Source organism: Flavobacterium sp. RHBU_3 (assembly GCF_046613565.1).
Classification (GTDB): Bacteria; Bacteroidota; Bacteroidia; order Flavobacteriales; family Flavobacteriaceae; genus Flavobacterium.
This window is the reverse complement of record NZ_JBKJHC010000007.1, coordinates 57,672-173,014: the sequence shown is the minus strand read 5'-3', so window position 1 is coordinate 173,014 and position 115,343 is coordinate 57,672. Positions and strand designations below refer to the sequence as shown.

The window sequence follows — 115,343 nt, the reverse complement described above, 5'->3', positions numbered from 1 at the left end:
ATTAATAACATGGTGCAGAAATGCTATGGAAAACTTTGATTTTGAACCAAGAGACCTTATAGTATCCCTTTATGGAGGAGCTGAATCAACAGCACCACTTATGGTTTGGAATGTAGTAGGTGCTTACCCGGTAAAATGGGATGTTTCAGAATTTAATGCTGAAGAAAACAAGCTTGCTATAGAAACCGTAGAACTTAAATACAGATATTTTACAATACCTTCTACAAGTCTGTTAAGCTTGTAATTTGAACCAACAGAGCTAAACACATGAAGTGCGTTTAGCTAAACCAAAATATTTAGCTAAAATCTTTTTAAAAAAGACCTACAGTATAGTTGTATACACTACGCTGCAGAGGCTCTTTGTGTGTTTAGTTTTTAATAAAAAATTGGTAAGTGTCTGTTTGTTAGTGATTAATATGAAATAACGAATTAATAATAAATGAAATGCCAATAGAAATAAAGGAGCTACATATAAAAATAAATGTAGACGAAAAAGCTTCGGCTACTGCAACTGATCCTTCAATAAATCATAGGCAGATTATGCAGGCAATAAGTAATAGTATAGACCAGGCAGTAAATATAGAAAACCGTAAAAAAGAAAGATAATGGTAGGACCGCTCAAAAAACTAAAGATATCAACTTATAAGGATAATACATACAAGGCTACCAGTCTAATTAGTGAGACCGCTTTTGAAGTGTTTATTAATCCTACAAGTTATTCTATGACTTATAAGACAAAGTTTAGCGAAATGCAGGCAAATGGGACACCTAATGTCAGTGCAGGGTTTGTGGCATCTCCTCCCACAGATTTACAATTAGAATTTCTTTTTGATGGCACTGGTGTAACTCAGGAAAATTCCGGTAATAAGCTAGTGAATTCTATCGCCGAAAAACTTAGCAATAAAAAAGCATTTGCAATAAAAAAGGTGGAAACTCAAATATCAGACTTCTATAAAGCGACAGGTAAAATGGATGGTAAAATTCATAAACCTTATGAAGTAGTAATTACTTGGGGTACGCTTGAGTTTAAAGGTACATTATCTGAATTTACATTAGATTATAAGCTCTTTGATAATGAAGGAAATCCTTTGAGAGCTATTGGTAAAGCAAAATTTACCGAGTCGCTTAGTGAAGAGCTTATGAATAAAACGGTTAAAAAGGAATCCCCGGATCTTACTCATAAACGTATTGTAAAAGCAAGTGATACACTTCCAATGATGTGCCAGAATATTTATGGTGACCCTAAATATTATTTGGAAGTAGCCAAAGTAAACGGACTTGTAAACTTCAGGCAATTAACCCCGGGGCAGGAAATATATTTCCCGCCTGTAGCAAAAACATCATGATATGAACAACAGCGGTTACATAAAGACAGCAAAACCAACCGACCTGGTAACTTTTAAAATTATGTCTGGCGGTACTGAATTGCCGGGTAAATATGGTGTTAAAAGCATTGTTGTAGAAAAAGAGGTAAACAGGATTCCGTATGCCCGAATTATACTATTAGATGGTAGCGTTTCTGAGCAGACCTTTAAGTTGAGTAATGAGACATTACTTACTCCAGGCAGTGAAATTGAAATTACTGCAGGATACCATTCTGAAGAGGAAACCATTTTTAAAGGTGTTGTTGTAAAACACAACTTAAAAGTTAAAAATGGAAATTCGTTCCTAATTGTAGAGTGTAAGGACAAAGCAGTTAAGATGACCCTTGGTAGGAAGAGTAAGTACTTCTACGATAGTAAAGACAGTGATATTATAGAAGAGCTGATAAGTAATGGTGGAGTTACTGCTGATGTGGAAGCTACCGCAAACACTCATAAAGAACTGGTTCAGTACCGGGTATCTGATTGGGATTTTATGGTTGCAAGAGCACAGGTAAACGGCAAGCTTTGCTTTATAGATGACGGTACAATAAAAGTTTCAAAACCAGTGCTTAGTGGTAAAACTCTAGAAACGGTAGCATATGGTTCTTCAGTTCACGAGTTTGAAGGTGAAATTGATGCCCGAGACCAGTTTAATAAAATTACCTCAGCTACCTGGAGCTACACTGACCAGGAACTTGTGGAAACTGAAGCTCAGGATCCTGCACTTACTTTAAATGGAAATCTTTCAGTAAGTAACCTGGCAGGAGTCTTTAGTGTTGAGGATTTACAGCTAAGACACGGTGGTAACCTTACACAGGAAGAGCTACAGGACTGGAGTAATGCCAAAGCAACCTTCCAGCAACTTTCTAAAACACGTGGTAGGGTAAAATTTCAGGGAATCCCCTCAGTAAAGCCTGGAATATTACTGGAATTGCAAGGTATGGGCGATCGCTACAATGGTAATATATATGTTACGGGTGTACGTCATGAAATTGTGGGAGGGAACTGGCTTGTAGATGCACAGTTTGGGCTATCGCCAACATGGTTTTCTGAAACGTATGACATAAGCGAAATGCCTGGCTCAGGGATTATACCTTCTATAAGCGGACTACACATAGGTGTGGTGTCTCAATTAGAGTCAGACCCAGACGGAGAAGACAGGATATTGGTTCAGATACCTATTATCAATAACGAAGACCAAGGGATTTGGGCTCGTGTAGCAACGCTTGATGCAGGGGAGAACCGTGGTTCTTTTTTCAGGCCTGAAATTGCCGATGAAGTAATAATAGGCTTTATAAACGATGACCCTAATGATGCCGTGGTTTTAGGAATGCTTAACAGTAGTGCCAAGCCCGCCCCAATAGTTGCTACTGATGACAATCATGAAAAAGGATTTGTTACCCGCAGCAATATGAAAATGATCTTTAACGACGATAAAATTTCTTATTCGCTTGAAACACCGGTAGGTAAAAAAGTAACACTTGATGAAAATGCCGATATAATTAAGATTGAAGATGAACACTCTAATGTACTTACACTAAACGGAGATGGTATTACAATAGAGAGTGCAGGCGATATAAAAATTAAAGCCTCGGGTGATGTAAATCTTGAAGGAGCAAATGTAAACCTTAAAGCCAGTGCACAGTTTAAGGCTGAGGGCAGTTCGGGGCTTGAGGTATCTTCAGGAGCAGTTACTGTTGTTAAAGGCTCTCAAGTTAAAATCAATTAAAAGATAATTTCCATCACCACGCACATCTACAGGAAGATACCGATGAAGAGGAGGTGAAGTATTATTCTTTGAAAATAATAAACGAAAATGAAACCAGCAGCAAGAATTACAGATATGCACACGTGCCCAATGGTTACAGGCACTGTACCACATGTAGGTGGGCCTATACTTCCGGCAGGAGAGCCTACAGTACTTATAGGGGGTATGCCCGCCGCAAGGGTGGGAGACATGGCAATATGTACCGGCCCGCCAGATAGTATTGCAGCAGGGTCTTCAACCGTACTTATCGGGGGAAAGCCTGCGGCAAGGTTAGGCGATACTACTACACACGGAGGTGTTATATCTGCAGGCGAAGCCACAGTTTTAATAGGTGGTTAATGCTGTGTCAATATACATCCGGGAAATTCTTACTACCTGTTAAATAGCATATTTACAAATGATTGCAGAGGAGGCGGAATATTACTGGTACAAATTATTATAATAAAATAATACAAACAACAGCATGAAAATAGATACAGATTTTTTAGGAATAGGCTGGAGTTTTCCGCCTGAGTTTAATAAAACAGACGGAACACTAATGATGACATCAGACGAGGAGGACATTAACAATAGCCTTATCATTTTGTTGTCTACCCGCCCGGGAGAGCGTGTTATGTTTCCTGATTATGGGTGTGACCTGCAGGAAATGCTCTTTAATCCATTAGACCTGACATTGATTACCCGTATGAAAGGAGTAATAGAGCGTGCCATATTATATCATGAACCAAGGATAATCCTTTTGGGTATTGATATAGATACTAAGGATGAACTTGAAGGACAGGTATTGATTCAGGTGAATTATGAAATAAGAAATACCAATACAAGAAGCAATATTGTTTTTCCTTTCTATAAAGGAGAGGCAACCGAAATTTAATTAAAACAGATAAAGGCTGTAACCTATTTATTATCAACCAAAATAATCATATCAGGGGTATTGCATCTTATTATAGAAAATTAAATAAAGACAAATGAAAAAAACAGATACGTTTTCGCATTATCGTGATGGAAAATCGCAAATGCAACGCTTTTTAACAGAGCTAAATCCTGGCAGTCTTGAATTGCATGATTTTGATTTGTTCGACTGGCTACTGTTTGCAAACAATTTTGCTAAACATGTAAATTATTTTGATAAAAATGATGCTACAACACCAAACGGAAGCTGGGAAGGCTTTTTCTTAGGTGATGATGATTATTCTATCCCGAGAAGGGAGAGTGTTGAATATAAATCTCTTAAAAAGCAGGTTACAGACTTGGTTAACCAATATGAGGAGGATGGTAGCCTTACCCCGCACCTTACTTTATTTATTTGCTTCATAAAACTATTAGATTTTTCAAAGAAAGAGTTTAATAATCTTACAAAGAGGCATTTAGATTTTTATTATAATGAAATACTACAGATTGAAAAACAAGAAGCCACTCCTGATAAGGCATATGTAATTTTTGAACTGGCTAAAAAAGCTGTTCAGGAAAAAATACCTGAAGGCACATTACTGAACGCACAAAAAGATATAAACGGTAAACAACTTATTTTTAAAACCAATAAAGAACTTATTGCAAGCCAGGCCAAAGTAGCAGAACTTAAAACTCTGTTAAATGACGCTGAGAATAAGGAATTGAAAATGGCAAGGGTAGCTAATACTTTAGATGGTATAAGTGAAAAGCTTCCGGATGCAGGTAATTACTGGTGGCCATTTGGCTACAATTCTGATGAAACAGATAACTCAGATTTTAAGGAACTTGAAAATGCAAAACTGGGCTTTTCTATTGCTTCATCACTATTTAATTTAAAGGAAGGAGAACGTACTGTAACAGTAACAATAAGCTTTAAGGAGAATAGTTCTACTAAGCTTGAAAAATTTTCAACTACAGATATTCAAAACAATATAAAACTATTGTGCAGTGGTGAAAAAGAGTGGCTATCAGGAGCAGCCATAAAATGTACTGAAAACAGTAGTTCAAAACTTCAGTTAACTTTTACACTGTTAAAAGATTTTCCGGCAATTGCTAATTATAATAAAGCGGTACTTGCTGAAAGTTTTAATACTGATTTACCAGTAGTGCGATTTATTATTGATGGAGTAAAATACTATGATGTTTATACAGCCCTGTCTGAAAAAGAAATAAAAAACGTAGATATTAATATAGATGTAAAGGGTGTTAAATCAGTTTCTATAGAAAATGATAATGGAGCATTAAACGCTGAAAAAGCATATTATCCGTTTACAGCACAGCCGATTACCGGGTCTAATTTTTTTATGAAATATCCGGAAATGTTTGCCAAAAAATGGGATAGTGCTTCTTTTACTATTAACTGGAAGAATACACCACAATCTATTACTGATTTATACAAAGCCTATATATTATCACCTAACCAGGATATAACAAAATCAGACTTTGATAAAGCGCCAAATACATCAGTAGTAACAGATGACACCTATTTTAAAGCAAATGCAGCACTTTTTGAGAAAAAGGAGTGGTCTCTTAAATCTACAGGGATACAACTTTTCCAAAAAAATGGTAATAGTTATCAAACCACTTTTACAGTAAATAATACCAGCCATAGTGCTAATACTTCTGAAGCCATAAGGTTAACACTACAACAGTCGGCATTACAGGATGTTTATCCAAAATTGTATACGCTGGCAATTACAAGTACAAAAGATACTGTCCTAATTCCTAATGAGCCATATATTCCTGTGGCGGAAGACATTGAATTAAACTATTCAGCATCAGGAAGCGTGTATACTATAATGAGTTCGGCCGGTAAAGGAAAATCGGTAAAGAACGAAGGTGTTCAGTTGTTTCATGAAGATGCATTCGGGCAGTATGAAAAAGAGGTTGCAACAAAAAGTGTTGTGCCGGTACACACTGAGGGAGGTGAACTGTATGTAGGTATAGAGGCTGCTAATGAAAACGAAACAGTTTCACTGCTTATTCAGGTTTTAGAAGGTAGTGAAAACCCATTAGCCGAAACTTTTGAAGATAATGAAAATATTGAATGGTCTATTTTGTCTAATGATTCATGGATAGATCTTTCAGATTATATAATAACAAATGAGACTAAGAGATTCCTGGAGTCTGGTATACTGAAATTTAAAGTCCCTAATAATATTGGGACAAATAATACAAGCCTTACCACCGGCCTAATATGGTTAAGAGCTGTAACTAAAAGAAGTTATGATGCTGTATGTAAAATGCAGGGTGTTTATACTCAGGCTGTGCTATCAACATTTCAGGACAATGATAATGACTTATCTCATCTTGACACCGGGTTAGAGGCAGGTACAATATCTAAACTAATAACCAGAGTACCTCAGGTAAAATCTGTAACACAGCCTTATAACTCCTTTGACGGAAAATACAAGGAAAGCGATACAGCATTTTACAGACGTGTAAGCGAAAGGCTTAGGCATAAAAACCGGGCCATAACATTATGGGATTATGAGCAGCTGATTTTACAGCAATTTCCTGATGTGTTTATGGCTAAATGTCTTAACCACACATCTGAAAATTCATATTTGGCGCCAGGTTATATAACTCTGGTTGTTGTACCTAATATAAAAAACAAGAACGCATTTGATATATATCAGCCAAGGGTAAGCAGAGCTACCCTTAATAAAATTCAGGATTATGTAAACGGACTAAACTCAATGCATGTTACGGCACAGGTTATTAATCCGGATTATAAAGAAGCCAGGATAAATATAAAGGCAAAATTCTTTGATGAATATGATGATGCATTCTACAGTAAACAACTGGATGAAGATATAAAAAAATATATCTCTCCTTGGGCTTTTGGCGATTTTGAAGCTGTTTCGTTTAACTCTAAACTTAATGTTAACCAGCTTACTAACTATTTAGAGCAACTGTATTATGTGGATTATATAGATGAGCTGAAAGTATATGTAAATAATGTTTTACAGAAACAATACTTAATTGAAGCCGAACCAAAATCCATATTAGTATCGGCGAAACAACATGTTGTAAAAATTGCTGAACAAGTATGTATATAAACAAAACAGATAAAAACTCATAAGGTATGTCAGAAAATAATCATGTTAGTATATCTAAAAAAGTAGAAACTGAAGACCAGTCGGATTTTCAGTTCTTGCGAAAAACAGGTATTGAATACATAGAAACGCTTGGAGGGAAGCTATGGACAGATTTTAACTCTCATGATCCAGGAATCACTACGCTCGAAATTTTAAGTTATGCCATTACAGACCTCGGTATGAGGATGAATCTTAATATTGAAGATATTTTGTATTCAGAAAATAATGGTATTGATAAGCAGTTCTTTAAAGCCGAGGAGATTTTGCCTTCAAGGCCGTTAAATGAACTTGATTACAGAAAACTGTTTATGGATATCAACCTGAAGTCGGGTACAGCTAGGGCTGTAAAAAATTGTTGGCTGGTTCCGCGTGTTGAAGCTATGTATGCTGATTGCAAAACAGGTAAGTTAGGATTAACTAAAGACGAGCTGGGAGTAGATAATCCAAAGAGCTTTAATATTAAAGGGCTTTATGATTTGTATGTAGAATATGGAGAGGGTTTTGAAAGCGATGCAGAAGCAGATGATTGCGACAAATCTAATACCCGAATAAAAATATTAGAAGCTTATAATGCAAATAGAAGCCTTTGTGAGGATTTAGTTGAGATAAAAACAATTGAAACACAGGAAATAGCTGTTTGCGCCAGAATTGAGGTTGTGAATAAGGCCGATGAAGAACTGGTACATGCTAAAGTTCTAACAAGCATTAACAATTATCTGTCTCCTGAGGTACACTTTTATTCACTTAAACAAATGGTGGATAAAGGGTATACAATGGATCAGATTTTTGATGGCCCACTATTGAATAATGGCTTTATTGATACAGAAGAACTTAAAAATAGCCAACTTAGGAAAGAAGTACGCCTTTCGGATATTATTAGTGAAATAATGAAGATAGACGGCGTTAAGGAAATCAAGGAAATTTCTATTGCCGGATGTAATGGCTCACTAAAACCCTCTGATGAATGGCTTCTTTGTATAGACAGTGGCAAAAAACCGGTATTATGTGAGTTGAGCTCATTTAGTTATACTAAAGGAAGCCTTCCTTTAAATATTAATAGCAAAAAGGTAAATGAATACCTGCAAACAATTGAAAGAGAAAAAGAGGTTTTACGAGAAGATGCAACATTAAATAAAGTACCGGATTTGCCAGAAGGAACGTCTTATGATTTGGCTAATTACGCTACAATTTTAAATGAATTTCCTGATGTATACGGGGTGGGCGTTTCTGGTATTATAGGAAATCCTGATGTTACTAGGCAGGCACTTGCTAAGCAGCTACAGGGATACTTGCTGTTTTTTGATAAAGTATTAGCCAGCTATTTTAAACATCTCGAAAAAGTTAAAGATATACTTAGTGTAAATAGTGATATTAAGAGAACCTATTTTACACAAGCTCTTAAAAACATCAGGGATTTTGATACACTGGTTAAAGATTATGTAACTGATGATGATGATAAGCTAACAGACTCTTTGTATGAAGAGTTAGACAATAGTGTGGAGCGAAGAAATCAAGTACTGGATCACCTCATTTCGCGATTTGCAGAAGTGTTTAGCGACTATACGTTCTTAATGAAATCACTTTATGGTGTTGCAGCCGACGAAATTGTGCTAAAAAATAAAGAAATGTTTTTGCAGCAGTATAAAACACTAAGTGAAGACAGGGGGCTGGGATATAATTATTCTCTAACATCTGAATCATCACAGTGGAATACAGATAACATTTCGGGAGCACAAAAAAGGATAGCAAGGCTTTTGGGAATTAAGAATTATAAGCAAAGAAATATTTCAAATTCGCCGGTACTAATTATAAAAAGCACCAATACTAATGGTGATGATGTTTATAAGTGGAAAGTAAAAGATGCTAATGGCAATGTTGTTTTATGTTCTGTAAATGAGTATCAGCTTGAATATTCTGCTACCAGAGCTTTGAATGAAGCAATATACCAAACGATACAGATAGATCAGGAAGATTTGGAGAACAGTCTGGAAAATGATTTTGATGGAGGTGAGGTGATAGGAAACATAAGGATACACAAATCTGCAAACGGCAATTTTTATTTGGAAATCCTGGATGATTCTGAACCGCAAAATATCATTGCTACCCATAAGCTTACTAATCCTTATACAACTCAGGAAACACTGAAGAAGGGTATCCTTGATCTTGTAGAGTACCTTAAGTATGATTTTACAGAAGAGGGAATTTTCCTGGTAGAGCATTTAATGTTAAAGCCTTCCGCTAAAGATTATAATCTCGTAGACGGAATAGGTTGTATGGCGCTTGAGGATACTTTCATTGTTATGTTTGACGATGAAGAGGATACAGAGGATGGAGACTCAGGATCGAATTTAATGGATAGTTGTGAAGAAGATTGTGAGACTGATATTTTTGACCCTTACTCTTATCGTGTTAGTGTAGTACTACCCGGGTATACTTACCGCTTCTCAGACCCGGATTTCAGGCGTTATGCAGAAACTGTTATAAGGCAAGAACTTCCTGCCCATGTTTTAGCAAAAATTTGCTGGGTAGGCGACAGGCAAGGCGAGATAGCAACCGCGCAAAGTGACCTGTCTAATTTTGAAAAAACCTTTGAGAAATTCCTTTTAGATAAATCAAGGAGTGCTGTAAATAGTTTATCTAATAGTACCAAAGAACTAATACTGGCATTAAATGACTTAAACAACATTTACAGGCCGGGAAGACTCTTAGACTGTGCTGTGGAAGATGAAGGCAATAACTTGGACGGAATTATTATACTAGGACAATCAAACTTATAAATAAAGAACAATGAATACTAAATTAGATAATTTAACAACCCAGTACAGGAAATTTAACGCCGGGCAGGCGTTAACCGAAGGGCAATTAAACGAATTTATTGACTATTTTGAAGACCAGGACCGTTTATCAAGAACGAGGCTTGGCGGTGTAGGAATTATTTGTGGTTTTAAATCTGCAATTGTTTCGAATGCTTCAGGGGGTTCAAGAGGAGCCATTAATATTTCGCAAGGGGCGGGCGTTACTACAGATGGAGATCTTGTAACATTGCGTAAAAATGAATTAGATGGTGTTTCTATAGATTTACAATCTAAAGACTATACCTATTACAGGAATTATACAGATAAATATAAATATCCGTATTTTACTAACGGCAGTACTAAAATAACTTTATTAGAGCTGTTTACTGACGAAGAATATTCGGCTTTAGTTAATGCAGGAGAAGATGAAACAGAATTTAGTGCAGTAAATACTATTCAAAATTTAGAACAAAAAATACTTCTCCTTTTCCTTGAGACGTATTCTAATGATGAAACTCCATGTGAAAGTGCAGACTGTGACAATAATGGTGCTGAGCAGGTTTCTGAACTCAGGGTACTCTTAGCAGACAGCGTAGAAGTAGATGGGGTAATAGTTAATAGAACAGATAAAAACATTGATAGTATTTATAAACTTCATAATAGCTATGAAGAGCTGTATGACAGTTTAAATGCCCTTGAGGTAAAAAGGGTAATACTTGATACAGAAGTTGTAGATAATGATGACTTAAGGATTAAATTTAAAACTGCTATTGAGTCTCCTTCCCTTATTACGAGCTTAAAAGATGGATTTACAAATATAGCCAATGCCTTTGGTATTGATTTAGACTTTTCAGGGGCTGCATTTACAGATATACTTACAGATTCGCTAAATGTAGCAAACTCAGATATTCATTATCAATATAGATATGATCTTCTTAAAGACCTTGTAGATACTTATAATGAAATCAGGGGGCTAATACTGCATCTTAAAAGTGTATGCTGCCCGGATATTAACTCATTTCCTAAGCACCTTATGCTGGGGCCTGTAGGTGCCTCACTAAGCCTGGGAGAAAGAACTGATTACAGGCATGATTTTTATAGTTCGCCTATAAATACCGATGCTGATGAAAATAAAGAGAGGCTTGTTTTGCTGGCAAATCGTTTTGTGCAGAAAATCAATGAATTCAGGACGTTTACAGGACCAATAAAGATTACGCCTTCAAACCAGGATGTAGCACTTGGAGAAAAAGCAGTTCCGTTTTACTACAATGTAACTACTGACCTGCTTAAAAAATGGAATTTTGACAGGACACAGACCGGTAAGGAAACCTATAACCTAAGTTATCATACGGGTAACCTTTCTTCAGCGGCGTTTGTGCAAACCCCATTATGGTATAATATAGACAACCATGACTTTTTTAGGATTGAAGGACATTTAGGTATTCCTTATAAAATTGCCCTGAAAAATATTAACAACCTTAAATCTACCTATGGGCTGGCTTTTGATGTTGTGGCGCTGGTTTTAAAAAAAGGTACAACTACCTCAACTACAGTAACAACGGCATCAACCTTGTCTATTAACGACCTAAGGGTAAAACTAAGTAATATTTCGCGTGATGTAGTTAGCCAGACAACAGATACACAAAATACACTGACCAGCATTTCAGATCTTGATGAACAATTAAAACTGCTGAATGATGTTGATTTCACAACATCAACGCTGGGAGTTTCACTTGTAAAGCAAAGGGCTAAGGAAAAGGATGTGGTATCTGAACTTTTAAGCGACTTTTTAGGGCGGAATTCAGGACTGGAACACGTTTCCGGTGTACCAAAAGGAGGTACTTTTTACCTGATATATGAATCTGAAACCAGTAATAAAGTTATTGCAGACTTTGCTACACCATACTTGTGCTGTACTAAAAAAGATCCTGTATTCCTGGTACTGCCTGCTACAGCATTGTGTGAAAATGATGAGAAAATACCGGTTACTATTCTTCCGCTTGATGGCGAAATCAGGGTATTTGACGGCAATACGGAGCTAACACCTATTACTAAGGTAGGCGGACAAAACTACTTCGATCCTTCACTGGTAGGTGCTGCACATCAGGAAAAAGCCCTTACGTTTACTGTAAACGATGATCCGGTAGATACTACTATTAAAGTACATGCACAGCCTAAGGGTATAACCTTTACTATAGATAGCATAGCTTACAGTACTGATACTGATGATCCTGATGCTACTGTTACTTTCAAGGTTACTGTACCTTCAGGCCTGGGTACACTAGAATATTCATGGAATTATGGAGACGGTACACCTGTAACAACGCCAGCTTCATTATCTGCCGGTGATACATCGATGACGCACAAATATAACCTTGTTGCCAGTCAGGAAGATACTTATAACCCTACGCTTACCGTTACGAATGTTGATACCGGCTGTAGCAATGTATTTACAGCAGAGCCTATAAAACTAATAGGACAGGCTACAGTAGCGTGTTTAAATAACATGAGGATTGTTATACAGTACAAGCAGGGTGTAAGCCCGAGCCACGGCTGTAATCAAGCTAACTTTAACCTGAAAGGTAATGGTATAATATTGACTAATGCTAGGGCAAATCCTAAAGGTGTAGTGGGTAATATTCATTTGAGTAATACCGGTGGTGATAATGATGCGTATAATTATCCTGATGGTGAAACAAATACTGCAAACCGATACAATGAGATTATTATATCTGAAAGCGAAGCAGAAAGTATTGCAGCAGAATCTACAGACGGATTTATATCATTCTCGTTAGAATGTGCATTAACAACAACCGGTTGCCATACCGGTGTGGCATGGACCCAGATATTCCTTGCTGATGCTACAACTCCAATGTATGATGGTTATCCTACAAACAATTTCTTGAAGATAAACCCATGTACCGGAGAAGTAAAACCATAACGGTATAGTAAGGAATATTCCTTAACAATTCTTAATGGAATAGCTGCTGTAAGTCCTTGGGCACTTACTACCCAAGGATTTACATGCCAGCTGAATAAATCATTAAAAAATGAATTACAATGAGTGAATTAAGTAGTTATAAATTAGAATACATATCAACTGAATATCGGAAATTTAGTAAAGGCCAATTAGTCGATGATGATCAGTTTAATGAGTTTCTCGATTTTTTTGAAGATCAGGATCGCTTATCAAGGGTTATGCTACAGGGAGTGGGTGTGGTATGTGGTTTTAAGCCTACACTTGGCTATGCCAATGATAAAATTAAAAGTATATTTCTCTCTCAGGGAATTGCCATTACAACCGATGGGGATTTACTTACTTTAAATACAAAGAGCAGGTCCAGAAAACTAAACGTTGACCCGGATGCAAGTGAGTTAAAAACCATTGATTTTAGCGGTAAGCTTTACACACACTGGAAAGCGTATGATAATTATAAAGTAATGTACCCGCCATTTTATAATGCTTCGGTTAGCTCTACGGATCAGATTGAGCTATGGGAACTGTCAGACAGGCTAAGTGTAAAAGATGGTTTTCAGCCCCTGACAGCTTTTGATAATCTTGAAGACATGTGTCTGTTGCTTTACCTTGAAGATTATGAGAAAGAAGTAAAACCGTGTAAGGGTGTAGATTGCGACAATCATGGAATACAGCAGGTAAGGAATCTTAAAGTGTTACTTACCACAGTTGCCGGTATAGAAAAAATATTAGAAGCAGATACGGTTTCTCCGCATCCAGTACTTCTTAATTTACTGGGAGAAGAAAAAATTAAAAGGGTTGTATTAACTAAAACCCAAAATACTGCAGAGAGCATAAGGGCGGCATATAGTAGTGCCATAAGCCAAAGCAACTATGCTGCAATAATAGAAAGTGTAAACAGTATTTGTACAATGATGGGTAAAACTATTATTGACGAGACTGCATTTGTAAATTCTATTAATAGTCTTATCACCCAGCCTGTTAAGATTCAGTATGCTTATGAGGCTGTTAAAGATTTGATTGATACATATGCAGAAATTGTAGCACAGCTGTCTAAGTCTTTTATGAAATCTTTTCCAGATGTATATGCTTTTCCTAAACATATAATGTTAGGAGGATTAACATCAGATGATCGATTTGATAATAAGAAGCACCAGTTTTATAGTTCGCCTGCATTAGATAATGAAAAAACGGAGTATAGCAGGCTGCTTTTGCTAATAGAACGTTTCAGGCAGCAGGTACAGGCATATAAAGGGCCGATTACTTTAAGTAATGGAGCCGTAAAGATAACACCATCGCAGCTTATAAGCCCTTTAGGGGAAAAAGCCATTCCGTTTTATTATACCGAAACGAATGATCTTCTTGCAGCATGGGATTATGATAAAACCCGTAACAGGGCATCGGGTACTAATTTAAGGTTTAGTACAACATTACTGGCTACAAAAGGTGATAGGGAAACACCTACATCATACAACAAACCATTTTATCGTATAGAAGGCCACCAGGGAAGTGATTACGATGAGATAGTTACTAACCTGAGGCAGATTAAGGAAGACAATCAGCTTGGTTTTGATATTATGGCGGTTTCATTGACTCAGTTATTAGATAACAAAGATGTTTCTAAAGCTTCTTTCTCTGATTATATAGAGAAACACCCCGGTATAGAACACCTTGGCGGGGTAAAGCGCGGCGGTACTTTTGTTGTTGTTTATGAGTCGGAAGCAAGTAAGGCCGTAATAGCAGATTTTTCATTGCCATATGTTTGTTGTACACCTAAATCAGATGTTGCACTGAGCCTTCCAATGAGTACCCTATGTAATAATGCAGCCCCGGTAATATTTAAAATTACTCCTGCAAACGGTGTTGTAAAGGGGTATGTAAGAAATGAAACTACAGGAGCAATTATCAATACCTCAAGCACGTTAGGCGTACAGAAAGTAAATGGACAGTATATGTTTAATCCTGGGCTTGTTGAAGATGAGTTCCTGAATAAAGAAATTGAATTTACCGTAAACGCAAAACAAACAGATTGTACTGTTGAGGTACTGCCTGCTCCAGAAGTAACTATAGTAGCCAGTATAGAACGAGATCCTGAAGCAGGTTCATCAATAACTACTGTAAGTTTCGCCATTACAGGTGAGAATATGGCTAATTATGATTATAAATGGGACTTTTTAGGTAATGGGCTATATGTATCTGTTAAACCGGATAAAACCGGTATAGTGAGGAATAATTACGTTAAAGTAGATTTCACTAAAGAGGTACGTGTATTGGTTTCGGGTAACGGATGCTCTGAGATTGTATTACCTAAGAATTGGCATTCATTAAAAAATGATATAGTTAGGTAATAGAACGTGTTTATAAGTATTTAACGCTGCTTATGGCCTAATTAGCCTTAAGGATAAAGGCACTTTATTGAAGCAGATAAGAACCGGTTAATCCAATAGAAAGGTGGTTGATAAGAACATAAAACGAAGGGCCGACCGGCCCGACGTTTATGTTTGGTTCTTTATAAGTTTTTTGATAATCAGTTGTTTTATCTTCTTTGGTTTTTGCGCTTAATGCTTATGATGTTAAACAGTTTTACAACGTCATCAAGTTGTATCTCAAAATCTGGATAATAGTCATTTAAACAGTGCAGTGTTATTATATTATTTTCCAAATCGTGATTAGTAATACGCTTAACCATAATACCCTTTTCCTTATGAACAATTACAAAATCCCACTTATTATACTGTAGTTTGTTTACCCATAAATCCGGCTTTATGTTTCGGCACAGCAAAATGTCGCCCACGAGGTAGCTATCGGAAGATCCATCATCCATTTTGTCATCTTTTACTTCAAAGCACATGTATTCATCCTGGTGTTCTATGTCATCTGCATATGGAATAGTGGGCAGGCTTTGTATGTATTTCCTGTTAGCATAACCTTTAATATATCCGGCTTGCGCATACTGATTTACAAGATGCACGTTCATAACCGGCGATGTAATAGACATAGTTTGTGGGCTAATTTCATTAGTGAGTTTCTGTTTTTTTGAGAGCAGATTTCTCATAAAAAAAGCCGTGGTTTCCGGTATTTTTCGTTCACCTTTTTCCCAGTACTGAATGGCTCTTGTGCCGACTCCTATAGACTTTGACAGTTCGGATTGTTTCATTTTTAGACTTTTCCGGATTGATTTAAACTCCAGGTGATTCATAATGATTGTTGGTTTATTAATAAATTAATTAAAAGTGCAAATTTTGCGCATTTTTGTTTTGGATAAACGAACAAAAGGCACATATTTGTTAGTGTTGGAATCAGGACAAACACAAATATACAAAATATAGACAACTTTTAAAATGTCTATTTTCTACAGATATATTGCTTGTATTTGTGGAGGAAGGATACTGTTTGAGATTTCCATAAATAATAACCAAAAAAATATAAACGAACAAAGAGCGTTTTTTTTGGTAAAGAAATGCCTTTTAAGCCAACCATCTTATAAAAGCATTGCGACTTAATAAATCAATATTTAACAACCAAATTTTTTAAACGAACCAATGAAAAGAAGTAAAGAATTAATTGAAAAAAGAAGAGAGTTTGTGTCTAATTATGTGATACACAATCAAAGTAAGCAAATGAAAGTAATTGTAAGTGAATTAACAGAGATGTTGTTTTTGTCTGAGCGTACAATTTACAATATTCTTACTGATGATAGGGATATCTATTAATGTTACAACCTCGAAATAAGTTTTCTGTAATTCTAAAAAAAAACGATTGGATTTGCCTGGGAGCAATTCCTTAATCAGAATCAAATTTTATTAATGAAACTAACGGTTTAAAGGAATGACATATGCTTATATGAAATTCTTAGAAGGTGTATTTCTTAAAAACCATTGATATGTGTTATTAACCTAAAATTCAATTTGCAAGAATACTATATTAAGTAAGCTAATGAAGAATTTTAGGACTAAAAATACATGTTGTGAAAAGAAAAGCTTGCAATTACAAATATGCTTTTGCTACAGCCTTATGGGTAATTAGATTCTGTTTTCAGAAACCAATTACTGTACAAGGCTTAGCTTAAGTAATTTATTTACTACAAATAACTTTATTGAAAATTACCATGGGGAAAAAAAATAAAACATCAAAGAAAAAAAAGGGACAGTTTAAAGAGCCTGAGAGGGATATTGCTGATCTTATAGATGATTTGGCTTATTTGAATGAAAGTCAAAACATTAGGAAAAGCAAAAGCTTCTTAGATAGTATTTATAGGCTAAATGATTAAGAATGAATTTAGAAAATTTTAAGGTTTTATTAATCGGTACTGCAGTAGCATTTTCAGGAGGGTTGTTAAGGGTGCTAATTTCAATTCAAAACAAAGAAAAAAAGCAGCCTTGGGAGCATTTAGTGACATTATTGATTGTGATAATAGTAGGTTTTACTATGAGCTATGCTATGCATAAAGCTAATGTAAATGATAAGTGGTATTCTACCGGGGTACTTTTTGTTTTAGGTTATGGTTATGATAAGTTTTTAAAAATGGTAAGCACTAATCTTCCTAACTGGATTGATAAAGCTGTGCAGGCTTATATAGAAAAAACATACGGAGTAAATTCCTATAAAGACCGTTTTAAAAAAGATGTTGAAAACAAAGATGAAGAAGTTTAAAATAACATTATGGATATGAAAACAATAAGTCATGATTTTCCTGATAACCAGTATTATAAGGAAGTAACTTCTAAAAAGGGGGTAGTACTACACCATACTGTGTCTGGTGATTCGGTTTCCAATGATATTGAATGGTGGAAATCTAGCCCTGAACGTGTGGCTACTCCTATTATTATAGCAAGGGATGGTGGAATACATCAGCTGTATTCATCCCAATATTGGGCGCATCATTTAGGCATTACGCAAAATCATTTTCGCCAGTTTGGTCTTCCGGCTATAAATACCAAGTTAAACAAAGAGTTTATAGGGGTTGAGCTTGATAGTTGGGGTGCACTTACCAGTAAAAATTCAAAATATTACTCATTTTCAGGTCAGGAGGTTAAGCAAAATGATGTGGTGTATTATGAAAAAGGGTTTAGAGGATATAAATACTTTGAGAAATATACAGAAGCCCAACTAACGTCATTAAAAGAGCTACTTATATATTGGGGCGACAGATATAGTATTCCTCTTGATTTTAAAGGAGACTCTATGTTCGAATTTAACAAACGGGCTCTAAGTGGTGAAAAGGGAATATGGGCACATGTCTCTTTCCGACCGGATAAGTCTGACGTACACCCTCAGCCAGAGCTAATAGAAATGTTGAAAACCTTAAAGTAATTATTTTTATTGAAAATGAAGGATAAAGCGCTGTTTTATATTGTGGTTATGATGTTTATCGTAGTAACCTTGGGGGCACGAATGTATTTTTTAGGAAGGGAAATAGATGACTTAAAGGAAAAACAATATGAAGACCTTAACCATCTAAAAACGAAAAACCTAAATAAAATAGATAGTATAGAGGTTTTGAAAACGAAGAAGGAAACCCTGATTGAAAAAAAGCAAAAAAAGCTTTATGATGATATTGCTAAAGCAAAACGTAATGATGAGCATTATGAACAGATTAAAAAAGATATTGGTAATACTGATGATGCTGACAGCCTGGCACGCAAGCTCACAGAACGGTATTAAAAAAGATAGTGTGGTAATATCTAAAGAAATTGCCAAGAAAGTGTTAATAGACCTAGCTGATTATGATAGGCTTAGGGAAAATAAGGTAGAGGAGAACCTTGATAGATGTGTAGAGATACAAAAGCAGAAGGATACGCTAATTATTTATATGTCAAGGCAGAGTGAGCTTTATGAAGAAACGTTATCTATTACTGAAAAGCAAATTAAAGTACGGGAGCAACAGCTTGTTGCCTCCCGTAAAAGAAACTGTTTACTATACGGTGGTGCTGGCTTTGTTGTGGGTATTGTGTTGGGGCTATTATTGGCACAATAATTATTCGGTTTTATAAAGACAACTGCAACTACAGAACAAGCATAATCCAATATTTTTATTTTAGATTTTAATATTTGAATTTTGTAATTGTAAAATGAATCTGACGAAATCGATGCATAGATATTCCTAAGTTAGTTTGTTATTTTTTTTATTTAAAATAACGATTTTGAATGTTTTTTAATGAATATTTCAATTGCTGTTGTCTTTAAGATTATTCTTTTTCGATAAGCTTATTTGTTTGAATTTTATAATTATTTAAATATATCATGTAAGATTAATTACAAATGAGATAGATAGTAAACAATAAAATCAGTCATAAATTTTTAATCGCTGAACGAATATTTTTAATCATTAATTACCAGGAAACTATTTAAAAACATAAAATGGAAGATATAACGACCAGAAGTGAACTTAAGACATATTTTGAAACCGGAGACCGGCCTACACAGAGCCAGTTTTCCGAACTCATAGACGCCTATGTTCATTTAAATGAATTTAATTTCGGGCTTTCGGTTCAACCTACTAGTGAAACGTATCGCGACTATTATGACTTTTATATTGCAAATGAAATTGAAAGTTCATCTGCAGGACATAGAATTATCAAATCTTTACAATCGGATAATCCCCAGGAAATAGACAATTATTTTCATGTTTTAGGCAGAGAGGTATTTTATAAAAAGCTGTACGTAAAGCTAATTGGCGGAATAGATATTGAGGAACACAAGCCAAAAATTATTATAAAGCGTTATAAACAGCGCAAAAGATATAAGAGTGGATATATAAGGAAATCAGGCTTCTATCAGGAAAAACCTAAAGATGCAACAGGCTGGAACAGAAAATCAGAGTATGTTGTTACTAACAAAGAAATGGTACTTGATATAGAACCTATCCATTACTTTAAGCCTAATAGTAAGATTTATAAGAAGTTTTCTCCATCAGGAAGCCTTAACAGGCCGGGGTCTTTTAAGTACTCTATACATAGTAAGCCTTTTTTGCCTCTAAAATTAGAAGTGGAGATACTGATTAATGGAATTGCATACAGATCTCAACCTGTTGATTTAAAAATTATTTTGGGATCTGCAGGAGAAACCGATGCAATAAATTATCTGGTATATTAAATAATATATAAAAACCCTGTTCGGGTGGAAGAGCCCTCTTGAGATTTGGCCATTCTATGCCAGGTGAAACCTAACTGTTAGTGCAGCAGGCCGATTCTGGTATATTTTGGGCTGATCCTTTAAGAGTCATTCTGTAGGCTGCATTGCAGTCCTGTGTGATATTCTTCTTACGCGGTTTGTCCTCCGGCAGGGTTAATTTTTAGGAACAATGGGTTTTCGGCCTATTTAAAATCCATGAATATTTTCATATTTAATATGGTAGCAAAACTTTTTTTAAAGTATTGCTTAATAATCAGCTTTTATATAAAATTTAAAAATCCAAATTATGATAAATAGTATAAGTACAATACTTGGCTGGTTTAAGGCCGGGAAAAAGCCTACCGAACAACAATATGCCGACAGCTGGCAATCATTTTGGCATAAAGAGGAAATTATTCCTCAATCAACAATAGAAAATTTAGAACAGGATTTTAGCTTAAAAACCTCAAACCAGGATTTTTTAGCACACCTTTCAGACCCTCAAGCCCATATTGATTTGTTCAAGTCGATGCAGGAAGAGTCATATAAAATAATTGACGCTCAGGTTTCGGGTGGGGTATATACTGTTACTGCCGATGATTTTGGTAAAACCCTTCGCTATAATGGTACTGGTGAAATTACTATAGTACTAAGTACTGTTGTACCCTCTGTTGTAGGAAACCAGTTTAAAATATATCAGGCGTGTACAGGAAAAATAACATTTTCGGTAAACGGATATTTGCTACGCTACGGAAATGATGTAGTGCCAAAGCTTTATGGTACATATAGTACCGCAGTTATAGAAGTTACCGATGTTTCACCTGCCACGGTTTACATGTACGGTAAATTAGAATTAGCATAATTATTTATGAATCCTTAATACAATTAAAATGGATGATATAGAAAATATTTCGCAGGAGGAATTCAATTATCTCCTGGAAAATCCGGGAGAGCTTAAAATATTTATGAATAGCCCGGTTAATGCACAGATGCTTACAAATGAACAATTAGAGCAGGCATTAAATATTATACAGGGACTACAGTGATTAATAAATTTCCCCACTATTAAAGCTAAAATATATGCAAATTGAACTTCAGGGTACAAGGAAAAAGAAAGCTACAACATGGAATGGTAGCTGGAGCAACGGTTTACCTACGCCATATAGCGATGTGGTACTTGCATCAGCATACAATACAAGTGTAAATGGCAGCTTCAGTTGTTATAACCTTAACATTAATGCCAATCTTACTATAGCGGCCGATACCCAAATAAAAGTACTTGGTCCATTAGTAGTTCAGGGGGCTTCAGCGGTTTTTAATGTAGATAATAGAGGGCAATTTATACTTTTAAATACAGATGTAGACACCTCAACCGTAAAATTAACTGCAAATTTTAGCCCCCAAAGCCTGGTGCAGCGATTAGATTATTGGTTTTTATGTTCACCCTTGTCAGGTATCCCTATTAAAAGTATCTCTCCGCTAACGTCTACATACCCTATGCGCTTTTATGAATATGGTTATGGAGTATCAAGCAACGGCGAAATTTTAGATGGGTATTATATAATATTAGATCCTACTGTAAGTACCGCAGCGGCTAAGGGGTATATTATTAGGTCTCCTAATAATTTTTCCAGTACTCCCGGCTATTGGAACATTACAGTAAATAACCTTACAGCCGGAAGCCTGAATAAAGGAGTAATTTTTCATACTCCAAGTTTTCTTACCAATAGTGGCTTAGGAGGAGGAGGGTATTATATAGTTGGAAACCCATATTTAGCTAATATAGATTTAAGGAAATTTCTGGAATATAATAGCGATAAGATATATGATACTATATGGATATGGTATAAAACAAACAATCCTGATACGGAATCGTATGCACAACTTAACAGCAGGGATTCGCGTTCCACTGTGTTTTCTACTTCAATACGCCCCTTTCAGGCTTTTATTGTACAATATAAAAATCCTGGAGATACAGACAGCACACTTGTGTTTACCCCGGACATGCAGATAATAGGAAAAAACTTTGAGCATAATTATTTCAACCTGGATTACAAGCAAAACTCTGTAAATATCCCTGTAGGGTGTTGTACTTATAATGCTGACACTTTTGAACAGAAATTCACTGATGTAGACTCAGTATCGTTGTTTTCTTTTATAAAAGAAGGAGTTAATAAAGTGCTTTACCGTGATGTTCCTCCTTATGAAGGGCAGATAATTGATTTATATTATAAAGCTATAGCTACCGAAAATTATATCATTAGCCTTAAAGGGTATGATGGTAGTTTCAATAATTTTAAAATCCTTTTACTGGACACAGAACTAAATACAGTTACAGACCTCAAGGCTGGCGCATATACATTTGCCGGGACCTTAGGGCAGAGCTCTTCTACTCGCTTTAAAATCAAGATTACAAGCCTGTAAGATGCACTTTTAATCATTATTATATTCTTTTACCAATACCCCATAAATACAGCTAATAGTTTTAGTTGATGGGCAGGCTATGGCCATTATCAATGGTACTTAACATAAATTTTAAAAATATATAAATAAATGGCAATAATAAATATTAATACCATACTTGGATGGTTTAAAGCTGGGAAAAAACCCACTGAGCAACAATTTACTGATACATGGAACTCATTTTGGCATAAGGAAGAAGTAATTCCGCAGGCAACCATAGAAGACCTGGAATCTGATTTGGGCCAAAAGGCCACACAGGAAGATCTTGAAGCGCATATAAATGACCCTAATGCACATGGGGGGACTGCTACATTACAGCAGGTGTTAGATGCTGGCAGTACGGCTGTAACATCTACCACATTTAACCTACAAGGAATAAAAGAAGAAGTTTTTAAAGATATTTCTGAGTTTAATGGAGTTGAATTTATATGGGATGCAAGTACATTTCATTCTGATTTTAGTAGCTGTAATAGCATAATCTTAGACCCTAATGAGGTTTTATCGGATTTTTCATCTGATGATTCTTATGTAATGGGGTATGTAACAGTTGATGGTCAGCAATCAGGACATTATTTTAATAACAGTGGATATTACAACGATGTTTTAGTCTGGTTAATGTATTGTGACAACGGTCCCATAGATTCAGAACCTTCAGCGGTTAGTATTGGATTTACATTAAAGGATAATCCTGACATTAATTTTGATACAGATGAATTTACAATTAAATCTACATCAACTTCAGATTCAAACTTAGCCCACAGTGAATTTAAAGTTACCCCAAGCCAATTGACATTTGGTACTTACAAAGCTTCAGGAGGAGGTGGCTTATATGTAGACGAAAATTTTAGCTGGGGAGGTTCTGGTAATGTAAGTTTGGGATGTAGTGGAACTATATCTATGAGTCCATCAGGTGGTAGTTTTTCCCTTGGAAATAACCAGGGGGTTATACAGGCAGGTTCAGGTGGTACAATAAGTTTTGACGCTTCAAATGGTGTATCAATATCCGGTAATTTAGGTGGTATTGCTTTAAATGGCAATTCTAAAGGAGTTTCAATAAACGGCCAGGGAGGCTCCGTTAAAATAGAAACGGGTGCCGGTAATACAGGTGCAATATATGCAGCGGACTATTCTGATGGTTTTATAGACAGGAGTTTAGTAGATAAGGCTTATGTAGACTCAACACTAATTAACGCAGGAGGAACCGGTCTTGAAAAAATTACCGAAAACAATAATACAGGCTGGAGGCTTAAGGGAGTTGACCAAAATAATTATGGACCAATTGGTCATAGTGCTGTAGACCTATCAATTTCAGAGTCAGAGAGTGATAATAAGGGTGCAATAGGTGCTTTTTCTTTCGCATCAGGATCAGATAATGAGGCTGCTGGAGATTTTTCTTTCGCAACTGGCCGCGAGAATAAAGCAAACGGAGATTTTTCTTTTGCTGCAGGTAATGGTAATACAGCAGGTGGAGATTATTCATTTATAGCAGGAGGGCAGAGTAATACAGCTTCCGGTGCCTTTTCTTTCGCTTCAGGATCAGGTAATACAGCTGCTGGAACCTTTTCTTCGGCAACAGGTAGTGGTAATACAATCTCTACATCAGGTTATTTTTCTTTGGTAACAGGGAGGGATAATAAAATAGATTCAGCATTTTCATTTGCTGCAGGTAGTGGAAATACTATAAGCCAAAGTGCTTATATGTCAATGGTTAGTGGACAGGGTAATGTTGTTGATGGATATCAAAGTTTTGCAATAGGTTACGGGAATAAATTGGATTGTGGAAATTCAATTGTTTTTGGAGAGAATAATACAAATACGGTTAGTGCATATAGTTCTATAGTCGGGGGTAGTAATTCATCTTCAACGAGTACTTATTCAATTACAGTAGGTTCTGGCTTAAAAAATAATGGATATTGTTCAGCTTTATTTGGTTCAGGCAATACCACTAATAATTCTGATGAATTTGTTGCCGGAAATGGAAATACAGCTAATGGTTATGCTACCCTAACCACGGGATACGGAAACACAACAAATGGAGACTTTTCTTTTGCACAAGGCTATTCTTTAACAGCCAATACATTTGCTGAAACCGTCTTGGGGTCATTTGCTAAGACATTAACTGGAAATGGAGGTTCTGCAAGTCCCAGTGATCCCGCATTCAGGGTAGGTGTTGGTACAAGTGATACCGACAGGAAAGATGCGATTGTTGTATATAAAAGTGGCCTTATTACTGCTCCCGAGAGTACATTGCAAAGCATTATGAGTAGTGATAAAAAAACACTTATCACTAAAGAATATATAGATAATGCCATATCATCGTCAGGTAGTATTGCAACATTAGGTACGGTTTTAAAAACAGATTCTAATGCCACCGGTATAAGTACTGATATCGTAATGCAGACATCAGCTCAGGTAAAAATTGATTCTGGTACGTCTCTTACAGTTGGTACATCAAATGCCTCAGGCAACCTATATATTACAAGCGCGGTATCAAGATTACAGTCTAATGCGGGTTATGTAGAGTTGGCATCATCTGCTAATGTTAATATAGTTTCAAATACTAATTTAATAAATGTAACAGGTAATACTTACCCTACAACAACTTCAGCTTACGATTTTGGTAGCTCATCACTATTATGGAAAAACATTTGGGCTACTACGGGTAACTTTAGTGCTATTAATATTACAACAGCCCCCACAGCTAACACTACCGGAACCATATGGCTTACAAGGAACACTTCTACAGGTGCTATAGAGTCTACACTTCCTGGGTATGCTTTAGCTACAGGCTTGACAACCGCAGCTAATTCATCTGTACCGTCGGCAACCAGTAATATTGTTGTAAACCTTAGCCGTATTTATGGTAACCTACTTACTTTAAGGGCCTATGCGGCCAAAACTGCCGCTTACACCATACTATCAACTGATGATACTATAGATTTTACAGGCGCTACAACTGCTACAGCAACACTGCTTACTGCTGTAGGTTATACAGGAAAGCGTTTTACAATAAAAAACAGTGGTACAGGTGTTATAACATTAGCTACCACATCATCACAAACTATAGATGGTGCTACAACATTTACGCTACCTAACCAGTATAGTAGTATTACGGTACAGTCTGATGGTGCTAACTGGAAGATAATGTCGGTTTATGGGCTGCAAGGCGAAGGTACATTGTCTAAGAGTGCGGCTTATACCATAACGGCAGCCGATTACCGTTATGGCCAGGTTACTGTTTTTGCAGATGCTTCTTCAGCGGCATTTACTATAACTCTTGAAGCCTCTGCTTCTATGGTGGGCAAAACAGTTAATGTTATTAAAACAGATTCATCGGCTAACCAGGTTACAATTAAAGGTAACGGCACAACCAATATAAATGCTGCCAATACTCAGGTGCTCTCTTCACAATATCAGGCGGTAAAAGTTAAGTCTAACAGTACCCAATATTATTTAATATAATAAATAGAGAGCGGGCAGCGGGGATAATGTATGGGGTTAACAGATTATTTGTTAACCCCGGCATATCCTGTAAATGGATTTAAAAATAATAATATAATTCAACTAAATACTTTAAAAGATTATGGCAATAAATATTAATACGATAATAGACTGGTTTCAATCAGGTGAAAAACCTACAGAACAACAATTTGCTGATAGCTGGATGTCTTTTTGGCATAAAGATGATGTTATTCCACAGTCGTCAATAGAAGGCCTGGAAACAGCGCTTGATGAAAAAGCAGCTCTTGAAGAGTTTGAAACACACCTAATTGATGAAAATGCCCATGCAAGCCAGTTTACCCAAAAGGCTGACAAAGCCGAAACGTTTAAAGACATTACTACTTTAGTTGTTGCCGGAGTGTATACAGTAACTGCCGATGATCTTTTTAAAACATTGGTATATACCGGTAGCAATAATGTAACGGTATTATTGTCTTCTACAGTTGCAGCGGCAGCCGGTTCTAAGATAACACTTACACAACAAGGCACCGGGCGCATCACCTTTGCAGTTGACGGTTATACACTGAATTATTCAGCCGATGAATCGCCAACGCTTTACGGTGCTTTTTCATTTGCAGAGGCTGTTATTACCGATGCGACAAACCTACAAGTAAGCCTTTACGGTAAACTGTTACCAACCTACGCATAATGAAAAGCAGATTTTTTAAATCGTTTACCGCTGATAAGTTAACCGTTTGGGATGGATCCTGGAGCAATGGTGCCCCTAACGCCCGTGTAAACGTGCAGTTAAAGGTAGCCTATGATACTTCTCTTTATGGTAGCTTTAATTGCCGTAATCTGGATATAAGGGCTAACCTTACCATTACGGCGGGTAAGCGTGTTGTGGTTCATGGTACATCGGTATTACAGTTAAGTACTGCCACGTTCACAATAGACAATGGCGAATTTGCGCTTTTGCAAAAAAGCGTAGATGTTAGCCAGGTAAAAGTAACGGTTAAAAAAAGCATACCTGGTATACAGCGGCTTGATTATTGGATTATTGGCTCGCCAATTTCGGGAAAAACTGTTAACCAAATTTCGCCTACAACTGTAACTGGTCGTTTTTATGACTATGCATATTATACCCCAAGCGATTCAACAGGTTTATTTTTCCCAGTTGCCGAAACAACCGCATTATTATTGACAGCTAAAGGTTATTATGTTCGTGTACCAAATACTATAAGCCCTGATAACAATACTACATATATAAGTCCTGCTATGACTAACGCCGCTTATACAGCTGGCCAGGTAGCCACATGGAATATTACAATGCAGAATGTAACCGGTGGCGGAACACTAAACAGTGGTGTTATCGTTCATACTCCGGTAACACAGTATAGCGGTACTGTTATAGGCAAATTCTATATGATTTCTAATCCATATACTGCCACAATCAGTTTGAGGCGTTTTTTTCAGGTGAATAAACATATTATGCCATATGGTCTTGCTTTTAATAGAACTAATGGCAGTAATGGAGACACTTATGCAATTTGTAATCAGCTTGAAAATACGCACTATGGTTATCCCGGTGCTGAATTACCCCCGTTTTTCGGGATGTTTGTAATTCTTAAAGATGCTACAGCGCCTGATAATAAGATAATTTTTACGCCAGACATGATGCTACCGGCAACTAATTACAACCATACATGGATAAGGCTAAAGTACAAACAGGATACGGTTAACAGGCCGCTCAGCACTATTATATATAACGCAGATACATTTCCGCAGTTTGCGGATTTTGATTATATAATTGACGGAGCCATGCGCTTTATTACAAGTGCAGGTGTTTACACTTCCTTAATGAAAACAAGGGGCGTTGTAAGCGCTTACTATCCGCTTCGCGTAAAAACATTTAGTACAGGGCAGTATACCATAAGCCTCGAAAGTTTTGGGGGTGATTTTGCTAATTACGATATAACAATTAGGGATAACGAGTTAAACATCACCACAGACCTTAAAGTTTCGGCATACACATTTACCGGAGCCGTTGGCCTGGTTACCGACACGCGATTTCAACTAAAAATAACAAACTAAAACAGATTTAAAATGGAGGAAATAGAAGGGCTAAACGAAGCCGAATTTCGGGTATTGCTTGACAACGTGGAAGCATTACGCATATTTATGGAAAACGAAAATAACAGGGCGTTACTAACGCCGGAACAGCTGGCAACGGCATTGGCTGCAATAGGGGAATAAAAAATACTGGACTTTAAGAAGGAGTTTTTACTCGCTACAACATAGAGTGATAAAGATGCTTCAGTTGAATGAATATGAAAAACATTTATGTATTGTGCTAACAGTTTTTGTCAGTTTTGGCAATCCCGTGAGTAAATTCAACAGTAATAATACTAATAAGTAAAACTTTAATAAAATATTATGGCAATAAGTATAAATACGATAATTGGTTGGTTTAAAACTGGAAAAAAGCCTACAGAAAAACAGTATGCTGATAGTTGGAAATCCTTTTGGCATAAGGATGATATTTTTCCGAAATCGGCAATAGAAGGCCTGGAAACAGCGCTTGATGAAAAAGCAGTACTTGAAGAATTTGAAGCACACCTAATTGATGAAAATGCCCATGCGAACCAATTTGTCAAAAAGGCCGATAAAACCGAAACATTTAAGGATATTACTGCCTTAGTTGTTGCCGGAGTGTATACAGTAACAGCCGATGATATGTTTAAAACATTGCTATATACCGGTTATGATAATATAACGGTATTATTTTCCTCTTCAGTTGCAGCAGCAGCCGGTTCTAAGGTAATCCTTACGCAGCAGGGCATCGGTAGCGTAACCTTGGAAGTAAGTGGTTATACGCTACACTATTCCGCTGATGAGTCGCCTACACTGTATGGTCCTTTTTCGTTTGCAGAGGCTGTTATTACCGATGCGACAAACTTACAGGTGAGCCTTTGTGGAAAACTACTACCTACATACGCATAATAATGAGAAGTAGAACATTTAAATCATTTACCCCGGACAAATTAACCGTTTGGGATGGAGCCTGGAGCAATGGTGTTCCTAATGCTCGAGTAAACGTGCAGTTAAAGGCAGCCTATGATACTTCTCTTTATGGTAGCTTTAATTGTCGTAATCTGGATATAAGGGCTAACCTTATTATTACAGCAGATAAGCGGGTTGTGGTCCATGGTACATCGGTATTGCAGTTAAGTACGGCCACGTTTACAATAGACAATGGTGAATTTGCGCTTTTGCGAAAAAGCGTAGATGTTAGCCAGGTAAAAGTAACTGTTAAAAAAAGTTTACCCGGTGTACAGCGGCTTGATTACTGGGATATTGGATCACCGATTTCGGGAAAAACTGTAAACCAAATTTCACCTACAACGGCAACCGGCCGTTTTTATGAATATGGATATAACACCGCTAATACAAATGGTGCATTATTCCCGGTTCCCGAAACAACAGCATCATTATTAGCTGGTAAAGGCTATATGGTTCGTGTTCCAAATACTATAAGCCCCGATTACAACACTACATATATAAGCCCTGCTATGACTAACGCCGCTTTTAATGCCGGACAGTTAGCCACCTGGAATGTTGTAATACAGAATGTAACCGGCGGAGGAACACTTAACAGTGGTGTTATTGTTCATACTCCGGTAACACAGTATAGCGGTACTGTTATAGGCAAATACTATCTTATTTCTAATCCATATACAGCCTCAATCAGCTTAAGTCGTTTTTATCAAGTCAATAAACATCTTACACCATACGGCAGTATTTGGAATAGAACTAATGGTAGCAATGGAGATGCATACGCGGGTTTTAATCAGCTTGAAAATACGCACTATGGGTATCCGGCTGGTGTATTGCCGCCGTTTCTTGGACTAGTTATAATTTTTAAGGATGCTACAGCCCCCGATAATAAGGTAATTTTTACCCCCGACATGATGTTACGGGCGACTAATTATAATCATACATGGATAAGACTCAAGTATAAACAAGCGTCAATAAACAGGCCATTAAGTACTGCGGTGTATAATGCAGATAATTTTCCGCAGGCGGTTAAGTATGATAATATCAGCAGTACTACCAGCGGTGCCGGAGCTTTAAATTTTGTTGACCCTACAGGAGGCTACAATCTTTTAAAAAAAACGTTAGGTATAACTAACGGAACAATTATAAGTCTGCTGGTAAAAACATTTAGTGTAGAGGACTATACAATTAGCCTTGAGAGTTTTGGGGGGGATTTCGCTAATTATGACGTAATGCTTTATGATTCTGATACCGGTATTACCACTAATCTTAAAACAGCAGCATACACATTTACAGGAGCCGTTGGCCTGGTAACCGACACGCGATTTCAACTAAAAATAACAAACTAAAACAGATTTAAAATGGAGGAAATAGAAGGGCTAAACGAAGCCGAATTTCAAACGCTCATGAATGATTTAGCCGCATTAGCCGCATTTATGGAAAGTGAAAACAACAGAGCTTTACTAACGCCGGAACAACTGGCTGAAGTATTGGCTGCATTAGGGGAATAAAAATCTTCCGGGTTTATGGATCAGTTTTTTACTCGCTACAAACCGTAGGAGTAAAGAAACTACCCTTTTGGGTGAATATGTAAATAGTAATATATGGGGCTAATGAACGATTTCTTTAGCCTCAACATATTCTGTAGAATGAATTCTAAAACATTCCTATTTAATCAAAATCTTTAAAGAAATATTATGGCAATAAACATCAATACCATACTCGATTGGTTTAAATCAGGTAAAAAGCCCACCGAACAACAGTTTGCTGACAGCTGGAAATCTTTTTGGCATAAAGATGATAGTATTCCGCAGACAGCAATAGAAAACCTGGAAACAACGCTTGATGAAAAAGCAACACATGACGAGCTTGAAGCACATATAAATGACCTTGTACCCTATACCGGAGCAACAGGTCCGGTTGATTTAGGTACTGCAAACAGGATGGGTGCGGGTTATGTAGGAGGAGGTTACGGAGATGGTACAAATGTACCTGCACGCCTTGCTACAAGAAATCCTACTATACCTGTAACAGGTACTACCAGTACTGTTTTCGGGGTATACAATTCTACAGGAGCCAGATCACTTCATGTATATGCAGATGAAACAGATAAACATCATGTTAATAATAGGGGAGGAGACAATTCTTCAGTTACTAATTCCGCTTTTGGTGTGGGTTCGTTGTCAAATTATACGGTAGGATCCATAGTTAATACAGCTATAGGATATTATTCCTTAGGTTATCTTGCGGGAGGCGCAAGTTCCAGAAATACTTCTATTGGAAGCTATGCAGGAACAAAATTAACCTCAGGTAACTTTAATACCTTAGTAGGAGCCCATGTAGCATATAATGCAACAGTAACCGAACAGTCTTTTGATAGAAATACTTTAATAGGCCAGGCAGCAGGTGATTTATTAACAACGGGAAGAAAAAATACTTTTATTGGCAGGTCTGCTGGTAGTGGAGTAACTACAGGTATTTCAAATGTGATAGTAACCCATGGCTGGGGAAATGAGGAGGTACCATATAATCTGGGGCTTTCAACAGGCAGCTATAATACGCTTATAGGTTATGCAAAAGATTTATCGCCTGCCGACAGTAATTGGATTGTCCTGGCAGATGGGCAGGGTAATAGGGCATTTGAAAAAAATGGGAGTACCGGTGTGGTAAATATTACAGGTACATCTATTACGTTTAACGGCTCTCTTATAAGAAGTGCCGGTGGACTTTTACATTTGGGCCAGTATACCACTGCTACTGCACCTGCATATACAAAAGGAGCAGCTTATTTTGACACTACATTAAATAAATTACGCATAGGCGGGGCTTCGGCCTGGGAAACAGTAACATCATCTTAAAAAATAAAACATGGCATTAGAAGAACAGATAAGACCTTATGAAGTATTAATAAGGTTTGACGTAAATGGGGCTATATCAGGTACCCACATAGGACTTTTACAGACTATTACTAAGGACGGAGTGATAATTAACAGCTCCCAACAAAATGTTTCATCATTTGAAGATGCGGCATCGTTAGGCTTTGATATTGAAGCTACAAAACAGTATATAGATACAGTAATGTATGAACAGTTACAACAAACGTTACAGCTTGTTAATGACCTTACCGTACAGAATGCGGCATTAACAGAACAGTTAGAAAACAGTAAAACAGTTTAATAATGCAAAAAGTAGTAGTTTCTAAACAATTCGGGATAAAATGGCGCGATGTAGCTAAAGGTGTCTTTTTATCTGTAATAGTGCCTGTACTGGTAGCTGCACAGGGTATGCTTGAAAATCAGGATGCTGATTTTAACTGGAGTTTCCTGGCCAAAGTAGCCGTAGGTGCTTTTATAGGTTATATGTTGAAAAACTTTTTTGATAAGCCCAAGGTTATTATAACTGCTAAATCTAACCATGAAGCAGAAATGCTAAGAGATAACTTGTAGTAATTAAAACATAAAAACTAATCAATAAAACAAACATTTGAAATGAAAAATACAGAAATAGATTTCCGGGAAAAATTTGACTACCTGATGGCAAACCCGGCAGAAATGAGGTTGTTTTTGCTTAACCCGGAAAACTCGGATTTAATTACAGACGAACAATTTTCGCAGGCTGTAGATATGCTTAGAGTATTATAAATTCCGGGAAATATTATAATGAAATAAACTCTTGTAAAAGATTGGAATTTTAATAGCGGTCAGCCAATGTTACCTCATGCCATTAGGGAGTTTTATTAAAACCATTAAAAAGGGATTTATACTTTTTTAATTGATTTTATGAGAAAGCCTACAGAATAATTAAAAATTAATATACTAACCATTTACCGGCCTTGCGGTTTATTTAAAACTGTTGAACTGATGATGTATTATAAATTTTACTTTGTAGTACTGATCTTAGTACAGACAGGCAGCTTTTAAAGAGAGAAACCTTATCTTTTAGAATAACATTTTTCTACTCAGTACAGAAATTTAATCTACAAAGATGTAGGATTTTCCGGAGAGAAAAAATCTGGTTACTGCCCTAAGCTATAGCTTTGAGATTTTCCATTTGTGCGCAGCCTTTTGGCTAAGACTTTCCTTTAACAGCGGATAAGCAAAATACTTTTTTCCTTAACCTGATTTATAGAGAAATGCATTGAAGAAATACTGTTCCATATAGATTTCTATTGATGGATAAGTATTGATTTTTTAATTAAACAATCCTAAAAGGCTTAAAAGTTATATCGGGTGTAGTAAGTACAATTATCCTTTGAATAATAAAACAATGAATTATGGCAAATCAAGCAATACCTGTATCAGTTAAAGAGGGTAATACACAGCAAATATTGCATAGAAAGAAACAAAAATCTGATACACTAAAACGAATAAATCATAACCAGAACAAAGATTTTGGTGCTGATACTATTTCTACTATGCAAAAGCCTTTATATGATGCAAGGACTGAGCTAATGCGTGCGCAATTTATTGACAGCTTACAGAATACCGGCGATATTAACCATCCGGATACGCAACAAAAAGAAATGGATTATAAAAAGTCTTTAAATATTAATGATTTAAGGGCTTATAACGATAAAAATTTAGCAGTCCAAGATTCAGGAGCTGCTACTGAGCAACTACATACAGCGGTAACTGTTAATGATGGAAATATACTTTTAAATAAATCATTACAACCTGACGGCGAAGGGCAAAAAACTAAAGAAGCCTTAAACACCGAAGTTTCCGCCCAAACAGATAAAACTGCTGCAAAAGAGGTAGCTAAGCCAGTATCGGATGAAAAAGAAAATCAGCAGATTACCAAAGCTAAAGAAACGGAAACATTGCAGGAACCGGTAGCCCAAGATGAGAAAAAGACTTCTGATAAACAGGTTGTTGAATCAAATAAAAAAAGTGATGTTAATATCGTAGACGGGAAAAATGCAAATACTGAAACAAAACAGCAGGATACTAAAAATGCCGCACCTCAGGAGGAATTAAAAGGTGAAAAGAAGAATATTAATGAAGGGGATGAAAAAGAAGTAAAAATCGTTGTTCCTGAAAAAATAAACCCGGTGGTTACCCCGAGATTAGATAAAGCGTTTGACAGCGAACAGCGTGAAATAGAGCCGGATGAGATTGCAATGACTAATATTGTTGGGCTGGTTACCGTTGCACAGGAATTTAGGGATCAGGGCGTTGCAGCAAAAGAGCAGGCCGAAACCCATAAAGCTGTAGCAAGCACTATTAAGGGCAAAATTAAAGAAGTTGAGAAAAAAATCCATACTTCAGATGCTGATTTGCAAAAATCAGATAAAGATATATTCTTGAAAGAGAGCTATATTAACTACTTAGATACCGGACTTTTAACGTCGATAAAAAGGCAACAGACAGTAGAACAAAAAGTAGGCTTTTACCAACAGGAATATAATAAAAATAAAGCGAAGGCAAACGACCTGAATACTGAAGCTTCCAAACTCCTTGGTGGTTCACAAAAATACCAGGATCCACGTGAAAAGGATACCGGGGTACTGGCTAATAAACTGGGTCAGCTAAAGTCAAATGCTGCTACTATAGGAGAAGCAGTGTCTTTTGCCGGAAAAACTACCCTAAAATTAACTGAGGAGGCAAAGCAGGCTAAAGCGAAAAACGAGAAAATAAAGGAAGACAGCATTGAGTCTAAAAATATGCTGCAAAAATCAAAGACAAAATTAAGTGCAGATAAACAAAAGAATATAAAAGCGAAAGCAGAACTGGCAACACTTAATCCTAAGCTGAAGCAAGCTGAAACGGATGGTAAGAGGCTTACTGCCGAAGCAAATGCATTACTGCTTGATTCGTATATTATAGAAAGTGATGTTACTAAAGCTCAAAACGCCTATTATGCTGATATGGCTAAGGTAGAAGGAGTAAACAGCCTTAAGAAAAAAGAAGTAGAAAAAACTAAACAGGAACCTGTAGAATTAACCGAAGAAGAAAACCTGCTTGTTGCTTTTGTACAGTTAAAAACAGAGGAAGAGCAAACAGCCTACCTACGAACAATAGATGAAGGAAAGCTGGAGCGTATGAAGGCCAGGTATGACGAAATAGTTAACGGCCAGGATGCTGCTGAGGCTGATACTGAAGCTTTAATAGAACAAAATGCTGAGGCCAAAAGGAATATTCAAATTATAGGCTTTAATGAAAAACGCCAATTTTCGCTTCAAAAGCCGTTAAACCTGGCTACAAAAAATTTAGGCAGGATTACCGGAATAAAAAGAATTTGGATGGCGGTTTCAATGGCATTCTCGGGCATATGGGACTCTGTTACATCAATATCATGGGCAGATGTAGGTAAACTCCTTGTAGATATGGTTAATCCTGCGGCATGGTACAAGAACATAAAAGAATCTATAATAGGTATATATGCAGAGAATTATAAGGATTGGGATACCTTTATGGGAAATCCGATAGGAAATGCAGCCGGGATTGCCAATAAATTATTAACTATAGCCGGGGTAATTACCGGTATATTGGGACTATTAACAATAGCTACTACCGTAGGGGCATTTTTTACCGGTGGTGTTTTGGCCACTTTTGCCGCCTGGCTGGGCAGTGCTACTGTAACCATGGGAACAATAACATTTTGGTTAGGTGCGGTTGCGCTTGGACTAAATAGGCTTAATGCAATAAAAAACATTTATGAAATCCATACTGCCAAAACTGCCGAAGTTTTATTTAAAAATTCGGGCGAGCTTAAGGGGGATATTGTTAATTACGGCATGGCGGCATTGGCAGTGATAGGTGGTAAAGCTTCGGTAAAGGGAGGCGGTTCCATTAAAAACATGGCCAAAAACTACCCTAAAACCTTTGGCAAGCGTGCATTTGTATCTCTTAAAAACAGTATTACGGCAAGTATTGTTTCTATACCCAGGAGGGTAGCATCGGTTTTTAAAAAGAGCACATGGGTAAAAGCATACCAAAATTTCAGGAATGCCTATAACAATGTAAAATCATGGGTTAAAGACCGCCTGCCTGAAAAGCAACAACAACCTACCCGAAAACCGCTTTCGCAACATGGCCCTTATGAAGAACATTTACGCCCGGACAGGATGCCTGAGCAGTCTTTTATGCCTGAAAATATGGATGTTGATTTTCGACTTGAACAATTAAGAGATGCAGGGTTGAAAATTGTAAAGAGTGAAAATACAATTTCGTTTTTTAGCAAAAGTAATGTTCTTGTTGCAGAGATTGAAGACGGTGTTTTACGATTTAAGTATTCTGGTTTTGGAGGAGATATTGTTATGAATCCGGAGAGGACTACTACTGTACTGGGCAAATTTGCAGAAATAGAAGATGATGCATTATCTAATGGTACCCGAAAATTTTTGGGTTCTAAAAAACCTTATGTAGAAGGCTTGCCGGATGGATCTTTTTCTAGGGGAGATGGCGTATTAGTTGGAAAAGGCGGAATGAGCTTTCTCGATATAGCTGAAGACGAATATATGGCAATTAGAAATAAGCATATACAAAAATATCTCGATGAAGGTAAAACTGCAACAGAAGCACTTGATGCAGGAAGGATATCTGGAAATAATGAGTTTTGGGAGAAGTATAATTACCCATTCTTGGAGGACGCATTTAAGAGAGGAGACGATATTCGCCTGGTTTCTGACCCTATAGAATTTAGAACTAGCTCATATAAGAGAGAATTAGAGGCCATTGAAGGTGAAAATGGACTTGCCAAAAAATATGGTTATATTTACAATGAAAAAACAAAAACATATATTAAAAATGGACTATAAATTAGAATTTCAAGAACAACTTTCTAGATTAGAGAACTCTTTTACTTCATTTTTTAGGGAACATGATTTTAAATTTAAATCATCAAAAGTTCCTATAATTATATACGAGAATAGCTATTCAGAATTAATATTTGATTACGATAATTATGGATTAAGATTCGGTGATTTAGTTCTGTCATCAATTGTATATAAAAATAAATCTAACGGTGCGGTTTATACAATTGAAACAATGCTGAAAAAGCTATGTAATCTAAAATTTATTGAATTATTTGAGCATTATTTTTCAACAAAGGGATTTACTTTTTATGATTCTCACAGGGAAATTATTCATACTTATTTAAATAAATATATAAGCGATGCTGATTTTTCTTGGGCTGAAAATATTAATGCTGATTATATTAATCCAACATAAAAACGTACAAGTTTTTTTGTTGTTTAATAATTTAAAATCATGGTTTAAAGAGTGCCTGCCGGAAAATCAATAATTATGTACATAAGATTAGAAAATAATATGACAAAAAAGTATTTCAGGGAAATTGTAAACGTTGCTTTAATTCAAGCTGAAAAAGAATACAATTCTGTCCTGGGCAATGCTTTAAGCCAATCTTTTTACAACCAATTAAAGGATATAAAAAAGACAGTAATTGAAGAGAACATTGCCTATACACAAAATAAAGCATATGAAAGGTATCCTATGAGTATTATGGCTAAGAGGAATTTTGAGGATGATCCAAGAGATTATTTAAACCAATTAAGTGATATTGTATGGGGCATTTCCCTTTATCCTGCTATGCCAGAAGAATAAAGGACAATCTTTAAATAATAGGGTGAGAAATAATTACTGAATTATTGTCCGTTAAAACCATAAAAAAAACCTCACAGATTTTAATTTGTGAGGTTTTTTTATGCATTGTGTTTTCGTTAAGTATCATTTTTAAGCTTAGGTTTTCCTGATGGGTAATTGGGTTTGTATTGTTTATTTTTAGTGTTTGATTATTAGTTAAATAAGGCTTCTTCTACCTACTGCAACTACAGGAAACAGCTGCCCGAAAATTCGGGTATTTAGGAAAAAACCATGAATTTTGGATTTCAGAAATAACTAAGAAAAGAGCTAAAAAAAGTATGAAGACTGAAGAAATTAAGCAGTTGTTTGGATATTTAGAGGAAGTGATAAAATGGCGGACTGAGAATCCTGCGGAAGATTTTGATACGTATTCTCCCGAATACGTTACAATTGGTTCCGATTCTCAAATTACCGATTTTATTGTAAAAAATGACCTTACACGACAGGAAATCATCATTCTTTTAATGGCATTTACACCACGGTTAGATCCTACATTGTTAAGGAATATTTATTTAAAAACTTCTAACAATGATTTATTTGATTTATGTGCTACAAGTGACAGTGGCAGGTTTTTTCTGCCTTCGGTTGAAGTGTTACAATATATTTTAGGAGGAAGTGGTATAGCAGAAAGATTAGCAATACTAAACTACTTTGATGAGGATAATATATTAATTAAAGAAAACATTATTGCGGTTTCATCATTTGATGAGGGTTCAGTAAATACTAAGGTAATCGCCACAGAAGAGGCCTTAAATATTTTGCTTTTAGAGAAAGATATACTGCCAAAAATGAGCGCTGATTTCCCGGCAGAACAAATAATGACTTCAAGGTCATGGGATGATCTTATATTACCCAAAGGTATCCTTAGTGAAATTCAGGATATACAGGCATGGTGCACCAGTAGTGAAATACTGATGAAAGAATGGAAAATGGAAGCAAAGCTGAAACCAGGGTTCAGGGTACTGTTTTATGGTGATCCGGGAACAGGAAAAACCCTTGCTGCAAGCCTTTTGGCCAAATACATAGACCGTCCTGTTTTTAGGATTGACCTTTCTATGTTGGTTTCTAAGTATATAGGTGAAACTGAAAAACAGCTGGCAAAACTGTTTGACAGGGCCGAAAATAAAAACTGGATTTTGTTTTTTGATGAGGCAGATTCCATTTTTGGTAAGCGTACAAATGTTCGCGATGCACACGATAAATACGCTAACCAGGAAGTATCTTATTTGTTACAGCGTATAGAATCCTTTTCGGGACTTATAATACTGGCATCTAACTACAAAAACAATATGGACAAAGCCTTTATGAGGCGTTTTCAAAATTGTATAAGGTTTAGTAATCCTAAGTATGAAGAGCGTTTGCGTATTTGGCAACAAAACCTGCCGATACAGCTAAACATGGAAAATATAGATATAAAACTTATTGCAAATAGCTACGAGCTTACCGGGGCTAACATTATGAATGTTATACAGGACATTTGCTTAAAAACTATAGCATCGGGCCAACCGGATAACATAGTAAGCATGGACATGTTACTGGATAGTATTAAAAAGGAATATGCAAAAGAAGACAGAATATTCGCATAAACCAATTCAAAGCACTTACTTCTCCTTTTCCCCCTAAAAAACAGCATTGCCTGAGTTTTTTCGAATTTTTTTTTCGGCAATACCGTGTTATATAGAGCGCAGCTAATTAGTTGCGCTTTGTATGGCACAAATTATAGTGTTATTAAATCCATAAAAAAATACAACAGTAAGCTAATGAATGCAGAGGTAGAAAATAAACCAAAAAAAGCAGTGCAAAAAAGGCGGCAGGACATGGCTGCACCTTACGCACTGCATGAAGCCGAAAGTAGCGTTGCTTTAAAGCAGGCACCGGCCCTACAAAAAAATGAACTTTCGGGTGAAGCTATTACAGCGGTACCCGAAAATACAACTATTCCGGCTGTACATGGTTCCGGGAGTGTTTATGCTGCCGGTTCGGAGCTAAAGCATAAGGAACTTCAGGAAAGCCTGGATAAAACCGGCGATCTAAGCCATCCGGAAACCCAGAAGAAAGAGCAGGATTATAAAAGCTCACTTAGCATCCCTGAACTAAGGGAATACAACGACATTAAATCGGGGGCAGTTGCAGGTACAGCACAGTCGGCAGCAGGTGGTGTAGAGCAATCATCAACCGATGCCGTAGGAGCAACAAATACCGATGCAGCACTAAAAGATGTTGCAAAACCGGATACGGAAACCGGTAGTGCTGAGGTACCTGCCGGCGAAGCGGCAAATGGTGCCAATGTAGATGCCCCCGGTAAGGACGGGCTTAGGTATCTTGATGCTTCTGAAACTGAGGGCGAGCTTAAAAATAAACTACAAGAAACCACTGTACTTGCTAATAGTAACAGCAAAACCAAATCGGCAGAAGAAAAGATAAATGAAAGTGTAAAAGCCCAGAATACACCGGTTTCTGAGGCGCAGTCTGATTCTAATTCAGGGCAGGTGAGGCAGCTTGCCAAGAAGAATTTTCCGCAAAAAAATAAACAGGTCGCGGCTAAGGTACTGGATAATGCCATAAAGAATGCAGCACCAAAAACATTGAAGGATATAGATGAGTTTAAGGAATCTAAAAAAGGCGACCTTTTGTCTAAATCTATAATGAACCAGGTAAGCGCAGATGTAAATAGCGTAAAATCAGGTTTCGGATCCATAAACACAAAACCTGCACCGGCACCGGCAGCCAAAGGGGCAGCACTACCGGGTGCTGAGGCCGCAAAACCTGTAAAAGCACTTAACCTTTCTAAGGGTATTTTGCCTACAGTAAAAAGCGAGGCTATAGATAACAAAAAGTATGTAGACGAGAGCGAACAGTTGCTGGAAAAACAGGGTATTACCAAAGAGCAGCTTAATATGGTGGATTCGGGTGACCTTGCCCAGGCAAAAATTGCAAGGGAAAGCCTTCATGCCGATGCTGCATCTGAAACAAATGAAGTGAAAGAGGTAGCCTCAAAAGAAAATAAAAAGCTATCTACAGAGCTTAATACCGCCGAAACAAAGTCGCGTACGGAAATGCAAAATGAGCGCAGCCAGCAGCTTAAACAAACCGGGGCTAAGCAGGTGAAAGCAAAAAGCGACCTGGAGAAAAAACGCGATGAGGTGGCCAAAAATATTAATGATAAATATACCACCTGTCAGCAAAGCATTACTAATAAGCTGAATAACCTTGAGAAAAAATCACTAAGCGATTTTGATAAGGGACAAAAACTGGCTACACAAGAGTTTGAAGAACGTGTAGAACGCGATAAAGAAGCCTTTAAGAGCAAGAGGTATACTTTCAGCTTAAAAGGAGCTTATTACTGGAGTAGAGACCTGTTTAAAGGTATAGACAACCTGCCTGAAATCAAGAAAATATTTGATGAGGCACGTAAGAGCTATGTAAACAAGATAGATGCGCTTATAGATACTATAACTAAGCGCAATAATGAAGTTATTGCCGAGTGTAAAAACCAGCTGGAAAACACCCGTAAGGAAATAGATAATTATGTAAAAACACTGGCTCCTTCGTTAAAAGACATTGGCAAAAAAGCACAGGCAGACGTAAACCAGAAACTACAGCAGCTTGACAAGGAAATAAACAGCCGTAAGGAAAAACTGCAAAAACAGCTTGTAGAGAAACGCAAGGCTGCCATGAAGGCCATAGACGATAAGATAGCCAAAATGAAGGCTAAAATGAAAGGCCTTATAAGTGTAATGGGCAAGCTGATAGCCGATGCTGCCAAGAAATTCTTTAAGTGGGCGCTGGAGCTTGTGGGTATGGATGCCGAATCGTTCTTTAAAATGTTAGAGCGTGCGGGGCAGGCCATTAAGGCTATTTTTGACGACCCGGGCAAGTTCTTTACAAACCTTGTGGCGGCGGTTAAAGGCAGTATTAACGATTTTACGGCCAACTTTAAAAAGTACCTTACCGAAGCATTGTTTGACTGGCTGATGGGTGCCGTGGGGGCCGTAGTTACCCTGCCTGAAAAGTGGGACCTTAAAGGTATACTCTCTGTAGTGCTGCAGCTTGCAGGCATCAGTTGGGCATTTATCCGCAAAAAACTGGTAGACAATTTTGGCGAGGAAAAAGTAGCCTTTGCCGAACAAAGGGTACAGGAAGTTAAGGAAATAGTAACGCGTTTTATGAACGATGGTATAATGGGCGTATGGGAATGGATTAAAGAACAGGCCGATATGATTAAAACCACCGTTATAGAAGGCATAAAAGACTGGTTGCTAACCAAGCTTGTAGTAGGCTTTGCCGAGTGGATTGTAAGCCTGCTAATACCGGGTGGCGGTGTTATTAAGCTGATACAGGGTATTTATAAACTGGTAATGTGGTTTGTAGACAACATAAGCCGTATTATGCGCTGGGTAAATGCCATTATGGGTTCTATAGGTAATATAGCACTGAGCGATATACCTGCCGCCATAGGCTTTATTGTAGAGGCCATGAAAACCATGATACCTGTAATACTTGATTTCTTTGCCAAGCTGCTTAACATAAATGGTATTATAGATGCCGTACAGGGCGTTATAGACAGGATTATGGATCCTATACATAAGGCTATTAACAAGGCCGTAGAATGGATTAGTAACCTGATAAAGAAACTGGTTAAGAAGTTTAAAGGTGGCGGTGCTGCTGCCGGAGAAGAACAGCCGCAGGAAGCACAAAACCACGAACACCTTGATGATGCCGAAGTAGGCAAAACGGTACGCTTTAGTGCCGATGGTGAAAACCACAGGCTGTGGATAGATACCGCCGGAAGCGGCGTAGAAGTTATGGTGGCAAGTACACCAATGACGGTAAAAGAAAGGCTTGCCAAATGGCGTGGTAAACTGGATGAGGTGCCTGAAGACACACGTGCACATGCCAAAACCTTGCTTAATACTGCCGACACAGAATACCATGACCTGTTAGGCGAAGCCAGGATTTCTGACCATGACATTAAAAAAGCAAAAGAGGCTGATGTTACTGAACAGGAAATTAAAGAAGCAGAAAAGCAGGACAATATTGTAGAAAAGAAAGCCAGCCAGATAAGTTCAACACTGAAAGAATTATTTGATATATTTGGGCAGGAGGACGAAGGAAGCCTTCCTGATTCTATCATAAAGCATATACAAACAAGTTTAGGCGGAGGTGTTATGGGGAAATCTATGGTTGCGTCACCACTTACTCGCAATGGAATTGAAGGTTCTGAACCTAAACAAATGAATAAAGTATATGAAAATCTATTTTATAGAAAAGAGGGTAAAAGGAGTTACTATGTGCGTGGGCACCTTCTTAACGAAAACCTTCATGGTGAAGGTATTCTTGCTAATCTGACGCCATTATCGCAGACAGGTAATAAAAACCACCTGCGTGCAGCTGAAGAACCGATAAAAATTGCAGTTCTTGGGGGAGCTATTGTAGATTACATTATGATAGTAGAATATGGTCGTTCAGTTCCTGATGTAAGTGATGAACAATTAGATGCTGCAGGTTTTGAAAGCAATGAAGATAAGGTTAAGGTTCGTAAAATACGTGAGGCAGAACAATTTGTACCACAAGGTATATCATTAAAATCGAATTATCTTAAAAAAGAAGGAGACAGATATGTAAAGGATAAGGTATTATTGAATAAAAACTCAATTATAAATCCGGTAGATTTAGACCTTAAAAATTATAAAATTGATAGTGATCGAAAAGTACATGTAAGTATTAAATTCGATACACCAGCAGAAATAGCTGATAATTCAAGTTTAACTCCTTATCAGGCTAATATTATGCACCAAGCTGCAAATTTAGTTGGTAATTTGACAGAATTTAAACAGATAATACCTAAATTGTCAATCGTTTCAACTGACTTAATCACAATAGCAATTCTTACAGAAAAAATTAAGAATAAGGATTTAGGTGGTAAACTGCGAATAAAGAAAGTTTACGATTAACTAATTAATAATAATGATGCAACATCGATTTAATACATATTTAGAGTATTATATTATTCAACCAAAAAAAGATGGAAAAGTAGCACAAAGTGATTCTAAAGTTCCAGCAACCTTAAAGATTGATTTACCTAAACTTACACGTCTTAATGAAGTGCATAAGGGTATCGAGGACTTTTATAGAAATGAAGCTGACGGCTACAAATTTGAATGGTGGGTTGATAAAGAAAACGGTATTGGGGGTAAATTAGAATTCGCATCAACTAAAGATTTGTTTTCTGATGCTGGGCTATATGATGAGGGAGATGATGAAGATCTTCAGTATTTTCATCCATTAGACTATCCAACTCCTGAGACTTATGTTGGTTTTGTAATAAGACCAGATTCTATTTACAAATCGGTATATTATATGAGTATTAGTGACTATGAATTATATAATTTAGACTTAGACTTTAATGGTTATACTCAAATGGCATTAGAAGCTAGGGTATTTAATCATTGGCAGAAGGTTTTATTGTATTATATGGGAAATAGTGAAACAGGTTCATCTGAAACCGAAACTTTTAAAACTGAAATGCCTAAAATATTCCCTGACTGGACTTGGGAAAACTTTATAGCCAAATTTGAAAGTTTGAGGCTTTCTAACAATACTTAATACTATAAATTTTTTCTGATAATCTATAAAAAACGAAGCCCTTTAAAGGCTTCGTTTTTTTATGGTCTAAACCCACCTGTAGATTTTGAAAATGTTTTAATAAACAATGGACAGGCAGCTTAAACAGTTTTTTAAAAAAGGACATTAAAAATCCTCCAGTAAACTATTGCAATTCCACACTACGGTAAAGGCTTTTTTAATGGCTAAGAACAACAGGTCTGTTAACAGTCAATTGATTTTTCACTCGGACAGAGGAGTACAATATGCATGTAGTGAGTTCAGGTCGGAACTAGAAAAATTACCCATTACACAAAGCATGAGTCGAAAAGGAAATTGTTGGGATAATGCCGTGGCTGAGAGCTTCTTCAAGACCATGAAAACAGAAATGGTGTATCACAAGGTATTCAAAACCAAAAAATGTGCTGAATTAGCTGTTTTTGAGTACATAGAAATTTGGTATAACAGAAAAAGACGTCACTCAACACTTGGTTTTTTGACTCCTGTAGAGTTTGAAAATATTTCAATAAACAACAAAAAAGCAGCCTAAACAGTTTTTAAAAAAGGACATTAAAAATCCTCTAGTAAACTATTGCAATTCCATGGCGCAACTGTTCTATATTTTGATGGATGAAAGTATCCTGTTTTTCGATTCGAATGATGAACGGGCAAACCGTAGTAAAATGCAGGAATTTATAAAAACCCATTTCACATTTAGTGGTGATGCCGGGCTTCAAACGCCAATACTGGAAATAAGCAAACAATTTTCCGAGGCAAAAGGCTATACCTATCGTGATCGCCAATTGCTGTTTTTAGACAAATTGCTTGAGGTGTTGCAACAAAGGCGTGAGCGCATCGCCAGCCGCTAATCGATTAAGGTTTAGAAATTGTTTATGATTTAAAAAAATATGCCATGAAAGAGACGAATGAAAGACGATTTGGCTATGTTGCTGCTATAAAGAAACTACTTGAACCACTGTACGCCAAACTGGATACTATCGATTTAAAAATCAAGGGGCAACAAGGTAAAGCGCAAAAGAAGTTTTACCGCAACGAAGACCTGAAAAAGATCTTTGGTTTATCGAATAACACCATAATTAAATACCGCCAAACCGGAATCCTGCCTTTTACTAAACTTGGGGATATATACCTCTACGATGCTGGAAAAATAGACGAGATACTAAAAAGCAACCAGCCTTAAACAATCAGTTTTTGGATTCTCTTATCTATAAGTTCCATCGACTCTTTTGTAACACCGGCATCTTTAGCGAATGTTTTCCATTGCGATACTGCATCAGCCACCTGCTCCAGTATTGATGTCCCGTTTTTCATACGGAATTCAGAAGCTAATTCCATAAGGTGTTTTCTCTTAGGATTCGCACTTTCGCCCGCGATAGTGGTACTATGCATACCGTGTGATGAATTCGAATAGGTAAGGTCATAGGCCGGTGCCAATTGCCAGTCACCCTTGGCATCCATCAGGTACGATATGTTTTTACTGTGATCATCCCGGTTATGCGTAAATACGTTGAACGCGGCGATGCGTAGTATTTTTTCGTGGCCTGCCACGTCTTGTTCCAGACGGAAGGTAGCGTCCATCAAGTTACCGTAATCCATGCTACTGTATCGGAAATTATCATTTAGCATACCGGCAGCCGAATGCAGGTGTAAACGCCCTTTATCCGTGCGGTCAAAACGTTTTGTACCAAAAAATACATTGCCCGATGCCGAGGTAAACAATTGGCAGCTCGCCATAGAAATACCCGCGGCGACCGCCATTTTATGGTAGGCATACTCTATCTGCGCAATATCCTGCCGGTCGTTTGATGAAGGGAATTTAATAAGCCAGTGCTCGTATGATTCCGGTAAGGTATCAACCCCATGGATTAGATGCCCGGTTCTTGGATTAAATCCAACAAGTATCTTAGGGCGGGCACCACCTGATGATCCTCCCATTTCATACAGCTCGTCTATAATGGAGGAGCTGGCACCTTCCAGTACGGTATTCATTTCTTTAGAAATGGTATCTAATTCCACCTGTAATATTTCCTGGGCTGAACTCTCGATTTGAGGCCGGTAGGTTAATGCTCCCATGCCTTTTAAGCCCACATAGGCCAGACGTTGCAATGGGCTAACATCCTGCAATAGGATACCCTTTGCTGTTAACGTCCTGTCCAACAACAAACGTCCCCACCCATCAGGCAGGGAGTCGTGAAACGTACCGAATAGCCCCTCAAACGGTTGGGCTGGGGCTGTATATATATTCTCCGCTAACGGCAGGTGAAACGGTGATATTTCTATACGGGACTTTATAAAATCACTATAGTACTTAAAGAAAATACCTTTTCCTTCCTGAATTAGTTCACCGACCGGAAGTTCTTCATTTCCAAAATTTATGGAAACAATAATCTTTTGAATTGGTTCCATGCTTATCGTGTTTTGTCACTAAATAATTTTTCCACTTTTTCAAGGTCGACATCAATCTGAAACACCGGAGTAAAATCCTCAAGGCGGTCAAAAAAATATGCTAGTTTTAAAAGGGATTCCAGCGAAATCTGTCCGGAAGTTTCAAAGCGTTTTAAACTACCAAAAGACACGCCCGAACGTTTGGATAATTCGAGTTGTGAAATGCCATTTTTTTTACGTAATTGTTGTGTCTTCACAGCGAGTTCATTCATCACTGTGGAAGGAGTTTTAGTAACGCTATACTTTGACATAAGTAGATGATATATTATACAAATATAAATAAAATCTACCATTATAGATAATATATTGTCCAAAAATAAATACTTAGTAATATAATAGTTCATATCGCATCAATGATTGAATGGAGAAATATAAAAAGCAGGCGGAACAAAGTCGCACCTGCTTTTTAAACTCAACTTGAAGCTTAGGCAAAACGTTTTTTCAACTTTTCCATATCTTCCTTTACATTCACATCCAAAACTTTTGCATAATGCTGTGTTTGCTTGATGTTGGTATGTCCCATCATCGCAGACAGGTTTTCAATCCGTACACCGTTAGCCAGGGCAACAGTAGTGGCAAAAGTATGCCGGGCAACATACCATGTCAGGTGTTTATTGATACCGCAGATGTCGGCAATCTCCTTGAGGTAAGCGTTCATCTTTTGATTTGAAAGCTTAGGTATGAGCCCATCCTGTTGCTCTTCGTATTTTTTAATAATCTTCAGGGTAGGCGGAAGTACCGGCACATTGGTTTTAATAGCTGTTTTAGCCCTTTTGGTAAGAACCCACAGATCACCATTTCCGTCCTGAAATAAGTTCTCTCGCGTGAGATTACAGGCATCTACGGGAGCATAGCCGGTGTAGCAACTGAAGAGAAATATGTCACGTACTTTTTTGCAGACGTTCGTTGAATATGATTTTTTCCTCGATTGCTGTAAGTTCAGCCTGGGTTAGGAAAACGGCATCAGTAACCTTCAATTTACCATCATATACCATAAACGGGTTTTTATCCAGTAGTCCCATTTTCATACAATAATAGCAGGCTGTTTTATATACTCTGATGTATTTGACAACCGAATTGTTTTTTATGCCGACCTTACCATTGAAGCTACTTTCGTATTTCAGGAATTCTTCAAGATGGTATACAAAGCTGCTGTCAATGGCTGTAGCTTCAATATCGTCCAGATTGTATTGCTTTTTCATGAAGTTAGCCAATAAGTCTTTTGCTCGGTTGTATTTCTGAAAAGAGCCGGGGGCACGTTCGCCGGTTTCCACCTTACGTTTAAAGAAGTCGGTGTGTTTGCCCATTACTTCGAGTATGGTAATGGACTTAGGTTTTTCATTGACTTTTGTTTTACCCTTGATTTCATCGCGCAAAAACTCAAGGGAAATATCAGCATCAATTTTTGACAGCTCATAGAATTTCTTTTCAAGGTTTAGCTGAAAGACTTCAAGGGCTTCCTTAATGACCTTTTCCTTGTCCATCTTAAGGACATTCCTGAGATTGTTGGTAAATAGCCAACGCTTTTTACTAATTGACTTACCAGTGGCCATGGTAATGCATTTGTCTCTTAGAGAAATTCGTGCAAAAATGGGCGCTAAGCCATCTTTGTCGATTTTCTGTGACTTGATGTAGAAGATTACTTTTAACATAATTTCCGGTTTTTAAATTAATTTTAAATTGACTTAAAAACTTTGCAAGTTGCCAGTGTTTACAGGGAATTCCCGAGGAAACCTTTCATTTTAGTGTACCTAATTCGCCCAAAAAAGTGAAAATTTTCATAGGTACACTAATAGGGTAACTAACTTATGAAATGATATGTGTGTTTTGACACCCGATTCTGGAGTTGTAAATGTCTTGGGCGGAATGGCAATTCACACATAAATGCGCGAAACCAAACCGGGTACAGAAACCTGAAATCTACTAAACATCCAGTAAATACTGGTGTTTCAAAGGATGTATCATCAAAAAGGCAGTCAGATTCCAATAAGGCACAAAACAAAAAAACCTTCAAATACTGATGTATTCAAAGGTTTTTAATTCTTAGAAGTTCTCTTTCAAACTCCAGGTGGCGGAGAAAGAGGGATTCGAACCCCCGGACCTGTTACAGTCAACGGTTTTCAAGACCGCCGCATTCGACCACTCTGCCATTTCTCCAGTAAGACGTGCAATTCATTACCTGAATGCGGGTGCAAATATATAAAGTTTTTTGTTTAGTGCAAGAGGTAAGTGGATAAAAATGTATATAATTTACGTTTACTTATTTGTTTCTTATCGTATGTGCTTTACTTCTATGATGTTAACGGGTTGAGGCTCTGTTTCGCTAAGCCCTTCGCCGTCTACCTGTACCACATTTTGAGAAAAAATATGCAGTTGTTTTTCGTTTTGCCATAGTTCTTCATCATAATTGGGTTCCCATTGTCCTACGCTTTGTTCAGTAAGGGCTCTTGTTTCCCATTCTTCTGTATCAATTGCTGTATTAGCCAGCATAACTCTTCCGCCATCGGCGCTGTTACGGTACAGTAAGTATATATTTTTACCATTTACAAATATTTTGGGGCGTGATAGCGGTATGCTCTTGGTGCCACCACCACCCAAATGGAAGGCAGAAGTATTAAAGGTACTTTCCTTTAGCTTCCAGTTGCCATTTTCCAGATATACAACTTTGTATTGTGGTACACCGTTGGTTTCCCAATAGGTAGCAATGTAAGGATTACCATTTTTATCGGTTACCATAGAGGTCTGGTTAATCAGGCTGCTGTTTTGTGGTATTTTCCAGGCTACTTCTGCTGTTGCGGCTGTAATGGGTAAGGCGTATTTTTCGTTGTTTGATTTTGTCCAGGTAATTCCGCCGTCTTCAGACTTGGCAAAACAAATATCATGATTGGTGGAAACATCCCAGCTTTCACGCCATACCCAAGACAGGTATAGGCTACCGTTATTACCTACAGTCATTTGCCAGTAGGCACTGCGTTGTTCTTCACCGTTTAGCAGGTTATTTTGCAGTTGTTTCCATGTTTTTTGTTTGCTATCATAGGTGTTAATTACCATATTGCCTCTGCCTGATTTTCCTGAACGATAGCAAAACAGCAGGTTGCCGTTTGGCAGGTTATGAAATTCAGGATAAGTTACACGTTCTTCCTGTTCACCGGTCATAGAGAGCTCCTGCGTAAGTTCCAGCCCAAAGGGAGTGGTGCTTTTAGCATAACGCAGTTTTGTATCATGATGGTCCCAGCTGATGTGAAGGTAGCCGTCATTATCAATAATAATACTTATACTGTTATGGGCGTCTTTCACATTACCCGAATATTGTGTAGTGTTAGTTTCCCAAGGGCCTGAAGGGAGTTTGCGTCGGGCTATTACTACTTTGCCATCGTTGTTATAGTACGCGGTAAATTGGTAGTTTTTACTTGATGTAATTGCTTTATTGCGGAATATAACGGTGTTTACAGAGTTGTTACTCCAGGCAGTGCCAATAGAGGATTGGGTTATTTTTAATATGCTGCAACTACTTAGGCAAATTGATAATACTATTAGAAGGAATAAATGTTTTAAATGGAATTGTAAGGTCATTATCTTATTTTGGATAGGGAATTTTTCAAAAATAAACCCCGAAATCAAAAGATTAAGGGGTTTTCGGGATACTTTTATCCGGGTTGTAAGTTATTATGAGTTTTATAAGGAGTTACGTTCTATATATTTAAACACATTTTTTACATGCTCTTTTTTGTTTTTCAATATCATATACGCAGCCGACTCACCCATGGCCACAAAGTCGGTCGTGATTACCGTTATGCCTAAGAGTTCTTTAAGCGGCGTTTCATTGTATGAAATTATACCTATGTCGTGCCCCAATTGCAGGTTGTTTTTGCGCACCTGGCGCATTAGGTTTACAAGATCTCTTTCCTGAATGGTTATATATACGTCATGGCCTTCAAATTCCATGTCATCATAAATTTCATCGAGGATTTCAAAGTCAAGGTCAAATTCTGCACAAAATTTCTGGAAACCATGAACAATACGGCGAGGGTAGGGGTTTACAGCCTTATTTGGGTAAACCAGAATTACTTTTTCGTATTTACGTATTTTTTCATGCGCCTCTTTAAGAGCATTGTAAATATCGTTTTTAAAATCCTGGTATATGGTGCCATATTCGCCTTTAATCATGGGCTTGGTATTGTCCATCATTATAAGCTTATCCTTAGGTATTTGTTCCAATATTTTAATTACACGGTCAGTATAGCTTACATGGTTAGAGTTTTCATCCCTGAAATGAGACATCACCACATAATAATCATAAGCCCCTATACTGCGTTCCAGTGCATTTATAAAAAGTGTTTCGTCGCAGTGGTACAAGTACATATCTACGTGTCCGTATGGGCTTATTGCATTTACAAATGAATCGTAAATAAGCATTTTGTAAGTACTGGCTTTGTTAACGAGGAAACAGATATTCAGTTTGTCTGTTTTGTCTACGCGGGTTATGTAGTAGCCTTTTCCCTTTACCGAAACTATGGTTTTACGGTCGCGTAGTATCTTGTATGCTTTTTCTACCGTATCTCGAGATAGGTAGCACATTTCACTCAGTTCGTTTATAGAAGGTATCTTTTCTCCAACCTTAATATTGCCTTTTGCAATGTCTCCTAAAATAGAATCAACAATCTGTTTGTACTTAGGTATACGTGAGCTTTCATTAATATTTAATTCAAACGTTTGCGTCATGGCTCAAAAAATTTTGTTAAAACGTAAATGTATTAAAATTATCGGTAAATCCCCTTTAAATTCAGGCTTTTTTTAGCAGGACACTACAGGATATTAAGCTAATTATTAACCTTTATTTTTGACATTAATACGTAAATTATAAAAACGTAAAAACTTGCTAAAACGTTTTCATAATTTAACCCCATAATTATAAGCCGAATGGAAAAAATGCCTTATTTTGGCGGTGCTATAATCAATAATCAGTTCATGAAATATAAAAATGCATACAAAACAGCATCGTTTATGATGTTGTTTACATTTCTTTCGGGTACACAGCTTTTCGCCCAAAAAAGCCTAACTGTAACTGTAAATAACAAGCTTAATTTTGATAGAACAGAAGTAGTAGGGGTTTCTAAGAAAAGCCTTGCTGCATTCTTAAAGACCAATAAGGAAGAAAGTATTGGAGTAAAAAACAAAGCCACCGGAAAATACGAAACCCTGCAATGGATAGACAACGATGGCGACGGGGTAAGAGACGAGCTGCTTTTTGTGGCTGATGTGAAAGCTAAAAGTAAGGCTGAATACCTGCTTGAGGATGCTAAAGGGAATGTAGTGCCTGCTACTAATGTGGTAGCATACTCACGTTTTGTGCCCGAACGTACCGACGATTATACGTGGGAAAACGATAAGGTAGCTTTTCGTACCTATGGGCCCGATGCCCAGCAGCGTACCGAACAAAAACGTGAAAACGGAACACTAAGCAGCGGTATCGATTTGTGGCTAAAGCGTACCCCGGAATCGGTTATAAACAAGTGGTATAAAGGGTATCAAACCGACCCGATGTTTTACCATAAAGATCGTGGCGAAGGGTACGATCCTTATCACGTAGGTGCCAGTCGCGGTACAGGTGGTACAGGTGTTTGGGAAAAAGACAGCCTGTTGGTATCTAAAAACTTTGTAAGCTATAAAACCATTGCTGCGGGTCCGCTCCGCACGGTGTTTGAACTTACGTATGCGCCATATAGCGATTATGAGGTAAAAGAGGTAAAACGCATTTCACTGGATTTGGGCAGTAACTTCTCTAAATTTGAAGTTAGCTATACCGCTAAAAAGCCGTTGCCTAACTACGCTACAGGTATTACCTTACACAACAATGAAGGCCAGGCCGAGGTTTTTGCTGATAAAGGTATTTTCGTTCACAATGAAAAAATGGATGGTACTTATATAGGAGAGGGTATTGTAATGGCGCCATCTATTGTACAAAAAGCTTTTGTAAACAAGAGTAAAACCAAAGACCAGAGTAACCTTATAATACTTACAAACCCAGCCGGAAAAGTTACCTACTATGCCGGTTTTGCTTGGGAAAAAGCAGGGCAGGCTACTAACAATACCGAATGGAATGCACTGCTTAACAAACAGGCACAGGTATTAGCCAGTCCGCTGACGGTTACCGTAAAATAAGAAACATTAAAACGATTTAAAACAAACAATTATACTAAAAATGACAAAGTCTGAATTCAGGTACGCACACCACCCCGAAGATGTAAAATACTATACTACCGAAGAGCTAAGGGAGCATTTCCTTATCCCTACAGTGTTTGAGGAAGATACCATAAGCCTGGTGTACACCATGTACGACCGTTATATTGTGGGTGGTGCTATGCCGGTTAGTAAGCCCTTGGTGCTGGAAACCATTGACGAGCTTAAAGCAGAGTATTTCCTGGAACGCCGCGAACTGGGTATTGTAAACGTAGGTGGAAAAGGTAAAGTAACTGTAGACGGTACAGTTTACGAACTGGATAAGAAAGAAGCCCTTTATGTGGGCAAAGGAAATAAGGAAGTAATTTTTGAGGCGGTAGATGGCGAACAGCCTTATTTTTACATCAATTCGGCGCCGGCGCACCATGCGTACCCTACTAAAAAGGTAGGTAAGGAAGATGCCGAAGTGATAGAGCTTGGCGACCAAAAGACGGCCAACCGCCGTACCCTTAACAAGTTGATTGTGAACAGTATTGTGCCTACCTGCCAGCTGCAAATGGGACTTACCGAGCTGCACGAAGGTAATGTGTGGAACACTATGCCGTCGCACACGCATACCCGCAGGATGGAGGCGTATTTTTATTTTGACCTTGCCAAAGGCCAAACGGTGAGTCACTTTATGGGCCAACCCGATGAAACCCGCCACATTTTTATGCAGGGGCACCAGGCAGTAATAAGCCCGGAATGGAGCATACACTCAGGTTGTGGTACCAGCAATTACTCATTTATATGGGGTATGGCAGGAGAGAACCTTGATTACGGCGATATGGACGCGGTACCTACAGATGAGCTAAAATAGCCTATATAATTTACCAAACTTGTATTCATGAAATCTACCTTCAGGCTATATAGCTTCATCTTTGCGTGCCTTACATTCTTATTGGCACAGTCATTCGCTTACGCCGGTAATTATGTAAAAAGCCCGCATAAAGTATTCCTTTTTGCTTACGCTACCGAAAAGAATGACGGGCATAATGGCCTGCATTTTGCATGGAGCCAGGATAAGGTAAATTGGCATGCCATAGGGCCTGAACACAGCTTTTTAAAATGTGATTACGGTACCTGGGGCGGCGAAAAACGCATGCTTACACCTACGGTTATTCTGGGTGCCGATGGCCTATACCATTGTCTGTGGAGTGTAAACGAGGAAGATAACATTCTTGCGCATGCGGCCAGTAAAGACCTGGTACACTGGAAGCGCCAAACATATATTCCTGTAATGCCAAATGGTGGCCGGGTTTATAATCCTGAAGTAAAACTTGTTAACGGAGAATATATTGTAACTTGGTTTAACGGTGATAAGTTATATACGAGCAAAACTACCGATTTTAAGAAGTTCAGTGCAGCCCAAACAGGCAATAACCCTAAGAGTGATGCTGTACAGCAATTCCGCATAAACGGAAACATGGAACAGGGTACCGTTTGGGAAGCCGAATGGGAACTTGTAGACGGCCTGATAAGGGCTATGGAAGTAGCCAAATACAGGAAAGCCAATAACAGTGCCACGGCAAAATCAGACAGTGCGCTGTTTGTGGGCTTAAAGCCTGTGGTAGCTGAGATAAAAATAAATACGGCCAACAAAAAGAAGATAAGCAACCTGCTTACGGGTGTGTTCTTTGAAGATATTAACTATGCCGCCGATGGTGGCCTGTATGCCGAACTGGTACAGAACCGCGGTTTTGAATACACAACGGCCGACAAGCGCGGCAAAGACAAAAACTGGAACGAACGCACTGCATGGAGCGGCGATTTCAGGATAGACAGCCTAAAGGGAATCCATGCCAATAATCCGCATTTTGCGGTAATTAATAACGGTAGCATTACCAATTCAGGTTTTGACGGTATTCCCGTTAAGGCCAATGAAAAATACAATTTCAGCATTTTTGCCAAAGGTGCCAAATGTTCCGTTAAGCTTATTGATGCTTCGGGTGCTGTATTGGCACAGGCTGATATTAAGCCCGGCACTTCTTGGAAAAAATACACAGCGGTGCTGAAGCCTGTTAAAACAGTAGCCGATGCCCGCCTGGAAATTACTACACAAGGCGAAACGGCTGTAGATATGGTATCGCTTTTCCCCGAAAAAACATTCAAAAACCGTAAGAACGGCCTGCGTGCCGACCTTGCACAAACTGTGGCAGATATACATCCTAAGTTTGTACGCTTTCCGGGTGGGTGCGTGGCGCACGGTAACGGCCTTGACAACATTTACCGCTGGAAAAACACCGTTGGCCCACTTGAAGCCCGTAAGCCGATGCGCAACATCTGGAACTACCACCAGAGCATGGGGCTTGGCTATTTTGAATACTTCCAATTTTGTGAAGACATAGGCGCCCAACCAGTTCCGGTACTTGCTGCCGGTGTACCGTGTCAAAACTCGTCGGTAGGCGGGGCGGGGCAGCAGTTTGGCATACCTATCGAACACATGGATGAATACGTTCAGGATGTGCTGGATCTTATAGAATACGCAAACGGCAGTGCCAACACACCCTGGGGTAAAGTCCGCGCGGAAGCAGGCCACCCTAAGCCGTTTAACCTGAAGTATATTGGCATTGGCAATGAAGACCTTATAACCGATGTTTTTGAGGAACGCTATACCATGATTGTAAATGCTGTACGTAAAAAATACCCCGATGTTACCATAATAGGTACCGTAGGGCCTTTCTTTGAAGGTGCTGATTATGACGAAGGCTGGGCCATAGCCGATAAGCTGCAACTGCCTATGGTAGACGAGCATTACTATGAGTCGCCGGGCTGGTTCATCAACAACCAGTCGTTTTACGATGCGTATGACAGGTCGAAATCTAAAGTGTACCTTGGTGAATATGCCTCATGGGGCAATTCGCTTTACAACGCCCTTGCTGAAGCACTGTACCTTACAGCCATAGAACGCAACGGCGATGTGGTAAGTATGGCAAGCTATGCACCCATGCTGGCACGTGAAGGCCACACCCAGTGGAACCCCGACCTGATTTACTTTAACGGTACCGAAGTGAAGCCTACTGTTAACTACTTCGTGCAGAAATTATACGGAGAAAACCCGGGTGACAGTTACGTGAACAGTACTGCAATTATCCGTGAAACCAATACCGAAGCGGTAAAACGCATAGGGGTTTCAACTACAGTTGATGCTGCCACAGGCGATGTAATTATTAAGCTGGTAAACCTGCTGCCTGTTGCCGTTAAGCCTGCAATCAGTACTGAAGGCATTACTGCTACAGGCACTGCGACCTACACAGTACTTACTGAAAAGCCAGAAAGCAAATCGGGTAAGCCGGTAACCACGCAGCTTGCCGTACAGGATGCCTTTAAAAAGGAACTTCCGCCGTATTCGTTTACTGTAATCCGCCTAAAAACAAAGTAAGATGAAAAAGCTCACAACGGTGCTTGCACTATACATTGCCACGTTTTTTGCCAATGCACAGCAGGCACCCGAAGCTGTACCCGATAAGGACCTTAACGCTTACCTGTTTGTGTATTTTGCAGGCAAGGATGCAGGCAATGCCAATCACGAGGCGGTGCGCTACGCCATCAGCCCCGATGGTTACCATTACTATGCGCTTAACAGCAACCTGCCTGTGTTGGATAGTAAGGTTATAAGCACTACAGGTGGTGTACGCGACCCGCATATCCTTCGTGGTAAGGACGGAAAGACGTTCTATATGGCGTGTACCGATATGGTGGCTGCCAAAGGTTGGGACAGTAACCGTGCCATGGTATTGCTTAAAAGCACTGACCTTATCAACTGGACGAGTACTGTTATCAATATCCAGACTACCTATCCGGGTAATGCCGATCTTAAACGTGTTTGGGCTCCGCAAACGATATATGATGAAAAGGCAGGCAAGTACATGGTGTACTTCAGTATGAAGCACGGCGACGGCCCCGATACCATTTATTATGCCTATGCCAACAAAGATTTTACTGCGCTGGAAGCTGCACCAAAACCGTTGTTCATCCCGAAGAACGGCAAGGCCTGTATAGACGGTGATATTATAGAGAAAGACGGTGTGTTCAATCTTTTCTACAAAACGGAGACAGAAACTCCCGGTATTAAGGTGGCCACCACTACCGATTTAACATCGGGACACTGGAAGGAATTCCCTGAATACCTGCAGCAAACCAAAGACGCTGTAGAGGGTGCTGGGGTATTCAAACTAAACCACAGCGATGAATACATACTGATGTACGATGTGTACAAAAGCGGTAAGTACCAGTTTACCAAGAGTACCTGCCTGCAACATTTTACTGCGATAGACAACGAGGTAACCATGGATTTCCATCCACGTCACGGCACTATACTGCCCATAACCCGCAGCGAACTGAAAGGGCTTATTGCCAAATGGGGCAAGCCTGCTGCCTATCCGCAGATAAATAACAATCCGGTGCTGGAGGGCTTTTATGCCGACCCTGAAATACTGTACAGTAACAAAACAGGTAAATACTATATCTATCCTACAAGCGACGGTTTTGATAACTGGGGCGGGTATTATTTCAAAACCTTTTCGTCGGACAATCTTAAGGACTGGAAAGATGAAGGCGTAATCCTCGACCTGAAAAAAGACGTGAGTTGGGCGAAAGCCAATGCCTGGGCACCCTGCATTGTTGAGAAAAAGATAAAAGGCAAGTACAAATATTTTTACTATTTTACAGGTGCCAAGAAGATAGGTGTGGCGGTATCAGATAATCCTACGGGGCCGTTCTTAGACAGCGGTAAGGCGTTAATCGACTTTAAACCTGAAGGCATTACCCGAGGGCAGGAGATAGATCCCGATGTGTTTACCGATCCTAAAAGCGGCAAAACGTACCTGTACTGGGGCAACAGCTATATGGCTGTAGCCGAACTGAACGACGATATGGTTTCGATAAAGAAAGAAACCCTGAAAACGCTGAATATTGACAAGACCTTCCGAGAGGGGACGTATGTAATTTACCGCAAGGGTACCTATTACTTTATGTGGAGCGAAGACGATACCCGCAGCCCGAATTACAAGGTGCGCTACGGTACGGCAAAATCGCCTACAGGGCCTATAACCATAGCCGAAAACAACATTGTTATACAAGCCGATAAGGAGCAGGGCATTTACGGTACCGGCCACCATTCGGTAGTACAGGTGCCGGGCAAGGACGAATGGTATATTGTTTACCACCGTTTCCCGTACCCTAACGGTCAGGACATGGGGCCCTCGGCAGGGTACCACCGCGAGGTATGCATTGACAAACTTGAATTTGACAAAAACGGGAACATCCTACAGGTAAAACCTACGCTACAGGGAGTTTCGTTAGAAAAGAAATAAGCCGTTTGCTACTGCATCGGCTAAAAAAAATAAACACACAATTATGGGATTATTTAGTTTACAAGGAAAAAGGGCAGTAATAACCGGCGGCACGCACGGGCTGGGCATGGCTATGGCCGAAGGGCTTGCCGTTGCAGGTGCTGAGCTTATCATAACCGGTACTACGCCGTCTAAATTAGAAGAAGCATTACAATACTATAAAGGCAAAGGTTACACGGCATCAGGCTATTTGTTCGATGTTACTGATGAGGCCGCTGCCATAGAAAACATAGCAAAAATAGAGGCTGGTGGCCCTATAGATATTCTGGTGAACAATGCAGGCATTATAAAGCGTGTACTGGCAGTAGACATGCCCGTGGAAGATTTTCGCAGGGTAATAGATGTTGACCTCGTGGGCGCATTCATCATGAGCAGGGAGGTAGCCAAATACATGATAGGCCGCCGTTGTGGAAAGATCATCAACATCTGTTCTATGATGAGCGAGCTTGGCCGTACTAATGTAACTGCCTATGCTGCTGCAAAAGGAGGGCTTAAAATGCTGACCAAGAACCTTGCTACCGAATGGGCACCGTACAATATACAGGTAAATGGTATTGGCCCGGGTTATTTTGCGACAAGCCAAACAGCCCCGATACGTGTAGACGGTAACCCGTTTAACGAGTTTATCATCAGCCGTACTCCGGCAGGCCGATGGGGCGACCCTGAAGACCTGGCAGGTACAGCAGTGTTCCTTTCTTCTAAGGCGAGCGACTTTGTAAACGGGCAAATCATTTATGTAGACGGTGGTATACTGGCCACCATTGGCAAACCATCTAACGAATAATCATGGCTACACCTTTTATAACCGATACTTTTTTACTGCAAAATAAATTTGCAGAGGAACTGTACTTCAATTATGCTGAAAAACAGCCTATAATAGACTACCACAACCATTTGCCCCCGGCTGAAATTGCTACAAACAAAGCGTTTGATACCATTACGCAGCTTTGGATAGGCGGCGACCATTATAAGTGGCGTGCCATGCGTACCTGGGGCATTGACGAAAAATACATTACAGGTACTGCTCCTGACGATGAAAAATTCGCAGCATGGGCAAAGACATTGCCGCATACACTGCGCAATCCGTTATTCCACTGGACGCAGCTGGAACTGAAGCGTTACTTTGGTATAGATGCATATCTTAACGAGAGCAATGCCAAAGAAATGTACACAGCCATAAACGAAAAGCTGAAACTGCCTGAATACACCACTCAGGGCCTGCTTACGCAAATGAATGTGGAAATGCTGTGTACTACTGAAGACCCTATCGATACGCTGGAGCATCACCAGGTGTTGGCTAACGGCACTTTTAAAACAAAAGTAAGCACGGCATTCCGTCCTGATAAGGCGGTTTTGATTGAAAATGAGAACTATAATGATTATCTTGGGCAACTTGAAAAGGCTGCCGGGATAACCATCAACACCTATAACGATCTTAAAGATGCGCTACTGAAACGCCTGGAGTTTTTCCATGAAAACGGCTGCCGCATCAGCGACCTTGGTTTTAACCAGCTGCCTTTTGAATCGTTTACCGATGCAGAAGTCAGCGTCATCTTCGAAAAGAGGCGTTCGGGTAACGGCCTTACGGTTTTGGAAGCCGATAAGTTTAAAACGGCACTGCTGCTGTTCCTTTGCGAAGAGTATGCAAACAGGGGGTGGGTACAGCAGTTCCACCTTGGTGCACTGCGAAACAATAACGCCCGTATGCACAGGCTTTTGGGCGCCGATACAGGTTGGGACAGTATAGGCGATTACGCTCAGGCTACCACGCTTAGCAATTTCCTGAATGCGCTGGATGGTAAGGATAAGCTTGCCAAGACCATATTGTACAACCTTAACCCGGCAGACAACGAACTGTTTGCCACCATGTGCGGTAACTTTAACGACGGTTCGGCACGCGGCAAGGTGCAGTACGGTTCGGGCTGGTGGTTCCTTGACCAGAAAGACGGTATTATAAAGCAACTGAATGCCCTGAGTAACATGGGGCTGCTAAGCGCTTTTGTAGGCATGCTTACCGATTCACGCAGCTTCCTGTCGTTCCCGAGGCACGAGTATTTCCGCAGGGTATTGTGCAATCTTTTGGGACAGGAAATGGAAAGCGGCGAGCTTCCGCAGGATACCGCCTGGGTGGGCAGCATGGTATCGGACATCTGCTACCGCAATGCAAAACAGTATTTTGAATTTTAATCCGCCAAAAAATATATAAATGGGTAAGGTAGTAACCTTTGGCGAAGTGATAATGAGGCTTTCGCCGCCGGGATTCAATAAAATGAAGCAGAGCAATTCTCTTGATTTTTTCTTCGGAGGGACTGAAATGAACGTGGGTGCTTCACTGGCGCAGTTTGGCCTTACGGTACAGCACGTAAGCAACGTAAGCGATGATTTTGTAGGTACTGCCGCAATAGGCTGCATGCAGGGTTATGGCATAGACACGGCGCACATTACTAAAGTAAAGCATCCGCTGGGGCTGTATTTTATGGAAGTTGGCTCAGGGCTTCGCGCCAGCCAGATAACCTATAACAGGCTGCACGGGGCTTTTGCCAACATACAGCCGGAACAGGTAGACTGGGAGAAAGTATTGGACGGTTGTACACTACTGCACTGGACAGGCATTTCACCGGCGATTAGTGAAGGCGCTTACCAAACCCTTAAAGAAGGCCTGACCCTTGCCAAACAAAAAGGCATTACCATTACCGCTGACCCTGCCTACCGCAGTAACCTGTGGCAGTATGGCCGCAACGGTTTTGAGGTATTGCGTGAGTTGGTAGGGCTTAGTACTGTATTTATAGGCGGTGTAAATGAAGTGAATGAAATATTGGGTACTGATTTCAGCAGGGATGAGGCAGGCTTTATTGCTTCGGCACAAAAGCTGATGGAAACCCTGCCCGGTATTACTACAGTGTACGACAAGATACGTACGGGACTGAGCGCCACGCACCAGAAGATATATGCACAGGCCTGGGATGGTACCACTTTTTACACCACACCGGAAATAGAAATATCCGACGTGGTAGACCGTATAGGTACCGGCGATGCGTATGCGGCTGGACTTATTTACGGGATTGAAACCGCTATGGGCATGGAGGAAACCCTGGCGTTTGCCAATGCGGCCTGTGCGGTAAAGCATACCATAGTAGGCGATGTAAACCTGGCTTCGGTAGCTGAGATAAGCGAAGTGGCAGGTGGCAATACAAGCGGCAGGCTGAAACGATAGCCTGCTTTTTTAAATCAAAATTTTCAAACGATATAGTCAATAACAACACACAATGAGCGATAAGGATACCATTATACAAGCCATAAAACAACAGGGATTACTGCCCCTTTATTTTCATGCAGATGAAGCCGTGAGCGTAGCCATACTCCGTGCACTGTACCGTGCAGGCATCAGGGCGGTGGAATATACCAACAGGGGAGCAGCGGCTTTTGCCAACTTTACTGCCTTGGCAAAGCTTCGCGATGCTGAGATGCCGGGCTTTTACCTGGGCATTGGCACACTGAAAACAGCCGATGAAGCACAAAACTACAGGCATGCCGGTGCCGATTTTTTAATCAGCCCGGGGTTTGTGCCTGAAATAGCCCATTACGCGGTAGAAAACGGCCTGCTTTACGCACCGGGTTGTATGACACCTACCGAAATCATCGCTGCCGAAACGGCCGGGGTTACATTTATAAAATTGTTTCCGGGCAATGCACTTGGGCCTGATTTTATGCGCAGTATAGCGGCTGTGTTTCCTAACCTTAGCTTTATGCCTACCGGTGGCGTAGAACCTACCGTGGAGAGCATTAAATCCTGGTTTGATGCCGGGGTTTGTGCCGTAGGCATGGGCAGTAACCTGGTAAGTAAGGCGCTTGTAGAAAGCCGTGATTACGCTGCTATAGAAAACAATACTGCAACTGTATTGCAAATGGTACAATCCATTAAAGGATAATCCTTTGCACAAACCATAAAACAAATAAACATGAGTACAAATACCCTGCAATCTATAGGCCGCTACCGCTGGACCATCTGTTCCCTGCTGTTTGTGGCCACTACTATAAACTACCTGGACAGGCAGGTACTTAGCCTGCTTGCACCCGACCTTTCAGATAAATTTGGCTGGAGCGAGTCTGATTATGCCGATATTACGGCGGTATTCCAGTTTATCTATGCGCTTTCCATGCTGTTTGCCGGCAGGTTTATAGACAAGCTGGGTACCAAGTGGGGCTATGCCATTGCTATTGTAGTGTGGAGCCTTGGTGCTATTCTGCATGCCCAATCGGTTCCGGTAGGAGAGGCGTTAAGCCCGTTATTGCAAGGTATAGGTATTGTTGCGGCGCCGTCAATCATTGGGTTTATGGTAAGCCGTGCAGTGCTGGGCTTTGGTGAGGCTGGTAACTTCCCCGCGGCTATTAAGGCCACCGCCGAATACTTCCCGAAAAAAGAAAGAGCCCTTGCCACAGGTATTTTCAACTCAGGTGCTAACATTGGTGCTATACTGGCACCAATCAGTGTACCCATTATCGCTGAGGTGTGGGGCTGGGAATGGGCTTTCAAAATAGTAGGTATTGCCGGGTTTATCTGGCTGATATTTTGGTTCCTGTTCTATGAAAAGCCCGAGAAACAAAAAAGGCTTTCGGCATCAGAATACGAATATATCAATAGTGATGTCGAAGATAAACCATTAGAATCAATTGAACCAAAACACGAGGCTGCTGAAGCTAAAGTAGCATGGTCAAGGCTTTTTGGTTACCGTCAAACCTGGGCGTTTTTCTTAGGGAAATTCCTTACAGATGGTGTTTGGTGGTTTTTCCTGTTCTGGTTGCCAAAATACCTTGCTGCACAATACAATATGGAATCTAAAGACATGCAGTTACCCCTGGCGGTGCTGTATACCATGACCATGTTTGGTAGTATAGGCGGCGGCTGGTTCCCTAAATATTTTATAAAGAAGGGTTACAGCGCGTATGACGGGCGTATGCGAGCCATGCTTATTATAGCGCTTTTTCCGCTTATAGTATTGCTTGCACAGCCTTTAGGTGGTTCCAGCTATTGGATGCCGGTATTGCTTATAGGCATTGGCGCCAGTGCACACCAGGCGTGGAGCGCTAATATCTTTACCACGGTGAGCGACATGTTTCCTAAAAAGGCAGTGGGCAGCGTAGTAGGTATTGGCGGTATGGCTGGTGGTATAGGCGGTGTTATCGTTACCAAAGTGGGCGGCGCACTGTTTGACCACTACAAAGCATTAGGCCATATAGAAACCGGTTACACCATAATGTTCTCGTTTTGTGCCGTGGCCTATATTGTGGCATGGTTTGTAATGAAAACACTGGTACCTAAATACAAGCCTATTACCGACCTGTAGTATAAAATTAAAGATATTTATCAGTTACATCGTTTGAGGTTTTGTATAAAGCCAATATATTTACGGCTCAGTCAAAATCATTTTACTATGTACAAGCACAACATTGTTGTAAAGCCACTCTTATGCCTTTTGGTGTGCCTTTCCGGGTATTATTCTTTTGCCCAAAAAAAGGACAGCCCCGAACAGGTACGCAAAATCATTGATAAGGTAAACACTTACTGGCAATCTCATAACCCACCGCAAAACCGTGCGTTTTGGGATAACGCCGCATACCATACCGGTAACATGGAAGCCTATATGCTTACGGGTAACGAAAAGTATCGTGCCTATTCTGAAGCATGGGCAGAGCATAACCAATGGATGGGAGCCAAAGGTACCAACAAGGCCGAATGGAAATCTACCTATGGCGAAACAGACGATTATGTGCTGTTTGGCGATTACCAGATATGTTTCCAGGTGTATGCAGATTTGTACAACCTGCTGCCCGAACCCCGTAAAATAGCCCGTGCCAAAGAAGTTATGGAGTATGAGATGTCTACCCCACGAAATGATTACTGGTGGTGGAGTGACGGCCTGTACATGGTGATGCCGGTAATGACCAAAATGTACAAGATTACCAACAACAGGCAGTACCTGGACAAACTATACGAATACTTGTCGTATGCCGACGGGATTATGTTTGATAAAGATGAAAACCTGTACTATCGCGATGCCAAGTACGTGTACCCGCAACATAAAAGTGTTAACGGTAAAAAGGACTTTTGGGCGCGGGGAGACGGTTGGGTACTGGCCGGTTTGGCAAAGGTTATAAAAGACCTTCCTGCCGATTATAAGCACCGCAGTTTCTTTGTGCAGAAATTCCAAAATATGGCGAAAGCCGTGGCAGCCATACAACAACCCGAAGGCTACTGGACCCGTAGTATGATGGATGCACAGCATGCCCCCGGGCCTGAAACCAGCGGTACCGCTTTTTTCACCTATGCCATGCTTTGGGGGGTAAACAATAATTATTTAGACAAAACGGCTTTTATGCCGGTAATCAATAAAGCGTGGAGCTACCTTAAAACTACTGCCCTGCAAAAAGACGGCCGCATAGGTTATGTACAGCCCATAGGTGAGAAGGCCATACCCGGTCAGGTGGTGGATGCAAATTCTACGGCCAACTTCGGTGTGGGTGCATTCCTTTTAGCGAGTTGTGAGTACGTTCGTTTCCTGGAAGCGGAAAATGAAGCCGGCAAGGACAGGGCATATTGGAGTGAACTTGCGTATAAGATTGCAGAGCCGGTGCTGCGCAATATGGCCGAGGGTAAATTACAGCAAAATATGCTGGTAGAAGTAAGCCCGGCCTGGGATGGACGCGATAAAAAAGTAACCTATATGGAAGCTTTCGGCAGGCTGATGGCGGGGATTTCGCCTTGGCTGGCCTTGCCCGATGATGCTACTAATGAAGGTAAAAAGCGAAAGCAGCTACGTGAGTGGGCCTTGGAAAGCTATACTAATGCTGTGGATCCTAATAGCCCTGACTACCTGCTATGGCACGGGCATGGGCAGGCACTGGTAGATGCTGCCTATATTGCCGAAAGCTTTTTACGTGCGTATGATGCTCTTTGGGCACCACTGGATGCTGAAACTAAAAAACGCTATATAGAAGAGTTTACCCAGCTGCGCCGCATAGACCCGCCGTATACTAACTGGGTGCTGTTCTCATCTACGGTAGAAGCGTTCCTTGCTAAAGCGGGTGCGCCGTATGACGAGTACCGTATCAATTCGGCGATACGCAAGGTAGAGGAGTGGTATGTGGGTGATGGCTGGTATGCCGACGGACCTTCGTTTTCGTTTGATTATTACAGCAGCTATGTGTTTCACCCGATGTACCTGGAAACCTGCCAGGGGATGAAGGATGTGCATGCCAATACCCGTATTGACTATGAAAAATACTATGACCGCGAACTGAAGCGCGCGCAAAAATACGCACTTGTATTGGAGCGTTTAATTTCGCCTGAAGGTACATTCCCGGTATTTGGGCGCTCTATACCGTACCGTATGGCTACCATGCAGCCCCTTGCGCTTATGGCGCAATACCAGCGACTTCCGGAGGGTGTAACCAATGGTCAGGTTCGTGCGGCGCTTACCGCCGTAATGAAAAGGATGTTTGACCAGCAAAATAATTTTAATGCTAAGGGCTATTTGACTATAGGCTTTGCAGGTAATCAGCCTAATGTGTCTGACTGGTATACAAACAACGGCAGCCTGTATATGACCTCATTGGCCTTTATGCCACTTGGCCTGCCTGCTACCCACCCGTTCTGGACAGATGCCCCACAGGACTGGACAAGCAGGAAAGCTTGGAGTGGTAAGCCGTTCCCGAAAGACCATCACTGGGATGATGACATAAAAACAAGAGACAAATTTTAATCCTTGATAAAGCATTAGTGAATTGTTTTAAAGTTCGCGGCCCGTTATTGAAATCAATAACGGGCCACTTTTTATTGCCTGGGGGCAGGTTCTATTTAGTTTCTGTAAACTGTAACAGGTTTTCGTGAATGTGCTTGTTTTCTCTTACTTTAACAGCACTTACATTTTTAAGTGATACTTGTTGTACGGGCAGTTCTTTTTCGCCCAGTATGCGCGATATAAACTTTACATCGGTAGCCTTTACATTGGTAAGATGAATATCGGAAATAGGGGTGAGCCTTCGCTCGTACATCGGTACCAGGTTTTTCCATTGGTATATAACATCGGTTTCTATACCCAGTATGCCCTGGTCTATCTTGCCTGATTCTACATTTTGCATGTAAATGTTTTTCATGTAACCGCCCCTGCGTTCGTTGGTCTTCAGGAACAGGAGGTGATTAAGCTTGGCGCCGTCGACTACTTTACAATTATCAATAAACACATTCTCTACACCACCACTCATTTCACTGCCTATGGCTACCAGCTGGTGCCCGTTCTTTACGAGGCAGTTGCGAATTACGATATTCCTGGCAGGTGTGTTTAGCCTCCATGCATCCTGGTCGCGCCCTGATTTTATGGCTATTGCATCGTCACCCTGATCAAAAATGCAGTCTTCTATAAGTACGTTTTGGCTCATTTCGGGGTCTACACCATCGTTGTTGTGTCCGTGGGCATAGACATTCACCTTGCGTATCACCACATCATTGCACAGATAAGGGTGTATTACCCAAAACGGACTGTCTTTAATGGAAATGCCTTCAAGTAACACATTTTTACAACGATTAAACTGTATAAACTGCGGCCTAAGGTTTGCCGAATCATTCACCATTTGACGTTGTTCTACCGGAACGTTTTTGGCGCATTGGTTGTACAGCAGTTTCAGGCTGTTCATGTGGCCTGAGGGTCTTGCAAACCATTTTTCCCAGGTTTGCATACCGGCTTTCAGGGTACCTTTTCCGGTAATGGCTACGTTTGTACAATTGTGCGCGTAGATAAGGGGCGAGTAGTTATAACATTCCATACCCTCCCAGGTTGTATGCACGGCCGGGAGATAATCTTGTGGGTCTGACGAAAACAGCAGTACGGCACCTTCCTGCAAATGCAGGTTTACATTGCTTTTAAAGTGGATGCTGCCGGTAATCCATTCGCCGGGTGGTATTATTACAGTACCACCATCTTGTTTGGAGGCTTTGTCTATTGCTTTTGCTATGGCAGTGGTATTCTTTTTCTTGTCACCCTTTACTGCGCCGAAATCGGTTATACTGAACTTAGAGCACTTACTGAAATCTGCGACCTGTATGGCAGGCATTTCGAAAGGAGCAGCCACTTTTATTGTATTTATAACGGGTACTTTTTGACTGTAGCAGGATACTAAGGAAAAGCTTGCCAACAGTATTAGTAATTTTTTCATGGTTGATATTGTTTTAATCGGATTGGTATAAAAGCACTACACAGGCTTATGCCTGTGTAGTGAAAGTGAATAAACAAACCCAAATTTATTAACTAAGTAACCTGATTTTTTTATGAGTATTAGTAACCAGGGTTTTGCATAGCCTGCTTTTCTTCGGCTGTAAGCGGCCTTCCACCTGTAAAGTTAAGGTCAAGGAAGGTTTGTGGTATTGGCCTCAGGTTATGCTTATCCTGAATGTTTGGTGCAGCTGTAGGATTGTATGCCTGTGCACGTGCTACCAAAGTTTTGGTGCGTGAAAGGTCAGTCCAACGGTGCATTTCGCCACATAGTTCCCTTGTGCGCTCATTAAGGATAAGGCACAGCATACGGCCATATTCTCCGGTTACGCCAAGGGTATTTATAATATCCTGGTCTTCCTGTGGCAGGTTACCAAGGTCTGAAATCGTTAAGCTGGTAGCATCGGTAGTTACAGCTATGTGTGTAGATTCATAGTATGAGTTTTTGGTCATGTACGAATTGATGTCAGGGTTTTGTCCTGAAGTTGAAACTACATAAGCAGCGCCACCGTCTTTATAAGCAGCACGGTCTTCGCCTGATTTAAATGCTGCCCTGGCGCGTACAGTATTAATATAGTTAAGTGCTGTAGCATAAGAACCGCCACCACCTATTGAAGCCAGCCTGGCTTCGGCTTCGGCTGCCATAAGGTAAGTATCAGCAGAACGTGCAAGTATGGCATCACGGAAACCTTTTGTATCGTTTACACCCACCCTGGAAGCGTCGAAAAATTTTGACAGAGAAGGGAAACGAGGCTCTGTAAGCATCGATTCGTTGTTTGTGTTGTGCACTACGTATACACTCGGTATTGTTTTGCTTGTTGATGAATTTACGTCTACAATAAGGTTGTTGTATTTTCTTTGTGCGTAAGTGGCATCACCTTTAGGATTATTAATATACATAAGGCCAAGGTCTCCGTTAGCATAATAACCGCCCGAGGCATTGTTCAGCCTATGCTTGGTACGGAAACTCTTCCAGAAACGTGAATCGTTTATGCCGTCAAATACTTCATAGGTAAAATATGTAGGCGCAAGGCGAGAGAAAGGACGCATACCGGTAAGGTCGCGCTTCATCATCGGAAGGTCATCATACTTAGAAGTGTAGTACAGGTGGGTACAGTTTCCTGATGTCATTGTAATATCATCTGTAAACTGTGCCGAAAGAATAATTTCAGGTAGTGATTCGCTGGCACCATCAGCTGCAGCAAAAGTCCATAAATCGCCATAGTTAGTTGCAAGCGGGTGGTTAGCTATAACTTCGTCACACAGAGCTTTACATTGTGTAAGGTCGGCCTGCTTGGTAGTACCGTTCCAAGAGTCGTTTATTTCACTGGCGCGGTACAGGTATGCTTTGGCAAGGTAATGTTTTGCAGCATCTTTTGTAACTTTTGCCGGATAGCCCGATGCAGGCAGTAGTGTAATTGCCTGGTTTAAATCTGCTATAACTTGCTCGTATACTTCGGCTGCAGTAGCACGTGTAAACTCGTTTTCCGGTGTAGAAGACGCTGTTATTTTTAGCGGTACGCCGCCATACTGGGTTACAAGGCGCAGGTATACAAAAGCACGGAAGAAGTACCCTTCGCCCATAGCTGTTTCTTTTACAGCCGGGTTTGTTGAGGTAATGTCTGTAGCGCTTTTTATCAGCAGGTTAGTCATACCTATGGTTGTATATGCCCAGTCCCACTGACGTTCGGCGCCAATGGTATTTGAGTTGATTAAAGGTATAATTGACTGAAAGCTTCCATTGTATTTGTTCCATGTACCGTTACTGTCATCGCCACCTATGGCAAATTCATCCGTACCATAATTTGTGGTGGTATATTGCAGCTCATCAGAGAATGGCAATGCCAGTGTACGCTGGTACATACCGTTTGCCAATGCTATAACACCAGCTTCAGTTTTATAATAGTCATTGTTTCTTGAAGTTGTAAGTTCTTCATCAAGAAAATCCTGATGGCATGATTGCAGGCTTCCCATAGCAATCATAAAGGCAAGGACGTTTATACTTATCAGTTTTCTATTAACAAATTTCATAATTCAATTTTTTTGGGTTTATAGGTCGAAGTTTATACCTGTTACAAAGCCTCTGTTAAAGTAGCGAGCCCTAACATCTAGGTCTACCCAGTCTACTTTAGAGTAGATAGTACCCGGGTTTAAAGCCTGCATATAAATTCTCAGTCCACTGATTTTTAATTTATCAGTAATTTTTTTAGGGAAAGTATATCCTAATGATATGTTCCTGATTTTTATGAACGAACCGTCTTTATAACCCAATGACTGGTAGTAAGGGTCGGCAGTACCGGCAGTATATTCCGGACGTTGCCATTCAGAGTTTTGGTTTGTCTCTGTGTAATAGTTTATTTGCCTTTGGTTAAAGCGTCCGCCTTGGTGCTCGCCGCCTGTATCATACAGGTAATCAAGTCTTCCGTATAGGAATATGCTAAAATCAAAGTTACCATATTTTATGTTATTTGTAAGACCTACAACATATTTTGGTAATGTACTGCCTATAACCGTACGGTCGTTGTTAGCATCAATTTTATTATCACCGTTTAAGTCTTTTGGCCTTGTTTGTCCGGCTTCAAATGAATTCCCGTTTGCATTAAACAGTGCCATTTCTTCTGCATCTTCAGGTTTCCATATACCGTCTGATTTATAACCGTAGATAACACCCAGTTGTTCTCCTACAAACCAGTTGTTTACCAGGTCTTCCTGTACACCGTTTTGAAGCTGTGTGATTTCGTTAGTCTGAATTGATCCGTTAAAAGTACTGGTCCACTGGAATTTTCCGGTGTCTACGTTAACTGTGTTAAGTGTAAGATCTATCCCCGAACTTTTTGTAGCACCTACGTTTGCCCATGTATTGTTATAACCACTTACTGTATTTAGTTGTTGTAGTAGTAACAGGTCATTTGTTTTAGACTTGTAGAAATCGATTGCACCGCTTACCCTTGTTTTAAAGAATGAAAAGTCGATACCCAGGTTGTAAGATGTGGTACGTTCCCATGAAAGATCCTGGTTAGCCAGTGTTAATGACGGAAGGTTACCCGATACTAATGTACTTCCCTGAGGGTAAATTATTGAGCTCAAAGCACCTTTTGTAGCATAAGGGTCTATTGCAGAGTTACCCACAACACCTACACCCAGCCTTAAGCCCAGGTTGTTTATCCATTGGGTGTTTGAAAGGAAACTTTCTTTGCTTAGTGTCCAGCTGGCAGCAGCACTTGGGAAAAATGCCCATTTGTTGCCTTCGGCAAGCTGTGATGCACCATCATAACGACCCGAAGCAGTAAAGTTATACTTATCGTCATAGGTATAGTTTACACGTCCCATGTACGAAAGTAACTGCCTTTCGGTAAGTGCAGATCCATAGCCTGCAAGGGTAACGTTTGCCGATGTAAGAGCATTCCATAATTGGTCTGAGTAAGGAATATTGTTAGCCGACATTGTATTTGATTCAAACCTGTATTTGGTTTCACTCATTAGTCCTGTAAGGTCTAGGTTGTGTTTACCAAACTGCCTGTTGTAAAGTAGCAGGTGATCTAACGTATAAGACATGGTTTGATCTTTGTAAAGCGATGCATAGCTGTTACCGCTTCGGATAACTGAAAGACCATCAAGATATAGACCATTACGGTTAAACGACATGTCCGGACCGAAGTTTACCCTGTATTTAAGACCTTTAAGAGCATCGGTAAAGCCACCAAAATCTATCTGAGAGAAGAAGCTAGAGAAGATACGTGTGTTAACGCGCTCGTCGTTAGAGTATTTTCTTTCGTCTATTACAGTCCTTACCGCATCATCTCCACCAGGAAACTGAATCCTGTTACCATCGTCATCGTATGGTACGGCGTAAGCATAAATTGCTTTTGCAGCATCATATAGGTTGTCTGAGTTTACAAGGCCACTGCGTCCTGAAAGCGACTGTCCGTATTGTTGTACAGCATAGCTTGCATTCATGGTAGCACCAAGCTCAAACCACTCTGTAGGTTTTATATCTACGCTTACTTTACCGGTATAGCGTGAGTATGCCTGACCTACAACAGTACCTTTGTTGTCAAGGTAACCAAATGATCCAAAAGATTTAATTTTATCTGAACCACCACTAACGTTTAATGAGTACTGGTTAGTAATACCGGTTTGTGTTACATAGTCTGTCCAGTCACGCGATGTTACTTTAGAACCATCCCATGTACCGCCTTCCCAGCCTTTTTCTATGTTAGCCCATGCATACGGATCCTGAGAGGCAAAGAAAATAGCCTGGTCGTTTTCTATTGTAGGCATATCACCACGTGGGAAAACGTTTGGATCCTGATAGTATTTAGCCCAACGTCTGAAAGTAATATAGTCAGATGCATTCATGTTTGGGGCAAGGTCTACCAGCTTTTCTATTGTAGAAGAGTAGTTAAGGCTGATGCTAAACCTGCCTGACTTTCCTTGTTTTGTAGTAACGATTACAACACCGTTTGCTCCCCTTGAACCGTAGATGGCTGTTGCAGAAGCATCTTTAAGAATGTCTATTGACTCTATGTCAAGAGGGTTAATGTTTTCTATACCACCCGAGATAAGTGGAATACCGTCTACAACATACAGCGGACTGTTGCTGGCACTAAGTGAGCGTACGCCACGTATGTTAACACTACCCAATGTACCCGGACGCTGGCTCGATGTAATGTCTACACCCGCAGCTTTGCCCTGCATGGCTTCAAGAGCATTGTTTACCGGCCTTGATTTAAGGTCTTTTGAGTTTAAACTTACAATGGAACCGGTTACGTCTGATTTTTTCTTTTGTCCGTAACCTATTACTACCACTTCTTCCAGTTCCTCGGTGGCAGAGCTAAGAGTTATTGAATAATTTGCTTGGTCTGTAACGGTAATTTCTTTTGTTTCCATTCCCACAAAAGATATTACCAGTACTTCGCCTTTTGTGGCTTCAATGCTGAATTTACCGTCAAGGTCGGTTTGTGTACTCCTGGTGGTTCCTTTAACCACAATATTAGCACCCGGTACAGTACCGTTGCTGTCCTGTACTGTTCCTTCAATGACTTTTCCCTGTGCAAACATCATTGCAGGCATCATTGCAAAAAGTACTACCAGGAATCTTAATAAAAAAGTTTGGTAAGTTTTTTTCATAAGTTAATAATTTTTTACAGCTTTATTTTCAAATTTCACAGTAAAATTAGTCTTTGCTTAAGGCTGGTTATCCTGTACTATCCTGCCATCCTAAAAAAATTACAACGTTTTAGTTAGTTTGTAAATATTAAATCATCCTGAGAATCCAGTAAATACTAAGGTTTTTTAATATAACGTTTTCGTTAACGTATCTTTAACAAATGAGGCAATTTTTTTTAACCGGATGGAAGAGAACTCCATTTACGGAGATTTTTTGCTTGTTTTTTAGTTTCCTGAAAGTATTCATACAAGAGAGTACAGGATACCACTTACAAGGCAAAATTTTAAATTTGGTTAAAATTTTATACTATAATTTTCTTTCGTTTAAAAAATGAAACGAATTTTATAGATTATTTCATTTTGAAGCAATAACCATTCTTCATTATCAATTATGAAAAAGTACTTTATATTGTTGTTTTTGCTGCTTACTACAGTTGCTTTACAGGCACAAAACTACCCTTATCAAACCGATGTACTTTGGGTAACAACCCCTTCAAAAAAAGACTGGATATATAAAGTAAAAGAAGAAGCCAAAATAACCATTCAGTTATACCGCTATGGAATGCCCTATGATGCAGAGGTGAAATACAGTATAGGACCTGAGCTGTTACCTGCAGTAAAGGAAGGCAAGTTAAAATTAAAAGACGGTAAAGCAGAATTATCATTGGGTACAATGAATGCACCCGGCTTTACCGATTGCAGGCTTACTGCTGAAATAGGCGGGCAAACCTACACCCACCATATTAAAGTAGGCTTTGACCCTGAGAAGATACAGCCCTATACTAAATATCCTTCTGACTTTAATGAATTTTGGAAACAAGCCAAAGCAGAAGCCGCTTTGTGCCCTATGAATGTAGAGAAAAGCTTTGTACCCGAATATTCTAATGATAAGGTGAACTGCTATCTGGTAAAAATACAGGCTTACAAAGAGGGGCTAAATATATACGGCTATCTAACCATGCCTAAGAAAGAAGGAAAGTACCCGGTAGTATTTACCCCTCCCGGAGCAGGCATCCACCCTGTAGACCCTGCAAAAGGATTATTTTATGCCGAAGAAGGCATGATACGCCTTGAAACGGAAATTCATGGTATACGCCCCGATCTTGACGCTAAAACCTACAAAGAAATAGCCAATTCATTTAGTAGTCCTGAAAATGGGTACTTGGTAAACGGTATTGATGACCGCGACCGCTATTATATGAAAAAAGTGTACCTGTCTTGTGTACGGGCCATTGACTATCTTATTTCTTTACCCGAATGGGATGGTAAAAACATAATAGCCCAGGGAGGTAGCCAGGGCGGAGCACTTGCACTGGTAACAGCCGGGCTGGATTCCAGGGTTACAGTGTGCGCTTCAAGTTACCCGGCACTTAGCGATATGGTGGGATATCTGCACGGCCGTGCAGGCGGTTACCCCCACATGTTCAATAAAGTTACAGGATTGGACAAGCCCGAAATAATAAAAACACTGGAATACTACGATGTGGTGAACTTTGCCAAAAATATAAAAGTCCCTACGTTTATGACTTTTGGGTTTAACGATGATGTTTGCCCACCTACTACAACGTATGCTGCATATAACTCTCTTACTTGTAAAAGGGAATTACTTGTAACCCCTATTAACGAGCATTGGTCGTCTGATACTACCAAGAGAGCTGTACTGGCCTGGATAAAAACACAACTAAAATAAACGGATAATGAAATTTTCTTTTTTTAAAGTATTATTGTTGCTGGCGTTTACGGCATCTTATGCGCAGGATAAATTTCCGGACGGGTCGCCCATACCCGAATGGTTCCGCAAAACAGATGCCGTAAACATCAGTACACTTGGCAAACAATATAAAATAACCGACTACGGTGTTGCTGCCGACAGTACCATTGTACAGACTGAAAAAATACAGGCGGTTATCGACAAGGCTGCGGAGCAGGGCGGAGGTTTGGTGGTTATCCCCGCAGGAACTTATGTAACGGGTTCTGTATTCTTTAAGCAGGGTACACACCTTTACCTGGAAAAGGGTGCGGTGCTAAAGGGAAGCGACGACATCAGCGATTTCCCGGTGATCGAAACCCGTATAGAGGGCGAAACCTGTAAATATTTCCCCGCACTTGTAAATGCTGATGGGGTAGATGGTTTTACCGTTTCTGGTGAAGGTACCATAAACGGCAACGGCCTGCGTTACTGGAAAGCCTTCTGGCTGCGCCGCAACTGGAACCCTAAGTGTACAAATAAAGACGAAATGCGTCCGCGCCTTATTTATATCTCAAACAGTAAAAATGTACAGGTATCAGGTTTACACCTGAAAGATTCGCCCTTCTGGACGACGCATTTCTATAAGTGCGAAAATGTGAAGCTGCTCAACCTGCGTATTACATCGCCTAAAGCCCCGGTAAAAGCCCCGAGTACCGATGCGGTGGACATAGATGTGTGTACCAATTTCCTGATAAAGAACTGCTACATGTCAGTCAACGATGATGCCGTGGCGCTTAAAGGCGGTAAAGGCCCGTACTCTGATAAAGATGCAAACAACGGCGAAAACCGCAACATACTTATAGAGGATAACGAATACGGTTTCTGCCACAGTGCACTTACCTGCGGCAGCGAATCCATACACAACTATAATATACTGTTCAGGCGTTGCAAGCTGCACCAGGCAGAGAAAACACTGCACCTGAAAATGCGCCCCGATACCCCGCAGCTGTACGAGTACATCACCGTACAGGATATTACCGGCGATGCAGGCAGCCTTATCAGCGTGAAGCCCTGGACACAGTTCTTTGACCTGAAGGGACGTACGGAACCGCTGATGTCGTACTGCCAGAATGTTACGATGAAAAACATAAAGCTGGACTGCCCGGTAGGCTTTGATATTGCCGAATCGGATAAGTACCAGCTGAAAGACTTTACGTTTGAAAACATTGTTATTAATTCCGCGAAAGGGCAACTGGATAAAGCACAAAGTATTAAAAACGTGAAGATAAAAAAAGTAGATATTACCTATAAAAAACTTGAAGAAGGTACAAAACGTGGTTATGATAAATAAGATTACACGGGCGCTTTACATCAGCTTGCTGGCCATATCCCTGCCGTGCGTGGCACAAAAGGCAAAGATAGACCGCCACGCACTGGTAGAACGCAACAGCCCACACATACAACAGTTTGACAAACATTCATCATTAACAGTAGGTAATGGTAACTTTGCTTATACCGTAGATGCCACGGGGCTGCAAACCTTCCCCGAATTGTATGCCGAGGGTGTACCACTGGGCACGCAGTCGCAATGGGGCTGGCACAGTTACCCCAATACTGAAAACTATAAGCCCGAAGAAGCGCTTAAAAATTATAACTTCCGCGGTTGGGAAGAACCGTATTCCGTGCAGTTTAAAGAACCCGGACGCCAGCAGGATGCATCCAATTATTTGCGTGCCAATGCCCACCGCCTGCACCTGGGGTATATTGGTCTTGAGTTGACCAAGCCCGACGGGCAGCATCATATCGCAGTTGAAGATATTAAAAACATTCATCAGGTACAGGATTTATGGAATGGGGTTATTGAGAGTAATTATACAGTAGACGGTATCCCAGTTTCGGTTAAAACGGCCGCGCACCAGGATAAGGATCAAATAGGTTTTACAATCAAGTCAGCTTTAATCGGCAAAAAACAACTGAAGATTAATTTCCGTTTTCCATATCCCACAGGCAAGCATACCGATGACGCTACCGAGTGGGGAACACCAAACAAGCACCAAACGTTATTGGTTGCCCAGGATAAAAATTCATTTGTACTGAAACGCACGCTTGATGCCACTGTTTATTATGTTACGGTTCGTTATGAAGGCAAAGCAAAACTTGATACACGAGAAGCGCATTTTTTTACACTGACACCACAGAGCGAAGATTTTTCCTTTACCTGCGAATTTACAGAAAAGGCTCCGGCTACAGTCAAAAATTCGGCTAAGGAAACCTTTAAGCAATCAGCTGCTTATTGGAACAATTTCTGGGAAAAAGGCGCTGCGGTAGATTTCTCTAAAGCTACCGACCCAAGGGCGAAAGAACTGGAACGCCGCGTGGTGCTCTCGCAATACCTTATGGCAGTACAATGCGCGGGAAAATATCCACCGCAGGAAACCGGTTTAACGTACAATAGTTGGTTCGGCAAGTTCCACCTGGAAATGCACTGGTGGCATGCTGCCCATTTTGCCCTGTGGAATCGCCCCGAATTGCTGGAACGCAGTATGGACTGGTACACACAGGCAGCCCCTATAGCCAGGAGCATTGCCAAAAGGCAGGGGTTTAAAGGGCTCCGCTGGATGAAAATGACCGACCCCACTGCCGAAGAAGCACCATCGGGGGTAGGGTCGTTCCTTATTTGGCAGCAGCCACACTATATTTATATGGTAGAACTCATTTACCGCGATAAGCCTACTAAGGAAGTGCTGCAAAAATACAACGCACTGGTCCAGGAAACTGCTGAGTTCATGGCGTCGTTTGCCACCTACGATAAGGAGAAAGACCGTTATGTACTAAAGGGCATTATCGCGGCGCAGGAAACCCTTCGCGCAAGTGAAACCGTAAACCCTCCGTTTGAGCTTTCGTACTGGCATTATGCGCTTAACGTAGCCCAGCAATGGCGCGAGCGTATGGGCCAAAAACGCAACCCTGAGTGGGATGTTATCATCAGCAAGCTTTCTTCGCTTAAGGAAAAAGACGGGCTGTACCTGGCATCTGAGGATGCACTGAATACGTATACCGATATCCGTTTCACATCAGACCACCCAGCCGTGCTTGGTGCTGTGGGCATACTGCCGCAAAACCGCCTACTGAAGCCGGAAACCATGAAAAAGACACTTGGCTGGATTTGGGATAACTGGAACTGGGATGAAACCTGGGGCTGGGATTTCCCTATGGTGGCTATGGATGCCGCCCGCCTGGGACAGCCCGATAAGGCTGTGGGAGCACTTTTAATGGATAAACGTACCAATACCTATCTGCCTAACGGACATAACTACCAAGACGAACGCCTGCGTGTATACCTGCCGGGCAACGGCGGGCTGCTTACTGCAATTTCCATGATGTGCGCCGGTTGGGACGGAAACACGGCAAACAATCCCGGTTTCCCGAAAGACGGTACCTGGGAGGTGCAGTGGGAAGGGCTAAAACCGATGCCGTAATTATCAAATCAAAACCTTATGAAAAGATATTTTTTATTGTTGCTGGCCGTATTTATATCCGTCCCCGTGTCGGCTCAAAAGACAGCCATAAAATTTGCCGATTCAGAGATGAAACGCTTCCCGCAGGCATGGCAGCTGGATCACGGCAGCCGCCTGTATTTTGGATATTCGCAGGGATTGGGGTGCCTTGCCATGTTAAAAGTCTGGAAACAAACCGGCGACCGTAAGTATTTTGATTATGTGCAAAAATGGACGGACAGCATTATTAACGATAAAGGCGAAATCCACCTGTATGAGGTGGAAACATATAATATAGATTACGTAAATTCGGGCAAGGTACTGTTTGATGTCTATAAACAAACTAAAAATGAAAAGTACAAGCTGGCTATGGACCGGCTGGTAAAACAGCTTAAAAACCAGCCCCGTACCCATGAGGGCGTGTTTTGGCACAAGCTCATTTACCAGCACCAGATATGGCTGGACGGGCTGTATATGGGGTCGCCTTTCCTTGCGCAGTATGCCGCTGAGTTCAACAAACCCGAGTTTTTCGATGATGTTATCAACCAGTTTTTGGTGTGTGCCAAACATACGTATGATGCCAAAACGGGCTTGTATTACCATGCCTGGGATGAGAGCAAAACCCAGAAATGGGCCAATCCCGAAACAGGGCAATCACCTAACTTTTGGGGGCGCAGCATCGGCTGGTGGTACATGGCGCTGGTAGATACGCTGGATTATATTCCGCAAAACCACCCCAAAAGGCAGGAACTTATACAACTGGTACAGCAACTTGCAGAAGTATTGCCGCGCTATCAGGACAAAACCGGCCTTTGGTACCAGGTGGTGGATAAAGGCACGCAGCCGGCCAACTACCTTGAGGCTTCGGTGTCGTCTATGTGTATGTACGGTTACGCTAAGGCGGTCAACAAAGGCTACATTGATGCCAAATACAAAAAAGTAGCCGAGAAAGCCTACGACGGCCTGATGAAAAACCTGATTGTAAAGAATGCCGATGGTACGCTGACCCTTACCAAATGCTGCGCTGTGGCGGGGCTTGGCGGTACCCCGTACAGGGACGGCAGTTTTGAATATTATGTAAACGAACGCATACGCGATAACGATGCCAAGGCTACAGGCCCCTTTATTATGGGCTGCCTGGAGCTTGGAAAATAAAACCACATTATGAAAAAAACTTTTTTACTGCTGTTGTTATGCACAGTGTTTTTAGCGGCGGCACAAAACCAATGTGATTACCTGTATAAAAACCTGCCGTTCAGCATGCCGGTGGTAACCCCGCCAACGTTCCCGGACAGGGAAGTTTCCATAAAGGATTTTGGTGGCGTAGGCGACGGCATTACACTGAATACACAGGCATTTGCCAAAGCTATTGACGGGCTTTCGGCTAAGGGAGGCGGCAAACTTATAGTACCTCCGGGGGTATGGTTTACCGGGCCTATAGTTTTAAAAAGCAATATCAACCTGCATTTACTGGCTGGGGCGGTAATCCTTTTTTCTCCCGATAAAAATCTGTATCCTATTGTTGAAACCTCGTTTGAAGGGCTGGATTCGCGCCGATGCCAGTCGCCTATATGGGCTAAGGGGCAAACCAACATTGCTATAACAGGCAACGGTGCTATAGATGGTAACGGCCAATACTGGCGTGCGTTGAAAAAGGATAAGGTTTCGGAGCGTTTCTGGAAAGAAGCTACTTCCAAAGGTGGTGTATTTAAACGCGCGGATTACTGGATGCCATCGGCGCAGTTTAAACGCGGTGATTCTATTAGCGATATGAATATACCCCGAAACCTGAAAACAGATGCCGAGTGGGCTGCCATACGTGATTTCCTGCGCCCGGTTATGGTAAGCTTGCAAAGCTGCAAGAATGTACTGCTGCAAGGCGTTATCTTCCAGAATTCACCGGCATGGAACCTGCACCCGCTGATGTGCGAGAATATTATCATAGAAGGTGTTAAGGCTCGCAACCCACCGTATGCACAAAACGGTGATGCATTGGATTTAGAATCCTGCAAGAATGCCCTGATTATCAATAGCACTTTTGATGCCGGCGATGACGGTATTTGTATAAAATCAGGTAAGGATGAGGACGGGCGCAGGCGTAATTTTGCGTGCGAAAATGTAATTGTAGACAACTGTACCGTATTTAAAGGCCACGGCGGTTTTGTGGTAGGCAGCGAAATGAGTGGCGGAGTAAAAAATATTTCTGTAACTAACTGCCAGTTCCTCGGGACCGATGTAGGCCTGCGTTTTAAGAGCAAGCGCGGCAGGGGAGGTGTGGTAGAAAACATCTATGTATCGAACATCAGTATGTTTGATATAGTTACCGAACCGCTATTATTCGACCTGTATTATGGTGGTAAATCGGCGGTGGAGACTTTAGAGGATGGTGAGAAGGCATCCAAAACTGAAGTAATGCCTGCCGTAGATGAAACCACGCCGATATTCAGGAACATCTACATTAAAAATGTAGTATGCAGCCAGGCAGGGAGGGCGATGTTCTTTAACGGCCTGCCCGAAATGCCTATCGATAATATAAACGTTCAGGATATTATTATTACAGCCAAAAAAGGCGCAGAGTTAGTAGAATCTGAAAATATTAACCTAAAAAACATCAAGATTATGGTAGCGCAAGGGCCTGCGCTGAAGCTTAAAAATGTAAAGAATGTTCAGGTTGAAGGTTTTGAAACCGATACTGCCACCGCTACGGCTTTTGAAGTAGAAGGCAGCAGGTCGGCGAATATTACTATAAAATCACCTTTGGGCAAAGATAAGCTGAAAACGGCAAAAGACGTGAAAAAGTCGGTTGTAAAGCTATCGGTAAAGTAAGCGTATGAGGGCTTTATTCACCATACTCATTATAGTATGTACCCATTTTACCTATGGGCAATCACCTGCCAAATCCCTTACGGAATATAACGTAAGGGATTTTGGCGCTAAAGGTGATGGCAAAACACTGGATACCGATGCCATAAACAAGGCGATTACTTCTGCTGCCGATGCTGGTGGTGGTACGGTGGTGCTCCCGGCGGGGAATTACCTGAGCTTTTCCATTCGCCTTAAGAGCAATATTACCCTGCATCTTGCAGCCGGGGCAACGCTCATTGCCGCCAATATGGACGAGCATCCCGGAAAGTATGATGACCCTGAACCAAACGTTTGGGGCGATTCTTTAAAGTACCAGGACTTTGGCCACAGCCATTTTCACAACAGCCTCATTTGGGGCGAAAACCTTGAGAATATTGCCATTACGGGTTTCGGGCGTATCTATGGCAAAGGGCTGCAAAAGTGGGGCAATGCCAAACCGGGTTTGGGCAACAAATCTATTGCCTTAAAAAAATGCCGAAACGTAACCCTGCGTGATTTCAGTGTACTGCATGGAGGGCATTTTGCCATATTGGCTACAGGCGTGGACAACCTTACCATAAACAACCTGATGATAGACACCAACCGCGATGCCATAGACATCGACTGTTGCCGTAATGTACGGGTGTCTGATTGCGCGCTGAACTCACCTAACGATGATGCACTGGTGCTTAAGGCTTCGTATGCTTTGGGTTGCGCCGCACCAACCGAGAATGTGACCATAACTAATTGCCAGGTGTATGGTTTTGATGAGGGTACTTTTCTGGACGGTACATTCCAACAGACACAAAAGGCCGCACCCGATAAGGGCGTGGTAACCGGAAGGATAAAGTTGGGAACGGAAAGTAACGGCGATTTCAGGAACATAACAATAAGTAATTGTGTTTTTAAGCATTGCCGAGGGTTGGCATTGGAAACAGTAGACGGGTCGGTGCTGGAAAACATTACGGTATCTAACGTGGTGATGGAAGACGTACTGAATGCTCCGTTCTTCCTGAGGCTGGGCAGCCGTATGCGTGGTCCTGCCGATGCCAAAATAGGCAGCTTAAAGCGTGTGCTCATAGACAGTGTGGTGGTTACCGCCAATAATCCGCAATACGGTTCTATGCTCATGGGCATACCGGGGCATGATGTGGAGGATGTTGTTTTTTCCAATATTTACATTAAGGTAAAAGGTGGCGGTACCAAAGAGCAGGCTAAAACTGTGGTTCCGGAAAAGGAAAACTCATATCCTGATCCGCAGGAGTTTGGGCAGATACCTGCTTATGGGTTTTACATTCGGCATGCAAAGAACGTCAGGATGCATAATATTACGCTGGAATTTGACGAAGCCGACTACCGCCCGGCGTTTATCTTGGAGGATGTAAAAGGTGTAGAACTCATTGATATTAAGGCGGAAACCCTTCCGGGTGTACCAGTCTTTGAGCTGAAAAATGTAACTAATTTTACCATCCACAGAATAAATAAACTGAAGGATAAGGATATTAAAGCGATAAAAAGCTTAAAATTGTAAGTGTAAATTACACACAAACGCTATAACCAAAATGAAGAAAATTTTTAGTTTTTTATTTGTGGCAGGCTTTATATTGAATGCCGTTGCCCAAAAAAAGCCGGTGTACTTCCCCGAAAGCGACCTTACCATTACGGGGGCGTATTATTACCCTGAGCATTGGGATGAAGTGCAATGGGAGCGTGATTTCAAGAAAATGAGTGAAATGGGCTTTGAGTTTACCCACTTTGCAGAGTTTGCATGGGCACAGCTGGAACCCGAGGAAGGTAAATACGATTTTGCGTGGCTGGACAGGGCAGTGGCTTTGGCAGCCAAATACAAGCTTAAGGTAATTATGTGTACCTCTACTGCTACGCCGCCGGTATGGCTTACGCGCAAGCACCCGGACATATTGAAGATGCGCGAAGACGGTACTCTTATGGATCATGGGTCGCGTCAGCATGCGTCTTTTTCGAGTGAAATTTATCGTACCTATTCAATGAAGATGATTGCCGAACTGGCTAGGCATTACGGTAAGGACGACCGTATTATAGGGTGGCAGCTGGATAACGAACCGGCAAGCAATGTAGACTATGGCAAGGATGCCGAAAAACGTTTCCGTGCCTGGCTGAAAAACAAATACAAGAATATCGATGCCCTTAACAAATCGTGGGGTACTAATTTTTGGAGTAATACCTATACTGATTTCGAACAGATAAATATACCGCAGCACAGCCAGTGGGGGATGAACCTTTACCAAAGATTGGATCACAGCCGTTTTTGTGACGAAGAAACCGCTAATTTCTTGGATCTTTCGGCTAAGGAAATCCGTAAGTATTCTACCCCTAAGCAGTGGATTACCTCAAACTACATCCCGAATTATGAATCGCGCTATATTGGCAATAGTAAGCAGCTCGATTTTGTAACCTATACCCGTTATATGGTATATGGCGAACATAATGGAACAGGGCCAAAAGGCTACCGCGTAGGCGAGTATTCGCGTATTGCCATGGCTAATGATTATTTCAGGCCGCTTTCGCCAAATTACGGCGTTATGGAATTGCAGCCCGGTCAGGTAAACTGGGGCAGTATCAACTCACAACCCATACCGGGAGCCGTACGCCTGTGGCTATGGCATGTATTTGCCGGGGGCAGTAAGCTTACCTGTACGTATCGTTTCCGTGCACCTATTTACGGTTATGAGCAGTATCATGCAGGTATTATAGGTACCGACGGCGTAACCCCAACACGTGGCGGGCTTGAATTTGAACAATATATAAAAGACATTAAGCTGCTGCGTAAAAATAAAAGCAAAGCCCCGCTTCCTGTAGATTACCTGAAGCGTAAAACGGCAATCCTCTACGACCCGGATAATACTATAGCAATTAACCAAAACAAGCAAACGGTAGTTTGGGATACCGAAGCCCACGTGCTTAAGTATTACAAAGCGCTTAAAGGTATGGGGGCACCGGTGGATTTTATTCGTGATTCTACTGATTTTGCCCAATATCCGGTAATTGTATTGCCTGCTTACCAGCAGATGAGCCGCAAGCTTATTGCCAAGCTTACCGATTATGTAAGCAAGGGCGGAAATCTGGTGCTTTCTACCCGCACCGGTCACCAGGATGAGCAGGGGCACCTTTGGGAAGCAAAGCATGCTGAACCGATATGGCCGCTTATTGGTGCTGAAATAGAATTTTATGACCTGTTGAAGCCTCATGCATCGGATAATGTGGAAATGGGTACTAACAGTTATGCATGGACAAGCTGGGGCGATGTGCTGAAACCGACTGGTAATACACAAACCTGGGCAACCTATGCCGGTGATTTTTATGCGGGTAAAGCAGCGGTAACCTTCCGTAAGGCAGGTAAGGGCTCGGTAACCTACGTGGGGCCTGACAGTAATACCGGCGAACTTGAGCAGGCTGTAATGCAAAAACTGTACGGTCAGCTGAACATTCCGGTAGAGCACTACCCTCCAGGTGTGATTGTAGAGTACCGCGACGGTTTTGGTATTGCACTAAACTATGCGGATAAACCTTATGAAATGAAACTGCCAAGAGGCACTGAAATCCTGATAGGAAAAACTACCCTTAACACAGCCGATGTTTTGGTTTGGAAACTGAAATAACAGCTATAAAGTAAGCAATGAAATTTATTCGTTCAACGTAGTTAGTCAGCTCCTTAAAAAGAGGACTATTGATACAATTTGAATAAAAAATGGAACGTTTTGGTATGGTTGCTTAGGCATTAAAAGCCATAATTTTGAGAATGCTATAGTGATTGTTCTTACAATTATTATAGCATTTTCTGTTTTTAGTTTAAACAGTAATTATTCTGAATGTAACATGTAAACCAAATGAAAACACCGATTAAAATTTTTGCTTTATACGCTTTGCTATTGCTCAGTGCTAAAACATCATATGCCAATACTGCCAGCCTGAATTCTTTGCATACTAAGGATAAAGAGCAGGACCAGCAACCTTTGCAATGGAAAGCCCAATGGATAACTATAGGCTATGCCGAAGATACTATAGCTAAACCTGCACAGTATTTCCAAAAGAACTTTTCATGTGCTAAAAAGGTTAAGAGCGCTATAATCCATATCACCGCCCATGGGCTTTATGAAGCTTCTATAGGCGATAAGCGTGTGGGCAATGCTTATCTTACGCCGGGGTGGACGGATTACAACAAGCGCCTGGAGTACCAAACGTATGATGTAACCAATATGCTAAAAAAAGGGGATAATTCTCTCACGGTTTCGGTAGGTAACGGGTGGTATCGAGGTGTCTTTGGATTTGAGATGCATGACTTTTACGGAAAGGAACTTGCACTCCTTGCCCAGCTTGAAATAACGTATACCGATGGTAAAAAGGAAATCATCGGAACAGATGCATCATGGAAATGCGGTACGGGCCCTGTAGGAGCTAACAGCATTAACCACGGTGAAATTGTAGACGGTAATAAAAGCATTGTATGCGATAAACCCGTTACTATAGCAAACACAGGCTACGATAAGCTGGTTGCCGATACCAGTGTACACGTTACTAAACACGAAACCTTTAAACCTATTAAGGTTATTACAACCCCAAAAGGTGAAATGGTGCTTGATTTCGGACAAAACCTAGTGGGGTGGGTTGTAGTAAATGCCGGCGGTAGAAAAAGCGATACCATTAATTTATTACACGCCGAAGTACTGGATAAGGCCGGCAACTTTTATATGGATAATATGAGGACGGCCAAAGTAAAGGCTACCTATATTTTAACGGGTAAAAAACAGTTGTATGAACCGCACTTTACCTATTTCGGGTTCCGTTATGTAAAGGTAACAGGTGTACATGGGACTATTAATCCTGACGATTTTACTGCCGTTGCGCTCTATGCCGATATGAAACCAACGGGTACTTTTGAATGCAGCAACCCCATGCTGAATAAGTTGCAGCAAAACATTGTGTGGGGGCAGCGAGGTAACTTCCTTTGTATTCCTACTGACTGCCCGCAGCGCGACGAACGCCTGGGCTGGACAGGCGATGCGCAGGTGTTTAGCCGTACCGCCGCATTTAACTATGATGTAAACCAATACCTTTCGCACTGGCTGGCAGACCTTGCCCTGGACCAGCAGCCGAATGGTTCGCTACCGCACGTTATCCCAGATGTGTTAAATGGAGCAGGTGGTTCAGCAGGTTGGGCTGATTCTTCTACCATCATTCCATGGACGCTTTATGAGGTGTATGGTAATAAACAAATTTTGGAAACCCAGTATCCATCGATGAAAGCCTGGGTAGAGTTTATGCGAAAAGGAAGTAATAATAACCTGTGGAATACTTCATGGCATTTTGGCGACTGGCTAAGCTACCGCGACCCACATGACGACGGTACCGATGCCATTACAAACAAGCAGGAAATTGCACAGTGTTTTTATGCCCACAGTACACAGCTGCTTATTAACGCCGCAACGGTGCTTAATAAAAAGGATGATATAGCTTTCTACACTTCACTTTTAGAGAAAATCAAGGAAGCGTACAGGCATGAGTACATCACCGGAAGCGGCCGCCTGCTTAGCGATACTCAAACGGCTTATGTACTGGCATTGCAGTTTGATATGCTGCCCGAAGCCAACCGTGCAGCAGCTGCAAAATACCTTGCCGATAACATCCATAACTATAAAGACCACCTTACCACCGGATTTTTAGGTACGCCATATTTGTGCCATGTATTGTCACGTTTTGGGTATACCGATTTGGCCTATACATTATTGTTGCAGGATACGTTTCCAAGCTGGTTGTATCCTGTAAAAATGGGTGCGACGACCATATGGGAACGCTGGGATGGGATTAAGACAGACGGCTCTTTCCAGACTACGTATATGAACAGTTTTAACCACTATGCCTATGGAGCTATTGGCGACTGGATGTACCAAAACATTGCAGGTATTCAGTTGGGTTCGCCGGGTTATAAAAATATTGTAATTAAGCCAGTACCGGGCGGCGGGCTTACCTGGTGTAAAGCAAGCTACGATTGCCCTAATGGCAAAATAGCCGTGGACTGGAAACTTAATGCCGGTAAGCTGATGCTTAATGTTACCATACCGAAAGGCAGTACGGCTACAGTAATTTTACCTGATGGAAAAACGAAACAGGTAAATTCAGGTACACATCATTTCGAAGGTTAATTTAAGAAAGGCTTATACACAAAAAGCGATTGGAATTTTCCAATCGCTTTTTGTGTATGTGCTAACCTCTATTTTACAGGGAATACGTAAAACTTACGTTCGGGTTTAAAATCAATCATCCACTGGTCGGCCACAATGTGGTTATCCAGTGCAGTTATGGTAAGGATGTGTTTCCCTTTGGTAAGCTTGTGTTTCGTTTCGCGTACAGCCTGCCCGCGCAGTACATTATTTTTCCACACCTCACTACGGAAAGGTTCCTTAAACGAACATACCTGAGGTTCTTCGTTATCTATTTTTACGCTAAAGCGTATGTCCCCCTTATCGTTCGGTTGTGTAGGGATAACGGCAGTACGCAATACGGCATCGCCATCAACCGTGCTGTCAAACTCAAACGTAAGTGAACCACCCTTCGGTATGGAAACCGCATTCATACTGTGTCCCAAAGATTGTATTACCTGCACATTCCCGGTACTTTTGCTGTAGTCTTTGGCATTTTTTGCAATAATACCATCGGTAGCAAGTGGGGCAGGCGCCATTTTGGTAACAGGTTTTGTATTGGCGGTCGCGGTTTCCGGCAACGGAAGTTTTGGCTCGGCAAAAACATGTAAATCCCTTGGGTTGTAACTCATGGAGTGTTTCCATTTCCCGCCCGATAGTGTGTTGTTATAATAATTGGTAAGCTGTACAATTTCGTTGTATGCATTACGGCTGCTGATACAGGCGTTTATAAGGCTTGTGTTTTTAGCCCATTCACTTTCATGGATTGTAGCCGCAATGGTATTGGCACGTTGCGCTTCCAGCCACTTAGCCGCCATAGCAGATGCGCAGTATACCGGGTATTTCACCGTAATGAAAAACGCATCCTTACGCGTAGGGTCTATATCTTTTTCGGCTTCAGTAACCAGCTTTTTTATGTTTTCATAATCGGCAAGGTATCGGTCCAGCTCCCCTCCAAATTCTGTAATACTGAATTCTGAGTTTATAACAGGGGTCCAGCCTTTAGGATATTTTTGCTTGTCTTCCTCCACGCGGCTCCAGCCCATAAACTCAGGTCGGCGTATACCACACAGGCGGTAAAATTCCTGCATGGCCGGTACCAGCTTTTGGGTTGCTTTCTCGCCAAATTCGCGCTTAAGCCAGTTTTCCCTGTGCTTATTGATAGTAGACGGCGTAAACGATTTAAAATCCCATGCCAAATCCAGGAAAAATTCCAGGTCGTAAGCGGCAGGCTTCAGGTCGTGTACGTTTACAATCCACAAACGGCGTGCGTTGTGGTTGTAGGCTTCGCTCATTTCGTTGTAAATAAGTCCCGGCTGTGTGGTGGTTAGCCAAAGGTAATCGTGCGGGCGGCCCCAGTAGCTCAGGTGGTAGTACACCCCGGCGCCACCGCTGCGTTTTTGCTGTTGGCTGTCGCTAAGGCGGGTCATATAACCGTAGTTATCGTCGCACCAGGTAAGGGTAATATCATCGGGTACGTTCAGGCCGTTTTCATAAATAGCAAGTACTTCCTTATACGGCACAAACTGCTGCGGGATTTTTGTAACGTCCTTATTAATGTATTTGGTAAGAAGTTCACGCTGCTCGTAAATCACCTTTTGCAGTGCGGCGGTTTTTTCCTGTAGGGTATGTACGCCTTCCATTTCGCCGTCGTGCACGCCACGCATGCCTATGGTGTAATAGTTTTCCAGCCCCTGCACTTCCTTAAGGCGCTCAGACCAGTAATTAATCACGGCATCGTGGTTGTCTATAAAGTTGAAATGCCCGCGTACATGTTCATCCCATTCGCCTACGTTGTTGCGCATCAGGGGTTCGCAGTGTGACGTACCTATCACTATACCGCATTCGTTGGCAGCTTCCTTGGCACCCGGGGCAAAATAAAACGGCACGGTAGCCCCGTGCATACCCGGCCATATAGCATTGGCGCGCAGCCTCATCAGCAGCTTAAAGACCTCCTTATAGGTTTTACCCGAAATAAGGCCGTCTTTGCCCTGTGGGTCAAAATGCTTCCAGCTCCAGGGTTGCAGCGACCAGTCTTCGTCGTTAATAAAAATACCACGATAGGCCACAGACGGGTACTGGAAACTCCTATAATCAGCGGCAATGGTAAGCTGCGTTTTTTTGGCGGGATACGCATCAGCCCACCACACCCACGGCGATACACCGGCCAGGCGCGAAAGTTCCAGTATACCGTAAGCAGTGCCGCGGGCATCGCTGCCCACAACCAGTATCTGGTTCTTTACCACTTTTATAAAGAATGCATCGACCCTGGTGGTAAGGCTGTCTGTGGGTACGCCAAGCGAGCGCAGCCCGGCTGCATTTTTTGCATCCAGCAACATTATACGGATGGTAGCCGACTTTTCAGGAGCGTGTTGTGGCAGTATGTCCGTAACAAGCTTCAGGTCATCGGTAAACATCCCGATAGCGGTTTTTACTACCGCCGGTGTGGGCTGCTGTAATGAATAGGTAACCGGCTTTTTTCCGTTAAACCATACCAGCGGGGCGTCTTTAGCCCAAGATGCGGTAACGGTGAATAAGCCGATAAGCAGTAAACAAAATGTTTTTTTAATACACATAAATACTTTGGTTTTAATCAAATAAAATTTAGAATTATATCAAAGCAGCTTTCGGGGTGTGTATCTAATGAGCAATGTTACAGTTTTTTTGTTAGTTGGGTAACCTGCCCTTACCTGCTTAGGGTAAAAGAATAAGAAGTAAGTACTCACTACTGTGTATGAAAATATTGTAAATTTTAAAATGTAAAGTGTTTGATTTACATAATTTTATGTGTTTATGGTGTGTTTTACAGGACAGTTCATGACAGTAGTTTAGCGCAAACGTTTTAGATTAGCAGGATATTATAAATTTTATCTGATGTGTAAAATCTTTTGCCTTATAGTTGTCGGTATAGTAAGTATGCAGGTATTTTCCCAGTCGAAACAACTGCAATACCTTTCAGGAACCGATAACGAGCATACCGTAGCATGGGACTTTTGGGTAACCGGAGGCCGAAATTCGGGCAAATGGGGCAAGATACAAGTGCCGGGGCATTGGGAACAGCAGGGGTTTGGTGCTTACAACTACGGACGCGACTATGTAACCTACGGCAAAAACTTTCGCTTTAATGATGAAAAGGGAATTTACAGGCATAGTTTTACCGTACCCGATAGCTGGAAAGGACAGCAGGTAAACATTGTTTTTGAAGGCTCTATGACCGATACCGAAGTAAAGGTAAACGGACAAGTTGCCGGGGCAGTGCACCAGGGATCGTTCTACCGCTTTAAATATAACATTACCGATAAAATCAAATTTGGCAAGGAAAACAAGCTCGAAATAACAGTATCTAAAATGTCGGCCGATGCTTCGGTAAACAATGCTGAAAGGCTTGCGGATTATTGGATTTTCGGAGGGATTTTCCGTCCCGTGTACCTTGAAGCCGTTCCGCAATCACATATAGAATGGACGGCCATTGACGCCAAAGCCGACGGCGCTTTTACAGCAAACATTCACCTTGAAGGCGTGCAACAGGCTGCTGAAGTTTTGGTTGAAGTAAAAGGTAAAGACAATAAGGTAGTTGGCTCGGGTACTGTAGCCGTAACAACAGGTGATACCCTGAAGCAGGTAAAGTTGGCCGTGAAAAACCCGCTGCAATGGACTGCTGAAACACCCAACCTTTATACGGCATATTTTACGCTGAAGCAGGGTGGAAAGACGGTGTATACTACCAATGATAAATTTGGCTTCCGTACTATTGAAGTCCGCCAGGGTGACGGTATTTATGTAAACGGTGTTAAAATAAAAATGAAAGGGGTAAACCGCCATGTATGGTGGCCGGAAACAGGGCGTACCATCAACGCGAAAATAGACCTTTCCGACGTGCAGATTATCAAAGGCATGAACATGAATGCCGTACGTTGCTCACATTACCCACCCGATAAGGCGTTCCTGCAATACTGTGATTCATTAGGATTATATGTTATAGATGAGCTTGCAGGCTGGCAAAAAGCCTACAGCACCCACGCCGGTATACCGTTGGTAAAAGAAATGGTAATACGCGATGCCAATCACCCGTCTATCATATTCTGGAGCAATGGTAACGAGGGCGGGCATAACTTTGACCTTGATGATGATTACGGCAAATACGACCTTTCGGCGCGCCCTGTAATCCATGCCCACCACAAGCCGGGCAATGATTTTGGCGGCATCGACTGTAACCACTACGAAAACTACTACAGCAGCAAACAGATCATTGAAGATAAAAACATTTACATGCCTACTGAGTTCCTGCATGCGCAGGACGATGGTGGCGGTGCGGCTTCACTGGCTGATTTCTGGGAACTGCACTGGAATACCAAGCACGGTGCAGGCGGTTTCATCTGGGCATTGCTGGATGAAGGCATTGTCCGTACCGACCGCGACAACCGTATTGATACCAACGGCATCAACGCTCCCGACGGGCTGCTTGGCCCGCACCGCGAAAAGGAGGGAAGTTACAACGCTATTAAAGAGATATACTGCCCGGTGAAGATTACCATGACGGGTATAGATGATAAGTTTAACGGTACCATACCGGTAGAAAACCGTTACCACTATACCAACCTTAACCAGTGTACCTTCCAGTGGGAACTGGTGAATTTTGAAAGCCCGAAGAGCAGTGTGTACGGCTATACTACTTCGCAAAAAGGCAGCGTAAAAGCGCCAAACGTAAAGCCGGTACAAAAAGGCGAAATAAAACTGGCATTGCCAAAAGACTGGAAAGGCTATGATGCGCTATTGCTTCGTGCTACAGACCCGCAGGGTAACGAACTGTACACATGGACCTGGAAAATAAAGAAGAACAAAGATATTGTTGAAACCCTTATAAAATCGCCTGAAAAGCAATCGGAAGTTACGGCTAAAGATACCGATGCCGGGATAGAGCTTTCGGTGAACGATATGGTGGTAACCATCGGTAAAAAGGACGGCCTGCTTACGGCTGTGGTACCTGAAAAGGGTAAAAAGATGTCGTTTGCCAATGGCCCTGTACTGGTTTCGGGTACTGCTACGCTGCAAAACATCAGGTCGTATAAAGACGGTACTGCACAGGTGGTTGAGGCTACCTATACCGGTGATATGAAAAAAGTTACCTGGAAATTGAATCCTAACGGCTGGCTGGAACTTTCGTATGAATACACTGCCGAGGGGGAATTCTTTTATTCAGGTGTGAGCTTTAACTACCCTGAAAACTATGTGTTCGCAGCCAAATGGCTGGGCAAAGGCCCGTACCGTGTTTGGAAAAACCGCATACAGGGTACTACGCACAACGTTTGGGAAAACCTGATTAACGATGCCGAAACCGGACACTCTTGGGGTTACCCGGAATTTAAAGGCTACTATGCCGATGTTACCTGGCTGCAAATGGATACCGCCGAAGGTAAGTTTATAGTAGGCACAGAGCAGGACAACCTGTTTGTGCGCCTGTTTGATTTTTATGGGCTTACCGGCCCGGTACCGTCACCGGAGTTGCCTAAGGGTGATATTTCGTTCCTTGAAGCCATACCTCCTATAGGCAGTAAGCTGGCATTCAACATTAACAATAAAACGGATCAACTGGGGCCGTTAGGCGAACTTAATAAACTTACCGGTACAAAAAAACGTACCCTTTATTTCTACTTCGGTACACCGGAACCTGATAATAAAGAGAAGCAGTTCGTAATGCCATCCGAAAACATACTCACAGATTAACCTCATTAAACAATAGCTATAACCACAAAGAATATGAAAGCAAGATACATTTTACCACTTGTATGCGCCGTGAGTTTTCCGGTGGCAGCGCAGCAGTATGTAAACGGTAAGGGCAGCGATGCCACATCGCCACTGCACCTGCAAAAGCCCGACTATACCATGCCCTATGATGTGCCTAAACAGGAGGATGTAAAGGCATTACTCGACCGCGTGTTTGCATACCTTGATGAGGCTACGCCTGCCATGATGCTGGATAAAAAGACGGGTGCCGAGTATACCAATACCAAATCGATAGACAACAACGTAACGCTTAAGATGGGGGATTACCGCCTTAACAGCTACGAATGGGGCGTTACATACGGAGCCATGCTTCGTGTGGCCGATGTAACGGGCGATAAGCGTTATTCGGAATACGTTCGTAAGCGTTTTAATTTTATAGCTGCCTGGATGCCTGCTATACAGAAAGCAGTTGAAAGTGGTAAATTATCTCAGAGAGATGCACCGTTTGGAGCGTTCTTAAAACCGCATGCATTAGACGATTGCGGCGCTATTTGTGCTGCCATGATAAAAGGCATCAGGTCTAAAAATGTGAACGGCGATTTAAAACCAATGCTGGATATTTTTGCGGATTTTATCAGTAATAAGGAGCACCGCCTTTCAGACGGTACACTGGCAAGGCTACGCCCCCTTAAAAACAGCTTGTGGCTGGATGATATGTATATGGGTATACCTGCATTGGCACAACTAAGCCTGTACACTGGTGAAAAGAAATATATGGATGATGCCGTAAAACAGTTTAAACAGTTTGTGCCACGTATGTTTAATACCGAAAAAGGTATTTATATGCACGGCTGGATTGAAGGCATGGAGCCGCACCCGCAATTCCATTGGGGCAGGGCAAACGGTTGGGCTTTACTAACCGCTACTGAGTTACTTGACATACTGCCTGAAAATCACCCTGACCGTGCCTATGTATTGGCACAGTACCGCGCCCATGTTAAAGGACTTGCGGCTTACCAGTCGGCTACAGGGTTTTGGCATCAATTACTGGACAGAAACGATTCTTACCTGGAAACTTCGGCTACAGCCATATATACCTACTGTATAGCAAGAGGGGTTAACAACGGTTGGCTTAACGCTGAAGCCTATGCGCCAATGGCTGTATTGGGCTGGAATGCTGTTTCCACCAAGATAAATGATAAAGGTGAAGTAGAAGGTACCTGTGTGGGTACGGGTATGGGCTTTGACCCTGCGTTTTACTACTTCCGTCCGGTAAACAATAAGGCGGCTCATGGCTATGGGCCGGTAATTATGGCTGGTGCAGAGATTATTCAATTGGTAAAAACCAGCGGAATGAAAATTAACGACAGCGCCATACATTATTACCAGAAGTAATTTTTTAAAAGCCATCAAGATGCCAAAGATATTTTATCCCATAATAGTATTCTTTCTGTCGCTTTTATGCTTTGCGCAGCAAAACTCGTTCAAGTTTGATTTTGGAAAGGGTAAGGCTGAAAAAGGATTTATAAAAGTAACACCTGAAACCAAATACAATGTAAAAACAGGTTACGGCTTCGACTTTGACTCTGAAGTGCAGGCGGAAACCCGTGGCGGCAAGGGGGTAAAAAAAGATTTTATTACCGGTACAAAGCCGTTTTACTTTTCGGTAAAGCTGCCGGAAGGGAACTATGATGTAAAGTTGGTTCTTGGGGACGTAAAAGGTACTTCGGCTACAACAGTCCGTGCCGAATGCCGTAGGCTGATGCTGGAAAATATAAAGACAAAACAGGGAGAAACCACTGAGCAAACCTTTACTGTACACGTGCGCGACAGCCTTATTCGTGATGAGAAGGGTAACATCATAGATAAGCTTAAGCTTAAAAAACGAGAAGGTAACCACCTGCACTGGGATAACGTGCTTACACTGGAGTTTACCGACTCTATACCTAAAGTATGTGCTGTAGAGATAACTCCAAACAAAACCGCAGCTACCATATTTCTTGCAGGCGACTCTACAGTTACAGACCAGCCCGGGCATCCGTATGCCTCATGGGGGCAAATGTTCCCGGTGTTCCTTGTGCCGTCAACCATAGCGGTTGCAAACTATGCCGAAAGTGGCGAGACCATGCTGGCTTTTGAACGCGAAAACCGTCTTAAGAAAATATGGAGCATGGCCAAGCCCGGCGATTACCTGTTTATAGAGTTTACCCATAACGACCAGAAACCGGGAGGCAACCACCTGGAGCCGTTTACTACTTTTAAGGATAAACTGAAGGAATGGATAGCCGAGGCGAGGAAAAGGAAGCTGACCCCAGTGTTAGTCACTTCCACAAACCGCAGGAATTTTGATGCAGAAGGCCACATTGTAAATACGCTTCTGGAATATCCTGAAGCCATGAGACAGAATGCCAAAGAGGAAAACGTGGCGCTGATAGACCTTACTGCTATGAGTAAAACATTCTACGAAGCTTTGGGTGAGCAGGAATCGATGAAAGCGCTGGTACATTATCCTGCTAATACTTTTCCGAACCAGGAAAAGGAATTACAGGACAATACCCACTTCAGCCCGTATGGTGCTTATGAGCTTGCCGAATGCGTGGTAAGCAGCATCAGTAGCCTGGGTTTGCCTTTGGCAAAATACATTCGCAAAGATGTGAAGAAGTTTGACCCTGCTAAACCGCTGGCGCCAGTACAGTTTTACTGGCCTGCAAGCAGTTTTACCAATACCCGCAAGCCCGACGGGAACTAAAATTTAAAGAATGAAAATATACAAAATACTACCTGTACTGTTTAGCTTTAGCCTGCCGCTTGTATGTGTGGCACAGCAGCAATGGCCTGAAGTTACCCAAACCGCCAAACCGTGGACGCGCTGGTGGTGGATGGGCAGTGCGGTAGATAAAGCAGGTGTAGATAAGCAACTAAGCCAACTGGGAGGTGCAGGTTTTGGTGGCGTGCAGGTGGTGCCTATCTATGGTGCAAAAGGATACGAGGATAAGTACATAAGCTATCTTACACCTGACTGGATGGGGATGCTGGACTATACCGTAAGCGATGCCGCTAAATACGGCATGGGTGTGGATATTTCAGTGGGTACAGGCTGGCCGATAGGTGGTCCGCAGGTTACAGCGGAAGATGCCGCGAGTAAAATGGTGGTTCAGGAGTATACCCTAAAAGCAGGTGAACCATTTAAAGATAAGATTGCTATAACCGATGAAAAACAGAAGGGTGTACCCGGTGTTGCTCTTAGTGCTGTAGTGGCGTATAATGATAAAGGAAAAGCTGAAATAATAATCGATAAAGTACTGGCTGACGGTACGCTGAAGTGGAACCCAAAAGCAGGAGTTTACCAGATATATGCATTGTTTACAGCAAAAACCGGACAGAAAGTAAAGCGTGCTGCACTTGGCGGTGAGGGCTTTACCTTAGACCATTTTTCTGATGTGGCGTTGGGCAATTATTTTAAGAAGTTTGATACGGCTTTTGGTGGTACCAGCCACGGGGTGCGTTCGTTTTTTAACGACAGCTACGAGGTATACGGTGCCAACTGGACAGCGGATTTCTTTACAGAATTTGAAAAAAGACAGGGGTATGACCTGAGGCCTTATATAAAATACCTTGTTGAAAAGGCCGACGACGATGTTACCACACGTGTAAAAGCTGATTACAGGGAAACCATGAGTGCTTTGATGCTGGAGAATTTTACTCAGAAATTCACAGCTTGGGCTAATGGTAAAAAAGCAATGAATACCAACCAGGCACACGGTTCGCCGGCAAACCTGCTCGACCTGTATGCCGCCGTAGACATCCCCGAAAGTGAAACCTTTGGAAGTACACCGTTTAATATACCAGGATTGCGCGGCGCCGGTGCCGAAGCACAGGAAGTAGGACCTGACCCGAGCATTCTGAAATTCTCATCGTCAGCAGCGAACGTTATGGGTAAAAAGCTTACGTCAAACGAAACGTTTACCTGGCTTACCGAGCATTTTAAAACCTCATGGAGCCAGTGTAAACCCGAAGTGGAGCAGGTATTTTTGAGCGGTATTAACCATGTGTTTTACCACGGCACACCGTATTCGCCTGCCGATGCCCCGTTCCCGGGGTGGCTGTTTTATGCTTCGGTAAACTTTACTCCGCAAAACAGCATGTATCCTCACCTGAACGGATTGAATGAATACATAGCCCGCTGCCAGGCCATACTGCAAAGTGGGCAACCGGATAACGATGTGCTGGCCTACTGGCCTGTGTATGATAGCTGGATGAGCGCTAAGGGTCTGGATATGCCGTTTGGCATCCATCAGATAGACAACTGGCTGTGCCCAACGGTTTTTTACCAAAATGTTTCGGCATTGCAGGGCATGGGATATGCGCTGGATTATGCTTCAGACAAGATGTTGGCTGATGCCAAAGTGGTTAATGGGCAAATTAAAGTTAACGATAACGGCGCGGCTTATAAAGTTCTTGTAATTTCTAAAAGCAATTATATGCCGGTAAGCACGCTTGAAAATATCATCAGGCTGGCTAAAAACGGCGGAGTTATAGTATTGCAGGGATTCCCGGATGATGTGCCGGGGCTGGATAACCTTGAAACAAATCGTAAAAAACTGAAAGACCTGATTGCTTCCATCGCTTTGGTACAAAAGGCAAACGGTATTAGCGCGGCGGCTCTTGGTAAAGGTAAAATCATTGTAAGTAATGATACTGCAAAAGGATTGGCTTATGCTAATGTAGAAAGGGAAGCACTTGTAGATACCGGACTGAAATACATCAGGCGCAAAACAGAAGATGCAACGTACTACTACATTGTAAACCATCAGGATGTAGAGGTTGACCGTTTTATCAACTTTAATACCATTGCTACTAATGCTGTGCTAATGGATCCGCAAACCGGGGCTATCGGTACTGCAGATTTCAGTAAGCAGACAAACAGCACAGGAGTAAGACTTCAATTAGTGCCTGGTGAGGCTATGTTTGTAAAGCTGTCTAATAATACGCCTTCAGGCAAGGACAATTGGCATTATATAAATTCAGTTGAGAAACCTGTTACCATAAATAGCAAGTGGAAGCTTCATTTTGTAAGCGGAGGCCCTGAAATCCCTGCCGACAGGGAACTTGCTGCACCACAGCTTTGGACGGATTTTACTGACGATGTTGCTACACAAAACTTTTCGGGTACTGCTGTGTATAGTACCACTTTTAAACTGAAAAAGAAAAAAGGAGATGACTATATACTTACGATAGACACATTAGACGAAAGTGCACGGGTAATAATAAACGGGCATGATGCCGGTATTATATGGTGTGTGCCTTTTCAGCTAAATATAGGCAAGTACCTGAAAAAAGGCGAGAACACCATACAGATAGAGGTGTGTAACCTTATGGCAAACCGCATCCGCTACATGGATAAAAATAAGATGGAGTGGCGCAAGTACCACGAAATAAACTTTGTAAACATTAAGTATAAAGACTTCGACGCTTCAAACTGGGAGGTACAGCCTTCGGGTATAAGCGGCGTGAATATACTGCCTGTGGATTATAAATAGGGATTTTGGTTAGAGCTAACTGTGATTGTTTCTGAATCGTGTTTTTAATACATTTTTTCCGGAACATAGTTGCAAGTAATCAGGTAAGTACCGGTTACGTTGTATCTTTAAGCAAAATTTTAATAAAATGAGAAATAAACAAAAAAGTATGATAAACCCTAAACTGATTATAGCCACTGCGGCATCATTACTGGCAGCCTGTGTTACACAACAGGCGGGTACTACCGCACCAAAGAAAAAAGTGGTACTGGACTATTATTACAATAACGAATGGAAGAAGGATAAAACTACCGGTGTAGATACCCGCTGGCACTATACCTGGGAAGATACCTCTTTTGGTGGCTATTCGGCACTTGGGGAGATTTTTAAGAGGGAAGGCGCTGAAATCAGTTCGCTGGAAACTATGCCTACTGATGCTACCCTTAAAAATGCATCGATTTATATTATTGTAGACCCTGATACCGAAAAGGAAACCGCTACCCCGAATTATATGGATGAGGAAGCTGCAAAGACCATAGCCAAATGGGTGAAAAATGGCGGTGTACTGGTGTTACTCGCAAACGATACAGGAAATTGTGATTTGCAACACCTAAACATCCTTTCAGATAAGTTTGGTGTTCATTTTAATGAAGACAGTCATAACAGGGTTAAGAACGATATGTTTGAGCAAGGTGCTGTAATGACTCCAAATGGGCACGAGATATTCGGTTCGGCAAAAAAACTGTATGTAAAAGAATATAGTTCGCTAAATGTTGCTACCCCCGCCAGGACGGTGCTTAAAAGTGGCGAGAACAATCTTATGGCTGTAGCCAAATACGGCAAGGGGACAGTGTTTGCACTGGGCGACCCATGGATTTATAATGAGTATGTAGGCGGCAAGAAAATGCCTGCTGATTTTGTGAACTACCAGGCTGCTGAAGACCTAGCAAAATGGCTTTTGCACCAAACGAAATAATCAATGCAGTTATCAAAGGAAAATTTAAAGCATATTGAATCGAAACCGGGCCTTCAAATCCCCGACGAAAAATTATTTAACCTGCCCGAAAAAGTACTACAGTTTGGTACCGGAGTATTGCTGCGCGGCCTGCCTGATTATTTTATAGATAAAGCCAACAGGCAGGGTGTATTTAACGGTCGTGTGGTTATCGTAAAATCTACAGGTGGTACGGGTGAGAAGTTTGCAAGGCAAAACGGTTTGTATACTGTTTGTGTACGTGGCCTTGCTAACGGTATAGAGGTAAAAGAGGATATAATTAATGCTTCGGTGAGTAGAGTGCTGGCTGCAAAAACTGCCTGGGCTGAAATACTGGAATGCGCCCATAATCCTGAAATGACCATTGTGTTGTCTAATACTACTGAAGTTGGTATTCAGTATGTGGAGGAAAATGTGTTTAGTGGTGTACCGGAATCGTTCCCGGGAAAGCTACTGGCGTTTTTGTATGAGCGTTATAAAGCATTTAACGGCGATACCACAAAAGGTATGGTGATAGTACCTACCGAATTGATTACCGACAACGGTGATACTTTAAAAAGAATAATGCTGCAACTGGCAGCATATAATAACCTTGAGGTAGATTTTATTACCTGGCTTACAGAGTGCAATACTTTTTGTAATTCACTGGTAGACCGCATAGTGCCGGGCAAGCCATCAGGAGCTGATATGGAAGCGCTGGAGGCGGCTTTGGGGTATACCGATGCACATCTTACCATGAGCGAGCCTTTTTGCCTTTGGGCAATTCAGGGGGATGATAAGGTAAAAGAAGTACTATCATTCCACAAGGCAGACGATGCTGTAAAGATAGCGCCGGATATTACTTTGTTTAAAGAGTTGAAACTACGCATCCTTAACGGTACACATACCTTTAACTGTGGCCTGGCTTACCTGTGTGGTTTTGAACTGACCCGTGAGGCTGTGGGCGATGCTTACTATAGCGTGTTCAGCAAAAAACTGATGCAGCAGATAAGTAATGCCATTCCGTATGATATAGATGAAGATGTAAAAGCGGCCTTTGCAAAAGACACATTTGAGCGTTTTTGTAATCCGTTCATCAATCATCAATGGCAAAGCATTACCGCGCAGTATACCTCTAAAATGAGGATGAGAAATATGCCGTTGCTGCAGCAGCATTACAAGGTATATAACAATGTGCCACAATATATGGCTGTGGGTTTTGCAGGGTATCTGCTCTACATGAAATCTACTAAAAGTGGAGACGGATTCTACGGTTCCCGAAATGGAGCATTATACGAGATAAATGATGATGCGGCGGCGTATTTTTATGATTTATGGGCTAATAACGATGCAGATGCAGTAGTGGATGCTGTTTTGTCTAACGAGGTACTTTGGGAAACCAGCCTTGCCGCACTGCCGGGCTTTGCTGAGGCTGTAAAGGTGTATATGAAAAGTATTAGTGAAAAAGGGGCTTTACAAACCGTAGCCTCATTATTACAATAACATACAACCGGATTTTGTCCGGAATAGGCTATAACTATAAACAAAAACCATCAGGACAAATGAAGAAAATGTTATATAAACTGCACCGCTGTTTTGGTAAGGCAGTAGTGTTTGCAGCGCTTTTGAGCTGCGGCAGTACACTTCATGCACAACAACAAATGGAATACCTGAAAAGGGGAGTGGTAGCTACCACTGCCGAAAAGGGTATACTGGTAAGCTGGCGTTTACTGGGCACAGAAGACAAGAATACAGCATTTAACCTGTATAGAGTTACTAACGGCAAAGAGGTAAAACTTAACAGTAACCCCCTTACCAAAGGTACCAACTTTTTAGATACAAAAGCTGATAAAACCAAAGACAACACCTATGTGGTAAAAGTAGTTTCCGGCAAAAAAGAATTGGCTGGCGAGAATTTTACCATAAAGGCAAATCAGCCGGCTTATATATCTATTGCCCTGAAAACACCGGAAGGTTATGCCCCAAATGATGCTTCGGTTGCAGACCTTGATGGTGATGGTGAGTACGAGATTGTTCTGCATCAGGTAGGTAAATCACACGATAACAGCCACGATGGCCCTACAGATCCACCGATTTTTCAGGCGTATGAAATGGATGGGACACTATTGTGGACCATTAACTTAGGTATTAACATCCGCGAAGGCGCACACTATACGCAGTTTATGGTATACGACCTTGACGGTGATGGCAAAGCAGAAGTGGCTATGAAAACCGCAGACGGCTCTACCGATGGCAAGGGCAAGGTAATAGGAGACGCCTCTAAAGACTGGCGGAACGAAACCGGTCATATACTTTTAGGACCTGAATATCTTACAGTTTTTGACGGGCAAACCGGTGCCGAAATAATTACGACTAAATTTATTGTACCACGTCATCCTGATACTGAAAACCCTACTAAGGAGCAACTGAAAGAAGTTTGGGGAGACGGCAATGGTAACCGCAGCGACCGCTATCTTGCAGCTGTGGCCTATCTTGATGGTAAAACACCAAGTTTGGTTATGTGCCGGGGTTATTATACCCGTACGGCAATTGCAGCCTGGGATTTTAAAAATAAAAAATTACAACTACGCTGGCTATTTGATTCGGATGCTGCACCTGAAACAAAACAATTTGGCGGTCAGGGTAACCATAACTTATCCATCACAGATTTAGATAACGACGGTAAAGACGAAATTGTTTACGGTGCCATGACGGTTGACGATAACGGCAAAGTACTGAACAGTACCGGTTACGGTCACGGTGACGCACTACACGTAGGCGACCTTGACCCAACACATCCGGGTGTGGAAATTTTTGACATACAAGAACGTTTTGACGATGCTGGTATGCACTTTAGGGACGGTGCCACAGGCGAAGTACTTTGGAAAAAACCGTCGCTTTCTAAAGCTGATAAAGGACAGGGGCCGGGGCGTGGTCTTGCACTGAACATAGACCCGCGTTATCCGGGTTCAGAATGCTGGGCTACCAGTGCAGGTATGAGCGGTATGTTTGACAGTAAAGGTATCAGGATTTCGGAGAAAGCACCCTCTTGTAATTTTGGGATTTACTGGGATGGTGACCTGCTGAGCGAACTACTGAATGGTACTGTTATAGATAAATGGGATTATAAAACTGAAAGCACCAATGTACTGCTTGATGCCAAAAACTTCGGTTGCGCATCTAACAACGGTACCAAGATGAACCCGGTGTTGTCGGCTGACCTGTTTGGCGACTGGCGCGAGGAAGTAATCTATAGAACGGAAGATAATAAGGAACTGAGGATATTCAGCACCAATATACCTACGGAGCACAGGCTGTATACCCTAATGCACAACCCACAATACAGGCTAAGCATTGCCTGGCAAAATGTGGCTTATAACCAGCCACCCCACGCCAGCTATTATATGGATGAAAAAATGCCGGAGCCTCCAAAACCGAACATCATAGTAAAACAGCCGGTATCGGCCAATACAAAATAAGCATGAAACAAAGAGGATTAATAATTGCTTTGATAATAATTTGCGGCTTATTAGGCTTGTCTTTTGCCTCGATAAAAGAAAGGCCAACGCTTTACATCATTGGCGATTCTACAGTGAAGAATGGTACCGGTCAGGGAGCAGACTTGCTTTGGGGCTGGGGCAGTTTTATGGGCGACCATTTCGATACCACAAAAATTTCCATACAAAACCGCGCCATTGGCGGCCGTAGCAGTCGCACATTCCTTACTGAAGGGCGTTGGGACAAGATACTTTCCACGCTTAAAAAAGGCGACTACGTAATCATGCAGTTTGGCCATAACGACGGTGGCCCGTTAAACGATACCCTGCGTGCCCGTGGTACCATACCCGGCACAGGCAATGACAGTACGCAGATACACAACCTTATCCGTAAGGTAGATGAAACCGTGCACAGCTATGGCTGGTACATGCGTAAATATGTTAATGAGGCTAAAGCTAAAGGTGCGGTGGCCATAATTTGCTCACCGGTACCAAGGGGAGATTTTGACGAAAATGGCAAAATGAAAAAAGACAAGTACGCTGCCTGGGGCAAGGAAGTTGCTACACAAACCGGTGCGTATTTCATTCCGTTAAATGATTTGGTAATCGCCGATTACGAAAAGAAAGGCCCGGCTGCGGTTAAGGAGTATTTCCCTAAAGACCATACGCATACCAACAAAGAAGGTGCACAGGTAAATGCACAGCTTGTAGTAAACGGCTTGAAAGAGCTGAAGGGATGCCGTTTAAAAGACTTTCTTAAAAAGAAATAGTTATTACAATATTTATACTATAACACACTTGCTATTATATTTTTAATAATATGAAACGAATACTTTCAGGCAGCATATTAGGGCTTACACTGGTACTTACAGGCTGTGGAACACAAAAAAACACTACGGCATCTGTAGAGAAAATCCCATCGAAAGCTTCTGTAACAGAGGTTATGGAAAGGGCAAACAGCTACTTTATGAAAAAATGGCCCGATCCGGGAGCACCTACTTTTGGTGGGGGCAAAGAGCGTTCGAGCAACCTTTGGACACGTGGTGTGTACTACGAGGGGCTTATGGCACTGTATTCGGTAGACCCGAAAAAAGAATACTACGACTATGCCTTACAATGGGGCGAACGCCACAAATGGGGATTGCGCGGCGGCGTGGAAACCAGGCATGCCGATAACCACTGTGCCGGGCAGACTTATATTGACCTGTATGAGTTGGATGGGAAAAAACACCCGGAGTGGGTAAAGGACATTAAGGAATCGATAGACCTTATGATGGCTACCGACAAAATAGACGACTGGAACTGGATTGATGCCCTGCAAATGGCCATGCCCGTGTATGCTAAGTTGGGCAAGCTTTATAACGACCCAAGGTACTATGAGCGCAACTACCAGATGTATGCCTATACCAAAAATAAACATGGTGTAAACGGACTGTATAATCCAGAAGATAAGCTGTGGTGGAGGGATAAGGATTTTGTGCCGCCGTATAAGGAACCTAACGGGCAGGACTGTTACTGGAGCCGTGGCGATGGTTGGGTAGTGGCTGCACTGGCACGTACGCTGGAAATAACTCCGAAAACCGACCCTCACTATGCCGAATACCTTCAGGATTTTAAAGACCTGCTTTCGGCATTGCCACCTATACAAAGGGAAGACGGCCTGTGGAACGTAAGCCTGCACGACCCTACTAACTTTGGAGGTAAGGAAATGACAGGCAGTGCACTGTTTGTATACGGTATGGCATATGGTATAAACAACGGTATTATAGACCGCAAAACCTACCTGCCGGTACTGCTTAAGGCATGGAATGCCATAGTAACAGACTGTGTACAGCCTAATGGTTTCCTGGGCTGGGTACAGGGTACCGGCAAAGAGCCGAAAGACGGCCAGCCATTATCAGTTACTAAAGAGCCGGATTTTGAAGATTACGGATTAGGTTGTTTATTGCTTGCAGGTAGCGAAGTTTATAAACTTAAATAAACATGTTTAATGCATTATAAAGCGGTTAAAATTTTATATGATAAAATTTTAACCGCTTTTTTTTATTGTTTTCTTACAAATACATGACACCACATGACACAGGTTTGCTAACTTACACTTACTTTCGAAAACCATATAGTTAAGAAAAACAAACAACAAGTTATGAGTGTCCTGTTAGGCGTTTTATTCCATTTTATCGGAGGTTTTGCATCCGGTAGTTTTTACATACCGTTTAAAAAAGTTAAAGGCTGGTCATGGGAAACCTACTGGCTTGTGGGGGGCATATTTTCGTGGCTTATAGTACCACCGCTGGCCGCCTGGCTTACCATCCCTGATTTTTGGAATATCATAGCCCATGCCGATGGCTCTGTAATAGCGCTTGCGTTTTTATTTGGCGTGCTATGGGGCATAGGCGGGTTTACGTACGGGCTAGGTGTACGCTATCTTGGCGTGGCACTGGGCAGCAGTGTTATACTCGGGCTTTGCATGGTGTTCGGTTCACTGCTTCCTTCTGTTTATTATGAGCTGTATCCCGAAACTGGTAAAGACAGCATCGGTGTTATAGCAGGTTCGTCCTGGGGACAAATGGTGTTACTTGGTCTGTTTATCTGCGTGCTGGGTATTGTTATCTGTGGCAAGGCCGGTACCATGAAAGAGAAACAACTGTCTACTGAGGGTACTGATCCGCACGGTATGGAGGTAAAAACAGAATACAAATTTGGCTTAGGGTTGTTGGTTTCTATAATCTCAGGTATACTGAGTGCGTGTTTTAACTTTGGCCTTGAAGCCGGAAAACCAATGGCGGATGTGGCAAACGAACTTTGGAAAGCCGCTAACCCGGAGCAGGGAGAGTTCCTTTTCCAGAATAACGTAACGTATATAGTTGTTCTTTGGGGAGGTTTACTCAGCAACCTTATAGGCTGCCTGTTCCTTGCTATAAAAAATAAATCACTAAGCGATTACCGCAAACCTAATGTGCCCATCCTTGCCAATATCATTTTTTGTGCCTTGGCGGGTACAACGTGGTTCTTACAATTCTTCTTCTATGGTATGGGCGAAAGCCGTATGGGTAACGGGCCCAGCTCATGGATACTGCACATGGCCTTCATTATACTGATTGCTAATATGTGGGGCATTATCCTAAAAGAGTGGAAAGGTGTGAGCAAAAAAACGGTAACTACCATCGCATTGGGTATCCTCGCTATACTACTATCCGTTATGGTAGTAGGCTATGGTAATTCACTAAAGTAGAAAATATAACAGTCAGGTAAGATTTATGGTCTATTTTTAGAGCTTTAAACTATAACCATGATGATCACAAAAAAATGCGGTGTGCTGTTATTGTCGCTTTTTGGCATAACTGCTAACGCCCAACAGGACTTAAAATTACAATATGCCCAACCCGCCGAATATTGGACAGAAGCGTTGCCTGTAGGCAATGGCAGGCTTGGAGCTATGGTTTTTGGTAAAACCGATGAAGAGCTCATACAGCTGAATGAGGCTACGCTGTGGAGCGGAGGGCCGGTGGGTAAAAATATTAACCCCACTGCTTTTGAAAGCCTTCAGCCAATACGCACTGCCCTTATGGCGGGTGATTATGCAAAAGCATACCAGCTTACCAAAAATATGCAGGGCAGTTATTCTGAAAGTTACCTGCCGCTTGGCGACCTTTTGCTGAAACAGGATTTTGGAAATGCTGCCCCGGCTTCGTACCACAGGGAACTTAACCTTGCCGACGGTGTTTCTACCACTACATTTACCATTAACGGGGTGGGGTATAAGCGCGAAATATTTGCGTCGGCACCGGGCGAATGTATCTTTATAAGGCTTACTGCAAGCCAAGCTAAGAAATTATCGTTTTCAGTTGCAGCTAAAAGTCAACTGAATAACCATGTTGCCGTGACTAACGGTTCACTATCGCTAACAGGCAAGGCACCTTCGCACGTAACGCCAAGTTATATATCTTATGATGCCGAACCGGTGGTGTATAAAGATGATTCGGGTTGCAAGGGGATGCGTTTTGAGTTAATTGTAAAACCCATTGTAAAAGACGGTACGGTTAGCGCAGATAGCAACAACCTTGTTATAAAAGACGCCACGGAAGTACTACTCCTTGTTTCGGCAGCTACAAGCTTCAACGGTTATGATAAATGCCCTGACAGCGACGGTAAGGACGAGCATAAGCTAGTGCTGGATCATCTTGAAAAAGCATTAGGCAAAACATATGATATTCTGTTGGCTGAACACCGTGCCGATTTCGGGAAGTTTTTTAACAGGGTATCCCTGGTATTAAATAATGGGGAACAGGATAAATCAAATCTTACTACAGACAAGCGCCTTGAAGCGTATTCGGCAGGGGAGAAGGACTCGGGTTTAGAGTCGCTGTTCTTTCAGTACGGCAGGTACCTGCTGATTTCTTCATCACGTACTAAAGATGCCCCGGCAAACCTTCAGGGCATTTGGAACCACCATTTGCGTGCGCCTTGGAGCAGTAATTATACCACAAATATTAACGTGCAGATGAATTACTGGCCGGTAGAAGCAGCCAACCTTTCGGAATTATTTTCCCCGCTAAATGACCTGATACACAACCTGTCGGTTACCGGTAAAGAGACAGCCAAAAGCTATTACCATGCCAATGGCTGGATAACACACCATAATTCAGATATATGGGCTATGAGTAACCCTGTGGGCGATTTTGGCAAAGGCGACCCTATGTGGGCCAACTGGTGGATGGGCGCCAACTGGCTGAGCAGGCACTTGTGGGAACACTACCAGTATACAGGCAATAAGGAATATTTGGCTGAGGTGTACCCGATACTAAAAGGTGCCGCAGAGTTTTCTTTGGATTGGCTCCAAAAAGATAAAGACGGTTACTTGGTTACCATGCCTTCTACTTCGCCCGAAAATGAATACTACTATGACGGCAAAAAGAAAGGTGTTATTACCGTAGCCAGCACCATGGATATGGGCATTATAAAAGACTTGTTCTCTAACACTATAGCGGCTTCAAAAGTACTGGGTACTGATAAAGAGTTTCGCAAAACGCTTGAAGATGCCTATAAGAAAATGTATCCTTTCCACATTGGTAGTAAAGGCCAGCTACAGGAATGGTACAAGGATTTTGAAGATGTAGACCCGCACCACAGGCATACATCGCACCTGTATGCGCTGCACCCGGCAAACATCATTACGCCGTTAAACACGCCTGATTTGGCCAATGCCGCCAAAAAGACGCTGGAGCTTCGCGGTGATGACGGTACAGGCTGGAGCCTTGCATGGAAGGTAAACATGTGGGCACGCCTGCTGGACGGCAACCATGCGTATAAAATATTCCGCAACCAGCTCAGACTGACGAAGGAAGGTGGTTCAGGCTACAAAGGCGGCGGTTCGTACCCTAACCTGTTTGATGCCCACCCGCCGTTCCAGATAGACGGAAACTTTGCCGGTACCGCCGGGATTATAGAAATGCTGATGCAAAGCCAGAATAACGAAATTCACCTGCTGCCGGCCTTACCGGACAACTGGAAAGACGGCGAAATAAAAGGCATAGTGGCACGAGGTAATTTTACACTTGATATTGCCTGGAAAGAAGGTAAGCTGTCTGCGGCAACAGTGGTAGCCAACAATGACGGTATATGTACGCTGAGAGCTAACGAACCTTTTAAGGTGGAAGGTGTAAAGGCCAAGGCTAAAAAAACGGCTATAGGCTACACCATAAGTTTTGAAACTAAAAAGGGCAGTACCTATAAAGTACTTGCATTATAAAATAACAAACAGCCGGTTGTTATTGCCGGACTTTTAACTTTAAAAACTTTCAACTTTAGACTAAAATATGAAACGATTAGCAGTTAAAATGCAACTTCACAAAGGCTACGAAGCCGAATATAAAAAACGTCACGACGAAATTTGGCCCGAGCTATCGGCTTTACTTAAGGAAACGGGTGTAAGCGATTATTATATTTTCCTGGATGAAACCACCAATAGTCTTTTTGGCACGTTGCTGATAAGTGATGAAGCAAAGTTTACAGACCTTCCGTCGCATCCGGTAATGCAGAAATGGTGGGCGTACATGAAAGATATTATGGAAAGCAATGCAGATAATTCGCCGGTAAGCACCCCGCTTAAAGAGGTGTTTTACTTGCCGTAAGGTTTTTGTTTCCAAAAGCATGTGCCAGGAATAACAAACGTTAAGATAATTACAATTTTTTTTGCAATTGACAGCATGGTACAGGATACTGTCCTAATCCGATTAAGGTATTTTTGACCCACACTTAATAGTATTCATCTAAATTAAAGTGACAAAAAATGGTAAAAAATTTTCAATATGTAAATTACTTATGGGATGAGGCTAAGGCAGCTGAACTGGGCAATGACCAGGTAGCTTTGTTCCTGTACCGCTCTAACATACTGGGCGCTGACTTAAGAATAACAAATTATGGAGGAGGTAACACTTCCTGCAAAACAATAGAAAAAGACCCGCTAACCAATGAAGAAGTTGAGGTAATGTGGGTAAAAGGTTCGGGTGGCGATATAGGCACCCTTACACGTAGCGGTATAGCCGGGTTATATACCGGTCGCCTGCACGACCTTAAAAATGTTTACGGCGGCCTCGCCGACGAAGACCGTATGGTAGGCCTTTTTAACCACTGCCTTTTTGACCTGGACAGTAAAGCGCCGTCTATAGATACGCCGCTGCATGGTCTGCTTCCGTTTAAGCACATAGACCACCTGCACCCCGATGCACTTATTGCCGTTGCTGCCGCACAGGACAGCGAGAAGGTAACCAAGGAAATATGGGGCGATACCATGGGCTGGGTGCCTTGGCAGCGTCCGGGCTTCGACCTTGGGCTTCAACTTGAAAAATGCCTTGCCGAAAATCCGGGTATACGCGGTATTGTACTGGGTAGCCATGGGTTATTCACATGGGGAGATACCTCTTACGAGTGCTACATCAACAGCCTTGAGGTGATAGAAACCGCTTCGGAATATATTGCCAAAAAAATAAAAGAAAAAGGCAGCGTATTTGGCGGTGCCAAAATACAGGGTCTTGAAAAAGAAGCCCGACTTGAAAAAGCTGCTACCATAATGCCGTTGCTTCGTGGCCTTGCCTCTAGCGAAAACCGCATGATAGGCCATTTTGACGACAGCGATGCCGTAATGCAGTTCATAAACAGTAATGACTTGGAGCGCCTTGCTCCGCTGGGTACCAGCTGCCCTGACCACTTTTTGCGTACTAAGATACAGCCGCTTGTTTTAGATCTTTCTACCGAGGAAGACCTTAACGATACCGCTGCTGTACTTGAAAAACTGAAACCGGCTTTTGCGCAATACAGGGAAGAGTACAAGCAGTACTACGAAACCTGCAAGCACGCGAACAGCCCGGCTATGCGCGACCCGAATCCTGTGATTATTATTTATCCGGGTGTGGGTATGTTCAGCTTTGCTAAAGACAAGCAAACTACCCGTGTAGCGAGTGAGTTCTACATCAACGCGATCAACGTAATGCGTGGCGCTGAGGCCATAACAGCATATACTTCGCTGCCAAGGCAGGAAGCATTTGACATAGAATACTGGCTGCTTGAGGAAGCCAAGCTGCAGCGTATGCCTGCCGAAAAACCGCTTAGCCGTAAGGTAGCAATTGTTACCGGTGCCGGTGGAGGTATTGGTAAAGCCATAGCTGATAAGCTGGTTGCCGAAGGCGCTGTTGTTGTACTGACCGACCTGAGCAAGGATGCGCTTGATGCAGCCCTTAAAACATACAAAAAAGACCAGGCCGAAGCCGTGGTATGCGATGTTACCAACAGCGATGCTATAGCCGAAGCGTATAAAAAAGCCTGTCTTGCCTTTGGTGGGGTAGATATTATTGTACACTCAGCGGGACTTGCTATTTCCAAGTCGCTTGAAGATACTACGCTTAAAGACTGGGATCTACTGCAAAATGTGCTTGTAAAAGGACAGTTTATGATGGCACAACAAGGTGTAGCCATTATGCGTAAGCAGGGGCTTGGTGGTGATATTGTGAATATAGCCAGTAAAAATGGCCTTGTTGCCGGTCCAAACAACGTAGGTTACGGTACGGCAAAAGCAGCGCAACAGCATATGACACGCCTGCTTGCCGCTGAGCTTGCCGGTGATAAAATACGTGTTAATACCGTAAACCCTGACGGTGTTATTGTAGGCAGCAAAATATGGGAAGGCGAGTGGGCCGAGGGTCGTGCTAAAGCTTACGGTATCAGCGTAGAGGATTTACCGAAGCATTATGCCAGCCGTAACCTGCTGAACGAAATTATACTTCCGGATGATATTGCAAACGGCGTATTTGCCTGTGTGGCAATACTGGACAAGAGCACCGGAAACACTATTAATGTAGATGGTGGTATGGCCAATGCCTTTGTACGCTAATAATTAATTATAGTAGCCACTAATTATACAATAGAAGAATGAATTTCGATTAATTCGTGTAATTAGTGGCTTAGCTTATAACCAAACCTCAAACAAAATGAAGATTACCTCACAGCATATTGCTGATTTAAATAAAATACAGGATACTACCTATAAGGCAGAATTGAACCTGCTGGAGAGCAAACTTAGCAAGCGTGGTATCAGCCTTGAAAACGTTATCAATAAGGTAGCAGATTTCCAAGTGGCCATACCCAGTTGGGCGCTGGGTGCAGGCGGTACTCGTTTCGGGCGTTTCTCTTACGGTGGCGAGCCCGCTACCTTAGAGCAAAAGCTTGACGACATTGGGCTTATTCATGCGCTGACCAAATCAGCAGGGGCGGTGTCGCTACACATTCCGTGGGATATCCCTCAGGATTATAAGGCTATTAAAGAGTTGGCACAAAGCCACGATATTATATTTGATGCTGTAAACTCTAACACCTTCCAGGACCAGGCAGGCGCTAAGCACAGCTACAAGCACGGCTCACTGAGCAGCACTATTGAGGCTTCGCGTGCGTATGCAGTGGAGCACAACCTAGAGGTGATAAAAATAGGGGAGCAGCTTGGTTCTAAAAGTCTTACCGTATGGTTAGCAGACGGTAGCAGTTTCCCGGGGCAGCGCAATTTCCAGGCGGTATTACAGCAAACCGAAAACAGCCTGAAACAGATATACGCCGGTATGCCGGATGACTGGAAACTGTTTATTGAATACAAACCGTATGAGCCGAACTTTTATAGTACTGTAATACAGGATTGGGGTACATCGTTTATGCTGGCCAATGCCTGTGGTGACCGCGCCTACACGCTTGTAGACCTGGGACACCACCTGCCAAACAGCAACATAGAGCAGATTGTAGCTACGTTGATGTACAAAGGCAAGTTGGGCGGTTTCCACTTTAACGACAGCAAGTATGGCGATGACGACCTTACTGTGGGTTCTATAAAACCGTATGCATTGTTCCTGATATTCAATGAACTGGTGTACGGTATGGAAAACAACCCGCAAAACCCTTACCCGGCCTGGATGATTGATGCCAGCCATAACGTAAAAGACCCGCTTGAAGACCTTATACAATCGCTTGAAGCCATACGCATAGCTTATGCACAAGCACTACTTGTAGACCAGGCTGCGCTAAAAGCTGCACAGTTTGATAACGATGTGGTGCTGGCACAGGAACTGCTTCAGGATGCATACCGTACCGATGTAAGGGCAATACTTAAGGCAGCCCGTGTACAAAGCGGTGCCGTAGCCGACCCGATTGCTGCATACAGGTCACTTGCCGTGCGTAACGGCCTTATTAATGAGAGGGGTACCGGCAGCAAGGCAACCGGTTTATAATCTTTAAAAGGGAAAGGAATGATAAAAGTAAATGCTGTTTTTGACATTGGGAAAACCAACAAGAAATTCTTCCTTTTTGATGAAAACTATAAAGAGGTTTTTAGGGAATATACCCGCCTGGACGAAACTACGGACGAAGACGGTTATCCTACTGAAGACCTGGGCCTGCTGCGCAAATGGATAGAGGACACCTTTGATGCCGCGCTTAAAAACACGGAGTTCCATATACAAACACTTAACTTTTCGTCGTACGGGGCCAGTTTTGTGCACCTTGATTACAAAGGGCAGCCATTAACCCCGTTGTATAACTATACCAAGGATTTTGACCCAGAAGTGGCTGCGGAGTTTTACGCCAAATACGGCGGTGAAATGAAAATAGCCCGCGATACGGCCTCGCCGCAGTCGGGTTTCCTGAACTCGGGGATGCAGTTGTATTGGCTTAAAGCCAGAAAACCTGAGGTATTTGGAAAAATAAAATACAGCCTGCACCTGCCGCAGTACCTGTCGTACCTGTTTACGGGTATACCGGTAAGCGAATACACCAGTATAGGGTGCCATACAAACCTGTGGGATTATGATAAGGACGATTACCATGAATGGGTGCATGACGAAGATATTGATAAAATACTGCCACCTATAGTACCTACATCGGCCAGTATCAACACTACTTACAAAGACCATAAACTGAAAATAGGTGTGGGTATACATGACAGTTCTTCGGCGTTATTGCCGTATATCCTTAGCAAGAAAAAGCCATTTCTGTTGCTGTCTACCGGTACCTGGAGCATCGCCCTAAATCCTTACAGTACAGAGAGCCTTACCGAAAAGGATATTGAAGACAACTGCCTGAACTACCTGCGTATCGACGGCAAACGTGTAAAGGCGTCGCGCTTTTTTATGGGCAATGAATACCGCCTTCAGGTAGAAAACCTTTGCGACCATTATGGTAAGGAGTACGGTTATCATCATAACATATTGTTTGATGCCGATATTTACCTGAAGCTGATAGAAAAGCCGGCGGTGTATTTTGAGTTTGGAGGTACATCATTGCAAAAGCAGGAGGGGCAAACGGACCTCTCGGCCTTTGCGACCTTTGAGGAAGCCTACCACCAGCTGATGATAGAGCTTATGGCACAACAAATCAGTACGATAACCAATGCCATAGGCGACAGCGATATAAAAACCATTTACATAGACGGTGGTTTTACCGATAACGATGTGTTTATGAAGCTGATGTCGCACCACTTCAGCAGTTTTAAGGTGCTGTCTACACAGTCGCCTTTAGGCTCTGCGCTGGGTGCTGCTATGGTTATTTCTGACAAGAAAGTAACAAACAAGTTCCTGAAAGAGAACTATGCCATGAAAAAGCTGGTACCTCTTTTTTTTGATGTTTAATTGTGGTCAAAGAGCATAGATAATGCAGTTACAATACAATCATAATTTTCCTTCGGTTGAGGATTTGATTAAAGAAGCAAAGCGGAAAATACCCCGCTTTGCTTTTGAATATCTTGATGGCGGGTGTAACGAGGACGTAAACCTTGTAAAGAACACCGCCGAAATTCGTGAGGTAGAACTTAAGCCGTACTACCTGAGCAAACACATAAAATCGGAACAAAAAACCGAATTGTTCGGGCATACCTATGATGCACCGTTTGGTATATCTCCCGTAGGCCTACAGGGCCTTATGTGGCCCAATGCCCCGGAAATCCTTGCCAAGGCGGCTTACGAGCACAACATACCGTTTATACTGAGTACCGTTACTACAGCCAGCATAGAACGCATAGCTGAAATTACCCACGGCCAGGCATGGTACCAGTTGTACCACCCGGCTGAGGCAGCGGTGCGTAACGATATTATTAAAAGGGCTGAAGCTGCTGAATATCCTGTATTGGTTGTGCTTTGTGATGTACCTACGTTTGGGGTACGCCCAAGAGACATTCGTAATGGTCTTGCCATGCCACCAAGGATGACGCTAAAAAACATACTGCAAATACTGGGCAGGCCGGAATGGGCCATGAAAACTCTGATTCACGGGCAGCCAAGCTTTAAAACCCTGGAACCATACATGGAAAAGGGTATGAACATGAAGCAACTGGGTCAGTTTATGAACCGCACCTTTAGCGGCAGGGTAAACGAAGAACGCATAGCACCCATCCGTGATATGTGGAACGGCAAGCTGGTGCTGAAAGGAGTAGCCAGTGAGGAAGATACTGAGACGGCTATTAAACTGGGTTTTGATGGAGTAATAGTGTCAAATCACGGCGGCAGGCAACTCGATGCAGGGCAAAGCGCCATAGCATCTATGGAACCCATTGTACAAAACTACAAAGACAAGATAAAGATAATGATGGACAGTGGTATTCGCAGTGGTGTGGATGTAGCCCGTACACTGGCCAGTGGTGCCGATTTTACCTTTATGGGGCGTACGTTTATGTACAGCGTGGCAGCATTGGGGAACGAAGGAGGTAACCACGCCATAAGCATGCTGAAAGTACAGCTGCAACAGGTTATGGAGCAGGTGTGCTGCGAAAGGGTGGAGGATTTCCCGAATCATTTGATTTAAATTTGTTTAAAAGCCCATAAAACAATAGACCGTCTAAAATTTTAGACGGTCTATTGTTTTATATAGATTGCAGAATTTACTTATTTGTTAGGAGTAAATACCAGGCAAACAGGTTGACAAAGCTCTATCTTCTTTCCGGTATAGCTCAGGAAACCGGTAGTTTTATCGCGCTTAAAAATAGCAATGTTGTTTGTGTTTTGGTTCGCAACCAATACAAACGCATCATTTGGCCCAATGATAAAATTACGCGGTCCGCTACCTTGAGTGCTTATTTGTTGTACCAGGCTCAGTAAGCCATTAGCATGCACCCTGTATACGGCTATGGTATTAGCATCACCGCGGTTAGTAGCGTACAAAAACTTACCGTCGTTACTAAAATGAATATC

Annotated in this window: 85 protein-coding genes, 1 tRNA gene and 1 pseudogene (2 of these 87 cut by a window edge); 74 read left to right on the top strand and 13 right to left on the bottom strand. The window is 41.6% G+C overall.

Annotated elements, in window-relative coordinates; genetic code table 11:
* The 10 genes from ACLI1A_RS11770 to ACLI1A_RS11725 all read left to right on the top strand — a co-directional run.
* Positions 1-244: the 3' portion of a phage tail protein gene (locus ACLI1A_RS11770; RefSeq protein ID WP_411408855.1), read on the top strand. The gene continues 221 nt to the left of window position 1, outside the view; the window shows 244 of its 465 coding nt (coding positions 222-465); the start codon falls outside the window, past its left edge; the stop codon is at positions 242-244.
* Between the two features lie 200 nt (positions 245-444).
* Positions 445-606 carry a DUF5908 family protein gene (locus ACLI1A_RS11765; RefSeq protein ID WP_411408854.1) on the top strand — a complete coding sequence of 54 codons (162 nt, stop codon included), beginning with the start codon at positions 445-447 and terminating at the stop codon, positions 604-606.
* Positions 606-1,346 carry a CIS tube protein gene (locus tag ACLI1A_RS11760; protein ID WP_411408853.1) on the top strand — a complete coding sequence of 247 codons (741 nt, stop codon included), beginning with the start codon at positions 606-608 and terminating at the stop codon, positions 1,344-1,346. The genes ACLI1A_RS11765 and ACLI1A_RS11760 overlap by 1 nt, the downstream gene beginning before the upstream one ends.
* Before the next feature lies 1 nt (position 1,347).
* On the top strand, positions 1,348-3,093 hold the full coding sequence (gene vgrG, locus ACLI1A_RS11755) for a type VI secretion system tip protein VgrG (protein ID WP_411408852.1): 1,746 nt from the start codon (positions 1,348-1,350) through the stop codon (positions 3,091-3,093).
* 87 nt (positions 3,094-3,180) lie between these two features.
* On the top strand, positions 3,181-3,471 hold the full coding sequence (locus ACLI1A_RS11750) for a PAAR domain-containing protein (protein WP_411408851.1): 291 nt from the start codon (positions 3,181-3,183) through the stop codon (positions 3,469-3,471).
* A 124-nt stretch (positions 3,472-3,595) separates the two neighbouring features.
* Complete coding sequence (locus tag ACLI1A_RS11745; RefSeq protein WP_411408850.1) at positions 3,596-4,006, top strand: GPW/gp25 family protein; 411 nt, start codon at positions 3,596-3,598, stop codon at positions 4,004-4,006.
* 94 nt (positions 4,007-4,100) lie between these two features.
* Positions 4,101-7,145: a baseplate J/gp47 family protein gene (locus tag ACLI1A_RS11740; protein WP_411408849.1), complete on the top strand. Its 3,045-nt coding sequence runs from the start codon at positions 4,101-4,103 to the stop codon at positions 7,143-7,145.
* Between the two features lie 26 nt (positions 7,146-7,171).
* Positions 7,172-9,961 carry a hypothetical protein gene (locus tag ACLI1A_RS11735; protein WP_411408848.1) on the top strand — a complete coding sequence of 930 codons (2,790 nt, stop codon included), beginning with the start codon at positions 7,172-7,174 and terminating at the stop codon, positions 9,959-9,961.
* Between the two features lie 10 nt (positions 9,962-9,971).
* Positions 9,972-12,920 (top strand): PKD domain-containing protein, encoded by a 2,949-nt coding sequence (locus tag ACLI1A_RS11730; RefSeq protein WP_411408847.1) that lies wholly within the window; start codon positions 9,972-9,974, stop codon positions 12,918-12,920.
* A gap of 119 nt (positions 12,921-13,039) precedes the next feature.
* On the top strand, positions 13,040-15,304 hold the full coding sequence (locus ACLI1A_RS11725; protein ID WP_411408846.1) for a hypothetical protein: 2,265 nt from the start codon (positions 13,040-13,042) through the stop codon (positions 15,302-15,304).
* A 188-nt stretch (positions 15,305-15,492) separates the two neighbouring features.
* On the opposite strand, the gene ACLI1A_RS11720 is transcribed toward ACLI1A_RS11725, so the two are convergent.
* Positions 15,493-16,155, bottom strand: a complete 663-nt coding sequence (locus ACLI1A_RS11720; protein ID WP_411408845.1) for a DUF1870 family protein — start codon at positions 16,153-16,155, stop codon at positions 15,493-15,495.
* Positions 16,156-16,498: 343 nt separating this feature from the next.
* Between ACLI1A_RS11720 and ACLI1A_RS11715 the strand changes: the two genes are divergently transcribed.
* The 30 genes and pseudogenes from ACLI1A_RS11715 (at position 16,499) to ACLI1A_RS11570 (ending at position 45,437) form a co-directional block, all read left to right on the top strand.
* A complete protein-coding gene (locus ACLI1A_RS11715; RefSeq protein WP_411408844.1) occupies positions 16,499-16,669 on the top strand; it encodes a hypothetical protein in 171 nt (56 codons plus the stop codon).
* A gap of 383 nt (positions 16,670-17,052) precedes the next feature.
* Positions 17,053-17,226: a hypothetical protein gene (locus ACLI1A_RS11710; RefSeq protein ID WP_411408843.1), complete on the top strand. Its 174-nt coding sequence runs from the start codon at positions 17,053-17,055 to the stop codon at positions 17,224-17,226.
* Positions 17,227-17,228: 2 nt separating this feature from the next.
* Positions 17,229-17,609, top strand: a complete 381-nt coding sequence (locus ACLI1A_RS11705; protein ID WP_411408842.1) for a hypothetical protein — start codon at positions 17,229-17,231, stop codon at positions 17,607-17,609.
* Between the two features lie 15 nt (positions 17,610-17,624).
* Positions 17,625-18,269, top strand: a complete 645-nt coding sequence (locus ACLI1A_RS11700; protein WP_411408841.1) for an N-acetylmuramoyl-L-alanine amidase — start codon at positions 17,625-17,627, stop codon at positions 18,267-18,269.
* 15 nt (positions 18,270-18,284) lie between these two features.
* Entirely contained in the window at positions 18,285-18,620 is a 336-nt protein-coding gene (locus ACLI1A_RS11695; RefSeq protein ID WP_411408840.1) for a hypothetical protein, read from the top strand.
* Positions 18,577-18,933 carry a hypothetical protein gene (locus ACLI1A_RS11690; RefSeq protein WP_411408839.1) on the top strand — a complete coding sequence of 119 codons (357 nt, stop codon included), beginning with the start codon at positions 18,577-18,579 and terminating at the stop codon, positions 18,931-18,933. The genes ACLI1A_RS11695 and ACLI1A_RS11690 overlap by 44 nt, the downstream gene beginning before the upstream one ends.
* A gap of 383 nt (positions 18,934-19,316) precedes the next feature.
* Positions 19,317-20,051 (top strand): hypothetical protein, encoded by a 735-nt coding sequence (locus tag ACLI1A_RS11685; protein ID WP_411408838.1) that lies wholly within the window; start codon positions 19,317-19,319, stop codon positions 20,049-20,051.
* Between the two features lie 325 nt (positions 20,052-20,376).
* Entirely contained in the window at positions 20,377-20,931 is a 555-nt protein-coding gene (locus tag ACLI1A_RS11680) for a hypothetical protein (RefSeq protein ID WP_411408837.1), read from the top strand.
* A 28-nt stretch (positions 20,932-20,959) separates the two neighbouring features.
* The gene (locus tag ACLI1A_RS11675) at positions 20,960-21,115 is read left to right on the top strand and encodes a hypothetical protein (RefSeq protein WP_411408836.1); all 156 of its coding nucleotides are present in this window, start codon (positions 20,960-20,962) and stop codon (positions 21,113-21,115) included.
* Between the two features lie 34 nt (positions 21,116-21,149).
* A complete protein-coding gene (locus ACLI1A_RS11670) occupies positions 21,150-22,493 on the top strand; it encodes a hypothetical protein (RefSeq protein WP_411408835.1) in 1,344 nt (447 codons plus the stop codon).
* A 129-nt stretch (positions 22,494-22,622) separates the two neighbouring features.
* Positions 22,623-25,994: a beta strand repeat-containing protein gene (locus ACLI1A_RS11665; protein ID WP_411408834.1), complete on the top strand. Its 3,372-nt coding sequence runs from the start codon at positions 22,623-22,625 to the stop codon at positions 25,992-25,994.
* A 121-nt stretch (positions 25,995-26,115) separates the two neighbouring features.
* Positions 26,116-26,682, top strand: a complete 567-nt coding sequence (locus ACLI1A_RS11660; RefSeq protein ID WP_411408833.1) for a hypothetical protein — start codon at positions 26,116-26,118, stop codon at positions 26,680-26,682.
* The gene (locus ACLI1A_RS11655) at positions 26,682-28,067 is read left to right on the top strand and encodes a hypothetical protein (protein ID WP_411408832.1); all 1,386 of its coding nucleotides are present in this window, start codon (positions 26,682-26,684) and stop codon (positions 28,065-28,067) included. The genes ACLI1A_RS11660 and ACLI1A_RS11655 overlap by 1 nt, the downstream gene beginning before the upstream one ends.
* A gap of 12 nt (positions 28,068-28,079) precedes the next feature.
* Positions 28,080-28,229 (top strand): hypothetical protein, encoded by a 150-nt coding sequence (locus tag ACLI1A_RS11650; RefSeq protein ID WP_411408831.1) that lies wholly within the window; start codon positions 28,080-28,082, stop codon positions 28,227-28,229.
* 180 nt (positions 28,230-28,409) lie between these two features.
* Positions 28,410-28,976 carry a hypothetical protein gene (locus ACLI1A_RS11645; protein ID WP_411408830.1) on the top strand — a complete coding sequence of 189 codons (567 nt, stop codon included), beginning with the start codon at positions 28,410-28,412 and terminating at the stop codon, positions 28,974-28,976.
* Between the two features lie 2 nt (positions 28,977-28,978).
* Positions 28,979-30,379 (top strand): hypothetical protein, encoded by a 1,401-nt coding sequence (locus ACLI1A_RS11640; RefSeq protein ID WP_411408829.1) that lies wholly within the window; start codon positions 28,979-28,981, stop codon positions 30,377-30,379.
* A 12-nt stretch (positions 30,380-30,391) separates the two neighbouring features.
* Positions 30,392-30,541, top strand: coding sequence for a hypothetical protein (locus tag ACLI1A_RS11635; protein WP_411408828.1), 150 nt, complete (start codon positions 30,392-30,394; stop codon positions 30,539-30,541).
* 186 nt (positions 30,542-30,727) lie between these two features.
* On the top strand, positions 30,728-31,888 hold the full coding sequence (locus ACLI1A_RS11630; RefSeq protein ID WP_411408827.1) for a hypothetical protein: 1,161 nt from the start codon (positions 30,728-30,730) through the stop codon (positions 31,886-31,888).
* 10 nt (positions 31,889-31,898) lie between these two features.
* Positions 31,899-32,207 carry a hypothetical protein gene (locus ACLI1A_RS11625; RefSeq protein ID WP_411408826.1) on the top strand — a complete coding sequence of 103 codons (309 nt, stop codon included), beginning with the start codon at positions 31,899-31,901 and terminating at the stop codon, positions 32,205-32,207.
* A gap of 2 nt (positions 32,208-32,209) precedes the next feature.
* Complete coding sequence (locus tag ACLI1A_RS11620; protein WP_411408825.1) at positions 32,210-32,476, top strand: hypothetical protein; 267 nt, start codon at positions 32,210-32,212, stop codon at positions 32,474-32,476.
* Positions 32,477-32,518: 42 nt separating this feature from the next.
* A complete protein-coding gene (locus ACLI1A_RS11615) occupies positions 32,519-32,671 on the top strand; it encodes a hypothetical protein (RefSeq protein WP_411408824.1) in 153 nt (50 codons plus the stop codon).
* A 632-nt stretch (positions 32,672-33,303) separates the two neighbouring features.
* Positions 33,304-36,789: a hypothetical protein gene (locus tag ACLI1A_RS11610; RefSeq protein WP_411408823.1), complete on the top strand. Its 3,486-nt coding sequence runs from the start codon at positions 33,304-33,306 to the stop codon at positions 36,787-36,789.
* Complete coding sequence (locus tag ACLI1A_RS11605) at positions 36,779-37,201, top strand: hypothetical protein (protein WP_411408822.1); 423 nt, start codon at positions 36,779-36,781, stop codon at positions 37,199-37,201. Before ACLI1A_RS11610 ends, ACLI1A_RS11605 begins: the two co-directional genes overlap by 11 nt.
* Positions 37,202-37,276: 75 nt before the next feature.
* A complete protein-coding gene (locus ACLI1A_RS11600) occupies positions 37,277-37,594 on the top strand; it encodes a hypothetical protein (RefSeq protein ID WP_411408821.1) in 318 nt (105 codons plus the stop codon).
* A gap of 317 nt (positions 37,595-37,911) precedes the next feature.
* Complete coding sequence (locus ACLI1A_RS11595) at positions 37,912-39,219, top strand: ATP-binding protein (RefSeq protein WP_411408820.1); 1,308 nt, start codon at positions 37,912-37,914, stop codon at positions 39,217-39,219.
* A gap of 174 nt (positions 39,220-39,393) precedes the next feature.
* Positions 39,394-43,587: a hypothetical protein gene (locus ACLI1A_RS11590; protein ID WP_411408819.1), complete on the top strand. Its 4,194-nt coding sequence runs from the start codon at positions 39,394-39,396 to the stop codon at positions 43,585-43,587.
* 13 nt (positions 43,588-43,600) lie between these two features.
* Positions 43,601-44,239, top strand: a complete 639-nt coding sequence (locus tag ACLI1A_RS11585) for a hypothetical protein (RefSeq protein ID WP_411408818.1) — start codon at positions 43,601-43,603, stop codon at positions 44,237-44,239.
* Between the two features lie 232 nt (positions 44,240-44,471).
* Positions 44,472-44,786 (top strand): annotated as a pseudogene (locus ACLI1A_RS11580) (IS3 family transposase); the annotation flags it as partial.
* A gap of 52 nt (positions 44,787-44,838) precedes the next feature.
* Positions 44,839-45,105 (top strand): hypothetical protein, encoded by a 267-nt coding sequence (locus ACLI1A_RS11575; RefSeq protein WP_411408817.1) that lies wholly within the window; start codon positions 44,839-44,841, stop codon positions 45,103-45,105.
* 44 nt (positions 45,106-45,149) lie between these two features.
* Positions 45,150-45,437, top strand: a complete 288-nt coding sequence (locus ACLI1A_RS11570) for a helix-turn-helix domain-containing protein (RefSeq protein WP_411408816.1) — start codon at positions 45,150-45,152, stop codon at positions 45,435-45,437.
* Here ACLI1A_RS11570 and ACLI1A_RS11565 read toward each other — a convergent pair.
* The 7 genes from ACLI1A_RS11565 to ACLI1A_RS11535 form a co-directional block, all read right to left on the bottom strand.
* Positions 45,434-46,663, bottom strand: a complete 1,230-nt coding sequence (locus ACLI1A_RS11565) for a type II toxin-antitoxin system HipA family toxin (RefSeq protein WP_411408815.1) — start codon at positions 46,661-46,663, stop codon at positions 45,434-45,436. The genes ACLI1A_RS11570 and ACLI1A_RS11565 overlap by 4 nt on opposite strands.
* Positions 46,664-46,665: 2 nt before the next feature.
* Positions 46,666-46,953, bottom strand: coding sequence for a helix-turn-helix domain-containing protein (locus ACLI1A_RS11560; protein ID WP_411408814.1), 288 nt, complete (start codon positions 46,951-46,953; stop codon positions 46,666-46,668).
* A gap of 173 nt (positions 46,954-47,126) precedes the next feature.
* Positions 47,127-47,582 (bottom strand): site-specific integrase, encoded by a 456-nt coding sequence (locus ACLI1A_RS11555; protein ID WP_411408911.1) that lies wholly within the window; start codon positions 47,580-47,582, stop codon positions 47,127-47,129.
* 1 nt (position 47,583) lies between these two features.
* Positions 47,584-48,354 (bottom strand): phage integrase SAM-like domain-containing protein, encoded by a 771-nt coding sequence (locus ACLI1A_RS11550; RefSeq protein ID WP_411408813.1) that lies wholly within the window; start codon positions 48,352-48,354, stop codon positions 47,584-47,586.
* Positions 48,355-48,771: 417 nt separating this feature from the next.
* Positions 48,772-48,859, bottom strand: a tRNA-Ser gene (locus ACLI1A_RS11545).
* A 114-nt stretch (positions 48,860-48,973) separates the two neighbouring features.
* Positions 48,974-50,275 carry a BNR repeat-containing protein gene (locus tag ACLI1A_RS11540; RefSeq protein WP_411408812.1) on the bottom strand — a complete coding sequence of 434 codons (1,302 nt, stop codon included), beginning with the start codon at positions 50,273-50,275 and terminating at the stop codon, positions 48,974-48,976.
* Positions 50,276-50,377: 102 nt separating this feature from the next.
* Positions 50,378-51,424, bottom strand: a complete 1,047-nt coding sequence (locus ACLI1A_RS11535; RefSeq protein WP_411408811.1) for a GntR family transcriptional regulator — start codon at positions 51,422-51,424, stop codon at positions 50,378-50,380.
* Positions 51,425-51,622: 198 nt separating this feature from the next.
* Here ACLI1A_RS11535 and ACLI1A_RS11530 point away from each other — a divergent pair, with 198 nt between their 5' ends.
* From ACLI1A_RS11530 to ACLI1A_RS11485, 10 genes are all read left to right on the top strand, one after another.
* Positions 51,623-52,864, top strand: coding sequence for a DUF4861 family protein (locus tag ACLI1A_RS11530; RefSeq protein WP_411408810.1), 1,242 nt, complete (start codon positions 51,623-51,625; stop codon positions 52,862-52,864).
* Between the two features lie 40 nt (positions 52,865-52,904).
* Positions 52,905-53,741 carry a 5-dehydro-4-deoxy-D-glucuronate isomerase gene (kduI, locus tag ACLI1A_RS11525; RefSeq protein ID WP_411408809.1) on the top strand — a complete coding sequence of 279 codons (837 nt, stop codon included), beginning with the start codon at positions 52,905-52,907 and terminating at the stop codon, positions 53,739-53,741.
* A gap of 27 nt (positions 53,742-53,768) precedes the next feature.
* The gene (locus ACLI1A_RS11520; RefSeq protein WP_411408808.1) at positions 53,769-56,303 is read left to right on the top strand and encodes an alpha-L-arabinofuranosidase C-terminal domain-containing protein; all 2,535 of its coding nucleotides are present in this window, start codon (positions 53,769-53,771) and stop codon (positions 56,301-56,303) included.
* A gap of 1 nt (position 56,304) precedes the next feature.
* Positions 56,305-58,236 (top strand): family 43 glycosylhydrolase, encoded by a 1,932-nt coding sequence (locus tag ACLI1A_RS11515; RefSeq protein WP_411408807.1) that lies wholly within the window; start codon positions 56,305-56,307, stop codon positions 58,234-58,236.
* Positions 58,237-58,279: 43 nt separating this feature from the next.
* Positions 58,280-59,059 (top strand): gluconate 5-dehydrogenase, encoded by a 780-nt coding sequence (locus tag ACLI1A_RS11510; RefSeq protein ID WP_411408806.1) that lies wholly within the window; start codon positions 58,280-58,282, stop codon positions 59,057-59,059.
* A gap of 2 nt (positions 59,060-59,061) precedes the next feature.
* Positions 59,062-60,462 carry a glucuronate isomerase gene (gene uxaC, locus ACLI1A_RS11505; protein WP_411408805.1) on the top strand — a complete coding sequence of 467 codons (1,401 nt, stop codon included), beginning with the start codon at positions 59,062-59,064 and terminating at the stop codon, positions 60,460-60,462.
* A 19-nt stretch (positions 60,463-60,481) separates the two neighbouring features.
* The gene (locus tag ACLI1A_RS11500) at positions 60,482-61,489 is read left to right on the top strand and encodes a sugar kinase (protein ID WP_411408804.1); all 1,008 of its coding nucleotides are present in this window, start codon (positions 60,482-60,484) and stop codon (positions 61,487-61,489) included.
* Between the two features lie 52 nt (positions 61,490-61,541).
* Positions 61,542-62,204, top strand: a complete 663-nt coding sequence (locus ACLI1A_RS11495; protein WP_411408803.1) for a bifunctional 4-hydroxy-2-oxoglutarate aldolase/2-dehydro-3-deoxy-phosphogluconate aldolase — start codon at positions 61,542-61,544, stop codon at positions 62,202-62,204.
* A gap of 30 nt (positions 62,205-62,234) precedes the next feature.
* Positions 62,235-63,620 (top strand): MFS transporter, encoded by a 1,386-nt coding sequence (locus ACLI1A_RS11490; protein ID WP_411408802.1) that lies wholly within the window; start codon positions 62,235-62,237, stop codon positions 63,618-63,620.
* Between the two features lie 87 nt (positions 63,621-63,707).
* Complete coding sequence (locus ACLI1A_RS11485) at positions 63,708-66,035, top strand: DUF2264 domain-containing protein (RefSeq protein WP_411408801.1); 2,328 nt, start codon at positions 63,708-63,710, stop codon at positions 66,033-66,035.
* A 91-nt stretch (positions 66,036-66,126) separates the two neighbouring features.
* Here the strand turns inward: ACLI1A_RS11485 and ACLI1A_RS11480 are convergent, their stop codons facing one another.
* From ACLI1A_RS11480 to ACLI1A_RS11470, 3 genes are all read right to left on the bottom strand, one after another.
* Entirely contained in the window at positions 66,127-67,485 is a 1,359-nt protein-coding gene (locus ACLI1A_RS11480) for a glycoside hydrolase family 28 protein (RefSeq protein ID WP_411408800.1), read from the bottom strand.
* Positions 67,486-67,604: 119 nt separating this feature from the next.
* Positions 67,605-69,572, bottom strand: coding sequence for a RagB/SusD family nutrient uptake outer membrane protein (locus tag ACLI1A_RS11475; RefSeq protein ID WP_411408799.1), 1,968 nt, complete (start codon positions 69,570-69,572; stop codon positions 67,605-67,607).
* 18 nt (positions 69,573-69,590) lie between these two features.
* On the bottom strand, positions 69,591-72,671 hold the full coding sequence (locus ACLI1A_RS11470; RefSeq protein ID WP_411408798.1) for a SusC/RagA family TonB-linked outer membrane protein: 3,081 nt from the start codon (positions 72,669-72,671) through the stop codon (positions 69,591-69,593).
* 430 nt (positions 72,672-73,101) lie between these two features.
* Between ACLI1A_RS11470 and ACLI1A_RS11465 the strand changes: the two genes are divergently transcribed.
* The 8 genes from ACLI1A_RS11465 to ACLI1A_RS11430 all read left to right on the top strand — a co-directional run bounded on the left by ACLI1A_RS11465 (position 73,102) and on the right by ACLI1A_RS11430 (position 86,920).
* Positions 73,102-74,400 carry an acetylxylan esterase gene (locus ACLI1A_RS11465; protein WP_411408797.1) on the top strand — a complete coding sequence of 433 codons (1,299 nt, stop codon included), beginning with the start codon at positions 73,102-73,104 and terminating at the stop codon, positions 74,398-74,400.
* Positions 74,401-74,407: 7 nt separating this feature from the next.
* A complete protein-coding gene (locus ACLI1A_RS11460) occupies positions 74,408-75,751 on the top strand; it encodes a glycoside hydrolase family 28 protein (RefSeq protein WP_411408796.1) in 1,344 nt (447 codons plus the stop codon).
* Entirely contained in the window at positions 75,741-77,879 is a 2,139-nt protein-coding gene (locus ACLI1A_RS11455; RefSeq protein WP_411408795.1) for a hypothetical protein, read from the top strand. Before ACLI1A_RS11460 ends, ACLI1A_RS11455 begins: the two co-directional genes overlap by 11 nt.
* 18 nt (positions 77,880-77,897) lie before the next feature.
* On the top strand, positions 77,898-79,052 hold the full coding sequence (locus tag ACLI1A_RS11450) for a glycoside hydrolase family 105 protein (RefSeq protein WP_411408794.1): 1,155 nt from the start codon (positions 77,898-77,900) through the stop codon (positions 79,050-79,052).
* Positions 79,053-79,061: 9 nt separating this feature from the next.
* Positions 79,062-80,723: a glycoside hydrolase family 28 protein gene (locus tag ACLI1A_RS11445; RefSeq protein ID WP_411408793.1), complete on the top strand. Its 1,662-nt coding sequence runs from the start codon at positions 79,062-79,064 to the stop codon at positions 80,721-80,723.
* A 4-nt stretch (positions 80,724-80,727) separates the two neighbouring features.
* Positions 80,728-82,272, top strand: a complete 1,545-nt coding sequence (locus ACLI1A_RS11440; protein WP_411408792.1) for a glycoside hydrolase family 28 protein — start codon at positions 80,728-80,730, stop codon at positions 82,270-82,272.
* Positions 82,273-82,303: 31 nt separating this feature from the next.
* Positions 82,304-84,379 (top strand): beta-galactosidase, encoded by a 2,076-nt coding sequence (locus tag ACLI1A_RS11435; protein WP_411408791.1) that lies wholly within the window; start codon positions 82,304-82,306, stop codon positions 84,377-84,379.
* 228 nt (positions 84,380-84,607) lie between these two features.
* Complete coding sequence (locus tag ACLI1A_RS11430) at positions 84,608-86,920, top strand: family 78 glycoside hydrolase catalytic domain (RefSeq protein ID WP_411408790.1); 2,313 nt, start codon at positions 84,608-84,610, stop codon at positions 86,918-86,920.
* Between the two features lie 68 nt (positions 86,921-86,988).
* Here ACLI1A_RS11430 and ACLI1A_RS11425 read toward each other — a convergent pair whose 3' ends face one another.
* Positions 86,989-89,493, bottom strand: coding sequence for a glycosyl hydrolase 115 family protein (locus ACLI1A_RS11425; protein WP_411408789.1), 2,505 nt, complete (start codon positions 89,491-89,493; stop codon positions 86,989-86,991).
* A 298-nt stretch (positions 89,494-89,791) separates the two neighbouring features.
* Here ACLI1A_RS11425 and ACLI1A_RS11420 point away from each other — a divergent pair, with 298 nt between their 5' ends.
* The 16 genes from ACLI1A_RS11420 (at position 89,792) to ACLI1A_RS11345 (ending at position 114,957) form a co-directional block, all read left to right on the top strand.
* Positions 89,792-92,641 (top strand): glycoside hydrolase family 2 protein, encoded by a 2,850-nt coding sequence (locus tag ACLI1A_RS11420; protein ID WP_411408788.1) that lies wholly within the window; start codon positions 89,792-89,794, stop codon positions 92,639-92,641.
* Between the two features lie 33 nt (positions 92,642-92,674).
* Positions 92,675-94,036 carry a glycoside hydrolase family 105 protein gene (locus ACLI1A_RS11415; RefSeq protein ID WP_411408787.1) on the top strand — a complete coding sequence of 454 codons (1,362 nt, stop codon included), beginning with the start codon at positions 92,675-92,677 and terminating at the stop codon, positions 94,034-94,036.
* 19 nt (positions 94,037-94,055) lie between these two features.
* Positions 94,056-95,390 carry a rhamnogalacturonan acetylesterase gene (locus ACLI1A_RS11410; RefSeq protein WP_411408786.1) on the top strand — a complete coding sequence of 445 codons (1,335 nt, stop codon included), beginning with the start codon at positions 94,056-94,058 and terminating at the stop codon, positions 95,388-95,390.
* Positions 95,391-95,400: 10 nt separating this feature from the next.
* Positions 95,401-98,181 carry a glycosyl hydrolase gene (locus tag ACLI1A_RS11405; protein WP_411408785.1) on the top strand — a complete coding sequence of 927 codons (2,781 nt, stop codon included), beginning with the start codon at positions 95,401-95,403 and terminating at the stop codon, positions 98,179-98,181.
* Positions 98,182-98,308: 127 nt separating this feature from the next.
* Positions 98,309-99,136: a DUF4350 domain-containing protein gene (locus ACLI1A_RS11400; RefSeq protein WP_411408784.1), complete on the top strand. Its 828-nt coding sequence runs from the start codon at positions 98,309-98,311 to the stop codon at positions 99,134-99,136.
* A gap of 3 nt (positions 99,137-99,139) precedes the next feature.
* A complete protein-coding gene (locus ACLI1A_RS11395) occupies positions 99,140-100,636 on the top strand; it encodes a tagaturonate reductase (protein ID WP_411408783.1) in 1,497 nt (498 codons plus the stop codon).
* A gap of 59 nt (positions 100,637-100,695) precedes the next feature.
* Positions 100,696-102,612, top strand: coding sequence for a rhamnogalacturonan lyase (locus ACLI1A_RS11390; RefSeq protein ID WP_411408782.1), 1,917 nt, complete (start codon positions 100,696-100,698; stop codon positions 102,610-102,612).
* Between the two features lie 2 nt (positions 102,613-102,614).
* Positions 102,615-103,400, top strand: coding sequence for a rhamnogalacturonan acetylesterase (locus tag ACLI1A_RS11385; protein WP_411408781.1), 786 nt, complete (start codon positions 102,615-102,617; stop codon positions 103,398-103,400).
* A gap of 50 nt (positions 103,401-103,450) precedes the next feature.
* Complete coding sequence (locus tag ACLI1A_RS11380) at positions 103,451-104,611, top strand: glycoside hydrolase family 88 protein (RefSeq protein WP_411408780.1); 1,161 nt, start codon at positions 103,451-103,453, stop codon at positions 104,609-104,611.
* A 162-nt stretch (positions 104,612-104,773) separates the two neighbouring features.
* Positions 104,774-105,862 carry an L-rhamnose/proton symporter RhaT gene (gene rhaT, locus ACLI1A_RS11375; RefSeq protein ID WP_411408779.1) on the top strand — a complete coding sequence of 363 codons (1,089 nt, stop codon included), beginning with the start codon at positions 104,774-104,776 and terminating at the stop codon, positions 105,860-105,862.
* A 57-nt stretch (positions 105,863-105,919) separates the two neighbouring features.
* Positions 105,920-108,379 (top strand): glycosyl hydrolase family 95 catalytic domain-containing protein, encoded by a 2,460-nt coding sequence (locus ACLI1A_RS11370; protein ID WP_411408778.1) that lies wholly within the window; start codon positions 105,920-105,922, stop codon positions 108,377-108,379.
* Positions 108,380-108,446: 67 nt separating this feature from the next.
* Complete coding sequence (gene rhaM / locus ACLI1A_RS11365; RefSeq protein ID WP_411408777.1) at positions 108,447-108,761, top strand: L-rhamnose mutarotase; 315 nt, start codon at positions 108,447-108,449, stop codon at positions 108,759-108,761.
* Positions 108,762-108,919: 158 nt separating this feature from the next.
* The gene (locus ACLI1A_RS11360; RefSeq protein WP_411408776.1) at positions 108,920-111,016 is read left to right on the top strand and encodes a bifunctional aldolase/short-chain dehydrogenase; all 2,097 of its coding nucleotides are present in this window, start codon (positions 108,920-108,922) and stop codon (positions 111,014-111,016) included.
* 97 nt (positions 111,017-111,113) lie between these two features.
* Complete coding sequence (locus ACLI1A_RS11355) at positions 111,114-112,394, top strand: sugar isomerase (RefSeq protein ID WP_411408775.1); 1,281 nt, start codon at positions 111,114-111,116, stop codon at positions 112,392-112,394.
* Between the two features lie 18 nt (positions 112,395-112,412).
* Positions 112,413-113,789 carry an FGGY-family carbohydrate kinase gene (locus tag ACLI1A_RS11350; RefSeq protein WP_411408774.1) on the top strand — a complete coding sequence of 459 codons (1,377 nt, stop codon included), beginning with the start codon at positions 112,413-112,415 and terminating at the stop codon, positions 113,787-113,789.
* A 22-nt stretch (positions 113,790-113,811) separates the two neighbouring features.
* Entirely contained in the window at positions 113,812-114,957 is a 1,146-nt protein-coding gene (locus ACLI1A_RS11345; RefSeq protein ID WP_411408773.1) for an alpha-hydroxy-acid oxidizing protein, read from the top strand.
* A gap of 80 nt (positions 114,958-115,037) precedes the next feature.
* Here ACLI1A_RS11345 and ACLI1A_RS11340 read toward each other — a convergent pair whose 3' ends face one another.
* Positions 115,038-115,343, bottom strand: partial view of a lactonase family protein gene (locus ACLI1A_RS11340; RefSeq protein WP_411408772.1) — the 3' end only. It continues 801 nt past the right edge of the window; the window shows 306 of its 1,107 coding nt (coding positions 802-1,107); its start codon lies off the right edge, out of view; it ends in the stop codon at positions 115,038-115,040.

What these genes read in the sequence shown, in the direction of transcription:
- ACLI1A_RS11765 (WP_411408854.1), top strand. Translation starts at nt 445, where the DNA reads ATGCCAATAGAAATAAAGGAGCTACATATAAAAATAAATGTAGACGAA.
- ACLI1A_RS11760 (WP_411408853.1), top strand. Translation starts at nt 606, where the DNA reads ATGGTAGGACCGCTCAAAAAACTAAAGATATCAACTTATAAGGATAAT.
- vgrG (WP_411408852.1), top strand. Translation starts at nt 1,348, where the DNA reads ATGAACAACAGCGGTTACATAAAGACAGCAAAACCAACCGACCTGGTA.
- ACLI1A_RS11750 (WP_411408851.1), top strand. Translation starts at nt 3,181, where the DNA reads ATGAAACCAGCAGCAAGAATTACAGATATGCACACGTGCCCAATGGTT.
- ACLI1A_RS11745 (WP_411408850.1), top strand. Translation starts at nt 3,596, where the DNA reads ATGAAAATAGATACAGATTTTTTAGGAATAGGCTGGAGTTTTCCGCCT.
- ACLI1A_RS11740 (WP_411408849.1), top strand. Translation starts at nt 4,101, where the DNA reads ATGAAAAAAACAGATACGTTTTCGCATTATCGTGATGGAAAATCGCAA.
- ACLI1A_RS11735 (WP_411408848.1), top strand. Translation starts at nt 7,172, where the DNA reads ATGTCAGAAAATAATCATGTTAGTATATCTAAAAAAGTAGAAACTGAA.
- ACLI1A_RS11730 (WP_411408847.1), top strand. Translation starts at nt 9,972, where the DNA reads ATGAATACTAAATTAGATAATTTAACAACCCAGTACAGGAAATTTAAC.
- ACLI1A_RS11725 (WP_411408846.1), top strand. Translation starts at nt 13,040, where the DNA reads ATGAGTGAATTAAGTAGTTATAAATTAGAATACATATCAACTGAATAT.
- ACLI1A_RS11720 (WP_411408845.1), bottom strand. Translation starts at nt 16,155, where the DNA reads ATGAATCACCTGGAGTTTAAATCAATCCGGAAAAGTCTAAAAATGAAA.
- ACLI1A_RS11715 (WP_411408844.1), top strand. Translation starts at nt 16,499, where the DNA reads ATGAAAAGAAGTAAAGAATTAATTGAAAAAAGAAGAGAGTTTGTGTCT.
- ACLI1A_RS11705 (WP_411408842.1), top strand. Translation starts at nt 17,229, where the DNA reads ATGAATTTAGAAAATTTTAAGGTTTTATTAATCGGTACTGCAGTAGCA.
- ACLI1A_RS11700 (WP_411408841.1), top strand. Translation starts at nt 17,625, where the DNA reads ATGAAAACAATAAGTCATGATTTTCCTGATAACCAGTATTATAAGGAA.
- ACLI1A_RS11695 (WP_411408840.1), top strand. Translation starts at nt 18,285, where the DNA reads ATGAAGGATAAAGCGCTGTTTTATATTGTGGTTATGATGTTTATCGTA.
- ACLI1A_RS11690 (WP_411408839.1), top strand. Translation starts at nt 18,577, where the DNA reads ATGATGCTGACAGCCTGGCACGCAAGCTCACAGAACGGTATTAAAAAA.
- ACLI1A_RS11685 (WP_411408838.1), top strand. Translation starts at nt 19,317, where the DNA reads ATGGAAGATATAACGACCAGAAGTGAACTTAAGACATATTTTGAAACC.
- ACLI1A_RS11680 (WP_411408837.1), top strand. Translation starts at nt 20,377, where the DNA reads ATGATAAATAGTATAAGTACAATACTTGGCTGGTTTAAGGCCGGGAAA.
- ACLI1A_RS11675 (WP_411408836.1), top strand. Translation starts at nt 20,960, where the DNA reads ATGGATGATATAGAAAATATTTCGCAGGAGGAATTCAATTATCTCCTG.
- ACLI1A_RS11670 (WP_411408835.1), top strand. Translation starts at nt 21,150, where the DNA reads ATGCAAATTGAACTTCAGGGTACAAGGAAAAAGAAAGCTACAACATGG.
- ACLI1A_RS11665 (WP_411408834.1), top strand. Translation starts at nt 22,623, where the DNA reads ATGGCAATAATAAATATTAATACCATACTTGGATGGTTTAAAGCTGGG.
- ACLI1A_RS11660 (WP_411408833.1), top strand. Translation starts at nt 26,116, where the DNA reads ATGGCAATAAATATTAATACGATAATAGACTGGTTTCAATCAGGTGAA.
- ACLI1A_RS11655 (WP_411408832.1), top strand. Translation starts at nt 26,682, where the DNA reads ATGAAAAGCAGATTTTTTAAATCGTTTACCGCTGATAAGTTAACCGTT.
- ACLI1A_RS11650 (WP_411408831.1), top strand. Translation starts at nt 28,080, where the DNA reads ATGGAGGAAATAGAAGGGCTAAACGAAGCCGAATTTCGGGTATTGCTT.
- ACLI1A_RS11645 (WP_411408830.1), top strand. Translation starts at nt 28,410, where the DNA reads ATGGCAATAAGTATAAATACGATAATTGGTTGGTTTAAAACTGGAAAA.
- ACLI1A_RS11640 (WP_411408829.1), top strand. Translation starts at nt 28,979, where the DNA reads ATGAGAAGTAGAACATTTAAATCATTTACCCCGGACAAATTAACCGTT.
- ACLI1A_RS11635 (WP_411408828.1), top strand. Translation starts at nt 30,392, where the DNA reads ATGGAGGAAATAGAAGGGCTAAACGAAGCCGAATTTCAAACGCTCATG.
- ACLI1A_RS11630 (WP_411408827.1), top strand. Translation starts at nt 30,728, where the DNA reads ATGGCAATAAACATCAATACCATACTCGATTGGTTTAAATCAGGTAAA.
- ACLI1A_RS11625 (WP_411408826.1), top strand. Translation starts at nt 31,899, where the DNA reads ATGGCATTAGAAGAACAGATAAGACCTTATGAAGTATTAATAAGGTTT.
- ACLI1A_RS11620 (WP_411408825.1), top strand. Translation starts at nt 32,210, where the DNA reads ATGCAAAAAGTAGTAGTTTCTAAACAATTCGGGATAAAATGGCGCGAT.
- ACLI1A_RS11615 (WP_411408824.1), top strand. Translation starts at nt 32,519, where the DNA reads ATGAAAAATACAGAAATAGATTTCCGGGAAAAATTTGACTACCTGATG.
- ACLI1A_RS11610 (WP_411408823.1), top strand. Translation starts at nt 33,304, where the DNA reads ATGGCAAATCAAGCAATACCTGTATCAGTTAAAGAGGGTAATACACAG.
- ACLI1A_RS11605 (WP_411408822.1), top strand. Translation starts at nt 36,779, where the DNA reads ATGGACTATAAATTAGAATTTCAAGAACAACTTTCTAGATTAGAGAAC.
- ACLI1A_RS11600 (WP_411408821.1), top strand. Translation starts at nt 37,277, where the DNA reads ATGTACATAAGATTAGAAAATAATATGACAAAAAAGTATTTCAGGGAA.
- ACLI1A_RS11595 (WP_411408820.1), top strand. Translation starts at nt 37,912, where the DNA reads ATGAAGACTGAAGAAATTAAGCAGTTGTTTGGATATTTAGAGGAAGTG.
- ACLI1A_RS11590 (WP_411408819.1), top strand. Translation starts at nt 39,394, where the DNA reads ATGAATGCAGAGGTAGAAAATAAACCAAAAAAAGCAGTGCAAAAAAGG.
- ACLI1A_RS11585 (WP_411408818.1), top strand. Translation starts at nt 43,601, where the DNA reads ATGATGCAACATCGATTTAATACATATTTAGAGTATTATATTATTCAA.
- ACLI1A_RS11575 (WP_411408817.1), top strand. Translation starts at nt 44,839, where the DNA reads ATGGCGCAACTGTTCTATATTTTGATGGATGAAAGTATCCTGTTTTTC.
- ACLI1A_RS11570 (WP_411408816.1), top strand. Translation starts at nt 45,150, where the DNA reads ATGAAAGAGACGAATGAAAGACGATTTGGCTATGTTGCTGCTATAAAG.
- ACLI1A_RS11565 (WP_411408815.1), bottom strand. Translation starts at nt 46,663, where the DNA reads ATGGAACCAATTCAAAAGATTATTGTTTCCATAAATTTTGGAAATGAA.
- ACLI1A_RS11560 (WP_411408814.1), bottom strand. Translation starts at nt 46,953, where the DNA reads ATGTCAAAGTATAGCGTTACTAAAACTCCTTCCACAGTGATGAATGAA.
- ACLI1A_RS11550 (WP_411408813.1), bottom strand. Translation starts at nt 48,354, where the DNA reads ATGTTAAAAGTAATCTTCTACATCAAGTCACAGAAAATCGACAAAGAT.
- ACLI1A_RS11540 (WP_411408812.1), bottom strand. Translation starts at nt 50,275, where the DNA reads ATGACCTTACAATTCCATTTAAAACATTTATTCCTTCTAATAGTATTA.
- ACLI1A_RS11535 (WP_411408811.1), bottom strand. Translation starts at nt 51,424, where the DNA reads ATGACGCAAACGTTTGAATTAAATATTAATGAAAGCTCACGTATACCT.
- ACLI1A_RS11530 (WP_411408810.1), top strand. Translation starts at nt 51,623, where the DNA reads ATGGAAAAAATGCCTTATTTTGGCGGTGCTATAATCAATAATCAGTTC.
- kduI (WP_411408809.1), top strand. Translation starts at nt 52,905, where the DNA reads ATGACAAAGTCTGAATTCAGGTACGCACACCACCCCGAAGATGTAAAA.
- ACLI1A_RS11520 (WP_411408808.1), top strand. Translation starts at nt 53,769, where the DNA reads ATGAAATCTACCTTCAGGCTATATAGCTTCATCTTTGCGTGCCTTACA.
- ACLI1A_RS11515 (WP_411408807.1), top strand. Translation starts at nt 56,305, where the DNA reads ATGAAAAAGCTCACAACGGTGCTTGCACTATACATTGCCACGTTTTTT.
- ACLI1A_RS11510 (WP_411408806.1), top strand. Translation starts at nt 58,280, where the DNA reads ATGGGATTATTTAGTTTACAAGGAAAAAGGGCAGTAATAACCGGCGGC.
- uxaC (WP_411408805.1), top strand. Translation starts at nt 59,062, where the DNA reads ATGGCTACACCTTTTATAACCGATACTTTTTTACTGCAAAATAAATTT.
- ACLI1A_RS11500 (WP_411408804.1), top strand. Translation starts at nt 60,482, where the DNA reads ATGGGTAAGGTAGTAACCTTTGGCGAAGTGATAATGAGGCTTTCGCCG.
- ACLI1A_RS11495 (WP_411408803.1), top strand. Translation starts at nt 61,542, where the DNA reads ATGAGCGATAAGGATACCATTATACAAGCCATAAAACAACAGGGATTA.
- ACLI1A_RS11490 (WP_411408802.1), top strand. Translation starts at nt 62,235, where the DNA reads ATGAGTACAAATACCCTGCAATCTATAGGCCGCTACCGCTGGACCATC.
- ACLI1A_RS11485 (WP_411408801.1), top strand. Translation starts at nt 63,708, where the DNA reads ATGTACAAGCACAACATTGTTGTAAAGCCACTCTTATGCCTTTTGGTG.
- ACLI1A_RS11480 (WP_411408800.1), bottom strand. Translation starts at nt 67,485, where the DNA reads ATGAAAAAATTACTAATACTGTTGGCAAGCTTTTCCTTAGTATCCTGC.
- ACLI1A_RS11475 (WP_411408799.1), bottom strand. Translation starts at nt 69,572, where the DNA reads ATGAAATTTGTTAATAGAAAACTGATAAGTATAAACGTCCTTGCCTTT.
- ACLI1A_RS11470 (WP_411408798.1), bottom strand. Translation starts at nt 72,671, where the DNA reads ATGAAAAAAACTTACCAAACTTTTTTATTAAGATTCCTGGTAGTACTT.
- ACLI1A_RS11465 (WP_411408797.1), top strand. Translation starts at nt 73,102, where the DNA reads ATGAAAAAGTACTTTATATTGTTGTTTTTGCTGCTTACTACAGTTGCT.
- ACLI1A_RS11460 (WP_411408796.1), top strand. Translation starts at nt 74,408, where the DNA reads ATGAAATTTTCTTTTTTTAAAGTATTATTGTTGCTGGCGTTTACGGCA.
- ACLI1A_RS11455 (WP_411408795.1), top strand. Translation starts at nt 75,741, where the DNA reads ATGATAAATAAGATTACACGGGCGCTTTACATCAGCTTGCTGGCCATA.
- ACLI1A_RS11450 (WP_411408794.1), top strand. Translation starts at nt 77,898, where the DNA reads ATGAAAAGATATTTTTTATTGTTGCTGGCCGTATTTATATCCGTCCCC.
- ACLI1A_RS11445 (WP_411408793.1), top strand. Translation starts at nt 79,062, where the DNA reads ATGAAAAAAACTTTTTTACTGCTGTTGTTATGCACAGTGTTTTTAGCG.
- ACLI1A_RS11440 (WP_411408792.1), top strand. Translation starts at nt 80,728, where the DNA reads ATGAGGGCTTTATTCACCATACTCATTATAGTATGTACCCATTTTACC.
- ACLI1A_RS11435 (WP_411408791.1), top strand. Translation starts at nt 82,304, where the DNA reads ATGAAGAAAATTTTTAGTTTTTTATTTGTGGCAGGCTTTATATTGAAT.
- ACLI1A_RS11430 (WP_411408790.1), top strand. Translation starts at nt 84,608, where the DNA reads ATGAAAACACCGATTAAAATTTTTGCTTTATACGCTTTGCTATTGCTC.
- ACLI1A_RS11425 (WP_411408789.1), bottom strand. Translation starts at nt 89,493, where the DNA reads ATGTGTATTAAAAAAACATTTTGTTTACTGCTTATCGGCTTATTCACC.
- ACLI1A_RS11420 (WP_411408788.1), top strand. Translation starts at nt 89,792, where the DNA reads ATGTGTAAAATCTTTTGCCTTATAGTTGTCGGTATAGTAAGTATGCAG.
- ACLI1A_RS11415 (WP_411408787.1), top strand. Translation starts at nt 92,675, where the DNA reads ATGAAAGCAAGATACATTTTACCACTTGTATGCGCCGTGAGTTTTCCG.
- ACLI1A_RS11410 (WP_411408786.1), top strand. Translation starts at nt 94,056, where the DNA reads ATGCCAAAGATATTTTATCCCATAATAGTATTCTTTCTGTCGCTTTTA.
- ACLI1A_RS11405 (WP_411408785.1), top strand. Translation starts at nt 95,401, where the DNA reads ATGAAAATATACAAAATACTACCTGTACTGTTTAGCTTTAGCCTGCCG.
- ACLI1A_RS11400 (WP_411408784.1), top strand. Translation starts at nt 98,309, where the DNA reads ATGAGAAATAAACAAAAAAGTATGATAAACCCTAAACTGATTATAGCC.
- ACLI1A_RS11395 (WP_411408783.1), top strand. Translation starts at nt 99,140, where the DNA reads ATGCAGTTATCAAAGGAAAATTTAAAGCATATTGAATCGAAACCGGGC.
- ACLI1A_RS11390 (WP_411408782.1), top strand. Translation starts at nt 100,696, where the DNA reads ATGAAGAAAATGTTATATAAACTGCACCGCTGTTTTGGTAAGGCAGTA.
- ACLI1A_RS11385 (WP_411408781.1), top strand. Translation starts at nt 102,615, where the DNA reads ATGAAACAAAGAGGATTAATAATTGCTTTGATAATAATTTGCGGCTTA.
- ACLI1A_RS11380 (WP_411408780.1), top strand. Translation starts at nt 103,451, where the DNA reads ATGAAACGAATACTTTCAGGCAGCATATTAGGGCTTACACTGGTACTT.
- rhaT (WP_411408779.1), top strand. Translation starts at nt 104,774, where the DNA reads ATGAGTGTCCTGTTAGGCGTTTTATTCCATTTTATCGGAGGTTTTGCA.
- ACLI1A_RS11370 (WP_411408778.1), top strand. Translation starts at nt 105,920, where the DNA reads ATGATGATCACAAAAAAATGCGGTGTGCTGTTATTGTCGCTTTTTGGC.
- rhaM (WP_411408777.1), top strand. Translation starts at nt 108,447, where the DNA reads ATGAAACGATTAGCAGTTAAAATGCAACTTCACAAAGGCTACGAAGCC.
- ACLI1A_RS11360 (WP_411408776.1), top strand. Translation starts at nt 108,920, where the DNA reads ATGGTAAAAAATTTTCAATATGTAAATTACTTATGGGATGAGGCTAAG.
- ACLI1A_RS11355 (WP_411408775.1), top strand. Translation starts at nt 111,114, where the DNA reads ATGAAGATTACCTCACAGCATATTGCTGATTTAAATAAAATACAGGAT.
- ACLI1A_RS11350 (WP_411408774.1), top strand. Translation starts at nt 112,413, where the DNA reads ATGATAAAAGTAAATGCTGTTTTTGACATTGGGAAAACCAACAAGAAA.
- ACLI1A_RS11345 (WP_411408773.1), top strand. Translation starts at nt 113,812, where the DNA reads ATGCAGTTACAATACAATCATAATTTTCCTTCGGTTGAGGATTTGATT.